The sequence below is a fragment of the Geobacter argillaceus genome (genome assembly GCF_007830735.1).
GTDB lineage: Bacteria > Desulfobacterota > Desulfuromonadia > Geobacterales > DSM-12255 > Geomobilibacter > Geomobilibacter argillaceus.
The window spans coordinates 1-104,856 of record NZ_VLLN01000014.1; the positions used below are offsets into that span (position 1 = coordinate 1).

Annotated in this window: 92 protein-coding genes, 1 tRNA gene, 1 pseudogene and 3 riboswitches; of the genes and pseudogenes, 34 read left to right on the top strand and 60 right to left on the bottom strand. The window is 57.2% G+C overall.

What is annotated here, in order from left to right:
• Window positions 1-291: IS200/IS605 family transposase (gene tnpA, locus JN12_RS21100; protein ID WP_145022999.1), on the bottom strand; the 291-nt coding region annotated here is incomplete at its 3' end.
• 406 nt (window positions 292-697) lie between these two features.
• A riboswitch (molybdenum cofactor riboswitch) is annotated at window positions 698-818 on the top strand.
• Window positions 819-938: 120 nt separating this feature from the next.
• Between tnpA and JN12_RS11915 the strand changes: the two genes are divergently transcribed.
• A complete protein-coding gene (locus tag JN12_RS11915; protein ID WP_145023001.1) occupies window positions 939-1,349 on the top strand; it encodes a helix-turn-helix domain-containing protein in 411 nt (136 codons plus the stop codon).
• A 125-nt stretch (window positions 1,350-1,474) separates the two neighbouring features.
• Complete coding sequence (locus JN12_RS11920) at window positions 1,475-2,905, top strand: aldehyde dehydrogenase family protein (RefSeq protein ID WP_145023003.1); 1,431 nt, start codon at window positions 1,475-1,477, stop codon at window positions 2,903-2,905.
• 92 nt (window positions 2,906-2,997) lie between these two features.
• Here JN12_RS11920 and JN12_RS11925 read toward each other — a convergent pair whose 3' ends face one another.
• The gene (locus JN12_RS11925) at window positions 2,998-4,446 is read right to left on the bottom strand and encodes an aldehyde dehydrogenase family protein (protein WP_145023005.1); all 1,449 of its coding nucleotides are present in this window, start codon (window positions 4,444-4,446) and stop codon (window positions 2,998-3,000) included.
• A 214-nt stretch (window positions 4,447-4,660) separates the two neighbouring features.
• Window positions 4,661-4,778: riboswitch (molybdenum cofactor riboswitch) on the bottom strand.
• 333 nt (window positions 4,779-5,111) lie between these two features.
• Between JN12_RS11925 and JN12_RS11930 the strand changes: the two genes are divergently transcribed.
• The 4 genes from JN12_RS11930 to dinB all read left to right on the top strand — a co-directional run bounded on the left by JN12_RS11930 (window position 5,112) and on the right by dinB (window position 8,311).
• A complete protein-coding gene (locus JN12_RS11930) occupies window positions 5,112-5,918 on the top strand; it encodes an amino acid kinase family protein (protein ID WP_145023007.1) in 807 nt (268 codons plus the stop codon).
• Between the two features lie 92 nt (window positions 5,919-6,010).
• Window positions 6,011-6,226 carry a hypothetical protein gene (locus JN12_RS11935; protein ID WP_145023009.1) on the top strand — a complete coding sequence of 72 codons (216 nt, stop codon included), beginning with the start codon at window positions 6,011-6,013 and terminating at the stop codon, window positions 6,224-6,226.
• Window positions 6,227-6,482: 256 nt separating this feature from the next.
• Window positions 6,483-7,076 carry a hypothetical protein gene (locus tag JN12_RS11940; protein WP_246125857.1) on the top strand — a complete coding sequence of 198 codons (594 nt, stop codon included), beginning with the start codon at window positions 6,483-6,485 and terminating at the stop codon, window positions 7,074-7,076.
• Window positions 7,077-7,081: 5 nt separating this feature from the next.
• Window positions 7,082-8,311, top strand: a complete 1,230-nt coding sequence (dinB, locus tag JN12_RS11945) for a DNA polymerase IV (RefSeq protein WP_145023011.1) — start codon at window positions 7,082-7,084, stop codon at window positions 8,309-8,311.
• On the opposite strand, the gene recD is transcribed toward dinB, so the two are convergent.
• The 14 genes from recD to rnr form a co-directional block, all read right to left on the bottom strand.
• The gene (gene recD, locus JN12_RS11950; RefSeq protein ID WP_145023013.1) at window positions 8,304-10,055 is read right to left on the bottom strand and encodes an exodeoxyribonuclease V subunit alpha; all 1,752 of its coding nucleotides are present in this window, start codon (window positions 10,053-10,055) and stop codon (window positions 8,304-8,306) included. The two genes, dinB and recD, sit on opposite strands and share 8 nt — an antisense overlap.
• Window positions 10,052-13,654, bottom strand: a complete 3,603-nt coding sequence (gene recB / locus JN12_RS11955) for an exodeoxyribonuclease V subunit beta (protein ID WP_145023015.1) — start codon at window positions 13,652-13,654, stop codon at window positions 10,052-10,054. The genes recD and recB overlap by 4 nt, the downstream gene beginning before the upstream one ends.
• A gap of 16 nt (window positions 13,655-13,670) precedes the next feature.
• The gene (gene recC / locus JN12_RS11960) at window positions 13,671-16,859 is read right to left on the bottom strand and encodes an exodeoxyribonuclease V subunit gamma (protein WP_145023017.1); all 3,189 of its coding nucleotides are present in this window, start codon (window positions 16,857-16,859) and stop codon (window positions 13,671-13,673) included.
• Between the two features lie 25 nt (window positions 16,860-16,884).
• Window positions 16,885-18,144 carry an HD domain-containing phosphohydrolase gene (locus JN12_RS11965; protein ID WP_145023019.1) on the bottom strand — a complete coding sequence of 420 codons (1,260 nt, stop codon included), beginning with the start codon at window positions 18,142-18,144 and terminating at the stop codon, window positions 16,885-16,887.
• A 121-nt stretch (window positions 18,145-18,265) separates the two neighbouring features.
• The gene (locus tag JN12_RS11970) at window positions 18,266-19,642 is read right to left on the bottom strand and encodes a sigma-54-dependent transcriptional regulator (RefSeq protein ID WP_145023021.1); all 1,377 of its coding nucleotides are present in this window, start codon (window positions 19,640-19,642) and stop codon (window positions 18,266-18,268) included.
• A 109-nt stretch (window positions 19,643-19,751) separates the two neighbouring features.
• Window positions 19,752-21,398 (bottom strand): two-component system sensor histidine kinase NtrB, encoded by a 1,647-nt coding sequence (locus tag JN12_RS11975; RefSeq protein WP_145023023.1) that lies wholly within the window; start codon window positions 21,396-21,398, stop codon window positions 19,752-19,754.
• Between the two features lie 3 nt (window positions 21,399-21,401).
• Entirely contained in the window at window positions 21,402-22,613 is a 1,212-nt protein-coding gene (locus JN12_RS11980; RefSeq protein ID WP_145023025.1) for a type II secretion system F family protein, read from the bottom strand.
• 67 nt (window positions 22,614-22,680) lie between these two features.
• Window positions 22,681-23,781: a type IV pilus twitching motility protein PilT gene (locus tag JN12_RS11985; protein WP_145023027.1), complete on the bottom strand. Its 1,101-nt coding sequence runs from the start codon at window positions 23,779-23,781 to the stop codon at window positions 22,681-22,683.
• A gap of 14 nt (window positions 23,782-23,795) precedes the next feature.
• Window positions 23,796-25,496 carry a type IV-A pilus assembly ATPase PilB gene (gene pilB / locus JN12_RS11990; RefSeq protein WP_145023029.1) on the bottom strand — a complete coding sequence of 567 codons (1,701 nt, stop codon included), beginning with the start codon at window positions 25,494-25,496 and terminating at the stop codon, window positions 23,796-23,798.
• 184 nt (window positions 25,497-25,680) lie between these two features.
• Complete coding sequence (locus JN12_RS11995; RefSeq protein ID WP_145023031.1) at window positions 25,681-27,549, bottom strand: glycosyltransferase family 117 protein; 1,869 nt, start codon at window positions 27,547-27,549, stop codon at window positions 25,681-25,683.
• Window positions 27,550-27,553: 4 nt separating this feature from the next.
• Window positions 27,554-28,573, bottom strand: a complete 1,020-nt coding sequence (locus JN12_RS12000; protein WP_145023033.1) for a lysylphosphatidylglycerol synthase transmembrane domain-containing protein — start codon at window positions 28,571-28,573, stop codon at window positions 27,554-27,556.
• A gap of 249 nt (window positions 28,574-28,822) precedes the next feature.
• A complete protein-coding gene (locus tag JN12_RS12005) occupies window positions 28,823-29,785 on the bottom strand; it encodes a bifunctional riboflavin kinase/FAD synthetase (RefSeq protein ID WP_145023035.1) in 963 nt (320 codons plus the stop codon).
• Window positions 29,782-30,630 (bottom strand): twin-arginine translocase subunit TatC, encoded by an 849-nt coding sequence (gene tatC, locus JN12_RS12010; RefSeq protein ID WP_145023037.1) that lies wholly within the window; start codon window positions 30,628-30,630, stop codon window positions 29,782-29,784. Before tatC ends, JN12_RS12005 begins: the two co-directional genes overlap by 4 nt.
• Before the next feature lie 82 nt (window positions 30,631-30,712).
• The gene (rnr, locus tag JN12_RS12015; protein WP_145023039.1) at window positions 30,713-32,941 is read right to left on the bottom strand and encodes a ribonuclease R; all 2,229 of its coding nucleotides are present in this window, start codon (window positions 32,939-32,941) and stop codon (window positions 30,713-30,715) included.
• 148 nt (window positions 32,942-33,089) lie between these two features.
• On the opposite strand from rnr, the gene JN12_RS12020 reads away from it, so the two are divergent.
• Window positions 33,090-35,246, top strand: a complete 2,157-nt coding sequence (locus tag JN12_RS12020; protein ID WP_145023041.1) for a tetratricopeptide repeat protein — start codon at window positions 33,090-33,092, stop codon at window positions 35,244-35,246.
• 96 nt (window positions 35,247-35,342) lie between these two features.
• Here the strand turns inward: JN12_RS12020 and JN12_RS12025 are convergent, their stop codons facing one another.
• The 10 genes from JN12_RS12025 to JN12_RS12070 form a co-directional block, all read right to left on the bottom strand.
• Entirely contained in the window at window positions 35,343-35,732 is a 390-nt protein-coding gene (locus tag JN12_RS12025) for a hypothetical protein (RefSeq protein ID WP_145023043.1), read from the bottom strand.
• 189 nt (window positions 35,733-35,921) lie between these two features.
• Window positions 35,922-38,552, bottom strand: coding sequence for an A-adding tRNA nucleotidyltransferase (locus JN12_RS12030; protein ID WP_145023046.1), 2,631 nt, complete (start codon window positions 38,550-38,552; stop codon window positions 35,922-35,924).
• Window positions 38,553-38,639: 87 nt separating this feature from the next.
• Window positions 38,640-39,443, bottom strand: a complete 804-nt coding sequence (gene amrB / locus JN12_RS12035) for an AmmeMemoRadiSam system protein B (RefSeq protein ID WP_145023048.1) — start codon at window positions 39,441-39,443, stop codon at window positions 38,640-38,642.
• A gap of 53 nt (window positions 39,444-39,496) precedes the next feature.
• A complete protein-coding gene (gene scpB, locus JN12_RS12040; RefSeq protein WP_145023050.1) occupies window positions 39,497-40,078 on the bottom strand; it encodes an SMC-Scp complex subunit ScpB in 582 nt (193 codons plus the stop codon).
• Window positions 40,059-40,883, bottom strand: a complete 825-nt coding sequence (locus JN12_RS12045; RefSeq protein WP_145023052.1) for a segregation and condensation protein A — start codon at window positions 40,881-40,883, stop codon at window positions 40,059-40,061. Before JN12_RS12045 ends, scpB begins: the two co-directional genes overlap by 20 nt.
• 6 nt (window positions 40,884-40,889) lie before the next feature.
• The gene (gene trpS / locus JN12_RS12050) at window positions 40,890-41,873 is read right to left on the bottom strand and encodes a tryptophan--tRNA ligase (protein WP_145023054.1); all 984 of its coding nucleotides are present in this window, start codon (window positions 41,871-41,873) and stop codon (window positions 40,890-40,892) included.
• A gap of 11 nt (window positions 41,874-41,884) precedes the next feature.
• Window positions 41,885-42,565, bottom strand: a complete 681-nt coding sequence (locus JN12_RS12055; protein WP_145023056.1) for a site-2 protease family protein — start codon at window positions 42,563-42,565, stop codon at window positions 41,885-41,887.
• Window positions 42,566-42,661: 96 nt separating this feature from the next.
• The gene (locus JN12_RS12060) at window positions 42,662-43,309 is read right to left on the bottom strand and encodes a cation transporter (protein ID WP_145023058.1); all 648 of its coding nucleotides are present in this window, start codon (window positions 43,307-43,309) and stop codon (window positions 42,662-42,664) included.
• 1 nt (window position 43,310) lies between these two features.
• Window positions 43,311-43,706 (bottom strand): hypothetical protein, encoded by a 396-nt coding sequence (locus JN12_RS12065; RefSeq protein ID WP_145023060.1) that lies wholly within the window; start codon window positions 43,704-43,706, stop codon window positions 43,311-43,313.
• Window positions 43,703-44,071, bottom strand: a complete 369-nt coding sequence (locus tag JN12_RS12070) for an ArsR/SmtB family transcription factor (protein WP_145023062.1) — start codon at window positions 44,069-44,071, stop codon at window positions 43,703-43,705. The genes JN12_RS12065 and JN12_RS12070 overlap by 4 nt, the downstream gene beginning before the upstream one ends.
• 211 nt (window positions 44,072-44,282) lie before the next feature.
• Here JN12_RS12070 and yrfG point away from each other — a divergent pair, with 211 nt between their 5' ends.
• Window positions 44,283-44,948 carry a GMP/IMP nucleotidase gene (gene yrfG / locus JN12_RS12075; RefSeq protein ID WP_145023165.1) on the top strand — a complete coding sequence of 222 codons (666 nt, stop codon included), beginning with the start codon at window positions 44,283-44,285 and terminating at the stop codon, window positions 44,946-44,948.
• 330 nt (window positions 44,949-45,278) lie between these two features.
• Here the strand turns inward: yrfG and JN12_RS12080 are convergent, their stop codons facing one another.
• From JN12_RS12080 to JN12_RS12115, 8 genes are all read right to left on the bottom strand, one after another.
• Window positions 45,279-46,589, bottom strand: coding sequence for a homoserine dehydrogenase (locus tag JN12_RS12080; protein ID WP_145023064.1), 1,311 nt, complete (start codon window positions 46,587-46,589; stop codon window positions 45,279-45,281).
• Between the two features lie 13 nt (window positions 46,590-46,602).
• Complete coding sequence (gene nusB / locus JN12_RS12085; protein ID WP_145023066.1) at window positions 46,603-47,028, bottom strand: transcription antitermination factor NusB; 426 nt, start codon at window positions 47,026-47,028, stop codon at window positions 46,603-46,605.
• A complete protein-coding gene (gene ribH, locus JN12_RS12090; protein WP_145023068.1) occupies window positions 47,029-47,493 on the bottom strand; it encodes a 6,7-dimethyl-8-ribityllumazine synthase in 465 nt (154 codons plus the stop codon).
• A 23-nt stretch (window positions 47,494-47,516) separates the two neighbouring features.
• Entirely contained in the window at window positions 47,517-48,752 is a 1,236-nt protein-coding gene (locus JN12_RS12095; RefSeq protein ID WP_145023070.1) for a bifunctional 3,4-dihydroxy-2-butanone-4-phosphate synthase/GTP cyclohydrolase II, read from the bottom strand.
• Window positions 48,753-48,892: 140 nt separating this feature from the next.
• The gene (locus tag JN12_RS12100; protein WP_145023072.1) at window positions 48,893-49,540 is read right to left on the bottom strand and encodes a riboflavin synthase; all 648 of its coding nucleotides are present in this window, start codon (window positions 49,538-49,540) and stop codon (window positions 48,893-48,895) included.
• Window positions 49,525-50,637 carry a bifunctional diaminohydroxyphosphoribosylaminopyrimidine deaminase/5-amino-6-(5-phosphoribosylamino)uracil reductase RibD gene (gene ribD / locus JN12_RS12105; protein WP_281287732.1) on the bottom strand — a complete coding sequence of 371 codons (1,113 nt, stop codon included), beginning with the start codon at window positions 50,635-50,637 and terminating at the stop codon, window positions 49,525-49,527. Before ribD ends, JN12_RS12100 begins: the two co-directional genes overlap by 16 nt.
• The gene (gene nrdR / locus JN12_RS12110) at window positions 50,634-51,086 is read right to left on the bottom strand and encodes a transcriptional regulator NrdR (RefSeq protein ID WP_145023074.1); all 453 of its coding nucleotides are present in this window, start codon (window positions 51,084-51,086) and stop codon (window positions 50,634-50,636) included. The genes ribD and nrdR overlap by 4 nt, the downstream gene beginning before the upstream one ends.
• Complete coding sequence (locus JN12_RS12115; protein WP_145023076.1) at window positions 51,083-51,553, bottom strand: deoxycytidylate deaminase; 471 nt, start codon at window positions 51,551-51,553, stop codon at window positions 51,083-51,085. The genes nrdR and JN12_RS12115 overlap by 4 nt, the downstream gene beginning before the upstream one ends.
• A 138-nt stretch (window positions 51,554-51,691) precedes the next feature.
• On the opposite strand from JN12_RS12115, the gene JN12_RS12120 reads away from it, so the two are divergent.
• From JN12_RS12120 to JN12_RS12130, 3 genes are all read left to right on the top strand, one after another.
• Complete coding sequence (locus JN12_RS12120) at window positions 51,692-52,243, top strand: HD domain-containing protein (RefSeq protein ID WP_145023078.1); 552 nt, start codon at window positions 51,692-51,694, stop codon at window positions 52,241-52,243.
• A gap of 12 nt (window positions 52,244-52,255) precedes the next feature.
• Complete coding sequence (locus JN12_RS12125; protein ID WP_145023080.1) at window positions 52,256-52,939, top strand: Crp/Fnr family transcriptional regulator; 684 nt, start codon at window positions 52,256-52,258, stop codon at window positions 52,937-52,939.
• A 75-nt stretch (window positions 52,940-53,014) separates the two neighbouring features.
• Window positions 53,015-53,097: riboswitch (cyclic di-GMP riboswitch) on the top strand.
• A 72-nt stretch (window positions 53,098-53,169) separates the two neighbouring features.
• Entirely contained in the window at window positions 53,170-54,927 is a 1,758-nt protein-coding gene (locus tag JN12_RS12130; protein WP_145023082.1) for a S8 family serine peptidase, read from the top strand.
• A gap of 75 nt (window positions 54,928-55,002) precedes the next feature.
• Here the strand turns inward: JN12_RS12130 and JN12_RS12135 are convergent, their stop codons facing one another.
• Entirely contained in the window at window positions 55,003-55,767 is a 765-nt protein-coding gene (locus JN12_RS12135) for a PEP-CTERM sorting domain-containing protein (RefSeq protein ID WP_145023084.1), read from the bottom strand.
• Window positions 55,768-56,126: 359 nt separating this feature from the next.
• On the opposite strand from JN12_RS12135, the gene JN12_RS12140 reads away from it, so the two are divergent.
• Complete coding sequence (locus JN12_RS12140; protein ID WP_145023086.1) at window positions 56,127-56,537, top strand: hypothetical protein; 411 nt, start codon at window positions 56,127-56,129, stop codon at window positions 56,535-56,537.
• Here the strand turns inward: JN12_RS12140 and JN12_RS12145 are convergent.
• Both JN12_RS12145 and JN12_RS12150 read right to left on the bottom strand, forming a co-directional pair.
• Complete coding sequence (locus tag JN12_RS12145) at window positions 56,527-59,163, bottom strand: cation-translocating P-type ATPase (protein WP_145023088.1); 2,637 nt, start codon at window positions 59,161-59,163, stop codon at window positions 56,527-56,529. The genes JN12_RS12140 and JN12_RS12145 overlap by 11 nt on opposite strands.
• Window positions 59,163-61,652: an AMP-binding protein gene (locus JN12_RS12150; RefSeq protein WP_145023090.1), complete on the bottom strand. Its 2,490-nt coding sequence runs from the start codon at window positions 61,650-61,652 to the stop codon at window positions 59,163-59,165. Before JN12_RS12150 ends, JN12_RS12145 begins: the two co-directional genes overlap by 1 nt.
• Window positions 61,653-62,012: 360 nt before the next feature.
• Here JN12_RS12150 and JN12_RS12155 point away from each other — a divergent pair, with 360 nt between their 5' ends.
• Window positions 62,013-62,387, top strand: coding sequence for a response regulator (locus JN12_RS12155; RefSeq protein ID WP_145023092.1), 375 nt, complete (start codon window positions 62,013-62,015; stop codon window positions 62,385-62,387).
• A 49-nt stretch (window positions 62,388-62,436) separates the two neighbouring features.
• Window positions 62,437-63,297 (top strand): chemotaxis protein CheX, encoded by an 861-nt coding sequence (locus JN12_RS12160; RefSeq protein WP_145023094.1) that lies wholly within the window; start codon window positions 62,437-62,439, stop codon window positions 63,295-63,297.
• 93 nt (window positions 63,298-63,390) lie between these two features.
• Here JN12_RS12160 and JN12_RS12165 read toward each other — a convergent pair whose 3' ends face one another.
• The 8 genes from JN12_RS12165 to JN12_RS12200 form a co-directional block, all read right to left on the bottom strand.
• Window positions 63,391-64,086 (bottom strand): DsbC family protein, encoded by a 696-nt coding sequence (locus tag JN12_RS12165; protein WP_145023096.1) that lies wholly within the window; start codon window positions 64,084-64,086, stop codon window positions 63,391-63,393.
• Between the two features lie 48 nt (window positions 64,087-64,134).
• Complete coding sequence (locus JN12_RS12170; RefSeq protein WP_145023098.1) at window positions 64,135-64,971, bottom strand: L,D-transpeptidase family protein; 837 nt, start codon at window positions 64,969-64,971, stop codon at window positions 64,135-64,137.
• 119 nt (window positions 64,972-65,090) lie between these two features.
• Window positions 65,091-66,041: a methylmalonyl Co-A mutase-associated GTPase MeaB gene (meaB, locus tag JN12_RS12175; protein WP_145023100.1), complete on the bottom strand. Its 951-nt coding sequence runs from the start codon at window positions 66,039-66,041 to the stop codon at window positions 65,091-65,093.
• Window positions 66,042-66,062: 21 nt separating this feature from the next.
• On the bottom strand, window positions 66,063-66,791 hold the full coding sequence (locus JN12_RS12180; protein WP_145023102.1) for an enoyl-CoA hydratase/isomerase family protein: 729 nt from the start codon (window positions 66,789-66,791) through the stop codon (window positions 66,063-66,065).
• A 39-nt stretch (window positions 66,792-66,830) separates the two neighbouring features.
• Complete coding sequence (locus tag JN12_RS12185; protein WP_145023104.1) at window positions 66,831-67,232, bottom strand: cobalamin B12-binding domain-containing protein; 402 nt, start codon at window positions 67,230-67,232, stop codon at window positions 66,831-66,833.
• Window positions 67,233-67,280: 48 nt separating this feature from the next.
• Entirely contained in the window at window positions 67,281-67,811 is a 531-nt protein-coding gene (cobO, locus tag JN12_RS12190) for a cob(I)yrinic acid a,c-diamide adenosyltransferase (RefSeq protein WP_145023106.1), read from the bottom strand.
• A gap of 16 nt (window positions 67,812-67,827) precedes the next feature.
• On the bottom strand, window positions 67,828-68,607 hold the full coding sequence (locus JN12_RS12195; RefSeq protein ID WP_145023108.1) for an enoyl-CoA hydratase/isomerase family protein: 780 nt from the start codon (window positions 68,605-68,607) through the stop codon (window positions 67,828-67,830).
• 190 nt (window positions 68,608-68,797) lie between these two features.
• Window positions 68,798-69,181, bottom strand: coding sequence for a hypothetical protein (locus JN12_RS12200; RefSeq protein WP_145023110.1), 384 nt, complete (start codon window positions 69,179-69,181; stop codon window positions 68,798-68,800).
• A gap of 311 nt (window positions 69,182-69,492) precedes the next feature.
• Here JN12_RS12200 and JN12_RS12205 point away from each other — a divergent pair, with 311 nt between their 5' ends.
• The 5 genes from JN12_RS12205 to JN12_RS12225 all read left to right on the top strand — a co-directional run bounded on the left by JN12_RS12205 (window position 69,493) and on the right by JN12_RS12225 (window position 76,634).
• Window positions 69,493-71,076 carry a peptidylprolyl isomerase gene (locus JN12_RS12205; protein WP_145023112.1) on the top strand — a complete coding sequence of 528 codons (1,584 nt, stop codon included), beginning with the start codon at window positions 69,493-69,495 and terminating at the stop codon, window positions 71,074-71,076.
• An 87-nt stretch (window positions 71,077-71,163) separates the two neighbouring features.
• Window positions 71,164-72,054: a phosphoribosylaminoimidazolesuccinocarboxamide synthase gene (locus tag JN12_RS12210; protein ID WP_145023114.1), complete on the top strand. Its 891-nt coding sequence runs from the start codon at window positions 71,164-71,166 to the stop codon at window positions 72,052-72,054.
• Window positions 72,055-72,144: 90 nt separating this feature from the next.
• On the top strand, window positions 72,145-73,530 hold the full coding sequence (locus JN12_RS12215) for a TatD family hydrolase (protein WP_145023116.1): 1,386 nt from the start codon (window positions 72,145-72,147) through the stop codon (window positions 73,528-73,530).
• A 366-nt stretch (window positions 73,531-73,896) separates the two neighbouring features.
• A complete protein-coding gene (locus JN12_RS12220; protein ID WP_145023118.1) occupies window positions 73,897-75,252 on the top strand; it encodes an L-lactate MFS transporter in 1,356 nt (451 codons plus the stop codon).
• 137 nt (window positions 75,253-75,389) lie between these two features.
• Window positions 75,390-76,634, top strand: coding sequence for an MFS transporter (locus tag JN12_RS12225; RefSeq protein ID WP_145023120.1), 1,245 nt, complete (start codon window positions 75,390-75,392; stop codon window positions 76,632-76,634).
• A gap of 93 nt (window positions 76,635-76,727) precedes the next feature.
• Here JN12_RS12225 and JN12_RS12230 read toward each other — a convergent pair whose 3' ends face one another.
• Window positions 76,728-77,135, bottom strand: coding sequence for a response regulator (locus JN12_RS12230; protein WP_145023122.1), 408 nt, complete (start codon window positions 77,133-77,135; stop codon window positions 76,728-76,730).
• Window positions 77,136-77,254: 119 nt separating this feature from the next.
• Window positions 77,255-78,508: an ATP-binding protein gene (locus JN12_RS12235; protein WP_145023125.1), complete on the bottom strand. Its 1,254-nt coding sequence runs from the start codon at window positions 78,506-78,508 to the stop codon at window positions 77,255-77,257.
• A 283-nt stretch (window positions 78,509-78,791) separates the two neighbouring features.
• Between JN12_RS12235 and JN12_RS12240 the strand changes: the two genes are divergently transcribed.
• The 10 genes and pseudogenes from JN12_RS12240 to JN12_RS12290 all read left to right on the top strand — a co-directional run bounded on the left by JN12_RS12240 (window position 78,792) and on the right by JN12_RS12290 (window position 86,926).
• Window positions 78,792-78,868 (top strand) — tRNA-Met (locus JN12_RS12240).
• Window positions 78,869-79,115: 247 nt separating this feature from the next.
• Window positions 79,116-79,643, top strand: a complete 528-nt coding sequence (locus JN12_RS12245; RefSeq protein WP_145023127.1) for a hypothetical protein — start codon at window positions 79,116-79,118, stop codon at window positions 79,641-79,643.
• A gap of 59 nt (window positions 79,644-79,702) precedes the next feature.
• Window positions 79,703-80,050, top strand: a complete 348-nt coding sequence (locus JN12_RS12250) for a helix-turn-helix domain-containing protein (protein WP_145023130.1) — start codon at window positions 79,703-79,705, stop codon at window positions 80,048-80,050.
• Between the two features lie 2 nt (window positions 80,051-80,052).
• Window positions 80,053-80,856 (top strand): type II toxin-antitoxin system HipA family toxin, encoded by an 804-nt coding sequence (locus tag JN12_RS12255; protein WP_145023132.1) that lies wholly within the window; start codon window positions 80,053-80,055, stop codon window positions 80,854-80,856.
• Window positions 80,853-81,083 carry a pirin family protein gene (locus JN12_RS12260; protein WP_145023133.1) on the top strand — a complete coding sequence of 77 codons (231 nt, stop codon included), beginning with the start codon at window positions 80,853-80,855 and terminating at the stop codon, window positions 81,081-81,083. The genes JN12_RS12255 and JN12_RS12260 overlap by 4 nt, the downstream gene beginning before the upstream one ends.
• Window positions 81,084-81,555: 472 nt before the next feature.
• Window positions 81,556-81,897 carry a PadR family transcriptional regulator gene (locus JN12_RS12270; protein ID WP_145023134.1) on the top strand — a complete coding sequence of 114 codons (342 nt, stop codon included), beginning with the start codon at window positions 81,556-81,558 and terminating at the stop codon, window positions 81,895-81,897.
• Between the two features lie 29 nt (window positions 81,898-81,926).
• Window positions 81,927-84,044 (top strand): molybdopterin-containing oxidoreductase family protein, encoded by a 2,118-nt coding sequence (locus JN12_RS12275; protein WP_145023135.1) that lies wholly within the window; start codon window positions 81,927-81,929, stop codon window positions 84,042-84,044.
• Between the two features lie 79 nt (window positions 84,045-84,123).
• A complete protein-coding gene (locus JN12_RS21215; RefSeq protein WP_407925384.1) occupies window positions 84,124-84,546 on the top strand; it encodes a 4Fe-4S dicluster domain-containing protein in 423 nt (140 codons plus the stop codon).
• Between the two features lie 129 nt (window positions 84,547-84,675).
• Window positions 84,676-85,431: pseudogene (locus tag JN12_RS12285) on the top strand (IS4 family transposase); the annotation flags it as partial.
• Between the two features lie 298 nt (window positions 85,432-85,729).
• Entirely contained in the window at window positions 85,730-86,926 is a 1,197-nt protein-coding gene (locus tag JN12_RS12290) for a tyrosine-type recombinase/integrase (RefSeq protein WP_170241910.1), read from the top strand.
• 60 nt (window positions 86,927-86,986) lie between these two features.
• On the opposite strand, the gene JN12_RS12295 is transcribed toward JN12_RS12290, so the two are convergent.
• The gene (locus JN12_RS12295) at window positions 86,987-87,178 is read right to left on the bottom strand and encodes a hypothetical protein (RefSeq protein ID WP_246125858.1); all 192 of its coding nucleotides are present in this window, start codon (window positions 87,176-87,178) and stop codon (window positions 86,987-86,989) included.
• A gap of 135 nt (window positions 87,179-87,313) precedes the next feature.
• On the opposite strand from JN12_RS12295, the gene JN12_RS12300 reads away from it, so the two are divergent.
• From JN12_RS12300 to JN12_RS12310, 3 genes are read left to right on the top strand one after another with little or no spacing between them, the layout of a single operon-like run.
• Window positions 87,314-88,918: a recombinase family protein gene (locus JN12_RS12300; protein WP_145023139.1), complete on the top strand. Its 1,605-nt coding sequence runs from the start codon at window positions 87,314-87,316 to the stop codon at window positions 88,916-88,918.
• Window positions 88,884-89,750 carry a ParB/RepB/Spo0J family partition protein gene (locus JN12_RS12305; protein WP_145023140.1) on the top strand — a complete coding sequence of 289 codons (867 nt, stop codon included), beginning with the start codon at window positions 88,884-88,886 and terminating at the stop codon, window positions 89,748-89,750. Before JN12_RS12300 ends, JN12_RS12305 begins: the two co-directional genes overlap by 35 nt.
• A 5-nt stretch (window positions 89,751-89,755) precedes the next feature.
• Window positions 89,756-90,649 carry a plasmid partitioning protein RepB C-terminal domain-containing protein gene (locus JN12_RS12310; RefSeq protein WP_145023141.1) on the top strand — a complete coding sequence of 298 codons (894 nt, stop codon included), beginning with the start codon at window positions 89,756-89,758 and terminating at the stop codon, window positions 90,647-90,649.
• A gap of 59 nt (window positions 90,650-90,708) precedes the next feature.
• On the opposite strand, the gene JN12_RS12315 is transcribed toward JN12_RS12310, so the two are convergent.
• From JN12_RS12315 to JN12_RS12335, 5 genes are read right to left on the bottom strand one after another with little or no spacing between them, the layout of a single operon-like run.
• Window positions 90,709-92,190, bottom strand: coding sequence for a ThiF family adenylyltransferase (locus tag JN12_RS12315; RefSeq protein ID WP_145023142.1), 1,482 nt, complete (start codon window positions 92,188-92,190; stop codon window positions 90,709-90,711).
• Window positions 92,187-92,660: a hypothetical protein gene (locus JN12_RS12320; RefSeq protein WP_145023143.1), complete on the bottom strand. Its 474-nt coding sequence runs from the start codon at window positions 92,658-92,660 to the stop codon at window positions 92,187-92,189. Before JN12_RS12320 ends, JN12_RS12315 begins: the two co-directional genes overlap by 4 nt.
• Entirely contained in the window at window positions 92,657-93,124 is a 468-nt protein-coding gene (locus tag JN12_RS12325) for a hypothetical protein (RefSeq protein ID WP_145023144.1), read from the bottom strand. Before JN12_RS12325 ends, JN12_RS12320 begins: the two co-directional genes overlap by 4 nt.
• Window positions 93,114-93,392, bottom strand: coding sequence for a hypothetical protein (locus JN12_RS12330; RefSeq protein WP_145023145.1), 279 nt, complete (start codon window positions 93,390-93,392; stop codon window positions 93,114-93,116). The genes JN12_RS12325 and JN12_RS12330 overlap by 11 nt, the downstream gene beginning before the upstream one ends.
• 13 nt (window positions 93,393-93,405) lie before the next feature.
• Window positions 93,406-93,639, bottom strand: a complete 234-nt coding sequence (locus JN12_RS12335; protein ID WP_145023146.1) for a DUF2188 domain-containing protein — start codon at window positions 93,637-93,639, stop codon at window positions 93,406-93,408.
• A 149-nt stretch (window positions 93,640-93,788) separates the two neighbouring features.
• Here JN12_RS12335 and JN12_RS12340 point away from each other — a divergent pair, with 149 nt between their 5' ends.
• Both JN12_RS12340 and JN12_RS12345 read left to right on the top strand, forming a co-directional pair.
• Window positions 93,789-94,175 (top strand): helix-turn-helix domain-containing protein, encoded by a 387-nt coding sequence (locus tag JN12_RS12340; protein WP_145023148.1) that lies wholly within the window; start codon window positions 93,789-93,791, stop codon window positions 94,173-94,175.
• Window positions 94,172-95,119 carry an ImmA/IrrE family metallo-endopeptidase gene (locus JN12_RS12345; RefSeq protein WP_145023150.1) on the top strand — a complete coding sequence of 316 codons (948 nt, stop codon included), beginning with the start codon at window positions 94,172-94,174 and terminating at the stop codon, window positions 95,117-95,119. Before JN12_RS12340 ends, JN12_RS12345 begins: the two co-directional genes overlap by 4 nt.
• Before the next feature lie 318 nt (window positions 95,120-95,437).
• Here JN12_RS12345 and JN12_RS12350 read toward each other — a convergent pair whose 3' ends face one another.
• The 7 genes from JN12_RS12350 to JN12_RS20495 form a co-directional block, all read right to left on the bottom strand.
• The gene (locus JN12_RS12350) at window positions 95,438-98,455 is read right to left on the bottom strand and encodes a type I restriction endonuclease subunit R (protein WP_145023152.1); all 3,018 of its coding nucleotides are present in this window, start codon (window positions 98,453-98,455) and stop codon (window positions 95,438-95,440) included.
• Complete coding sequence (locus tag JN12_RS12355) at window positions 98,452-99,600, bottom strand: restriction endonuclease subunit S (protein WP_145023154.1); 1,149 nt, start codon at window positions 99,598-99,600, stop codon at window positions 98,452-98,454. Before JN12_RS12355 ends, JN12_RS12350 begins: the two co-directional genes overlap by 4 nt.
• Window positions 99,597-100,601 (bottom strand): virulence RhuM family protein, encoded by a 1,005-nt coding sequence (gene rhuM / locus JN12_RS12360; protein WP_145023156.1) that lies wholly within the window; start codon window positions 100,599-100,601, stop codon window positions 99,597-99,599. The genes JN12_RS12355 and rhuM overlap by 4 nt, the downstream gene beginning before the upstream one ends.
• Window positions 100,598-102,175, bottom strand: a complete 1,578-nt coding sequence (locus tag JN12_RS12365; RefSeq protein ID WP_145023158.1) for a type I restriction-modification system subunit M — start codon at window positions 102,173-102,175, stop codon at window positions 100,598-100,600. The genes rhuM and JN12_RS12365 overlap by 4 nt, the downstream gene beginning before the upstream one ends.
• A 156-nt stretch (window positions 102,176-102,331) precedes the next feature.
• The gene (locus JN12_RS12370; RefSeq protein WP_145023160.1) at window positions 102,332-102,934 is read right to left on the bottom strand and encodes a DUF6088 family protein; all 603 of its coding nucleotides are present in this window, start codon (window positions 102,932-102,934) and stop codon (window positions 102,332-102,334) included.
• A gap of 258 nt (window positions 102,935-103,192) precedes the next feature.
• The gene (locus JN12_RS12375; protein ID WP_145023161.1) at window positions 103,193-104,323 is read right to left on the bottom strand and encodes a hypothetical protein; all 1,131 of its coding nucleotides are present in this window, start codon (window positions 104,321-104,323) and stop codon (window positions 103,193-103,195) included.
• 20 nt (window positions 104,324-104,343) lie between these two features.
• The coding region (locus JN12_RS20495) for a metallophosphoesterase family protein (protein ID WP_211360538.1) at window positions 104,344-104,856 on the bottom strand (513 nt) is incomplete at its 5' end.

Here is a 104,856-nt window from a genome sequence, read left to right on the forward strand (position 1 = left end):
CTGGATGTGCTTGAACTCCATCATCAACTTGCGAGACGTTTTGCCCTTTATGTACTGCATCAGCTTACTCGGGGCCAGATGGGGTGGTACAGACACGAACAGATGCACGTGATCCTTTGATATATGACCCTGCAAGATTTCTACATCATTAGTCTTGCAGACTTCTACCACCAACTCTCGAAGCCGAGTGCCCACTTCTCCTCGTAATACAGGCTTCCGATACTTGGTGATCCACACAAAATGGCACTTTAGGTCAAACCGTGTATGCGATGATGTTCGATAGTGTTCCATCCAGCGAGTTTAACTGAAGTTTTCGCCTGAAGGCGAGGGTTTTTCTCCCATAGTCGGACAATAAGCTTTGCGATCCCGCAACCCGTCTTCAGAGCATCTTTGCCCCGGTCTCAGTCACAAAATCCTCGACATAGCCCTGGTTACCCGATGATCCATAACTTGAGAAACGAGCCGGTTGACCTTTTCAGGGACACTCTTCTTTGGCAACAGCGCAAAAATCGGGTTGGTCTGACCCCGCCCATGCTTTCGGGCTAAGAGTTGTTTTCTTTATCCATTTTTTTCTTTGACCGAAACAACGGCAATGTGGTACCAATTTACACCAATATAGATGGACAGTTAGCAAGACTGTGCCTGGTTGCCAGTTACCATCAACAACATACCGCAAGCAATGTTAGCGGCTGAAAATTGAAACAACAGTCTCCGAGCCGCGGCGCCTAAAAGGGAAATCCCTCATGGCGGTCCGGCCTATGGGTTTAACTGGAAACGGTTTTGCCTTCCTTTTGCAAAGGAGACCCAACGGCCCGGAAAATGTCCGGGACGTCAAGGGGCCTTTCTATCCGGAGAGCGCCCCTTTTTGTTTCCGGCTTGCCACAGGTTGCGAAGATGGGCGCGTGGAGACATAGTGCACTCGGTTAGGGAGCTTTTACGTGACAGCAACTGCTGAGAATAACAACGACGACAGGTACAACATCAGGGCAATTGAGCGGGCGCTCTCGGTACTCAATGTCTTTGCCCGCGAGCGCCGGGAGCTATCTTTGGACGAGCTTACCAGATTGACCGGGCTCTCCAAGCCCACTGTTTTTAGGATTCTTGCCACCCTGCAAAGGCAGAAGTATCTTCTTCTGAACAAAAGCGACGGACGCTACCGACTCGGCTCGGTCTTTCTCGCCCTGGCCTCATCAGTGCTCGGTTCGCTCAATCTCGGGACACTCGCCCGCCCCCACCTGATCGAACTGCGCAACAGCGCCCAGGCCACGGTGCTCCTGGGTGCGCTCCTGGAAGATCTTCTCGTCTACCTCGACAAGGACCGGGGTACGAGCTCCGGCGAGGCTGGCTGACGACATCGGCTGGCGGCGGGTCTCCAGAGCGAGATGTGGCAATCGGTGACATACACAGTGAGAGGTGCACGGGCTGAAGATCAGCACTATCGGAATTCATTTGTTAAACTTCATGGGAGGGTGGAATGAATAAGTTCGATCTGATTATCGACGGCGTGAAGGTGGCAACTGCTGATTATTTTGACGTAATAAACCCGGCAACACTTGAGGTCGTTGGCCAATGCCCGAACGCGGACAACAGTCACCTCGACCAGGCTGTGGCAGCTGCACAACGGGCTTTTGGCCCCTGGAGTGCGACAGATGATTCGGTGCGGGCCCAAAAGCTCCATGGGCTTGCCGATGCCATCGAACGTAATCAGCAAGAACTGATGATGCTCTTGACCATGGAAATGGGCAAACCATTGGTCGGTCTTTATGGTATCGGCTCTGGGATGGAGGTTGGCGGTTCGGTGGCATGGACACGTGCCACCGCCGAACTGACGCTGCCGCTCGAAGTCATTCAGGATAACGAAGATGCCATTATTGAGGTACATCGTAAACCGCTGGGAGTAGTAGGCTCCATCCCCCCCTGGAACTGGCCTTTGTTGATAGCGATCTGGCATGTAATGCCCGCTTTGCGCACCGGCAACACGGTCGTTATAAAACCTTCGTCTCTTACTCCCCTGGCAACGTTGCGCTTTGTTGAGATCGCCAATGGAATACTTCCTCCCGGCGTCCTCAATATTGTTACCGCCGAGAGGGGGATCGGCAGTGCCATGGCCAAACATACGGGAATCAGCAAGATTGTTTTTACCGGTTCCACGCCAACGGGTAAAAACATCATGGAGAACGCCAGCGGCAATCTCAAACGACTGACTCTGGAGTTGGGTGGCAACGACGCCGGCATAGTTCTACCGGATGTCGATGTTGCTGAAGTGGCCCCGCAGATTTTTGCCGGCGCTTTCAACAACAATGGCCAGACCTGCGCGGCATTGAAGCGGCTCTACGCGCACGAAGATATTTACGAAGACCTTTGCGGAGCCCTGGCGGATATCGCTCGCTCAGTGGTGACCGGCAACGGCCTTGAGGAGGGTGCTGATCTGGGCCCTCTCCAGAACAAGGATCAACTCGATCTGGTTGTTGAACTTGCCGAAGATGCCCGCAAGGCGGGTGGCCGTTTTCTCTGTGGAGGCCATCTAATGGAAGGACCGGGGTACTTCTACCCGGCCACCCTGGTTGCCGATGTCAGTGATGGGGTACGGCTGGTGGATGAGGAACAGTTCGGACCGATTCTGCCGATCATAAAATTCAGCGATACGGACGATGCTGTTCGGCGGGCTAATAACAGCCCTTTCGGGCTGGGAGGGTCGGTCTGGTCAAAGGATATCCAGAAGGCAAAAGCTTTAGCCATGCGCCTGGAATGCGGGACTGCCTGGGTGAATACCCACTCGACCATTCAACCGAATGCACCCTTTGGCGGCGTAAAGGAGTCTGGGTTCGGGGTGGAATTCGCTCGGGACGGGCTGACGGAATATACTTCGATTCAGACAGTAAAGATCGTGAAACCAAAAGCTTAGGAGCACGATTCGAGCAGGGCAATGTCAGGCAGTCGTACAGTCCATCCAGGATGCTGGCCCGTTCTGTACGACTGCCTGACAGGTAACGCCAGCTAGAACGGAAAGTGTCTCTTGCCCATCTGCACGGTGATCCACTTCACTTCGGTCATCTCTTCCATGGAATAACGTCCCCCCTCTCGACCGACCCCGCTGTCCTTGATCCCACCAAAGGGAACATGTGGCTCGTCAAAGATGGTGCAATCGTTTATGTGCACCATTCCCGCCTCCAGCCTCAAGGAGAGATCGAACGCCTTCTGCAGGTCGTTGGTGATGATTGCTGAGGAAAGCCCGAAGGAGGAGTTGTTGGCAATCGCCAGCGCCTCCTCGCTGTTGGCGGCCTTGATCACGCAGGCTACCGGGCCGAAACTCTCTTCGTCAAAAATCCGCATGTTGGTGGTTACATCGGCAACGATTGTCGGCTGAAAGAACCCTCCTTCATAGTTGCCGCCGAACAGCAGGCGGGCACCATCAGACACGGCATCATCCACCTGCCCCTTGATAAAGGGACATTGCTTGCTTTCAACGAGAGGGCCGATGACCGTATCGGGCTGGTGCGGGTCACCTACTTTAAGGGTCCGTGCCTTGGTCACAAGTTTTTCGCAGAACCGGTCATAGATATCGGTCTCGACGATCATCCGCGAGTTGACCATGCAGACCTGTCCCTGGTGCAGGAAAATTCCGAATATGGCGGCATCCACCGCATAATCCAGATCCGCATCCTTGAGCACGATAAGCGGGCTTTTACCGCCCATTTCAAGGGTGATCTTCTTCTGGTGACGTCCCGCAACCTCGGCTAGCTGCTTGCCAACCTCGGTCGATCCGGTAAAGGTCACCATGCGGATGCGTGGGTCAACAACCAGCTTGTCGCCAAGGGTGCTCCCCTTGACCGGAATAACGTTCAAAGCGCCATGCGGCAACCCGGCCGCTTCGAAAAGCTCTGCGATCTTGAGACCAATGACCGGGGTGGGTGACGCAGGCTTGAGGACAAAGGTGTTACCGGCGGCCAGGGCCAGACAGACCTTCTTCATCGCCAACAGAAAGGGAAAGTTGAACGGTGCAATCCCCGCAATGACCCCCAGTGGTCGACGGACGGTCATGGAAAAAACCCCGGGGGCATCGGACGGCATGGTCTCGCCAAAAATGCGGCGGCACTCGCCGGCTGCGCTGCGGAGCAGATTTGCCACATACGATACCTCGAACATCGCCTTGCCGAATGTGCCTCCTCCTTCTTCGATCAGTACGTCGGCAAATTCCTTGGTGCGCTCCTCCAGGATTGCCGCCGCCTTTATCAGGATACCCTCCCGCATTGCCGGTGGACTGTTTCCCCATGTCTCCCGTGCGGCATAGGCGGAGGCAATGGCGGCCTCTATGTCGTCTGCGCTCGCCTGATGCACCTTGGCGTAGACCTCTCCATTTGCCGGATTGATATCGTCGGCCATTGTTCCTGTCGACGACGGAACCCATTTCCCATTAATAAAGAGCCTGTACTCCTTGACACTCATTTAAACCCCTCCTTACCGGATGATTAACGCTTCCACGATCCAGATCAACTTGTTTTGAGCCAATACGCTGCAAGATCAACCAATTTGCTACTCATTTTGAACGTTGGGCACCTCCTTCCCAACCGGCTACCACTTGTCTCTCCATGCTGTTCTCTCCTCCAAAAACAAAGGGGCCTTCCCCGGATGGAAAGGCCCCTTGACGTCAACAGATAGAATCTGTGCCGTTGGGTCTCCTTTGCAAACGGGAGGTAACGCCGTTTCCAGCGGTACCCATAGGCCGAACGCCGTGAGGTGGTCCTGTTAGGCAATTCGGCTCGGAGAATGTTCAAGAAAATGCACTGTACATGCCAAACATTGTTTTGACATCATCCATCAACACCACCATCTACGTCAATTCAGCTAGTTAAGATAGTTTTCCCCATACTGTCTCCCCTGCTTCTTTACGTGAGTATAGATGCGCAGCCAGTCTGGATTTCATCTTTTCATGAGATTTCAGGAGAACTGGAGGGGAAAATTTAATCATTTGATAAAAACGCGCAACACAACATCATCCTGTAAGTATTGTTCCTCATATTCCACAAAATCCAAGCCAATGGCCTCGACTTACACGTATCCTCTGGTATGGTTATCCTCGTTATACACACAGAGTTTCGGAGGGTTACGCAATGACGCCACGACACGAAATCGAAACAAACATGAGGGGAGAAACCCTCGTCCGCAAGGGTCTGATGCGCAGGCAGGCAGGGATATCCACGCTCAGACTCGTTCCCGACCTCCATGTCGTCAAGGTCGGCGGCCACGGGGTCATCGACTACGGCCGCGAGGTGGTCCTGCCGCTCATGGAAGAGATCGGTAATCTGTCGAAACGGCACAGGATTCTGGTCGTTACCGGCGGGGGGGTGCGCGTCCGCCATATCCTCGACATCGGCATCGACCTCGGCATGCCGACCGGCGTTCTTGCCGAACTGGCCAGCAAGATCAGCGAGCAAAATGCCGTCATGGTCACCCTGCTCCTCTCCAAATGGGGCGGCTCGCGGGTCAAGACCGCCGACCTGCTGGAACTGCCGACCATGCTCCACCTCAACCTCCTCCCGGTAATCCATGGCACCCCCCCCTATGGCCTCTATGAACACCCACCGGAGACCGGGCTCATCCCACCCCACCGCACCGACACCGGCGCCCTGCTGATGGCGGAAGTACTGGGCGCCAAGAGCTGCATCCTCGTCAAAAACGTGGACGGGTTATACACCGAGGACCCGCGGGTCAATCCCGACGCGGAGCTAATCGAGGAGATCACGGTCAAAGAGCTGATAACGATGGATATGGAAGACATGGTGCTCGAACGGAAAATGCTTTATCTCCTTCGCGACACGGTAAACGTCAAGGAGATCCGGATCGTGAACGGTCACAAGCGGGGGACCATTGAGAAGGCAATCAAGGGGGAGCGGATTGGTACCGTCATAAGGGTTTAAGAGTATGAAAATTTTTTAAATAAGTGTATATTCCCCCTATGGAAACCCTCCGCAGTCCCCAGGGAGGAAAAAACTAAAGGAGGCACCCTTTCATGTCAGGGAAAATCTTTTACCGGCAGAGAACGAAGATGCAGGACGGGGCGAAGCAGCCGCGCTATGTGCTGGTGGCGGTGGCGGACCTCAACCTCAAGGTGTACGGGCAGCATCTGCGGATGTGCGAACTGAAGCAGATCGCCGAGTCGGTCGGGGCTGAACTTATCGCCCTGCCTCGCGGGCCAAAACACGAAGAGGGAGCTGAAGAAGACTAGTCGACGATGGGGACAGAAACAAGCAGGGCAAACGAGGGGGCTATCGAATAGATGGCCTCCTCGTTTATTGAAGAGTTGAGATTGGTCTCAACAGGAAACATCACTTTTCAATCGATCAATAGTGGTTGACTAACAAATCTGATATGTCTAATACATATTGGTATTACAGGTTTGAGGAATACACTCTTTGCGGCAGGCCGCTGACGCTTCGATGGGCCGCTGCACATCATTACGTTATCGCTGTATCAGGATTTCCATGACCATTTCCCCACTGTCCGGACTAATTTTCGACTCAATGTCAACAACAAGCATACTGCCTGTGCTGAAGCTCTTCCTCGTACCGGTCGGAGGTGGAATCCCTGCCGGGGTTTTACTCGCTCAGGCCAAAGGCCTGTCCTGGCCCGTCACAACATTACTCTACCTGGTTTCGGATGTTATCTTGGCCGTTGCTTTCGAACCAGTTCTCCGCCTTATCGCACTCATTTGCGGAAAGGTCCCATCTTTAGCTCGTATCAGCGCAGCCATGAAATTGGCAACTACTCGTAGCGTGTCGCATTTCAGTGGGACTGGTGCTGGCCCGATTGCGCTCATCATGATTGCTTTCGGTGTTGATCCCATGACTGGTCGTGCCTCAGCGCTCGCAGCCGGCCATGGGTTCATTGCGGGATGGGCCTTTGCCATCGCTGGCGACATGCTTTACTTTGCTGTCATTGCAATCACTACGTTGCGTCTGAACTCGTACGTTCAAGACCCTAACACAACAATGTTGATCGTCCTCTTTGCGATGTTCGGCGTGCCCGTACTGGTACGCCGTATTCGATCAAGACGATTGTCTTATCAAAGGACTTAGGGCTTGTGGAACAGAGAGTAATCCTCCACATCGATATGAACGCCTTTTTCGCCTCGGTGGAGCAACAGGCCAACCCGGCCCTGCGGGGAAAGCCAATCGCCGTCGTCGGCACCGGCCGGACCGTGGTCACCACCGCCTCCTACGAGGCGCGGGCCTTTGGGGTGAAAACCGGCATGAACCGGTGGCAAGCGATCCAGCAGTGTCCCCAGCTGATCTTCGTTACCGCCGACAACCGCAAGTACACCTGGACCTCGTGCCGGATCATGGAGATTCTCCGGGAGTACACCCCGCTAATAGAGGTCTTCTCCATCGACGAGGCGTTCCTGGACGTCACCGGCTCTCTGGCCATCTTCGGCAGCGCCCAGCGGATCGCCTGCCTCATCAAGGCCCGCATCCACCACCGCTTCGGCCTCACCTGCTCCATCGGCATCGCCCCCAACAAGCTCCTGGCCAAACTCGCCTCGGAGATGCAAAAGCCGGACGGCCTCACCGTTATCCCGGCGGGCGAAGTCTCCCGGATCATGGCGCAGCTGCCGGTCGGTGAGCTGTGCGGCATCGGGGCCACGACCCGGCGCCAGTTGGCCCTCCTGGGCATCCGGACCTGCGGGGAGCTGGGGCGCTACCCGGTGGAGATCCTGACCCGGAAGTTCGGCGTTGTGGGGGAGCGGCTGAGCCTGATGGGGCGAGGGATCGATAACAGCCCGGTGGTGCCGGCCGAGGAGGCGGAGGAGGTCAAGTCGGTGGGACACAGCATGACCCTGGACCGGGACATCACCGAGCGTAAGGAGATACTGAAATATTTACTACAGCTGTCCGAGATGGTGGGACGCCGCGCCAGGCGCTACGGCGTGACCGCCAAGACGGTTCACCTCACCATCCGCTACGCCGACTTCACCACCACCTTCGGCCGGCAGACCACCCTGCACAGCCGCACCAACGTCAGTGCGGATATCTACCGGGAAGCGGTCGCCATCCTGGACAGCCTGGTCCTGGAACAGCCGGTCCGCCTGCTGGGGGTACGGCTCACCAACCTCGACCACCAGGGGGAACAGCTCCCCATATTCCCGGAAGAGCGGCGCCAGGCACTGGCCACCGGCGCCATGGACCGGGTCAACGACAAATTCGGCGCTTTTACGGTTACTTTTGGCAGCATTATTGAAGCAGAGGATAAAGGATCGCACGTCATCTCCCCGGCCTGGCGGCCGAGCGGCATCCGCAACGTGGAGGTCAGCTGATCCCCCAGAGCGCCTCCCGCAGGCCGGACCGCCGCTCGACCCTGCGGCTGACCGCGGCCAGGAAGCCGCTCTCGTTCCCCCACAACTCAACCGCCTCCCGCGCCCGGGTCATGGCGGTATAGATCAGCTCCCGCGTACATATCTCCGTATCGGCATACGGCAGCAGCATCAAAACCTTAGTGAATTCGCTCCCCTGACTCTTATGGACGGTCATGGCATAGACCGTCTCGTGGGGGGGGAGACGCAGAGGGGAAAGCTGCCGCACACCGCCGTCAGGGGACGGAAAATGGACCTTCGGCGTGCCGTCCGGATCGGGGATGACAATGCCGATATCGCCGTTGAACAGCCGAAGCTGGTAGTCGTTGGCCGTCACCATCACCGGCCTCCCCCGATACCAGCGCTCCCGGGTGTCGATGAGGCCGGCCCGCGCCAAAACCGCCTCCACCAGCCGGTTCACCTCCTCCACCCCGTACGGACCGCGGCGGACGGCACAGAGTATCCGGAACCGGTCGAACAGCGCCAGGGCCTCAAGCGGCGAACCGGCCCGGAGATAGGGGGCAAAGCCGGCCATGACCAGAGGGCCGAACGCCTCGGGAAGCGCCTGGGGAGCCGGAGCATCGCGCCAGACCAGTTCCCCGAAGCTATCCCCCCTGATAACGGTGAGCGCCTCCGCCCCTTCCCCGGCCGAGATCAGCCGGCTTGCAACGGCAATCCCGCTGTCCGGGGCGAAGCGGTGGCTCTTCCGGAGGATAACCAGGGAGTCGGCCAGCGGTTCCGCGCCGGTTGCCGGGAGCTCCATGGCGGCGACCCTGGTGACCAGGGAGCCGAAGGTAGGGGAAAAGGAGTGGCCACGGCCGGTGTCGCAGATATCCCCCAGGACCGCTCCCGCCTCCACCGATGCCAGTTGGTCCCGGTCCCCCAGGAGAATCAGCCGGCACCGGGGTTTGAGGGCGGTTACGAGCCTCGCCATGAGCGGGAGCGCCACCATGGACGCCTCGTCAACCACAACCAGGTCGTGGGGGAGCGGGTTTTCGCGGTCATGGCGAAAACGGCCGGAGCCGCCGGCGCCCAGGAGGCGGTGGAGGGTCACGACCTCGGCCGGAATCCGCTCCCGGACCTCCGGCGCAACGTTAAGCCGCTCCCGTGCCGTCCGGATCGACTCCTGGAGACGGACCGCCGCCTTGCCGGTGGGGGCTGCCAGGGCGATGGCCAAGGGGCGACCGGCGGCCTGCTCCAGCAGGAGCGCCAGGATCTTAACCACCGTGGAGGTCTTGCCGGTGCCCGGCCCGCCGGAGATGACGGCAAAGCCGCTCCGCACGGCGGCCATTGCCGCCACCCGCTGCCAGTCGACCTCCCCGGGTATCGTGTCGGGAAAGAGCCGATCAAGCCCCTCCCGCAGGAGAGCCTCATCCAGGGGGACCTGTTGCCCCCCCTTGTGGAGCACGGCCGCGGCCAGGTCGTGTTCGTAGCGCCAGTAGCGATGGAGGTACAGCCGGCCGGCGCCATCCAGCACCAGCGGGGTGAAGGCGCCGGGAGAACCGACGACCGGGAACTCAGCCAGGCCGTGCCACCAGCCATCCGGACCGGCAGTGGTCAGGTCAACGCAGACATGCCCCTGGCCAACGGCCTGCGAAACGAGCAGGGCCGCCCGGTGGAGCTCCTCGGCAGCAGTCCCTGCCAGGCGGCAGATGAAGGCGGCAAAGTGCCGGTCAATCTCGCTGTAGTCCCGTTCCAACGCTGTCATGTCCGCGCTCCGAACTCCACCAGGGCTGCCGAGAGTTCCTCGATCAGCCCCTGCTGCGGCCGGTCCCTGAAGATGCCGTACCCCGGGCCGGCGGCCGGATCGATCCCCCGCAGGAACAGGTAAAACACCCCGCCGAAATGTCTGGCATAGTCGTACCCCGGCAGCCTGGCGGTAAGATAATTATGCAGGGCAACCGTGTAGAGGAGGTACTGGAGCGGGTAGAGCCGCCTGGCCATCTCCCCGGCGAGCCGCTCGCAAGCGTAATCCTCCAGCCGGTTCCCCAGGTGGTTGGACTTCCAGTCCGCGATATAATACCGGCCGTGGTGGCAGAAGACCAGGTCCATGAATCCCCGCACCATCCCCCTGACCGGCGTGAAATCAAGGCGGACACTAGCGTCGCCAAGGCCGTTCTCCCCCGCCGTCCCCTGCCAGCGGAGAACGATCTCGTGCAGCCGCTCCGAACTGATGAACCGTAAGGGGAAGAAAAATTCCAGTTCGGCCCGCCAGCTCCCAACCGCCAGCTCGGCCAGGGAGAACCCGCCCTCCCCTTCATCGAGCCGCGTGGCGAGCACGTTTTCCACCATCCGGACGACTGGCCCCTGCCAGCTGGCGTCGAACCCGGAACGGGCCAGGACCTGGGCCACCAACCGCTCCAGGGCCGGACGGTCAGGGGAGGCAAAATCGATCCGTTCAAAGATCTCGTGCAGCACGGTACCGGCCCGGCTCCCCCGGGGAAAGTCGAAGATGGAAAGGGGCGCCTGCTCGTCACGGAGCGGCTCAACAGGGAGCGTTGCGTCGTCCCGGTAAAGGGGGTCCCGGTCCGGCAGTTCCGGCCCATGGGACCCGGCCGCAAAGGAGGTGAAGCTGGCCACCCGCCAGTCGTGCTCGATGGCGCCGGTAAACTGGCGACAGGCAAGGCCGCTACCCTCGTCGCGCAACGGGGTGTACAGAGGCGCATCGTCCGGGGACGGCAGCTCCGCAAGGGCGATGCTGCCCGCCCCCGCCGCTGCCAGCTCCCGGCAGTGGTCGAGGAGCGCTGGTTCGGAGAGCCCTTCGACCGCTTCCTTAAGACGGGCCACCAGGTCCTCGCGGGACGGGTCCAGGCCGGCGGGACGGTGGAGAAGCCAAGCAAGCGGCGAGCTGCCACCGTTCCGGAACTTCCCGGCCACCAGGTAACAGCGGTACTTGGCCCGGGTCAGGGCCACGTAGAACAGACGCAGGTTCTCGGCCAAGGCCTCCCGCTGCGCCAGGGCCCGATGCCGCTCCAGGTCGGGAGAACCGAAGTCCTTCACCGTGCGGAAGCGGTCGTGAAAGGTGGCCGGTTCGTCCCTCTCCTGCACCCCTCCCCAGGCGAATGGACAAAAAACCACGGGGTACTCCAGCCCCTTGCTCACATGGACCGTGACGATCCTGACCGCCTTTTCGTCGGTTTCCAGGCGGATCTGGTACTCCTCACTCTCCGGCACTTGGCTGAGCCGCTCGCCGAGCCAGGTAAGGAGCCCCTCGATGCCGAGCCCCCCTTCCAGGGAGGCGGAGTGCAGCAGTTCCAGGCCGTGGAGGAGGTTGGTGAGCCGCCGTTCGCCGTCCGGGAAGCGTAACAGCCGCCCCCGCACCGCCTCCCTGGCTACCAGGGTCCTGGCCATGACCATGACCCCACGCTCCAGCCAGAGCTGCCGATACTCCCGGAACCGGCAGACGATCTCCTCCCAGGCGGCCTCGACCTCTTGCAGGCGGGCAAGATCGTCCCCCCGCCGGCCAAGGAGATCCGTCACCAGGGCCGCTCTCACCCTTCCCTCAACGGCCGGCTCGGCCACGCCGTGCAAGAGGATGAACAGCTCCTGCGCCTCGCGGCTGGCAAAGAGGCTTTCGCTGCTCTGGAGAACGCTGGGGACCCCCAGCGCCCGGAGCGACTCCTGCACCAGCCCGGCCTGTCGGTGGCTCCGGACGATGACGGCAACGTCCTCCGGCTGCATTGGCCTCCCCTCGATGGTCGCTGTCCCCTGCCGGCCGTCCCGCAGCAGACGGGCGATCTCCGCCGCCACCCCCTGCGGGATCAGGTTGTTGGCCGTGCCGGTCATGATCCCCTTCTCCTGGTCCGGGGACGGAATGAACCAGAGCTGAAGCGGAGCGCTGTCGCGACCGGAGAGGGTGATCGGCGCCTCCGGCCACTCCTTGCCGGCCGTCACCGGGTGAAAGGCGATGTCGTCAAACAGGAACGGGTCGGGTCTGGCGGAAAATACGCTGTTGAAAGCCCGGAGCATGTTGGGGGTGGAGCGCCAGTTGGTCTCCAGGGTGAAGCGGGCCTCAGAGGGGAGGTCCGCGGCCGCCTCCAGATAGGCGAAGATGTCCGCCCCGCGGAAGCTGTAGATCGCCTGCTTCGGGTCGCCGATGAGGAACAGGGGGGCATTGGTGTTGCCGTAGATGGTGCGGAAGATGTCGTACTGGACCGGATCGGTGTCCTGGAACTCATCGATCAGGGAGGCCCGGTAGCGCCCCCTGATCCGCTCGGCCAGGCGCTCTCCTCCTTCCCGGTTGAGGGCGCCATGGAGGTCGGTCAAGAGATCGTCGAAACAACGGACGTTCAACTCCCGCTTCCTGGCCGGCAGCCGTTCCCGCGCCCAAGCGACGAGCGAGTACTTGAAGGCCAGGAGACGCTCCTCCACCAGCGCCAGCAGCGCCTGGCACTGATCGAAGAAGGGGTGGGACGGCGGTTCATTACGCTTTTTCGTGTTCGAGACCACGAACGGGGTGCAGAACCGGTCGAACTCCTCACCAAAGTCAAAGGGGTTTACGCCGGCCAGGTAGCGGTCCATCTCCGCCATCAGCCCGGGGATGAGGTCCGGGCGGTAGGTCTGGGCGGCCCTGCTGAGCCCCTTGTCGGTGAGGAGGATCGTTTCGACCGCTCCCCGCTCTCTCGACCACGCCTGCTGCAGCGCCTGGAATGCCGGCTGGCACCTCTCTTCCAGCGCGGCCCCGTCAGCGGGCTCGAAGACCGGAAGCAGCGTAATGTTCGGGTGCAGCGGCATCCTTCTGAGGAACGTCGCGAGACTGTCGGGGGTCATCTTTTTCCGCAGGGCGTAACCGAGCAGGGGAGCGCTGCCGCTGAAAAAGTTCTGCCGCCAAAAATCGTCCACCACCTCCTGAATGATCGCCGCCTGGTCGGTGACCAGCTCCGTGTCGTAGAGGAGACCGCTCTCGAAGGCGTTTTCCTGGAGTGACCGCAGGCAGAAGCCGTGGATGGTGAAGATGGCGGCCAGGTCAAAGGCGCGCAGCGCCCGGTCGAGCCGGTTGATTGCCGTCTCCTGTTCAGGAACCAGACCGCTGCTGTTAGCCAACAGTCCGGCCAGGAACGGGTCACTCCCCTCCTGGCCGGAAAAGGTGGCCAACGCCTCCCTGAGCCGGGTCCTGATCCTCCCTTTGAGCTCCTTGGTGGCCGCCTCGGTGAAGGTTACCACCAGGATCTCTTCCGGGGTGAGCCCCTGCTCAAGGACCAGACGCACATAGAGGCAGGCAATGGCGTAGGTCTTGCCGGTCCCGGCACTCGCCTCGATCAGCCGGCGGCCACTAAGGGATATGTTCAGGTGGTCGAACCGATTCATAATGTCAGACCACTCCTCACGCCTTGCTCCCGTGGGCCACGAGCGGTCCGAGGACCTCCCGGGCCAGTTGGTCGAACTCGACCGTAAACGGGTCGGTCTTACCGAAACAGAGGTCGAAATACGGGTCGCGCCCCTCGCCGCTAACGTACTCGGAACCCTCCCATCGCTGCCGCGCCCGTGCCAGGTCCCACTCCTGCTTGTTGGCATAGGCCAGGGACGATTCGGGATAGAAGCGTAACGGCTGGCACAGCCCCTCGCGATACCGGCCGAGGAGTACGGCCAGGAGTTCCGAGGCGTTAGCCACCGGTGAGAAACATTCCGTGCCGTCCCGCATGCAGAGCACGCTCTCCCGGGGATACCCCTCGGCGGCCATACTGTTGAGGACCAGATGCTCGATCCAGCCCCTGATCCGGTCCCTGGCCTTCAGCCGTGCACAGCGGCCGCGGATGAGGCGCCCCGGCCAGATCCGGTCAAGCCGCCCCGAGAGACGGTAGCGCCCTATCTCCAGGGAGAAGTCCAGCGGCTCAAGAGCAGGGCAGCCGGCCATATGTGCCCGCATCTCCCGGCTAAACTCCTCCACCTCGGCGGTAAGGGCGGCAAAGAGGATGTCGCCGTGGCGGGCCGGCGGTAAGAGCCCCTCGGCGCGAATGACCGGCAGCGCCTCTTGCGGCGGAATATTGGCCAGGGCCAGGTCGAGCAGTCGGGTACGGATGGCATAGGCATCGAGCCCTTCCACGGCGAACGGCTCCCGCTCGTCCAAGGGGTCGGCCGCCTGTTCGAGCCGGATGCCGAGGCGCTCGACCAGGAAATACCGGGCCGGGTTGTCATAGAAGCGGAGCAGCCCGGCCAGGGAGACCTCCCACCCCTCGCCCTCCGGCAGCACGAGCGGCTTGGCGAGGAACTCGCCGCCAACCGCCCCCCCCTGCTCCCTCGCCCTGACTGCGGCCAGGTTCTCCTCGGAAAAGGTGAACAGCCCGGCACTGCCGTCAAAGTAGGCGGGACTGAACGGTTGGAGCCGATGGTGCCTGACCAGCACCTTGGATGGTTCCCGGCCGTCAACCCGGTAGCCGCTGTCGAGATAATCGAGCAGCTCGCTCACCAGGACCGACGGAGGAATCTCGCTCCCGTCCCTGATGCTCTGGCCGACGTAGCTGAGGTAAAGGGTCTCCCGGGCCGAGAGAATCGCCTCCAGAAACAGGTAGCGGTCCTCGTCCCGCAGCGACCGGTCTCCCCGTCGCCGCTCCCCGGCGATCAGGTCGAAGCCGGGAGGGCGGTTCTGGCGGGGGAAGGCGCCTTCGTTCATGCCGATCAGGGCGATCACCCGGAACGGGATGCTCCGCATCGGCAGCATGGCGCAGAAGGTGACGCCGCCGGTGATGAATCCCATCCCCTGTTCGGCCTTCTCCAGCTGCTGACCCAACCAGTAGCGGAACAGCTCCAGTGTCACCGGAGCGTCGAAGCCTGCCAGCTCCCGGTTCTGCAGGAGCCTCTCCTGCAGCTTCCCCATGGCGGCCGCTTCCCTGGCCGTCTCCTCGTCCTGGACGATGAATTCCGCCATGATCCGGCCAAGCTCCTCTGCCCACTGGCCCGGACTCCGGGGCGGCCTGAGCCGGTCGGCTGCGGCAAAGAGGGTCTCGGCGAACGCCAGGAACTGCCCGAGCAGCCTCGGCCCGTCCCCCTCCAGGTCATAGGGGAGGATACCCCGGAAGAGCCGGTCCCCCTCGCCCGGCATGGCATAGCCGAGGAGGAGGCGATCCAGGCCGGCCCGCCAGCTGTTCTCCCCGAAGGCGGGCAGGCCGCTTCGTTCCCGGTCCGCCCGGTCGATCCCCCAACGGACCCTGGTGTCGACGAGCCAGTCGCGGATGATCTCCAGGTCGTCCCTGGCAATGCCGAACCGCTGGTGCACCGCGGGCAGGGAGAGCAGGTCGAACACCCTGGTCACGCCGAACCGGCTCCCGACCAGGTCGAGGATCGCCATCACGGCCTCGGCCAGATGCCCCTGACAGCGGATGCTCCGGTCGGCAACGGAGTACGGCAGCCGCTTGGCCGGCTCCTGGACCCCGTCGAAGACTGCCGCGACATAGGGGGCATAGGCCTCGATATCCGGGGTCATCACCAGGATGTCCCGGGGGGTGAGGGTCGGATCACTGTTCAGGAGGGCGAGCAGATGGTCGTGCAGAACCTCGATCTCCCGCATGGGGGAGTGACAGGAGAGGATCTGCATCCCCACAGCGTCGGCCGGAAACCGGCACGGCTCCTCAACTGCCGGGTCACGGAGCTGGAGGATGTCCCGCTGCACGGCCTGCAAGAGCGAACCGCCGGCCGGTTCCCGGTATGCCTCGCTGGTGATCAGCCGCGCCTGGTCGTGGGAGAGGATCAGATCGGAGAAGTCCCGGCCGAGCCGGCCAAGGGAGGCAAGAAGCGGGTTCCCCTCGAACGGCTCCCCCTGCTCCGCGTCCGTGGTCTTTGCCATCTGCCGCCGGGAAACGATGTCGGCCCAGTACTCCCGGCAGGGGGAGAGGACGAAGAGCTGGATGTCGGCATGACGGCTGAGCTGCACCAGAAATTCCAGGTGAAACGGCGGCAGGTAGGAGACCCCGAAGACCGAGACCCGTTCCGGTATGCCGGCGCCACTGAAGCCTCGGCTCGCCAGGGTCTGCCGGAAGCGGTCCAGGAGGCGGCCGCGATGCTCGCTGCCACAGGCCGTTACCAGCTCGCGCCAGAGGAGCGGCTGCCAGTCGCTCCCCTTCCCTGCTTCCCAGGCATCGAGCATCTCGGGGCGGAACAGGGTGTACTGGTCGAAGGTGTCGGCGATCTGCTCCGCCAGTTGGAAGAGCTTCAGTCCGCCCAGGTCGTTGGCTAGGTAGGCGGCGATCGGCTCGAAACCGGAGCGGCCGGCCAAAGACGGGAGCAGATCCATCAGGCGCCAGGTCAGCAGATCCGGTGAGAACGGGGACTCGTCGGGGACATTGCCGAGGATGTCACGAAAGAGCCGCCAGACAAAGGCATTGGGAAACGGGTAATCGCCGTTGGCCCAGACTCCGAAGCGCCGGGCCAGCTCCATGGCCAGCCACCGTTCCATGCCGGCGCTCTGGACCACGATGGTCTCGGGCACGAGCGGCGACGCCAGGGGGCGGGCCACGGTCGCGGCCAGGGAGTCGACGAGCGACTCCATCCGGTTGCTGGAGATGATGTTCAGGGACATGGTGAACGTTAATGCCTTTTTCCCATCATCGGGTAGACATAAATTGCTTTTCGTAGAACTCTCTGGCAACAGTCTGTTTTTCAGCTACATAGGCAAAAATATCGTTATAATTCTCAAAAAGGAGATTAACTATTCTGGTATCCAAACGGTTACCATCAGAAAACTGTTTAATAATCTGAACAATTCCATCTTTGGACATACCTTTTCTGTACGGTCGGTCTTCAGCAAGTGCGGTAAATATATCCGCGACCATCAGTATCCGTGCCCCGGTACTTAGCCCGGAGGCAACGCAATGAAAGGGATATCCGGAACCGTCAAGTCTTTCATGGTGATAAGCAGCCCATTCCGCAATGTGATTAAGTCCCCCAATAGTATTAATCACAGAATACGTATAATACGTGTGTGATTTCATTACTGACATCTCGTCTTTTGCAAGGCTTCCGGGTTTATCCAGAATGCTGTTCGGAATTACCAATTTCCCTATATCATGCAGATTGCCTGCAACTTCCATAAGTCCTATTTCTGTGTCCGTAAGTCCGAAAATTCTTGCCAGCATGGATGCAGATGCAGCGACACCTGAAGAATGAGTTGAAGTAAAACGAGACTTGAAATCAATGATATTTCTAAAAAGCTCTGCAATTACGGAAATATCCGAGTAACCGATCACTTTTTTACTGAAAGGGCCTTCATTGAGCAGAAGAGAATATAATCGCGGGGAAACCAGATCCAGCCAAAATTCTTCGCTCTGATTTACCGAGTTGAAAAGATCCACAACTTGAGGATGCAATGAAGAGCCGGACAAAGATTCTATCGTTGATAAAATATCTTCGTGTTGGAGAAGAATGTAATGTTCGCGTTTTATTGCGCGTTCGAGATAATCGGCAAGAAATAACAATTGTGACTCAAACACAATTGGAGTCTCGATTGACTCTCCCCAGTGCTGCCATTCTGTGTGGTGGAATCTGATGATACTTGCCGAGTCTTTTAGCCAAGGTATGTTATTCAGCAAAAGCTCGCCACGAATACAATGCTCTTCAAGATTTTCAACCTCAAAATTTCGAACTGAGATTTTTTCTTCCAATGAAAAAGCGCCGATATCATGAAGCAGTGCAGCTATAAATATTCTTTCCAATCTTTCATTTGAAAGCCTTGCGGCTTTCCCCATTTCCCACACCACAAAGGCTGTCCTTTGTTGATGCTGTATCAATGCAGGATTGGCCAAATCCATGGCATCGGAAAGTGAAAGAACCAGATTTCCTAAATTAACGGTAATGTTTCGCTGCATATACGTTCTCCCGAAAAATTTTTCTAAGTGATTCTGGAAAACGGAAATTCGGCTTCAGTCCGCTTCCTCCAACTACTGGTTTACGCCGCGTGATAAGGCTGGTTAATGGACGCAAATTGACTTACTGTTCGTCATCCATACCGAACTTGGCCAGGCGGTAGCGGAAGGAGCGGAAGGTGAGCCCGAGCAGGGCAGCCGCCTTCTTCTTCACCCCGCCGGCCCGCTCCAGGGACTGGAGGAGAAACTGCTTCTCGAGCCCGTCCAGATAGCGTTCCAGATCCATGCCGCCGGCGGGAAGCTCGTTCACCTCTCCACAGGCCTGGGTCGGCTGCGGCCGCACGACCTGGGGGGGAAGGGAATCAATGGTGATGATCTTGTCTCCCAGCGCCACGGCCCGCTCCACCAGGTTCTCCAGTTCCCGCACGTTCCCCGGAAACGGATAGGCCATGAGCAGTTTCAAGGCCTCCGGCGTAATGCACTCCTCCCCCGGGGGCATCTGGGTATGCTTGCGGGAAAAGTGCTCAACGAGGAGAGGAATATCCTCCGGCCGCTCCCTCAAAGACGGGATAGCCACCTGCACCACGTTGAGCCGGTAAAAGAGGTCCTCTCGAAACAGTCCCTGGCGAACATCTCCCTCCAGGTCACGGTTGGTGGCGGCCACGATCCTGACATCGACCTTCCTCGCCTCGGTCCCGCCGATCCGGCGCACGTCCCGGTCCTGGATGACCCGCAGGAGCTTGGCCTGGAGCTGAATCGGCAGCTCGCCGATCTCGTCCAGGAACAGCGTACCACCATCGGCCTGCTCGAACAACCCGGCATGATCGGCAATGGCCCCGGTAAATGCCCCCTTCCGGTGGCCGAACAGCTCGCTCTCCATGAGGGTCTCGGGAATCGCCCCGCAGTTGACCGCCACGAACGGCCGGCCACTCCGTGATCCGTTGAAGTGGATAGCCCGGGCGACCAGTTCCTTGCCGGTACCGCTCTCACCGAAAATCAGCACATTGGCCGTACTGGCAGCCACCTTTTCGATCAGGGTGCAGACATCCCGCATCACCCTGCTCTTTCCCACCAGACCACCGAAGCTGAACCGGTCGGCCACCTCCTTCTTAAGCCGTGTGTTCTCCTGCTGCAGAGCCCGTTTTGCCAGGGCGTTTCTGACCAGGACCTTGATCTCTTCCACCTTGAACGGTTTGCCGATGTAATCGTAGGCGCCAAGCTTCATCGCCTCCACCGCCTGGGCAGCCGTGGAGTAGGCGGTCACCAGCAGCACCTCGGTCTCCGGTGAGACCTGCCGGATCCGCTCCAGAAGGGCAATTCCATCCAACCCCGGCATATTCACATCCGACACGATCAGATCGAAACTTCCGGAAGCAAGCATGGTCAGGGCAGTCTCGGCATTTTCGGCCAATGACGTTTCATACCCTTCACGCTGCAGAAGGATCGAGAGAAACTCCCGCATGCTCAGTTCGTCATCCACCACCAGGATCTGTGCACTCATTGGGTTCACCTTCAGCTCTGACATGGAAAAAACAATTTCAAGCGAAAAGCACGAGATGAATTCGCAACTGTCTCCGCGACTCCGCGTGAGACTTCGCAGGTTGGTTGAATCAGTCGGCGGCCGGCAGTTCGGGCAGGAGAATGGTAAAACTGGTCCCCTCCCCCTTGCTGCTCTCCACCAGGATACGCCCGCCATGGGCCTCGATGATCCGGTACACGGTCGCCAGCCCCAGACCGGTTCCCCCGGATTTGGTCGTGAAAAACGGTTCGAAAATCAGCCTCCGTTCCTCTTCGGTCATGCCACTGCCGCTGTCGCGGACCGTGATGCGCGTAGCCCGGGCCATTGCCAGTTCCGGATAGGGAAGCGAGCCACAGGCGCTGATATCGATGTAGCCTCTGCCGTCCATGGCCTCGGCCGCATTCACCAGCAGGTTCCAGAGCACCTGTTCCAGTTGGCCCGGGTCAGCGGTTACCGTCATATCGGCCGGAATCCCTTTACGGACCTCAACCCCGGCAAACCGCTGGTCCATGGTAAGGAGTGCCATCAGGTTGGTCACCAGATCGACCAGGTTCAACGGGACAACAGCCGGTGCCGTTGGCCGGGCATAGGAGAGAAAATCACTGATCAGTCCGTTCAGCCGGTCGGTTTCCCTGAGCACGATCGCCAGTAACTTGCGATCCTGCTCCGCAACCTCCTCACCCTGGGCAATGAGTTGTACGGAACCGCTGATGGAGGCCAGCGGATTGCGAATTTCGTGCGCCAGTCGTGCCGCCATGCCGCCAATGGCTGCCAGACGGTCCGCCCGCTTCAGTTCCGACTCCATCTCCTTCAGCCTGGTCAGGTCCTGAAAATCGATGATCACCCCCAGGCGATTCCCCTCATTGTCGGTAAACGGCACAGACTTGAAGCCGAAGATCTTCCGCTCCCCGTCGCGGGTCAGATGCTCGATCTCCTCACGCTGAAACCGGTTGGTGAGCCCCATATACGGGAGAAATGCCGGTATCACCTCGGCCAAAGGCCGATCATACGCCTCTTCCTGGGAAACTCCGGTCAATTTAGCAGCATAGCCGTTGAACACCCTGATCCTTCCATGGATATTCACGGTGAGGAGACCACTTTCCAGGTTGGAGACGATGGTGCTGTTGAGATGCTCCAGCTCGGCATAGTCTATCTCCCTTTCCTGCAAGGCGCTTTCGCTCTGGCGCGCCCGCTCTGCAAGTATGCCGGTAAGTACGGCGGTAAGGGTGAATGCCAGGACATTGATAAAGATTGTCGCCAAGAGCTGCCGTGCGCCCAACTGCTGGGCCGGAACCGGGCTGAGGCCGAATTGGGCCAGCCTGCCGTAGAACTGGAGGTCAACTATCGCACCGTACAGAATGCCGCAGAGACAGGCGGTGTAGAGGGCTTCCCGTCTGGCCAGCAGAAAGCCGGCACAGATGATGACCAGGAGATAGAGAAAAGGGTACGAAGAGACAGCGCCGCCGGTCAGGAGGATCAAAACCGTGATGAACAGAAGATCCCAGATGATCTGGAGGTAGGCAAGTGTCGTAGTTATCGTTGCCGTAAGGCGGAGTACGGCCAGGGAGACAAGTGAGAAGAGGCAGGTGGCGGTAATCAGCCTTCTGAAGCCGCCCGGCTCACCAACATTTGCGAAATCCGGCTCACCGACCTGGAGCAGACTGATGGAGGCGAGCACCACCCCCACCACCACCAGCCTGGCCAGAATGAACCATACTAGCCGTTTGCGGTCAGGCATCGACTAACCGCCAACGGTACCCGCAAGCTTGAAGATCGGAAGATACATGGCAATGACGAGACCACCGACGGTCGTTCCGAGGAAGACCATCAGGAGCGGCTCCATCATGGAGGTGAGGTTGGAGACCGCATCGTCCACCTCGTCGTCGTAGAAGTCGGCAATCTTGTTCAGCATGGTATCCATGGCCCCTGTCGCCTCGCCAACTGCGATCATCTGTACCACCATGGCCGGAAACACGCCGCTCTCCGCCAGCGGATCGGCAATGGTCTTACCTTCGGAGATCGCCTGGCGTACCTTGTAAATCGCCTCTTCGACGATCTTGTTCCCGGCCGTCTTGGCAACGATCTCCAGGCCGTCCATGATCGGCACGCCGCTCGAGATCATGGTGCCGAGGGTCCGGGTGAACTTGGCCACGGCCACCTTGCGGATCAGGATACCGATAACGGGGGTGCCCAGGAGCATACGATCGATCTTCCGCCGGCCATCAGTGGTTGCATAGTACTTCTTGATGACATAGGAGATCCCGTAGAAGGTACCGATGATCACGAAAATATATTTTTTGAGAAAGTTGCTCAGAGCAATCACTATCCTGGTCGGCGCCGGCAGCTCGCCGCCGAAGTCGGCAAACATCTTGGCAAAGGTCGGAATGACAAAGACCAGGATGACACCGACCACGATGACCGCAATGGCCATGATGGTGGCTGGATAAACCATGGCCCCCTTCACCTGCTTCTTCAGCTTCATCGCCTTCTCGATGTAGGCGGCAAGACGGTTCAGGATGGTATCCAGGATACCCCCCACCTCACCGGCCGCGATCAGGTTTACATAGAGCTGGTCAAAAATCGTCGGGTGCTTGGCAAGGGCGTCGGCAAAGGTCGAGCCGCTCTCCACCGATTCCTTGACCTTCAGCAGGCACTCTTTGAAGGTCTTGTTTTCCTGCTGTCCGGCGAGGATGTCGAGACACTGCACCAGGGGAAGGCCGGAATCGATCATGGTAGCAAACTGGCGGGTAAATACCACCAGGTCCTTGGTCTCCACCTTCTTCTTGCCGAAGCTGAAGGAAGCTCCTGCCCCCTTCTTTTCCTCCCTGATCGTGATGCCGGTAAAACCGTACCGCTTCAGCTGCGTTTCCACGGCTCCGGCGTTGTCAGCCTCCATGACCCCCTTCTGTGCCGCTCCGGTCTTCGTCCTGGCTTCCCAGCTGAACTTAGGCATTTTCCCTCCCGAGCTACCTTCTAAACCAGCTATGGTCTATAAAATTACGTTCGTTAAAAACAACGCGTCAGCGGGCTGGTGGTGGCCGCCGTTGCTGGCCGGTCGGCCCATTGGCTATCATCTGCTTTAGCTCATCCGGGTCCGAGGAGCGCCCCATGGCGTCGTCAAGCGAGATCAGCCGGCGGGCACACAGGGTGTAGAGCGACTGGTTCATGGTCTGCATCCCGAACTTGTCCTGCCCTACCTGCATCTGGGAGTAAATCTGATGGATCTTGTCCTCCCTGATCAGGTTCCTGATTGCCGCGTTAGGCACCATGATCTCCAGCGCCAGGGTCCTGCCCGTCTGCCCCAAACGGGGGATCAGGACCTGTGACATCACTCCTTCCAGCACAAAGGAGAGCTGGGTCCGGATCTGGGTCTGCTGGTAGGGGGGGAACACGTCGATGATACGGTTGATGGTCTGGGCGCAGGAGTTGGTATGGAGCGTGGCAAAGCAGAGATGGCCGGTCTCGGCCAGGGTCAACGCCGCCTCGATGGTCTCCAGATCGCGTAACTCGCCGATCAGGACTACGTCCGGGTCCTGACGGAGTACGTACCGCAGGGCGTTCTTGAACCCCTTGGTGTCGGCACCGACCTCCCGCTGGTTCACCAGACACCCCTTGTGGGGATGCAGATATTCGATCGGATCCTCAATGGTGACGATATGATCGTGCCGGTCGGTGTTGATCTTGTCGATCATGGAGGCCAGGGTCGTCGACTTGCCGCTGCCGGTCGGCCCGGTAACAAGGATCAGCCCACGCGGCTTTTCGGTCAGTTCCCTGACGACCGGGGGAAGGCCCAACTCTTCGAAGGTGAGGATCTTGTAGGGGATGACCCGGAAAACGCCGGCCACGGCCCCACGCTGAACAAAGACATTGCCCCGGAACCGGGAGAGCCCCTTCACGCCGAAGGAGAGATCCAGTTCGTTATCCTCTTCGAACTTGTGCTTCTGGGCCTCGGTCAGCACGCTGTAGCAGAGCTGCCTGGTCTCCACCGCCGAGAGCAGCGGGAGTTCCATCGGCTTCAACTGGCCGTCGATCCTGATCTGCGGCGGCGAGTTGGTGGTAATATGCAGGTCCGAACCGCCCCGGTCCACCAGCTCTTTGAGCAACTGATGCAGATTCACCATGATGTCACCACCTCCTAATCGTCAGACACGGTCACGCGCAGGACCTCCTCGAAGGAGGTAACCCCCTCGGCCAGCTTGGTCAATCCTGACTGCCGCATGGTTTTTATACCGAGGCGCATCGTTTCCCGCTTGATCTCGGCCGTATTGGCCCCGTTCAGAATCAGTTCCCGGACCGGCTCCAGCATCGGCATGACCTGGTAGAAACCGACCCGTCCCTTGTAGCCGGTGCCATTGCACTTGGGACAACCGGCACCGCGGTAGCAGACTACGTTAGGCGCCTCATCGGCCGGCACCCCGGCATCGACAAGGGCTTTCACCGGAATATCTTCCACCACCTTACAGTCGCTGCACACCCGCCGCGCAAGTCGCTGGGCCGTGATCAGGTTCACTGCCGAGGCCACCAGGAACGGCTCCACCCCCATGTTGAGGAGCCGGTTGATGGTGGCCGGCGCATCGTTGGTGTGCAGGGTGGAGAGGACCAGGTGACCGGTGAGCGCTGCCTTGATCCCGATTTCCGCGGTTTCGAAGTCGCGAATTTCGCCGATCATGATGATGTCCGGGTCCTGGCGGAGGAAGGCCCGCAGTGCTGCGGCAAAATTAAGACCGATGTCCTCGTGCATCTGCACCTGGTTGATCCCGGCAAAATTGAATTCCACCGGGTCTTCGGCGGTGGAGATGTTCTCGGTGACCTTGTTCAGTTCGGCAAGTGCCGAATAGAGGGAAACGGTTTTGCCGCTCCCCGTAGGGCCGGTGACCAGGACCATACCGAACGGTTTGTGAATCTCGTCCTTGAAATTCTTCAGGGCATCGGGCTCGTAGCCCAGTTTGGTCATGTCCAGCTGGAGATTGGATTTATCCAGCAACCGGAGAACGATCTTCTCTCCGAACAGGGTGGGAAGCACCGAGACCCGGAAATCCATGTCCTTGCCGCCGCCCAGCTTGATCTTGATCCTCCCGTCCTGGGGCAGACGCCGCTCGGCGATATCCAGTTCTGCCATGATCTTGATCCGCGAGGTGATGGCGTTCTTCAGCTTCAAGGGAGGCTTCATCGCCTCGTACAATACACCGTCGATCCGGTAGCGGACCCTGAAGACCCGTTCGTACGGCTCGATATGGATATCGCTCGCCTTTTTCTTGATGGCATCGGTCAGGATCAGGTTGACCAGCTTGACGACCGGTGCGTCTTCGGTGGCTCGTTCCAGGGACGAGACATCCACCTCGTCCTCTTCACCCACCACCTCCAGGTCTTCCATCTCCAGGTTGCTCATCACCTCGTCAAGGGATGCGGACTGGTCGTAGTACTTGTCGATTGCCCCCTTGATGGACGACTCGGAGGCGACCGCGACCTCCACGTTGTAGCCGGTCATGAACTTGATGTCGTCTATGGCAAAGATATTGGAGGGGTCGCTCATGGCGATGACCAGCGTCGAACCGGCCCGGTTCACCGGTACGACCTGGTATTTTTGGACAACATCGCCGGGAATGATCTTGATGACCGCCAGGTCTATCTCCACCTCAGCGAGGTTGATGGAGGGAACGCCGTACTGCTTCGAAAGAAACGTCGTCAGATCCTGTTCGGTCAGATGACCATTTTTTATCAGGATGGTGCCGAGGCGCAGTTGGCCGCCCGACTCCTTCTGCTCCACCAATGCTGAATTCAGCTGGTCGCGGGTGATCAGGTTGTTTGCAACAAGGATTTCGCCCAATCTGCTCATGGTTCCTGACACCTCTGGAGAAGACTGAACGCGTTACTGGCAATCGGATGCGTAAGGTTACGTGAATTATGATCGATCATAAGGCTGACACTGAGCTCCCGGCACAAGACTATCCTTACCCATCGGTTAATGGCCACAAAAGTTTAACCCGATTCATGACAACCGTCAAAGGGGTTGGCGCGGTTTAACGGATTCCGTAGCTGTTCAGGGTCTGCATGACCTGATATGACATTTCCGGTGCAATCTGTTCCGCCAGCCTGACTTCGGCCACCCCTTCCCCCTTGCGGCCAAGGCGCAACAAGGATTCACCAGCCTCCAGGTGACCATTGGCATAGATCAGAAAAGCCTTCTGGGTATCCAGGTCGCGGAAGAACATGTCGGTCGTGAAGCCACGATTGTTGTAAAGCCGCCAAGTCATCATGTCCGGCAACGGTTGCGCCCCCTGTGAAGCAGCCACTAACTGGTAGGCTATGCCGCGCTGCAGAAAGCGGTAGGAATCGAACGGCACCGAGTAGCGGGTGGAGAAGTCAATCAGGACGGGACGTCGCGGAATCTGCTCGGCCACTGACAGGAGCAGGACATTTTCCGGCGACTGTGACTCCAGCGGTATGTTGCGCAGCAGACTATGCCTGAACAGCTCGGGGAACCCGTCCAGATACCACTTGAAAACCAGGTGCGGGGTATGGAGCAGGTCGAGATCTTCGCGCATCCGCTCCACACCCTGCAGATACCAGAGCGGGAAGGCGCCGCTGTCTCCCCAGGTATAGAGAACCGATCCCTGCGGCGCCGAGCGGAGCGTATTGGTGGCATAGTCGTAGGCCACGTAGTTATCGTGCTGGTCATTCTCCACGAAATTGATGGCAAATACGCCGGTGGGCAGGGCAAAGAGCACGACCAGCAGCAACAGCCTCGCTGCCAGCGGCTTTGCTGCCAGTACCGGCATAACGGACGACAGGAGCAGCGTAGTCAGATACCAGAGCCCGAGACCGATGAAGGCCGCGGAGAGACAATACAGTGGCGTAAAGAACTCCTCTGTCAGGAAAATGAGTTCACCCGGGGTGTTGAAATATCCGACAATAACCAGCAGAAAGGCCCCAAGCCCGAGCAGATAGGCCACCGTTTCGATCCAGCGCTTCCTGGCGAACAGGTAGGCCATGCCGAGCAGCAGCAGGACCATGCCGACGATGGTGAATTCATGGGGCACATTGAAGGCATTGATCTGTTGCCAGAGCAACTTCAGATCCCGCACCGGCTTCTCCACCGGATACCCCTTGCGCAGGAAGTGCCAGAGAAACTGGTCAAGGGTCTTGGGGTCACCCCAGTTGAGGATCGGGTTCCTGGTCGCCCTGAGCGGCAGATGAAGATTGATGGCAAAACCGAGAATGGCGAACGACAGCGCCAGGAGTATCTCCTTGATCCGGGTGATTACCCGCCAGTCAGTGACCAGAATGATGAACGCGTAGGCGGGAATCATCAGGACGATGGTCTGGTGGGCACCGGTTGCCAGGCCGCAGAGAAAAGCGCCCAGATAGACGTACGCCGGCCTCTCTTCTCCGGCAAGCGAGGATTTTCGCCAGCAGAGAACGAGATATAATACCATGACAGCGATGAAGGAGACGAGAGGATACGGTTTGTCGTGGTTGGACTGAAGCCAGAGACGGGGGGTGAAGGCAAAGGCCAGGGCGGCGGCCAAGGCAGCCAGATCACGAAATACAGGGGAAAGCTGCGGCATATCGGCCCGTTCGTCGTCGGCCAGAAGGAAGCGGGTCAGGAGAAAAGCGCCGTAACAGGCCAGAGCCCCCGAGACCGCCGTGGCTATGTTTACCTTGAAGGCGATATTTCCCAGAGGGAGGTAGGTAAACGGCTTCGCATAGTTGACGAACAGGGGATAGCCGGGCGAATGGGGCGAACCGAGGCAGGCGATGGCGGTGATGAACTCGCCGCTGTCGAAAAAAGTGACTGACGGTGCCAGGGTGACCAGGTAACCGCCCAAAGGGATCAGAAATGACAAGAGGGCCAGCGGATCGACACGGGAAAGCAAGCGGCTGAGCATTTACTTAAGACTCCTCGCGGGGAATGGTGGCGCTGACTACCTTTAGCGACAGCTTGTCCCGCCACAAATGGTACAGTCCTGCCAGGATGACCGGGAAAAAACTGACCCCGTGGATTACCAGGGCAACGGAGAGCGCCTTTTCCGACTGGATGTTGAACGCCTTGAGGGCGGTCACACAGGCAAAGTGGTAGGTCCCCACGTAACCGGGGGATGCGGGAACCATCACGGCAAAGACCAGGAAAACGAGGATGAAGAGGGAGCCGGCAACCGGCAGGACGATCCCGAAGGAGCGGAGCAGGAGATCCACCGGCCAGGCGGCAAAAGCCCAGATGACCAGCGAACTGCCGAAAATGGCCAGGAGATCAACCGGGCCTGCAGACAACCGGAGGCCGCTGACGAATGATCCGAGGAGTGGAATGACCTTCGCGCTCAGCGTCGCCGGAAACGGACGGAGAAGCTGGCTGATCAGGTGAAGGGTCCAGACGGTTCGGCGCTTCAGGATAACCAGGAAGGTAATGGCTGTGCAGTAAATGACCAGGGTCAGATAGCCGCCGGTCACCATCCCCTGCTGAACGCCTTCCATACCCGGAGGGAGTCGGAGGGTAAAAAAGGTGAACAGGAGCATCAATAGCACGGTAAAGCCGTCCCAGAGCCGATCCACCACGAGCGTAGCAAAGACCGCACTGGTCTCCAACCGCTCTTTCCGGGCCAGGACGTAGGCGCGCACGAATTCGCCCAAACGGGCCGGCAGGAGGTTGTTGGCCATGTAGCCGATAATGGTGGCCGGGTACAGGGAACGAAGCGCAGTCCGCTTCAGCGGAAGGAGCAGAAAGCGCCAACGCACGGCCCGGCAGAAGTAGCTGGCAAAGGTGGCCGCAACCGCCGGCACCAGGTAGCGCCAGTCCATCTCCCGGAACGCGGCTGCCACCTTGCCCATCTCGATTTTTCTAAACAGGAGGACGAGGCAGACTGCACTGATGCCGATGCCGATCCAAAATTTCAGGTCCAGCGTCTTCTTTGCCAAATATCATCCCCTGAAGTAACGTTCTGTTTCGTCAGATTACGTCCCGTAGGACCCAGGGGCCTAAAGGACAGAATGCCAGTAGCCCGGCGATTTATCGCCGGGTTTCGTGGTCGATACATGAATTTGGTCACGTACGTGACTAATGGAAAAGGCTAATCCATTTCCGGGGGATGAATCCCCCGGCTACAAGCATTCTGTCCCGATGGGACGTAAACAGAATCTAACAAAGCAGAACGGACTTTCTTTACTCTACACCCCTTCCAGGTACTCGCGGTACTCGATGAGCGGCTCGGCAGCCAGGATCTCCCGGCATCGGGCCACGTCATGGGCAATCGCCTCTTTCAACTCCTCCGGTGAGGCAAACTTTTTTTCGTCCCGAAGCCTGGCCATGAAATAAACCCGGATCTCCCTACCGTACAGGTCCCCGGCGTAGTCGAAGAGAAACACCTCGATAACCGGCTGATCGCCGCCGAAGGTGGGAGTTGTGCCGATATTGCACGCCCCGTCGAACAGCTCCTCCCCTACCTTGACCCGCACCGCATAGACCCCGTGGGCAGGGATAATCTCCTTGTCCGTGGCAAGATTCGCCGTGGGAAAGCCGAGCCCCTGGCCACGGTGGTGGCCGTGAACCACGGTCCCGGCTGCGGAGTAGTGGCGGCCCAAAAAGCGTACCACGTCAGCCACCGCCCCCCCCCTGATCAGTTCACGGACCAGGGAACTGCTGTAGACCACTCCGTCCTTGCCGAGCGGCTCCAGCACCTCCACCCGGAAACCGAATTCGTCGCCCAGCTGTTTCAGAAACGAGACGTTTCCTTCCCGGCCCCGGCCAAAACAGTAGTCGTAACCGATGATCAGGTGATGCACCCCGAGCTTTCCGACCAGCACCTGCTCCACGAACTCCCGGGCCGTCAGACGGGCAAACGCGAAGGTAAAGGGAACGCTGACCAGGTAATCGACACCGGAAGCCTCGATGAGAAGTTCCTTTTCGGCACTGGTATTGATCAGCCTGACCTCTTTCGTCGTCGGCAGAACCTTGAGGGGATGGGGATCAAAGGTGAGGACAACGGATGACCCGCCACACGCGCGGGCCGCTCGCTTGACCCGACGGAATATCTCCCGGTGGCCGAGGTGCACCCCATCGAAATTGCCGATGGTCACCACGGTCCTGACGAGTGGGGGCTGTATCTCCTCCAGGGATCGATAGACGATCATGCGGCTGCCTCCTCTTCGGAAGCCGGTGCCGGTTTCCGTTTGCCAAATATGAGGGCGACCCAGACGCTCACCTCGTACATCAGATAGAGGGGAACCATGATCACGAACATGGTGATCAGGTCGGCATGGAAGGCGGCGACAATGGCACTGGCCAGGAGGGCAAATTTCCGGTTTCTGGCCAGGAGCCGGTAGTTGACGAACCCGAGACGGGAGAGAAGGAGAGAAAGGATCGGCAGTTCGAAGATCAGGCCGAAGATCAGGATGAGTCGCATGCAGAAGTTGACGTAGGCGCTCAGGTTGAACCAGCTTTGCAACCCTTCCATCTCGTAGGAGAGGGAAAAATTGATGATCACCGGCCAGATAATGATCAGGAAGAACATGGCGCCGATGCAGAAACTGATGGTCGTTGCCGTGACAAAAGGAACCACCATCCGGCGCTCCTTGCGGGTGAGCCCCGGTGCCACGAACAGCCAGACCTGGTAGAACACGATGGGAAGAACGATGATGAACCCGGCAATGATCGAAATCTTGCACTGCACGAAGAACGGTTCCAGCGGTGCACTGTAGTTGAGCCGCCGCACCTTGACCGTCCCGGCCAGCTCCTTGTCCAGCTGATAGCGCTGATAGACGGCAGGGTAGCGTTCCTTGACCCTGGCATAGACACTGCGCTTGATCCCGGTCAGGTAGGTCTCCCCGGTCAGTGGCTTCTCGATAAAGCCGAGAATGGCGGGGGAAAAATTCCACGACACCCCCATGCCGATCACCACCGCGACAACGATGACGATCAACCGGCTTCGCAGCTCCACCAGGTGCTCGATAAAGGGAACTACTTTTTCTTCAGTCATCTAGTGGCCAATTCCGGATTAATAGAATCAAAACCGTGTATAGATAGCACAGCGTACAGTCCACGCGCAACAGGTTTCCCGGTCAGCGCCGCCCCTTAGCCGGCCGCTCGCCACGCTTGCCGACCGTCTTGGACCAGCCGGTCGGCTTCTTCCCCCGGACCGGCTCCCGCCGGTACTGTTCGGTGGCCGGGAAAGCGGCTTCGGCCAGGACGAAATCGATCTGTCGCCGCTCGGTGCTGACACTTGCCACCCGGACCCGCAGCGGATCACCGATGCGAAAGGTCCGCCTTGCCCCCTCACCCAACAGTTCGTGACGCGACTCCACGAAACGGTAGTAATCGGAAGGCAGTGCCGTCACATGGATCAACCCCTCAACGAAGAACTCGATAAGCTCCACAAACAGCCCGAACGGTGTGACGCCGCTCACAAAACCATCGTACTCCTCCCCCACCTTGTCCCGCATGAACTGCACCTTCTTCAGTTCCACCACCTCCCGCTCCGCCTCCATGGCCAGCCGTTCCCGCTTGCTGGTGTGGTCGGCGGTCTCGGGGAGTATTTCGGCGAGCCGTTCCCTCTCCCCCTTCCGCAGACTGCCGGCCAGGACCCCTTTCAGGACCCGGTGGACCACCAGGTCCGGGTAGCGCCGGATCGGCGAAGTAAAGTGTGTATAGAGGGGGGCCGCGAGACCGAAATGACCGACGTTCTCCGCGGCATAGCGCGCCTGCTTCATGCAACGGAGCAGGAGCTGGTTGACCATCCGCTCCTCGGGCCGGCCATCGGCCTGGACCAGGAACTGCTGCAAAGCCCCGGGAGTAATTTTCCCTTCCTTGACCGGCAGTTGATAGCCAAAGTGGGAGACGAATTCCCGGAACTCGTCCAGCTTGGCCGGATCGGGCGGCTCATGTATCCGGTAGAGGGTCGGGACCTCCCGGTGTGCAAGGAAGGTGGCAACCGCCTCGTTGGCTGCCAGCATGAACTCCTCGATGATCCGGTGGGCCACGTTCCGCTCGGCCTTGACAATGGCCATGGTTTCACCCTGGAGATCCAGGATGATCTGCGGCTCCGGCAGGTCGAAATCGATGCTCCCCCGCTCCCTGCGCCGGCTGGTCAGACGTTCGGCCAGCTCCAGCATCAGTTCCAGATCCGGAACCAGCTGCCGGTAGCGGACCCGCTCCCCCGCATCCTTATCCGCCACGATCTGCCGCACCAGGGTATAGGTAAGGCGGGCAGCGCTCTTGATGACGCTCGGGTAAAACGAGCTCTCCCGCACGACTCCGGCCGCATCGAACAGCATCTCGGCGGTCATGGCAAGCCGTTCCACGTCAGGGTTCAGGGAACAGATGCCGTTGGAGAGCTGTTCCGGCAACATGGGCAGACACCGGTCCGGGAAATAGACCGATGTGCCGCGGGCGCAGGCCTCCCGGTCCAGAGGGGAGCCGGGTCTCACATAGTGGGCCACGTCGGCGATGGAGACCCAGAGACGGATGCCGGTTCCCTCCCGTCGCACGCTCACCGCATCGTCGAAGTCCCGGGCCGTCTCCCCGTCGATGGTGACGGTAAGGAGTTCCCTGAGGTCAGTGCGCCCCGCCAGGTCGGCTTCCTGCAGCTCCTGCGGGACCTTCCCGGCCTCTGCCAGGGTATCCGGAGGGAAGCCGTCTGGTAGGCCGTGACGCCGGATGGCGGTGAGCACCTCCACTTCCGGATCGTCCGGCCGGCCGAGCACCTCGGTCACCCGGCCGGTAGCGGGCCGGCCGCCGACCGGATAAGTGGCCAGTTCGGCAACCACGGTTTCCCCCTCCCTGGCCCGGCCGGCGGCACCGGCAGGAATGGAAAGCATCGGCAGCCGCCCGTCGTCCGGAACCACCGAGGCATACGGCCCCTGGAGCTGATAACGGCCGATGACGGTCGTGGTCCCCCGCTCCACGGTCCTCACGATCCGCCCTTCGCGGCGGTTTCCATACCGGGAAGGGACCAGGTTGACCTCCACCCGGTCGCCATGCAGATTCTCCCGCAGGTAGCGGGCAGGGATGAAGATATCCTCCCCGCCCCCTTCCGGGGTGACGAAACCGTAGCCGTCCCGATGGACCGAAAGGGTCCCGGTCACCGTGGCCACGCTGCGCCGCGCCAGAACGTAACGGCTGCCCGCTAGCCGCTCGACCACTCCCTCCCGGTGCAGTTCCGCCAGGGTCTCCAGGACCGCCTGCCGCTCCTTGCCCCCGCGGACGACATGGCAGGCAACCAACAGGTCACGGAGGCGGAGCGGCTCCCCGCCGGCCATGACCTTTACTATCCGTTTCCCGATGTCTCTCATCGTTGTCCTCCGTCCACAACTGACTCCAATAGAAGCGGAAGATCTCCCCGATGTCAAACCATTTGGCCGTGAAGCGCCACTTTACCTTTGAAATTGGCCAGGGGTGCCGGTATGATGAAGGCACAAGTTTACCACGACAGGAGCATGGATGCTTTTCCGACTCATCATTACCACCGCACTGCTCACCACCCTCGCCATTCCGGCGTCAGCCCGGAACCTGGTCAGCCTTCCGGATGAAGGCCTCATCGCGGCAGCACAGGAATTACGGGCAAAGAACTTCGTCAAAGCGGCCACACTCTCCACCAACGCACCGGTCGGCGGGGCACGGGACTTCATCTTCGCTATCGCCACCTACCGCCAGGGACGCTATGACGAGGCAGAAGGCGCCTTTAGCCGGGCAACAACAACGCTGCCAGCCCTGGCCGACTATTCCCTTTACTACCGGGCACAGTCCCTGGTGCGCCTGGACAGGACAGCCGAAGCGATTGCCGTCCTGAGTGAGCTTCTGCAGAACCATCCGGACACCCCTCTCTACCGCCAGACCCTACTCCAGCGCGGCAACCTGCTGTTCGAACGGCGAGAATACCGGGATGCCCTGGCCACCTTTCAGCGGTTCACAGAAAAATACTCATCGGGAAACGACTCCATCCTTGCCCTGTACCGGGCAGCCCGTTGCCGTGAGGAGTTGGGCGAACTGGGCCAGGCAGTTACCATCCTGCGCTCGATCTGGCTCAACAACCCTGCCGCCCCCCAGGCATCCCGGGCCGAAGAAGACCTGAAACGACTGTCGGCAAAAGGGACAACCACCCCGCCGATCGCTCCGCAGGAATTGGTTAAACGGGCCACCACACTGATGGAGCTGAAAAAGTACGACCAGGCGGTAAAGGCCTTTCGGGCTATCAATCCTGAGGGTCAGAACGCAGATTTTGCCGACCGCCTCAAGCTGAAAATCGGTCAGGCGCTGATGCGGGGCCGCAAGTACACCGATGCGGAAAAGGTTTTGACAGATCTGACCTCGGGCGACATCCACCGGGAGATGGCGGTTGATGCACGCTACCTGCTTGCCCTGACCATGGAGAAGAGCAACCGGGATGGGGATGCCTATGCCGCCTACCTGAAATTCGCCGCCGACTTTTCTGCCAATGACCAGGCCGACGACGCCCTCCTCAACGCCGCCTTTATCCGCAAATTCCAGGGACGGCACGCCGAGGCGGTAACCGTGTTGAAGCAGCTGCTCGCCTCATTCCCCAAAACCCCTCTGCTGCACCGGGTCAGGTGGGAAATCGCCTGGAACTCCTTTCGGGCCGGCGATCTCCAGACCGCCCTCGACAACCTGAAGAAGCTGGTGGACAACAGCGCCTACCGGGAACGGGCGCTGTTCTGGACAGGCCGGATTCTCACCGCACGGGGGGAGAAGGGTGCCGCCCGGGAGGCCTATACCCTTCTTGCCAGGGATTTTCCGTTCGGCTACTACGCCCTGACTGCCGGTCTGACGCCGGCGTACCCGGAACCGCTGGGCCTGCGGGAGAAGGATTTACGCGACCTGCTCCCCCTGCCCGACGGCTACGAGCGGGTCAAGCTTCTCATCTCCTTCGGCCTGAACGAGGAGGCGCAGCGGGAGCTGGCAATAACTAAAAAGCGGACCAATGGCAAGAAAGGGCTCCAGGCCATCGCCCGCCTCTATCTGGAGATGGACAATTACCGGGATGCCATGCTCCTCTACAAACAGGAGCAGCCGGAGCAGCTCGATCGGGAACACCAGATCCAATGGGGGCTCAGCTACCCCCGCGCCTTCACCCCGGTCGTCTCTGATGTCTCCCGGAATACGGGAATCGCCCAGAGCCTGGTATACGGTATCATGCGCTCCGAGAGCAATTTCTCCCCCACCGCCCTGTCTCCGGTGGGAGCCTGTGGGCTGATGCAGCTCATGCCGGCCACCGCTGCGGCCCTGGCTAAATTCCAGGGGGATTTCACCCCGGACCGACTCACCGACCCGCAGACGAACATAACCCTGGGAGTGCGCCATCTGAAGGGGCTGGTTGACCTGTACCAGGGAAACACGACCCTCGCGGTAGCCGCCTACAATGCCGGCACTACAGCGGTCAACCGCTGGCGGACCGCGTTCGGCGATCTCCCCCTGGATGAATTCATCGAAAGCATCCCTTACAGCGAAACCAGGGAGTATGTAAAAAAGGTCCTGGCCACTGCCAACCTGTATCAGTTGCTGTACGAAACAAAGCCCGCCCCGAAACAGGTGGTGATCAACAGATCCGCGCAGACGGTCACCCGCGGAGGCGCGGAGTAACACCACACACTTCGCTGAACCGCCACCAATGACGACAAAGGGGGGATGGTCCGCAAGAACCACCCCCCCTTTGTGTGCCCAAATCCAAGATCGAGATTAGAAACTGCCGCGCAACAGATCAGCCTTGAACGCCACTGACGTACCACGGGAACCGTTCTCCTGCAGTTCAGGCATCACGGTCGGCATGGCAAAACGGATCTTTCCGTTATCAACTTCGGCAAAGGACCGGGAAACGGTTACGGCACCAAAGACCGTCCCCGCAATTATCCCGGTGGCAGCGCCGTAGCCGATGTATTCCAGATGATCGCCCGGGTGTTTGGGAAAGGCGAGCATAGCACCGCCAAGCAAGGTCCCGATCACCCCACCGTAGAATGCGTCCTCCAGGATCACCTTGAGCGGATTTTCCTGGGCACCGGCAGGAATCGTCCAGACCGTCAAAAGTGCAGTTGCCAGAAGAACCGTCATCATACGTTTTGCCCGTTTCATTAGTCTCCTCCCTTTCATTTCATTCATCGCTTATTAAAGCAACAAGCAAGCCAATCGACCCAAAGCTGCACAACATCCTGAAACCTGCTAAAACAGATGAAGAACTCTCGGCTGCACAAGTATCACCGTTGGCAATAAATGGCAAAATCGGTGTCCGTAACCGTCATTTGCCGGCAAGCCATGTTGCACTTATGCAACAGTTCGAGACAGATCAGCAAGGAGGCGTAACTCGTCTTCGCGGGAATTCACCTGCCCATTCAGACGGGCCGCGAGAATACTGTCAAGAATCTGCCGATACCGGGGACCGTGCGGAATATCGAGTGCTTCCAGGTCGTGACCCGTCACGCTGATCCTGACGTTGCGCAGCTTGGTAAAGTACAGGGAGACAACCCTGCGCGCCTCTTCACCGGTGGTCCTGGCCATGAGAAAGAGCAGGATCTCCACCGTCAGATCCTTGAGGAGCAGGTATATGTCACTGGGGAGCAACTGCATCTGGTCCGCAATCAACCGTTCAAGGGTGTTCAGTGTCCGGCTTCCCTGACGCCGGTTGTCCGCCAGACGCTCCCTGTAATGTTCGCTCACAGCCAGTCTGCCGCAGGTTTCCCAGAATTCGTCGTCCGAGAGCGCGGCTGTCAGCGCAAGGAAATATACCACCCAACGCTCGCAGCTGGCGCCGAGAAACAGGAGATCGAACCAGGACAGGATCTTCCTGGTTTCGTCCAGTAGTCGGTGCAGCTCTGCGGTCAGCTCCAGGTGCTGATGGATGAACGGCAGCAGCCCCAACATGGCAAGCCGCTCGATGGCCCGCTGCGGTTCGTGCTCCCGCAGGATGTGTACCAGTTCAGAGAGGAGCCGCTTCCCGCCGAGCCGTTCCAGAAAGTTCATCTTAACCGCATTCTTGATCAGATTCTCCGTATGGATCGCGATGTGGAAGCCGAGGCGCTGCTCGAAACGGATGGCCCGGAAAACCCGCGTCGGGTCCTCAACAAAGGAAAGGTTGTGAAGGACCCGGATCACCTTTTCCTGGAGATCCCGCTGGGCACCGAAATAGTCGATGAGCAGGCCGAAACCGCGGCTGTTCAGGAGGACTGCCAGGGTATTGATGGTGAAGTCGCGACGATACAGATCCATTTTGAGGGATGAGCGCTCCACCGTCGGCAGTGCACCGGGCGAGTCGTAATATTCCAGGCGGGTGCTGGCCACGTCGATCTTGAGGCCATCGGGAAGGACAATGACCGCGGTCCCGAACTTATGATGACTCTTGACCCGGCACCCGAAGCGCTCCGCAAAGGTCTCGGCAAAGAGGATGCCATCACCTTCCACCGTCACGTCGATATCACTGTTCTCCATCCCGAGCATGAGGTCGCGGACAAAGCCGCCGACCGCATAGACGGAGACGTCCAGTTCCTCCCCCACCCCGCCCAGATCCTTGAGAAGCTGAAAAACCGGTGGCGACAGGGCACGAGCCATCTGACGCGCCACCTCCTTGCTTCGGGAAGGGCCGGCGCTACGCGCCAGATCGTAGAGCGCCTCTCCTGCATACATGGCCCGCAGGAGATCGGTCCGGGTGACCACCCCCACCAGTTCCTTGCCGCTGAAGACCGGCACGAAGCGCCTGTTGCGGGTAACGACATACTCCCTGATCTCGCTGAAGGGGGTGTCAGGTACGGCCCGCATGAATTCGGTGTGCATGTAGTCGGTCACCGGCTGGTTCTGCAGGCCGTGATAAATCGCCTTCTCCACGATCCGGCGCGAGATGATCCCGACCATGACATCGCCCGCCATGACCGGCATGGCGTTCACATTGTACCGGGTGAGCAGTTCACGGGCTTCGACGATGGTCGTCAAAGCCGGCATGGTCTTGACCGGTGATGACATGAAATCCGCTGCCACCCGCCGGGGATTGACCCGCACCCTCAGGACCTGATCCAGCCGGTCGAGCACCTGGATCATTGTCAGGTCCTTGACCGCCGCCGACGCGGCCGTGGCGTGCCCACCACCGCCCAGGTCCCGCAGGACCTCCCCCGCATCCACCTCCGGCGTGCGGCTCCGGGCCACCACGTAGACCCGGTTGCCCATGCCGACCACGATGAAAAGCGCTTCCAGACTCTCCATATCCCGCATCATGTGGGCAAGCACGGCAATATCGCCGATGTAGTAGTCGACCGCGGCATGGGCGATGGATATTTCCACACCGTTCAGGGTCGTGGTCTTGAGGGATTTCAGGAGATCGTTCAACAGGGAGATCTGTTCGGAGGTCAGCTCCTGGGTCACAAAATCGGCCACTGTATTCAGGTTCGCCCCCTGCTGAAGGAGCCAGGCCGCCACATGGTAGTCGTCAACAGTGGTGGACGGAAAGGTGAGGTTGCCGGTGTCCTCGTAGATGCCGAGCATCATCAGGGTCGCTTCGATGGAGGTTACCGCAAGCCCCCTCTCCTTCAGCAGCAACGCGAGAATCGTGGTGGATGAGCCGCAGGATCTGATCAGGCCGCCGGTCGGTCGAATCTGGCCGGCAACGTCAGGGTGGTGATCGTAGATATGGATCACAAGTCCCGGCCGGTCAAGGATCTCGGCAAAGCGGCCGATGCGGGAGGCGTGCTGGCAATCGACCAGGACAAGGCGTGTCACCCGGTCGAGGTCGACATCTTTCAGTTTGGTGAAGTTAAGGACATAGCCGGTGGATTTGAGAAAGAAATCGCGCATGCTCTTTTCCTGCGAACCGGAAAAGACCATCAGCGCGTCGGGATAGAGCTTCCTGGCGGCGATCATCGCCCCGAGGCAGTCGAAATCGGCGTTAACATGGGTGGTAATGACATCCATCAGCACTTCACCTGTTCAAAACATACTCTTGCTGAGGGCCCGGTGCAGTGCTCCAAGTAGCCATAGGGGAGCGCATCACCGCACAATTCAGGAGACTGTCACCGCCGCGTAGCCCACCACCTGCCGAACATCACCGTTTACATCCCCGCTGTTGGCGTAGCGTACGAGGCGCGCCCGGTTGGCTCCCAGCTCCTTTGCCGCAATCAACATCACCGTGGCTGGCACCACCCCACACATGGTAATGCCGCGGGAGCGGCAGGTTCCCAACAATCCGGACGGATTGAGGGCCAGTATCTCCCGGATGGCGATGCCGTCCTTTTCCCGTGCCTGATCGGCCGGCTCGTAGTGGGTCATGTCCGAACTGGCGACGATCAGGACCTCTTCCCCGTACTCACGGATGGCCAGGGCCAGCCCCATGCCCAGTTCCTCGCACTCCTGGTAACGACCAAAGCCGATACAAACCGGCACAATGGCGACGTCCGGACGAATTGCCCGGAGAAAGGGGAGCTGAACCTCAAGGGAGTGTTCGTGAAGGTGCGCCAGGGTGTCCGGTTCAAGCAGCGGCGCATGGCGGGAGCAGAGGGAGGAAAGCCTGTCGTTGATCGGCACCGTACCCAGTGGGGTAGCCCAGGAGCCTGAGGGATAGAGGGCAGCCCTGGCGCCGACGCCGTGGTGGTTCGGCCCCAGGATTACGACGGTGCGGGGAATGCGGATGGCACCGAAAAGGGCACCGGCCACTGCACCGGAGTAAATATAGCCGGCGTGGGGCGAGACAACGCCGATGGCCCGCTCCTGCTCTTCCTGACTGGTTATGAGCCCTGCCAAATCCTTCTGGAGCCGGTCTCGCTCACTGCTGTAGAACTGTCCCGCTACTGCTGGCTGACGAAGCATAAAAGCACCTCCTTACCCACTATACTGCTGCGGACAAGTATAGCGCACCCAACTCAATCGGCTACCCCGGCGTCCAGCGGCAGTGGTGCCTGCTCGCCGCTGGTGGGATCGTCGGCCAGTTCGTGGACTTCCCTGAGCGACGGCAGGCTTGCCAGATCCTTGAGACCGAACGTGCTCATGAACTCTTTCGTGGTCCCGTAAATCAGCGGCTTTCCGGGGATATCCTTCTTTCCCAGGATGCGGATCAACTTTTTCTCCAGGAGGCTCTTCAGCACACCACCCACATCCACCCCCCGGAGATACTCGACCTCGGCCCTGGTCACCGGCTGACGGTAGGCGATGATGGCCAGGGTCTCCAGGGCTGACTGGCTGAACTTGGCAACCCTGCCGCGCCGCAGCCGGCGGATGTAGTCGGCATGCTCGGGCCGGGTACGCAACTGAAACCCGCCAGCCACCTGCACAAGGGCAATACCCCTCCCTTCAGCCTCGTATTCCGCCACCAGTTCGGCAAGCACAGCACGCACCAGGTCCCGCTCATATTCTTCCAGGACCGTGCAGAGCCGGTCCAGAGTGAGTGGGCCGTCAGCGACAAAGAGGAGGCTCTCCACAATGGCTCTAAGGTTGGGTGTGGTCATGACCCTGATCGTCCTCCGACTGTTCCGGTTCCATGATAACCGCCGGTCTGACCCAGATGGTCCCAAAGCGTTCCAGTTGGCTGACCTTGATCATCTTGAGCTTGCAGAGTTCAAGAACAGCCAGGAACGTGGCAACGACATACTCACGCGTCAGGTTGCCCTGGAAGAGTTCTTCGAAGGCAACCAGCTCTTTTCCCTGCAGAAAGGCCAGGAGGTCCGAGATCCGGTCGGCGATACTGATGTTCTCCGAGCCCACCTCGTGAAAACTCTCCTTGGGCGCCTTCTGCAGAATCCGCCGGAAGGCGGCCATCAGTTCGAAGAGATCCAGCTCCAGCGGGGCCTCGCTGACCTCGTCATCCTCTGCTTCGGACGGGAGTTCCGGCCGGACGAACAGGTCCCGGTCCAGAAGCTGCCGTCCCGCCAGGGAAACGGCTGCCTCCTTGTATTTCTGGTATTCCAGGAGACGGCGGACCAGTTCGGCCCGCGGGTCCTCACCGGACTCTTCCGCGCCCTCTTCGGACGGCGCAATGGGAAGGAGCAGCTTGGACTTGATCTGGATCAGGGTGGAGGCCATGACCAGGAATTCGCCGGCCACGTCCAGGTTGAGCTCGTTCATCACCTCCAGGTACGCCAGGTACTGGCGGGTGATCTCGGCCATGGGGATGTTGTAGATATCCACCTCGTTCTTCCTGATGAGGTGGAGCAAGAGGTCGAGCGGCCCTTCGAAGGCCTCGACCCTGATCGGATAGGAATTAAGCGGGCTCTCGGCAAAGAGCCCGCTCCGGAATGGGTCGCTGCCGGTCATGGGGCTCTATAATCCCATGGCCGTAGCGACTTCCTGAAGGGTCTTTTCCGCCTCAATCGCGGCCTTGCGGGCACCGGCAGCGAGTATGTCCGTCACCAGCCCGGGCTGGGCAAGCAACTCCTCGCGACGGGCGCGAAACGGCGCCAAGGCCTCCACCAGGCATTCAGCCTGGAGCCGCTTGCACTCGACGCAGCCGATCTGGGCGCTACGGCAGGCGGCCATCACCTCTTCACGCTTCTCAGGCGGCAAATGCATCCCGTTCAGCGAGAAGGCTACACACTGGTCCGGCTCACCCGGGTCGCTCCTTCTAACCCGCTGGGTATCAGTCACCATGGACATCACCTTTTTCCGGCTCTCGTCGGCACTCTCGGAGAGGAATATGGCATTGCCGTAAGACTTGCTCATCTTCCGGCCGTCCAGACCCAGGACCTTCGGGGTCTCGGTCAGGAGCGCCTCGGGCTCGGGAAAGACCGGCGTGTAGAGATGGTTGAAGCGGCGGGCGATCTCCCGGGTGATCTCCAGGTGGGGAAGCTGGTCATGGCCCACCGGCACCTTGCCCGCCTTGTAGATGATGATGTCGGCAGCCATGAGCACCGGATAGCCGAGGAAGCCGAAGGTGGAGAGATCCTTGGTCTGCAGGTTCTCCTGCATCTCCTTGTAGGTGGGGTTCCGCTCCAGCCACGAGACCGGGGTGATCATCCCCAGGAGCAGGTTCAGCTCGGCATGCTGCGGCACATGGCCCTGACGGAAGATGGTCGACTTTTCCGGATCGATCCCAAAGGCAAGCCAATCCAGGACCATCTCCCGGATGCTGTCCCGAATTCCTTCCGTACTCGCATATTCGGTGGTCAACGAATGCCAGTCTGCAACGAAAAAGAAGCAGTCGTAGTTGTGCTGCAACTCCAGCCAGTTGGCCAGAACACCGTGGAAGTGGCCCAGGTGGAGTTTCCCGGTGGGGCGCATGCCGCTGACAATCCGCATGTTCTGCATGAAAAAACTCCTTATCGCATCAGGAAGTGGGTAACGCTGAAAACGAGCTTGCTCTGGGGACCGGCCAGGAGACCGATCGCCATGTTGAGTACCGGCGAAATGACCGTACTGAAGATATTGGTGAAAAAGACCAGGACAATGATGATGATCATGCCGTACGGCTCGATCCGCGCCAGGTTCGCCGCCTGCCGATAGGGAAGAAGGCCCACCATCACCCGGCCGCCATCCAGGGGCGGCAGGGGAATAAGGTTGAAAATCGCCAGGAGCAGGTTGATATACACCGAAAACGCCAGCATAAGGACAACCGGGTCGATGACCAACGGGATAAGAGAGGAATCGGGCAGTGCCTCGGTAGCGGCAACAATGCCGCGCATGGCAAAGGCCGACAGGGTTGCCAGGACGAAGTTGGTAACCGGTCCGGCACCGGCCACCCAGATCATGTCCGACTTGGGGTGACGAAGATTGCCGAAGTTCACCGGCACCGGCTTGGCCCAGCCGATGCCGACAATAAACACCATCAGGGTACCGAAGATATCCAAGTGTTTCAGGGGGTTGAGGGTCAGGCGCCCCATGGAGCGGGCGGTATTGTCGCCGAACCGGTCGGCCATGAATCCGTGGGAGACCTCATGACAGGTGATGGCCATGAGACCGGGCACCAGCATGATGGAGAGTTTGAGAAAAAAATTATCCATGGGGAATGGGGGCTCCTGTCGAACCTGTCGTTTCTAGCAGATAACCCGTGCAAAGTCAACGACACCCCCTTTTGGGTAGTGCACCACTTTCGCTAATTAGGAATTACAGCTACAACTGCAGGAACACGACATGCCGGCAGCCTTGCCAAAGGCTTCCCGCCCCTCTTTCCAGCTGAGCCAGGAGATCAGCAGCGCGCCCAGGGCGTCGAGGCTGCCGATTCCGGTCAGTTGAAAGCCAACGCTTGCCACCAACAGGACAAGCGAGAGGTACATGCACGCCTTCGAGCAGGCTGCGTCGGCCAGCATGGCCGGAGAGTTCAGGGCCGTGCCGACTCTGGTCTTGTGGTGAATCAGTAACCACATGAACGAAATAGACACCAACGAGACGACAACGCCCCAGAACGTCGTTGCCGGACGATGCTGCAACACCAGGTTCAGGGTCGCCGTGGCAACCAGACCAGCTGTCAGGAGGTAGAAGGCACCGCCGGTGATCCTAAGTGCCCGCTGTTCGAACGCATCCCTTGTTTCATAACTGTTCTGCCTGATGCGGCGGATCATGTGCCAGACGCCGACCGCCGAAATAACCTCGATGAAGGAATCCACCCCGAAACCGAACAGCGCCAGTGTCTCGTCGGCGGCTCCCAGTGCCATGGACACGACCCCCTCCACTACGTTGTAGCCAATGGTAAGCAGCGCCAGAAAATTGGCCCGGACCAGAAGCTTGTCACGTTCGATCTGTCCCATATCAGGCAGCTCCCTTCCGGTACCAAAGGGATGCAACCATCCCGTATATGCAGTTCAGACCGATCACGACAATCGGCGTGACAGCGCCGAAGCCAAGCCCCAGCACACCTTTACCCATCCCCGGCAGCACCAGGAAGAGCATCATGGCTGAGGGGAGAAGACTGAAGAGGCAACCGCGCAGGATAAATTTGCCCCGCAGGAGTGGCAACAGCAACAAGAGCATCCAGATACCGCCCCAAATCATCCGCTGGTAGAGCCAGGGGGCAGTGAACTCGGGCTTCATGGACAGGCCGATCAGGTCGCTGATGCCAGCTCTACCCATGAACCAGATATTGAAACTGTCGACAAAACCGCCCACTGCTCCGCCGGCAAAGGCGGCACTGATTTTTCGGATCATAGGGACACTCCTTGTGACACGATATGGTTGATACCCTCCCTCAGCAGGTTCCCCACATGGCTATCGTCCAGCGAATAGTAGACGATCCTGCCATCCTTCCGGTACTTGACCACCCTCAGGGAGCGAAGCAACCGTAATTGGTGGGAGACAGCCGACTTGGTGGTCCCCAGGAGACTGGCAATGTCGCAGACGCAGAGTTCTTCCAGTGAAAGGGCATGAAGGATACGAACCCTGGTGGGATCACCGAGCAGCCGGAAGGTTTCGGCCAACCGGAGCAGGATTCCCTCTGAAGGCATGGCATTCCTGACAGCGGCAACCTTTGCCTCATTAATCAGGTTGACAGTGCAGACAACGCTTTCTCGCATCAATAGTCTCCATTGTTGAGCAACTATTCAACTGTCAATAACATAATCTTCGATAGTGCATCAGTCAAGCGCGATTAACAGATACTCCCTTTTATCTTTGAACAAACAGTGAAACTAAAGCCATTATGGAACGAAGAGTCACTGACCGATAATGGCCGGCAGAGTAATATTGAAGGAGGCAAAACGAATTTTTTATGCTAAATCTTTCACCATGCATCTCGACTGGAACGATATTGACACAGTCCTCCTGGACATGGACGGCACGCTCCTGGACCGTCATTTTGACGACCACTTCTGGCTTGAGCATGTCCCCAGGACCTACGCAATCAAGCATGCCCTCCCGCTTGCCGATACCAAGGAACAGCTATATGCCCTCTTCCGCTCCCAGGAAAACACCCTCAACTGGACCGACCTTGACTACTGGTCCGACCGCCTCGGTCTTGACATCCCGCTGCTCAAAAGGGAAGTGGACCACCTCATAGCGGTCCATCCCTTTGTCGTAGAATTCCTCCTTTTTCTCCGCCACCATGGCAAACAGGTCCATCTGGTTACCAACGCCCACAGTAAAACCCTGGACCTGAAGATGCGCACAACCCGTCTTGGCCCTTACTTCACCAGCATCGTTTCGGCCCATGAAGTGGGACTCCCCAAAGAGGACCTCGCCTTCTGGGGAGCCTTGCAGAGGATGATCCCGTATCAGCCCGAACGTACCCTTCTGGGTGAGGACAGTGAACGGAACCTCTTCACCGCCCAGCAGTTCGGCATCCGTTACCTGGTCTACGTCAGCCGTTTCAGTTCAACGGTCCCGCCCAAACCCTCCCCCACCTACAGTTCCATTCACCATTTCGGCGAATTGATCCCGCTGCCGAACTGTTAGCCTGTCTCCACCCGACCGCTTTGACTTGTTGACCACAACCTGCTATTTTATAAACATAAAGGGTTAACTTATCGAACAAAAGGAGGGCGCTTTCACGGGAGGATGTATGGAATACCTTATAATCATATTCGTGGGCGCTGCAATCGCGCACGTTGTCCAAATCTTCTGTTATTTCGACTACCTGAAAACCAGCACCCATGATCGGACCCCCCACGTAGGATCGGGGATGGAACTTCATGGTCAGGCTTGACAATGCCAAAACCACAGCAGCACGAAAAAAGGCAGGGTGCGTTACACACCCTGCCTTTTTGTTACCTGATTCTACCCAAGTCAGTCCAGATTGTCCTCGATCCTGATCAGCTTGGTCTGCTCCCTGATCACGTCAAAGGAGTCGATCTCCGCCAGGGCCAGCCGCACGTCCTGTTCGCGGGCCTCATGGGTCATGATCACGATAGGTACCGTCTCGCTGGAACTTCTGGCGGTCTGGATCATCGATTCTATGCTGATGTCGTGTGTGCCCAGGGCACCGGCAATCCTGGCCAGGACCCCGGGGCGGTCGGCAGCGCTGAACCGCAGATAGTATTTGCTGACCGACTCGCCAATCGGCTTGATTGCCAGGGTCTTGACCGATGATTCGTGGAAGCCGCGGGATGCCACCCGTTGACCGATGCCGGCCATGATATTACGGCCGATGTCGATCAGGTCCCCGACCACGGCGCTCGCAGTCGGTTCCATCCCGGCACCACGGCCGTAGAGCATGACCGGACCGACAAAATCACCTGCCAGGCGGATGGCGTTGAAAACGCCGTCAACATCGGCAAGCGGATAGTTCAGCGGGATCATGGTCGGGTGAACCCGCGCCTCGATCCGGTCGCCGTCACGCTTGCCAATGGCAAGCAGCTTGATTTTGTAGCCGAATTCCCGGGCGAAGTTGACATCGATGGCGGAAATCCCCGTGATCCCCTCGGTATGGATGTCATCGAATTTCACCCTGGTGCCGAAACAGAGAGAAACCAGCAGCGCCAGCTTATGCGCCGTATCGACCCCCTCGATATCAAAGGTGGGATCGGCTTCGGCATACCCCAGCTCCTGGGCCGTCTTCAGGACATCGGCAAAATCGGCCCCTTCCCGGGTCATCCTGGTCAGGATGTAGTTACAGGTGCCGTTGAGAATCCCCAGGACTGTGCTGAAATTGTTGGCCGCCATATTCCCCTTGATGGCGGAAAGAACCGGAATACCGCCACCGACAGCCGCCTCGTAGAGGACCTCTACTCCCTTTTCTGCCGCAGCCCGGTAGATCTCCTCGCCATGGACTGCCAGGAGCGCCTTGTTGGCGGTAACGATATGCTTGCCGTTGGCAATGGCCTTCAGGACAAAGCTCCGGGCCGGTTCGTAGCCGCCGATCAGCTCGATGACCACGTCGATCTCGGGATCGTTCAGCAGCTCGTTGGCATTGGTCGTGAGCACACCATCCGGTACGCTCACCCCGCGATCGGTTGTTATATCCAGATCGGCGATCGTTTTCAGCGTCAGACTGGCGCCCAGTTTTTCCTCGATCAGGGAACCGTTCTTCTGCAGCAGCTTGACAACACCGGTACCGATGGTACCGAATCCGATAAGTCCCAGGGTGATTCTCTTCATTGTTCCTCGCACGTTACGGTGATGGTTGACCGGAAACAGCCTTCTCACCGGCAAACTGGTCAAGTATGCCGTTGATGAAGGCCGGAGAATCCTCGGTCCCGAACTTCTTGGCAATTTCAATGGCCTCGTTGATGGTCACGTTGGCAGGGATGTCGGGACGAAAAAGCAGCTCGAACACGGCCAGCCGCAGGATATTCAGGTCTATCCGGGCCATCCTCGGCACGGTCCAGTTGGTGGACTTTTCCTCAATGGCGGCATCGAGCTCCGCCTTATGTTCGGCAACGCCAAGCACCAGCTCTTCGGCAAAGGCTTGTGAAGCCTCCGAGCCGCGGGCGCCCTCCCGGAAATGGCGAAGCGCCTGTGGCACCGTTACCGGGTTCAGTTCCATGCCATAGAGAATCTGGAGGGCCTGCTCCCGCCCTTCGCGGCGCGCCCCCACCTAAACCACCTTGAGCAGGTTGGCGGTCTCGATGGCCGTCATGGCAGCGTCGAATCCCTTGTTCCCGGCCTTGGTGCCGGCCCGCTCAACGGCCTGTTCGATGCTGTCCGTGGTGAGTACGCCAAACGCAACCGGCACCCCGGTCTTGAGCGATACCTGCGCGACCCCCTTGGATACTTCCGCAGCCACATAGTCGAAATGGGGAGTAGACCCGCGGATCACTGCCCCGAGGCAAATAATGGCATCGTACTTCCCGGCCACCGCCAGTTTTTGCGCCACCAGGGGAATCTCAAAGGCACCGGGCACGCGCACAACGGCAATGTCGCCGTCAGCAGCGCCGTGACGAATAAGGGCATCAAGGGCACCTTCCAAGAGACGTTCGGCAATGAAGCCGTTGAAACGGCTGACGACTATACCGACGCGCAGGCCGGTGGCATCAAGTTTTGCATCATGGTATACGGGCATAATCCCTCCAAACCTGAATGTAGTTAGATATTTTCGCCAGGCGTCTCACTGGTGTCCACGTTCACCAGCAGGTGCCCCATCTTGTCGCGTTTCGTCTGCAGATAGCGCAGATTGCAGCTGTTGGGCTGCACCTCGATCTGCACCCGATCAATGATGTTGATGCCGTAACCTTCCAGACCGATGACCTTTTTCGGGTTGTTGGTCAAGAGACGGATATTCTTCAGACCGAGGTTCACGAGGATCTGGGCACCGATGCCGTAATCCCGCAAGTCGGCCTTGAAACCGAGTTCCAGGTTGGCCTCCACGGTGTCTTTTCCCTCATCCTGAAGCACGTAGGCCTTCAGCTTGTTCACCAGACCGATGCCACGCCCTTCCTGACGCATGTAGAGGATGACCCCTTTCCCCTCCCGCTCGATCATAGCCATGGCGCTCTGCAGCTGCTCACCGCAGTCGCAGCGGCAACTGCCGAAGACATCGCCGGTAAGGCACTCGGAATGGACCCGCACCAGCACCGGTTCGTCACCGGCAACATCACCCTTGACAAGGGCGATATGCTCCAGGTTGTCCACCTGGTTGTCAAAGGCAATCGCCTTGAAATCACCGCCGTACAGTGTCGGCATGGTCGCTTCGACAGACCGCTGCACCAGGGTTTCGGTGCGCATCCGGTAGGCAACCAGGTCGGCTACGGTGCAGATCTTCAGACCATGCTCCTTGGCGAACTCCCGCAATTCGGGCATCCGGGCCATGGTCCCGTCATCGTTCATGATCTCGCAGATCACCCCCGCCGGCGTCAGCCCAGCCAGCCGGGCCAGGTCTACCGACCCCTCGGTCTGGCCGGTCCGCACCAGAACGCCGCCACTGCGGGCCCGCAGCGGAAAAACATGACCGGGCCGGGCCAGATCCTCGGCCCGGGTCTCAGGGGCCACGGCGGTCAGAATGGTGTGGGCGCGGTCAGCGGCCGAAATACCGGTTGATACCCCCTTTTTCGCCTCGATGGAGACGGTAAAGGCGGTCCCGAAGGAGGAGGTGTTGTTGGCGACCATGGGGTTGAGGCGGAGCCGGTCACAGGTGTCCGGGGTCAAAGTCAGGCAGATCAGCCCCCGGCCGTACTTGGCCATGAAGTTGATCGCCTCGGGCGTGACCGCTTCGGCCGCCATGGTCAGATCCCCTTCGTTTTCACGGTCTTCGTCGTCCACCAGGATGACTATCTTCCCCTGGCGGATATCCTCTATGGCTTCATCAATGGTCGCAACAGGCACTGTCAGTCACCAATCCTTATAATTTTCGTATCCCTTCAACGGGATCAGCGTTCTATACCAGAAATGGCGTAAATAGGCAAAGGGCAAACTTGAAAAAAGGGCACCGTAACAGGTATTCCGCACCACCTGAAGGATACCAATCAGACAAACCCGTTGGCCGCCAGGCTCTCCAGGGTCAGGCCCGTGCGGCCGACCGGCTGATGGCCCGTCAGGAGCCGTTCCACATACTTGCCGATGATGTCGGTCTCGATATTGACCTTGAAGCCCGGCCGGACGAACTGGAGCGTGGTCCTGGCGGCGGTATGGGGAATAATATTGACGCTGAAACCGTCGTTACTCACGGTATTCACCGTCAGACTGATCCCGTCAATGGCAACCGACCCCTTCTCCACTATGTAACGGGCGTGCTGGGGAGGCAGTTGGAAGCTTATCACCAGGTTGCCGGACGCCTCGCGCAGCCCCACAACCGTGGCAACGGTGTCAATGTGACCGCTGACCAAGTGCCCCCCCAAACGGTCACCCACCTTCAGCGCCCGCTCCAGATTTACCGGTGCGCCGCCGACCAACCCGCCAACAGTTGTCCGGTCCAGGCTCTCGGGCGATACATCAAAGGTGAGCTCACCGGCACCCTTTGCCACCACCGTCAGGCAGGCGCCATTCACCGCCACCGAATCCCCCATGGCGATCTCGCCGCACGGCAGAGCGGTCGTTACCGTGAGCCGGGCAGCGCTCCCGGCACGCTGGAGCCGTACCATCCTGCCCACATCTTCAATCAGACCGGTAAACATCGGTGCTCCGGATATCCGGTGACAAGAAAATCATCGCCGATCCTGGCGAAAGTCACATCGCTCAACGAAATAGCGTCGGCCATCATCTCTGCTCCCCTGCCGGTAAAGAGTCCGCGTCCCTCGCCGGCCACGATCTTGGACGCATAAAAAAACATCACCTTGTCGACCAGTCCCTGGCGGATAAACTCGCCAGCCAGTGTTGCCCCGCCTTCCAGGAGAATCGACTGTACCCCCCGGGCGCCAAGTTTCCGGAGCAGATCGATAAGGTCGACCCGTCCGTCCCGCTCTTGGCAGACGAGCAGTTCAGCACCTCGACAACGGAGCGCCTCTCCCCTGTCGCCACCGGCAACTGTCGTGGCAATAACCGTCCCGCTGCTGGACGCATGGGTCAGCATCCGGGCATCCACGGACATCCGGAGACCGGAATCGACGACCACCCGGAGCGGATCACGCCCCCGCAGGTGCCGCACCGTCAACTGGGGATCGTCGGCCAGGACCGTGCCAATCCCCACCATGATGGCATCCACCCGGTCCCGGAGGCGGTGGACCAATCGACGGGACCGCTCGCCGGTTATCCAGCGAGAGTCGCCGCTGGCTGTAGCGGTCTTGCCGTCGAGGGTCAGGGCGCTTTTCAGGATGACAAACGGTAATCCGGTGGTCACGTGCCTTACGAATGGCTCGTTCAGAAGCCGGCTCTCCCGCTCGCAGAGACCTACGGTCACGGTGATCCCGGCCTTGCGGATGATCGCCACCCCCTTGCCGGCCACCTTGGGATTGGGATCGACCATGGCGACAAACACCCGGCCCACCCCGGCTGCCACCAGGGCATCGGCACAGGGAGGGGTGCGGCCGAAATGGGCGCACGGCTCTAATGTCACATACACGTCCGCACCACGGGCCAGGTCGCCGGCCATCCGCAGGGCATGAACCTCCGCATGGGGCGTGCCGGCCTTCCGGTGCCACCCCTCACCCACGATAACGCCGTCACTGACGATCACACAGCCTACCGCAGGGTTCGGCGAAGTCCGTCCCACCCCTTTGCGCGCCAGGGTAAACGCCCGGCGCATCAGCCGCTCGTGATGGTCTTCGGCACTCACTTCTTCAGCAACTCCTGGAGTTCCACCATGAATTCGTTGATATCCTTGAATGAGCGGTACACCGAGGCGAAGCGGACATAGGCCACCTCGTCCACGTCATGAAGCTCCTTCATGACCCAGGCGCCGATGGTGGTGCTGGGAATCTCCCGCTCAGCGCTTTCCTGGAGACGGCTCTCCAGGCGATCCACCATTTTTTCGATGGACTCCACCGATACGGGCCGCTTCTCGCACGCCTTCTTGATACCGGCAATCACCTTGAGCCGGTCGAACGGCTCACGGCGGCCATCCTTTTTCTGCACCAGGGGGAGCATCTCTTCGATCCGCTCATGGGTGGTGAACCGCTTGCCGCACGACTCGCACTCGCGGCGCCGACGGATGGCCGAGCCATCCTTTTCCGGTCGCGAGTCCACCACCTTGCTGTCGGGAAGGGCGCAGAACGGACACTTCACGGGACAGCCTCCTCTGACGGCGAAGGTACGAACGGTTCGACTGCCACCCCGGATTCGGCAATCATGCTGGCGGCCAGTTGGTCCGGGTAGCCGGCCTCGTACACGATCCGCCTGATGCCGGCATTGATGAGCATCTTCGAGCAGATGATGCACGGCATGGTAGTACAGTAGAGGGTTGCGCCGTTAATATTGGTCCCATGCTTGGCGGCCTGGATGATGGCGTTCTGCTCGGCATGCAGCCCCCGGCACAGCTCGTGACGCTCCCCGGAGGGAATTCCCATCTGCTCCCGCAGGCATCCCACATCCAGACAGTGAGCCACCCCGGACGGCGCGCCGTTATAGCCGGTGGACAGGATGTTCTTGTCCTTTACCAGCACGGCCCCAACCTGCCGGCGCAGGCAGGTTGAGCGGCGGGCCACCAGATGGGTTATCTCCATGAAATATTCATCCCAGGTAGGGCGGGACATGGCAGGCTCCTCTAAAATGGTTTTTTACCATACCCCATAAGGCCTGAGCGGTCAAGGATCTCACCGCGCAGTTGTGTTGACAGGTCTGCCCCGGACGGCTAGTATGCAAACGGTATGATATGAGAATGGAGCAGCACATTGGACCCAATTTCCCTGCTGCACAAATATTTCCCCGAAGATGGAGCACGCCGGATCGTCCTTGAGCATAGCCGCTGCGTGGCCAACAAGGCGTTGCAACTGGCCCGCAGTCATCCCGCCCCACACTACCTCGACCTCTGTTTCATCGAAGAAGCAGCGCTTCTCCACGACATCGGCATCTGCCACACCGATACACCCGGCATCGGCTGCCACGGCCCTCATCCCTATATCCTTCACGGCATCCTGGGAAAGGAAATCCTTGAGGCAGAAGGGCTGCCGCGTCATGCCCTGGTCTGCGAGCGGCACATAGGAGTTGGGCTGACCGCCGCCGACATTGCTCGCCAGGGACTACCCCTTCCCCACCGGGACATGGCACCACTGACCGGCGAGGAGCGGATCGTCTGTTTCGCGGATCTGTTCTATTCGAAGAAACCCGGCCAGATTGCGACGGAGAAAACGGTTGCCAAGGTCCGCCAGGAGATCGGCAGATTCGGGGCAGGAAAAACCGACATTTTCGACGCATGGATAGCGGAACTTGCCGCTGCCCTTTAGGAGTACCCGCCCATGAAGCCGCTCGGCAAACCGAACAGGCAACCGCTGGCATATCTTCCTTTTCTGCAGCATCTCCCGGCCGAACAACTGAACGAACTCGCCGACTGTATCAAGACCCGCCACTTCTCACGAAATCAGGTCATCCTCCGGGCCGATGAAACCGACCGGTACATGTACATCATCACTAGCGGCACGGTGAAGGTGGTGCAGGCGAGCGACAAAGGCAAGGAATCGATCCTGGCCATTCACAAGAAAGGCGATTTTTTTGGCGAAATGGGAATTCTGGATGGCCAGACCTCACCGGCGACCGTCATTGCCCTTGAAGAGACCACCCTGGCCCTGATCAGCAGGGCTGATTTTCACGATCTCTTCCTGGCCGACCCGGCGATCAGCCGGCAGATCATCACCTTCCTCTGCGGCCGACTGCGCGATTCATGGCTCATGCAGAGGGTGCAGAGCTCAGGAAACGCCGAGGAAAGGGTTGTTGCTCTGTTACGGCACATGGCCGCACGCCATGGTGTGCAGGACCAACGCGGCACCATCCTGACCATGCGGCTCACCCACCAGGAAATCGCCGAATTCGTGTCGCTCTCAAGGGAGACCGTCAGCCGGCTGTTGGCCCGGCTGGCGCGGAACGGAACCATTGAAATCCTACCCGGCAGGAAGATACTCCTAAACAAATCTTTCAACATCTGACCCAATTGTGATAAACAACACAAAGCTTTTTCGGAGCCACGCCGTAAGATTATAACGTAATAAAAAAGCAAGCTGTTTCCGAACGGGTAAACCTCGGGTAACCGGGGGACACAAAGCCACGGGTCCTGCACAGAAGGCAGGATAGCCGGGTTGCCGAAGAGACAGGGTCTACCGCCCTACTTCTCGGTGCCCTGTTTTTCAAGGCACCTGGGAAACACACGGAGGTAGACATGAAAGCAACATCCCGCAACATCCTGTCAGCAGTTCTTCTCGTAGGTCTCACCCTTTTCTCCACCCAACAATCTCAGGCAAACACCGCCCCGGCAAAGTTCGTCGAGGATGAACTGCTCGTGCAGGTAAAACCCGGAGCGCCCCACGAAAAAGTACATAGGGCGTTTGCCGATGAAGGCGCCTCTGTTGCCGGGGAGATCCCGCAATTGAATATCAGGCAGATCAAGATCCCGTCACATCTGCGGGAGAAAGCCAGGAAGAACTTTGCCAACAACCCGCACTTCAAATTCGTAGAACCGAACTACATTGCCGATCCAACAATAATCCCGAACGACCCTTCATTTTCTTCGCAGTGGCATCTTCCCAAAATTTTCGCACCACAGGGATGGGATACCGTTACCGGCTCTCCTAGCGTTGACATAGCCATTGCCGATTCAGGGGTCGACCCGACCCACCCGGACTTGGCAGGCAAACTGATCCCGGGTTACAACTTTTACGACAACAACAATAACACTAGCGACGTCTATGGCCATGGAACCAAAGTTGCCGGAACTGCAGCGGCCATCGGGAACAACGGCATAGGCGTGACTGGCGTAGCCTGGGGCAGCGCCATCATGCCGCTCAGGGTCAGCGATACAGCCGGATATGGCTATTACTCCATGATGGCCAACGCCATTGTCTATGCCGCTGATCATGGGGTCCGTATTGTCAATCTGAGCTTTGGCGGCACCAGTAGTTCCACAACGCTGCAGAGCGCCATAGACTACGCCTGGAGCAAGGGAACCATCGTCTTCGCCTCGGCCGGTAACAGCAATGTCAGCACCCTGACCTATCCGGCAGCGTGCAACCATGCGGTTGCTGTCGCCGCAACCGATTCCTCCGACAATAAGGCGAGCTTTTCCAACTACGGTAGCTGGATAACGGTTGCAGCGCCGGGATCGGGCATCTACACCACTGCCAACGGTGGCGGGTACGCCTCGGTCAGCGGCACGTCCTTCTCTTCACCGATCACCGCCGGTGTTGCAGCCCTCATCCTTTCGGTCAACCCTCTCCTCAGCGCCCAGCAGGTAGTCGATATCCTCAAGCAGAACACAGATGACCTGGGGACACCCGGGTTCGACCAATACTTCGGCTACGGTCGCGTAAACGTGGCCAAAGCGGTTGCAGCAGCCAAAATAGCCCTTGTTCCTTCCGACACCCAGCCGCCGACTGTCAGCATCTCCTCTCCGGGCAATGGCTCCATAGTGAAGGGGAGTGTGGCTATAAATGTTGCGGCAACCGATAACTACGGCGTGACCAGAGTGGATCTGTTTCTCGATGGGGCACTGTTTGCAAGTGATGCCACCTCTCCGTTCGCTTTCAGCTGGGACAGTACAACCGTGGCTGACGGCAAGCACACCCTTCAAGCCCAGGCATTCGACGCAGCCGGCAACAGCGCCGCTTCCAGCATTTTCAGCGTGACAGTACAGAACACCGTGGACACAACTCCTCCGACCATCACAACCATCTCCCCGGTCAATGGCAGTTCGGTTACCGGCCTGCGGCGCGTTACAATCACGACTTCAGCCACTGACAACGTAGCCGTCAGCAAGCTGCAACTCTATGTCGATGGCATCCTCAAAAGCACGGTAGCAGGAAGTTCGCTCTCCTTTAACTGGGACCAACGCGGAGTTGCCATTGGTAGCCATTCCATAACAGTCAAGGCCTTCGACACAGCAGGTAACACCTCTTCAGCTACCAGTGTCGTGCAGCGCTAGACAGTATTTCGTACAATTGAAAAGGGGCTGACTCCAGTGAGCCAGCCCCTTTTCATTCGTGCTATATAAATCGGTTTAGGTACGACGTGTCCGCCGATACAGCCCCAGAGCAACCATACCCAGCCCCAGCAGGGTAAAAGTGCCGGGTTCGGGAACGACTTCCTGGGGAGGCACTGGGGGTGAAGGAGTAAGAGGGTCAGCAGCCCACTCTTCAAAACCAGCATCGCTAGTAAAATTAAGACCGAATTGCGAATAAAGATAAAAATATCTGTGCGTTGCAGAATCTGCAAATATCTCTTCCGGGAGTAATACGGACATATCGTCCCAACCACTACCAGGAGCCAACGTATAGTCCAGCTTTACGTAGTAATCTTTGGTTGGAGTGTCCATGCTGTATCTCAGGTTAGTAAGGCCGGCTTTGCTACTGATCCCCCCAGTATCTTGCAAGTAGATTTCCAAAGAATCTAGGGAGAGGTATTTAGCATTCTTTGAGTTACTCTCGTTTATGTCCAAGCGAATCTCTCTATATAGCTTGCCATTTACCGTAATTGTTGGAATTGTACCCGCCAACAGGTCTTTAGTCCATATACCGGCTTTGTTATCCATCACACCTGGTGCGCTGGTGTTAAATCCTTGTTCAGTTCCGTTTCGTTGTAAGCGCAGGAATGGTTCATAAACTCCTGTTCCTGTAGGCTTAATTGTTCCTTGCAGGAATTCGGCACCGTTAATAAAGCCAGAACTCCCTTTTGTAGTGAGATCGAGCATTATTGGGGTTGCAAGAGCCATAGGTGCTGTAGCTATTAGCATCAATAGAGCAACAACAAGCTGTCTAGTATTCATATGATTTCCCTCCCAATTCCCCGAGCTAGGGGCTTATCTATTGTTTGTTGGCCCTCAAAAAGGTCTTAGCGCAACTGGATACAAGCTGCGGACTGCATAAACCCGGAACTGTCAAATTTGGGGCACCCTGACTGTGCAAGGGGGTACTCGGACAAAATCAACAGTTAATCAAATTGCAATATCTGAGCCATTTATGCAACCACCTATCAGTATTGATATACGCATATTGATATTGCTACTGGTTTCGATTCTGTAAAGTTTTTCGACATAAACGAAAACCTACCAGCGAGACAGGTTGACTTTGACTTTAAATCAGGTCAGATGCTATACAGATGGCTACAAACTTCGGGGGAATTTTTATGAAAAAATACTGGGGCGTGACTCTACTTATTCTGCTCCTCGCCGCCTGCGGTGACTTCCAGTGGCTGCCCGACCAGGCCACGTTTTCACTCACCCTTACGCCGGCAAGTTTCACTCAGAAATGCGGCCTCACCACCAGTGACACCAATATAGAGTCCAACGCAATTACGGTGTCCGGCATCTCCTCCCCAGTCGCCATCTCCGTCTCCGGCGGCGAGTACTCCATCAATAGCGGCACCTATACCACAACAGCCGGCACCATCAGTACCGGCCAGACGGTCAAGGTGCGTCCAACCGGCGGCAAAATCACTACCGACAATACCACGGTGACCGTCACCCTCACCGTCGGCACTGCCACGACCACCTTCAAGGCAGCTACAGGACCCTGCCAGCAGACAACTACGCCTTAAAGTAAATCCTTCCCACCAGTTTCCTGATCTCTATGACCAGAAAAACTCCAACCGCAGCCACGGCGATCAGAGCAAGTTCCTGCCACTCCAGTGCCTTGGTCTTGAAAGCCCGCTGCATCAACGGCAGATAGACGGCCGCTGCCTGGGCGCACAGCACCACGACCACCGCCCCGATCAGCGGCTTGTTGGTGAACAGACCGAGCGACAGGACACTGGCGCGGGTGGAGCGATAGGCAACGGCCACGGCCAGCCGGCTTACAACGAAAAGTGTAAAGATTTCCGACTGCCAATTATGTCCGGCCCTTATCTCCCCAAATTGCAGCGCCAGCGCCAGCAAACCGATAAATAGACCCAGCCAGACCACCTCCCACCCGCGGCCACCGGCAAACACCCCTTCTCCCGGCTTGATCGGCGGCCGGTCCATGATGTCCGGTTCTGCCGGCTCCACGGCCAGCGCCAATCCCGGCAGGCTGTCGGTGAGCAGGTTGAGCCAGAGGATCTGGGTCGGCAGGAGCGGTAGCGGCAACCCCAGAAGCGGGGCCGCGGTAATCGCCACCAGCGCCCCGGTGTTGCAGGTGACGGAGTAGGTAATGAATCTGACGATGTTGGCAAAAATGCGTCGTCCTTCCCTGACCGCCTGAACAATGGTGGCAAAGTTATCGTCAAGAAGGATCATGGCCGAGGCCTCCTTGGCCACGTCCGTACCGGTAATCCCCATGGCGACGCCGATGTCGGCCCTTTTCAGGGCAGGCGCATCATTGACGCCGTCACCGGTCATCGCCACCAGTTCCCCCTTCTCCTGCAGCGCCCTGACAATCCTGAGCTTGTCCTCCGGGGCCACCCTGGCGTAAATGTGTACCTCCCCGACCCGCTCCTTCAAGCTGTCATCGTCGAGCCGCGCCAACTCCCTTCCGGTCAACACCACGCCAGTGTCGTCAATTATCCCCAGCAGCCTGCCGATGGTCCGCGCCGTGGTCGGATGATCACCGGTGATCATGACCGGCGTGATCCCGGCCGTCTTGCACAGCTGAACCGCTTCACCCGCCTCCGGCCGGGGAGGGTCCATCATGCCGACCAGCCCGAGGAAGATCAGATCGCGTTCCACGGCCTCTGGGGTAATCGGTTCCGGCAGCCGCTCCCAGCGGCGCATGGCCAGGACCAGCACCCTCAGCCCATGGGCAGCCATCCGCTCGGTCTCGTCCATGATCTCGACTGCGTTAACAGGAACCACGCCGTCTATGGTCAACTGCCGGGGCATCCGCTCCATGAGCCCCTCCAGAGCCCCCTTGGTAAAGGCGATATACCCTCCTTGCCAGGCGTGGATGGTGGTCATGGCCTTGCGCTCCGCATCGAAGGCTATTTCGGCAACCCGCGGAGAACTAAGCAGCAGTTCTTCCTTTACCAAGGAATGGCGTGCGGCAAAACGGTAGAGGGCTGTTTCTGTCGGATCGCCCAACACGATGCCCGATTCCGCGACGTGGGCATCAATGCAGAGGGCCGCAGCGCGCAACAGCAGGACTGACGGGTCATGTTCGCCCGACTCCCGGAAAGCATCCGGCATCTCCTGCTCGGGAAAGGGATATGAACGGCCAGCCAGAAACACAGTCGTTACGTCCATCCGATTCTGGGTAAGGGTGCCAGTCTTGTCGGTACAGATGTAGGTCACCGATCCGAGTGTCTCCACGGCCGGAAGCCTGCGGATCAGGGCATTTCGCCTGACCATCCGGGCCGCCCCCAGGGCCAGGGAGATCGTGACCACCGCCGGCAAGGCCTCGGGAATGGCGGCAACCGCCAGGGCAATGGCCGTGAGAAGCATCTGCACGACCGGCTCGCGCTGGCTGATACCGTAGACGAATATGGCCCCGCAGATGCCGAGTATGGCCAGCCCCAGCTTCCTGCCGAAACTCGCCAGGCGCCGCTGGAGAGGCGTCGGCCCCTCTTCCTCGGCCTGAAGCAGGGCGGCGATTCTCCCCAGTTCGGTATGTTCTCCGGTGGCAACCACCACCCCGGACCCGCGACCGGCCGCCACGATCGTCCCTTTCCAGGCCATGTTCCGACGGTCGGCAATGGGAAGGTCCGGGTCCGACAGTGCGGCCGTCACCTTGTCGACCGTCAACGATTCGCCGGTCAGGGCCGATTCGTCCAGCGCCAGGCGATGGGCTTCCACCAGCCGCACGTCGGCGGCCACCACATTCCCCGTTTCCAGGAGGAGCCAGTCGCCCGGCACCAGCTCTGCGGCAGCCAACTGGAGCGGTCGGCCATCCCGCACCACCGTGGCAACCTGTCCCGCCATCTGCCGGAGGGCTGCCATGGCCTTCCGGGCACGGAACTCCTGAACAAAACCGATAATGGCGTTGAGGATGACGATGGCCAGAATGGCCAGCATATCCACTGCATCGCCGACCACCCAGGAAACGGCGGCCGCCGCAAAGAGCAGGAGGATCAGAAAATCGGCAAACTGGGCAACGAGCATCGCCAGTGGCCCCCGCCCCTCCTTATGAGGCAGTTCGTTGGGCCCGTGCTCGACAAGGCGTCGCGTCGCTTCTGCTGCCGATAGCCCTTCATGGCCGGTGTCGAGCGTCCGGAAGAGTTCTTCTGCTGAAGCTTGGTGCCAGGACCCGGCCATTAACGGTGCTCCGCCAGTGAAGCCACAGCGGCGGCCGACTGCTCAACGATGGCGTCAACAGCTTGACCGCCAAACCGAATCGGCTCACCAAAGGTCACCACCACCCGGCCCCGGCGGGGCCAGTGCGCGTCACGGGGGAGGACCCGCTCCAGCCCATCGATCCGTACCGGTACGACCGGGATGGCCAGCTCCTGCACCATCACCCCCAGGCCGCGCCGGAAAGGGAGCATCCGGCCGTTCCGGGTCCGCTCCCCTTCCGGAAACACCAGGATGCTGATGCCGTGATCCACGAGCCGTCCCATATGCTGCAGGGTGGCGCGAAATCCGCTCGACTGCGGGAGTGGAAACAGATTGAGGAACAGGGTGCCGTACTCGTAGGTGAGCCGCTTCCAGATCCGTTGCGGCCAGCTCCTGAAGTTCTGGAAAAAGAATTCCGCCCACGCCGCCGTAGCGGTCCGGTAGCGGCTTTCCGCCGGGAGCGCGAACATGACTGCCGGCTGGTCCAGATAGCTGGTATGGTTGGCAATGAACAGAACCGGTTCGTCAAGGCCGTTCAGCCGCTCAAGGCCATGCACCTCAAGGGTTACATACAGATGGAACAGGAGTCGGTGGAGCAGCAGGTCGGCCGCCCGGCGCAGGAAGACGATCGGGGCACTGTTGGTCCAGAACCTTAAGCCCCGGGGGAGTGCCACCTTGGCCCGGTCCGCGATCATCCGGCGCAGGTCTGCCACCCGGCTCTGCGGGCCGATCAGCGCATCATCCAGATCCAGCCGGTACTCCAGCTCGATGGCATTAACCAGTTCCAGGCGACCGATGGAGGTAAGCCCGAGATCGGCCACCAGGAATGACTCTTCCCTGACCTCAGCAAGGTTCGAATCGGTGATCCGGGCAACAAGCCCGATCAACCGATCGGCACTGGCCTGCGCCTCCCCTCCTGCCCGCTCGGCCCGCAAACGCTCCTTCACCATGAATTTCCGGACCTTCAGGGTGGTGGTCTTGGGGAATTCTGCCTCTGGCCAGAGCCCCCAGCCGGTAATCCTGTGCAGCTCGTCCAGTTGGCCGTTGACCTCGCCGACGATCGCTTCCAGGGGCCGGCCGCTTCCGTCGGGGATGATCACAGCAAAGACCTCGTCCCCACTGCCACGGTCAATGCCGATGACGCAGGCTTCCCGGACGCCGGCAGTTCTCCCCAGGATATTCTCAAGCTCGTCAGGGTAGACGTTGATACCGGCGCCGGTAACGATCATCTCCTTGAGCCGCCCCTTCAGACGCAGCGTCCCATCGGGCAGGAACTCCCCCACGTCTCCGGTCCGGAACCACCCATCAGGGGTGAAACTCTCACGGGTGGCCGCTTCATTCCGGTAGTACCCGGGAAAGATGTTCTCCCCCCGCGCTACCACCTCCCCCCCTTCGATCCTGATCTCGATCCCGGGCAGGGACCAGCCGACTGCACCTGCCTGCTGGCACTCCATGGTGTTGGCGGTGAGTACCGGCGCGCATTCGGTCAGGCCGTACCCTTCGACCACGGTAAAGCCAAGGGTATCCCAGAAGGTGAAGACCTCAGGAGAAAGGGGGGCCCCCCCGGAGACAAACAGGGTGAAATGCCGGCCGAATTTCCTCTTGATCGGTGCAAAGAGAACCTTCCTGGCCCCCTGGGGGAGCCGGGGCGACGCCTGTACAAGCCGGTCGAAAAGGCCTGCAAGCCCCTTGGCCGCCAGTTCTCCCTCGATCGAACCCTTGAGAAGTTGCAGCAGGCGCGGCACGGCAATGACGGCATAAATATCCTCTTCGGCCAGAGAGGCCATGATGGCAGAGGGTTTCAAGGTCCGGAGATGGACAATGGTTGCCCCGTGGAACAGGGGAACAAAGAACCCTCCCATCTGTTCGAACATGTGGGAGAGGGGCAGGAGAGAGAGAAAGCTGAACCTGTCGTTAACGACCGGGATATGGGCATCCACCTGCAGGAGATTGGCGACCAGGTTCCTGTGGGTCAGCATCACCCCCTTGGGGTTGCCGGTCGTACCGGAGGTGTAGACCAGTTCGGCCAGATCGGCTGGACCTGTTCCGGGGCGGCCGGTAAAGGGCTCCGTCTCGGCGAGGCGCGTTTCCAACTCTTCAAGAAACGCAGACGGGAAGCCATCCAGACACTCCAGCTTCAGGCGACTCTGGAATACGAAAGAGACCTCAGCGAGACGGGCAATGGACTCGGCCCGGTCCCGGCCGGACATGAAGTCGACTGGCACCACCACCCCGCCCCTGGCAACGGTTCCCCAGAAAGCGATGGCCCATCCCGGCCCGTTCGGCCCCCAGAGCAGGACCCGATCTCCCTCCTTAACCCCGGCCGCAGCAAGGTAACCGGCCATGCGGAGCCCTAGATCATGGAGATCGCCATAGCGGTAGAGAAAACGGCGGACGCCGGTGCGATACACCAAGGCCGTTGCCACTCCCCGGCCGGAAAATGTATGGAACAGGTCCAGCAGGGTCTCCATGGGGTCTCCGTCGCAGCAAATGAATTGCCAAGCAGTATCCGTTACAGTATAAGGGATTGGTCGGAAGCCGCAACAATAGCTATTCAGGGAGTATCATGAAGATACGGCTCGGCCGGGTGCTGGTGAAATTCGGGGGAGGTAATCATTCGTCTTGCCGAACCATCGGTCCTCAGTATGGCTCTGGAAGGAAAGGCCCCCACCTGTCGGTCAAAGCGGCTCTTTCTTAGAAATTCTCATCCTGCGCAATATAGATACTGTTGTCATGATTGCACCAAAGTCATACGCCACTATAATTCGATTAAATGTTTTCCAACATGCTTCCGATACATCACCATACCGATTCAACGCAAGGAGGACCTGATGAGAAAGGTTTTGATTGTCGATGACAGCATCGCTGTTGCGCGCCAGCTGGAAAAGATGCTGGCAGAAAGCGGAGATTTTGAGGTCGTTGGCCATGGCAAGAACGGCATGGAGGCCATCAAGATGCACCAGAGCCTTCATCCGGATATCATCTGCATGGACATGAACATGCCGGTCATGGACGGCCTGACTGCACTCCGCACCCTGACCGCTCTGGATAAAAACGTGAAAATCGTGATGGTTACCTCCCTGGGAGGGGTTGGGGATAAATATACCGAGGCACTCAAACTGGGGGCCAGGAACGTAATCTCCAAGCCGTTCGAACAGGAAACGGTCCTCAAGGTCCTCCGCGACTTGTGTCCCCCCACCGCTTGATTGATCAACGCATCGAGCGGCCCGCTGCCGCTATAAAGGAGGAGGAAATATGGCTGTCATGTTTTTCGGGCAATACCTGGTAGAAAAGGGTCTCGTCACCAGGGAAGTCCTTTTGCAGGCTATAGAACTGCAGGAATCGGTCAACCTGAGTGTCGGCGCCGTGGCGGTGTCCATGGGATTCCTCACCGAAACCGACGTGGAACGTATCAACCAGGCCCAGCGGACCGAGGATCTCCGCTTTGGCGACATGGCCGCCAAACTGGGGCTGCTGAACCAGGACCAGTTTCAGCAGGTGTTGACGAAACAGAAGAATAACCATCTTTACATTGGCGAGGCACTCGTAAAGGTAGGCGGACTGACCAGCGATGATCTACCCCTCTATCTGGAGGAGTTCAAACAGAACCAGGCCCAGTACGTCACCGACCGGGTCATTATTCCAGAGGGAGTCGCCAACGCGCAAATCTGGGAGGTCTTTGCCGACCTCACCTACAAAATGCTGACCCGCGTCGCCCGGCTCACTTTCCACAGCGAGCCCGCCCGGGTCGCCACGGCACTACCCCCGTTCTCGACCATTGCCGCCATGGATTTCACCGGAGATGTGAGCGGTACCTACCTCTTTGCGGTACAGGATGGTGCCCGCAAACGGATCGCCAGTGCCATCCTGAATCAGGAAAATGTCGACTTAGAGGAAGAGGAAGTCCTTGACGACACGGTCATGGAATTCGTGAATGTGGTCTGCGGCAATATTGCGGCAAAGGTCGCGCAACTAGGCAGCTCATTCGAGATCGAACCACCCGAACTGCTGGACGGAAGCAGCGGCCTCCCGGTGTCCCCCGACCGCACCGGCATCCTGTTCCCCATCTCCCTCTCGGATGGCGAACAGGCCTCGATGGCCATCTTTATCAAATAACCGCCCAGCCTTGATCACAACTCAACGAAAAAGCCACCTGGTTTCAGGTGGCTTTTTCGTTTATGCAATTGAGAGAATCAGGGAAGAAGTCTGCTACTTGAGCAGCTCCTCAATCCTTTTCAGATCGGCACCGACCACCTGCTTGCCGTCGATGAAGAACGTCGGCGTCCCGTTAACCCCTATCTGTCTGGCCAGGTTCATCTGCACCTGGGCAAGGGCCTTGATCTCCTCCCCCACCTTGGTCTCGGGCAGGCTCTTGCCGGCCATGGCGTCTTCGTAGGCAGCAGCCTTGTCCTTGGCAGCCAGGATCGCCTCAACCTTGGCAGCAGCAGCCGGATGGGCAAACGGGGCGAAGAAGATGTAGCGGGTCAGGTCGGTCCGCCCCTTGAGGAACTCAGAAGCTTTGCGGCAGTAGGGACAATCGGGATCGGTAAACTCGATCACCACATGCTTTCCATTGCCGATCCTGACCGCCTTGTCCAGGGGGAGATCCTTCACCTTTTGGGCCGCCAGCTCCCCCTTGCGTTCAGCGGTCAGATTGCGCAACGCCTTGGTGTATATCTCCCCGACGATCAACAGATCCTTTTCCGGGTAGAAATAAAGCACATTCTGCCCGGAGACCACCTCGTAGAGGCCGTTGATGTCGGTCGGTCGAATGGAGTCGACCTTGACCTGGGGAAAGGCCTCCTTGATCGCCACATCGGGTTTGACCACCAGAGAGGCGGCATACGCCGAGCCGTTAGCCAGCAACATGCCGCCGACAAGGCCAGCCACAAGGGTACGCTTCATAGTCGTTACTCCATTCCGGACAGCGTCTGCTGCCCTTGTGTTAGAATCTCAGTTGCGATATACGGGGTTCGTGCCCCTGACCTCCACCACCGGTGCCTCCTCCAGCAGTTCCAACTCTCCGGCATCGTCCTCATACTCGTCTTCGCCGACGGCCCAGGCATAGACCTTCTGGGAATCCATGAGCACCGGCTTTTCGGGAATGCCGTACATCCGATTCTGCATCTCTTCGTCGAAAAGGCCGATACAGCCATGGGATGCCGGCTTGCCGGGAAGGTCGCGGGCATGCAGCCAGTACGCCACGTTGTCCGGGGCTATATAAAAGCGCATGGCATTGTCCATTGGGTATTGATCCTGATCGTCATCGGTGCGGTACAGGGAAGAGGTGTGGGTCTGGTGCCGTGCATCTATCTGATAGGTGCCGGTCGGGGTTTCAAACCCGGTCTTGCCGGTGGCGGCCGGAACGGAAAACTTCAGACGACCGTGCTCATAGGCGCCGAGCCACTGTTCGGTCAGGTCAACGAGGATGTACTTATCATACCGCCGGGCCGGTTCGTACTCGCGGGGGAGTGGCGAGTAATCCTTCAACAGACTGATATCCTTCGGCACTTTGATGGTCATTCCGGGATAGACATGTCGCCGGTCAACACGGTTGAAACGGGCCACCAGGGGCCAATCACTGCCAAAAAGGGATTCAAGGGTATCGTTCGGCTTTATGAAAAACGGCGTCCAGGGGATATGCCGCTGGCTGGGAAAGTCCACCCGGCTCAGGTCTTCCTTGGCCGGATCCTGCGGATTGGGCCCCGGTTCGGAGGTGGCCAACGGGCCATAGACCACAATGGCGGACAAGATCGTCATGGCGAGAAAAAGGACCGTAACCCTGCGCATAATTCCAACGTTTCCATTACTGTTGAACCAAATGGCGAAAGGGGCTCCAGAGCCCCTTTTTATTGCTTACCACTAGCATGTTTTCATTGGCCAGTCAACCCCGTGCAGAAGGACGGCCGTTATCGTCCGGGCGTGAAACGCTCCGCCAGCAGTGCCTCGACGGCGCTGTACGGATCAACCGATCGTGTCACCAACCCATCCACGATCTCTCTAAAGCGGCCATTCACGGTAATCGGCCGGAATACCTCCTGAAAGAGCCGCTCACGCAGGAGTTCCACAAATATCCGTGCCTGCTTCTCCTCCAGGAAATGCTTGATACGACCGGACGCATAGAGAAATTCCCGGTGGCTTTCCATCTCGCCGACCAGTTCCTCGATCCCCACACCGCGGCTCGCCTCGGTCTTCATCACCTTCGGATGCCAGTCCTCGTCGGCCAGTCGGTTCATATCCAGCATGACGGCCAGCTCACGGACAGTCCGGTCAGCATCGGCCCGGTCAGCCTTGTTGACGACGAACACGTCGCCAATTTCCAGGATTCCCGCCTTGATGGCCTGGATGTCGTCGCCTAACCCCGGGACCATGACAACCACCGTGGTGTGGGCCATCTGGACGATATCCACCTCGTCCTGGCCAACGCCGACGGTTTCCACGATAATCACGTCCATTGCCATGGCATCCATGACATTAACCACATCCGAAGTGGAACGGGAGAGCCCCCCAAGATGACCGCGGGTAGCCAGGCTGCGGATGAACACCCCCTCGTCGTCCGCATGGCGGTTCATCCTGATCCGGTCCCCCAGGATGGCGCCACCGGTAAACGGGCTGGTCGGATCAATGGCCACCACGCCGACCCGCTTGCCCCGTTGCCGGTAGGCGGCGGTGACCTGGTCGACCAGGGTCGACTTGCCGGCGCCGGGAGGACCGGTAATGCCGATGACATAGGCGTTTCCCGTATGGGGGTAGAGGGCTTTGAGTTCGGGTATGGCCGAGCTGAAGCCGTCGTCGATATCCCGCATGAGGCGCGATGCCGCCCGGACATCACCCTGAAGAATCCGTTCTGCCAGTCCCATGTGTGCGCTTCCTGTTAGTGGTTATGTCGTCGAAACGGCAGCAAGTGCCGTGACGGTGGCCTGTTCCAGGAGACAACCGTTCTTCAGGTCGACGTCCTGTGAGGCATTGACGAGGCGTTTGGCAGCGGCAAGCGCGGGCAGTGGCTGCCTGGCGATTCTTTCAGCGTAGGCAACCACCGCCGGCCAGAACTCCGCGGCCGGTAAAACCCGGTCCACCAGCCCCATCCGGAGTGCTGACGCAGCATCGTAGGTATCGGTGGTGAGAAATATCTCCCGGGCGTTGTTTCTCCCCACCAGACGGGGCAGCTTCTGGGTACCGCAGAACCCGGTCAGGATGCCGATTTTCCCGCCGGGATGGGCAATGGCAAGGCTATCGCTGGCCAGCCGGATGTCGCAGGCAAGCGCCAGATCGCATCCCCCACCCATGGCAATCCCGTTCAATGCGCCGATGATCGGCTTCTCGCACTGCTCCATGTCGGCAAAGAGCCCCTGGCCGAGCTCGGCAAAGCTGAACGCCTCGGCCGGGCCGAACCTGCGAAGCTGGCCGATATCGGCTCCCACGGCAAACGATTCTCCCGGATAGCCGGAAAGCACGATGCAGGAAACCTGCTGGTTGGCGGCAAGTTCGGCCACAGCCCGCCTCAACTCCCCAAGCATGTTGATGGTCAGCTTGTTGAAACGGCTTCCCGAGGCCATGGTCAGATAGCCGACCCGGTTCTGCGTCTGTATGGTCAGTTTTTTATAGGGCATAACGTCATGCCGCGCCACAAACGGGCCGGCCTCAACCGGTCAGTGGGTGGCCACGTTCTGCCGCACCCAGGCAACGATATCTTCGGTGGAGGTGCCGGGGGTGAAGACCTCTTTCACACCGGCAGCCTTGAGCCCGGGAATATCGTCCGGCGGAATGACGCCACCGCCGAACACAATGATGTCCTCGGCCTTTTTCTCCCGGAAAAGCTGACAGACGCGCGGCAGAAGCGTATTGTGGGCTCCGGAGAGTATGGACAGACCGACGCAGTCCACATCCTCCTGGATGGCTGCCGACACGATCTGCTCGGGGGTCTGGTGCAGGCCGGTATAGATGACCTCGAACCCCGCATCCCTGAAGGCACGGGCAACCACCTTTGCTCCACGGTCGTGGCCGTCGAGGCCGGGTTTTCCCACCAGTACGCGCAATTTCCGTTCAGCCATGGTCAGTCCTCCTTTTCCGTTTCCCTGTATCAAAATTTCGCTTAAACGTCACTTTTCGATGCCGACACGGGCCGGTACCCCGGCCTTGTAGTAATGCTTGATCTCCCGCATCTCGGTCACCAGATCGGCAGCCTCGATGATCTTCTCGTGGGCGTTCCTGCCGGTCAGGACCAGTTCAACACGAGACGGTTTCAGCCGGATCAGCTCAAGGACCGGCTCCACGTCCAGCAGGCCGTAGGCGACCGCCCCGTTGATTTCGTCGAGAATGACCAGGTCATACGTGCCGCCGGTCAGGATCTCCCGCGCCAGCACCAGCCCCTCTTCGGCCAGCTGCCGGTCTTCGGCTGCCGGACCATCCTGCTTAACCCACCCCTTGCGGCCGGTCGTGACGATGGTCAGATATGGGGCCAGCCGCTCGGCAACCAGATGTTCGCCGTACGGCCCCCCTCCCTTCATGAACTGGACGATACAGACCATCAACTCCCGGCCGACAGCCCTGAGAGCCAAACCCAGGGCAGCGGTCGTCTTCCCCTTGCCGTTGCCGGTGTAAACCTGTACGCACCCCTGCTCCAGCTTCATCGTCCCTCCATCGCGACTATCGCCCCTGAAACCGTGGCTGTCGCTTCTCCAGAAAGGCGCCCATCCCCTCTTTCTGATCCCCGGTCGTAAAGCAGAGGGCAAAGGCATCTCGCTCCATGAGGCAGGCATTGCGCAGGTCCATGTCGACACCGGCATCAATGACCTCTTTGGCCATCCGCAACGACAGGAGCCCGCGGCTGCAGATCTTTCGCAGCACGGCACACGCCTCGGAAAGCAGCTGATCATCCTGATGAACCCGGTTGACCAGACCGATGCGGAGCGCCTCAACAGCATCGATCAACTCCCCTGACATGATCAGTTCCTTGGCCAGCGACTTGCCAACCAGGCGCGGCAGGCGCTGGGTGCCGCCGAAACCGGGAATGATGCCGAGGGTTACATCGGGAAAACCGAAGGTTGCCGACGCTGCAGCCAGGATGAAGTCACAGGCAAGAGCCAGTTCCAGCCCCCCCCCGAGGGCGGGACCGTTGACCGCCGCCACGACCGGCTTGCCAAGGGACTCGATGGCAAACATGAGCCGTTGCCCTTCGCTGGCAAAGGCACCGGCCTCCAGCGGCGACAGGTTCGTCATCTCATCTACAGCTGTCCCGTCACAAAAATGCCCGCCAGCGCCGGTCAGCAGCACTCCACGCACCGTTTCGTCGCCCCTGCAGCGGGCAATGATCTGCGCGAGGGCCGAAATCATCTGCCGGTTGAGACGATTCGCTGCCTCAGGGCAATTCAGGGTGACAACGGCTATCCCATTATCAATACGTATGGTGAGATGCTTATCAGGCATCGCAACTCCTTCAACTTTTAGCCAGACTGAAATACAGGTAAGGACGAACTATAGCAACGCCGCAGTCAGCGTGTCAAGGCGAATAACACTGCCTCATAACGACATTTTACTTAAACCAAACACAGTTACGTTAACGGAAAGGCGCGAAAGGGCTTACTTCATCAGGTCCGGCAGCATGTAACTATGTTTTTCAGTGGGGCACGTACTGCTCCACAAGCTCCTCAATGATCTCACCAATGGTTGTCCGCTCATGGGCAGCCGCAATCTTGAGCCGCAGATGCAGGTCCTGGCGAATATTGATGGTCAGGCGCACATCACCGGCAGGAACCAGTCCGGCAGCATAGGTCTTTGCCTGCGCTTTTGGCGTTTTTTTGCGCCCTCCCCTTACAGCGGCCCTTTTACCACTTCTTGAAGCAGGCTTAGTGGGCTGACCGGTTGCGACCTGCTCGGTTTTGACCTTCTTTGGCAAACGGTCAGGTGGCACGACAACGACCGTGTTCTTGAGTGATTCCTTCCCGGGTGGCTCTTGAAGAGCCCCGAACAGTGACATCTGATCCTTCCCCTCGTCGGTCATCGCCTCCCTCGCAGTATGGAACTGAGCTGCATGCACGTGGCACGATACCGGTCGCACCTGTCGTACGCAAGTAAAAACATATTTTCATACATACACCAAGCATTCAACCACACCCTGCACTTTAAAAATTCGATCCATGCATGACCGTAACGCACGAGTCGCTACTGCCCATAACTACTTGAGTCGTACCGGTTTTACCGGCTTTCTCCGCAAACAAACTATTGTTGCTTTTAAAAGGCATTTATATTAGGATTCACCGCTGTTCACGCCCGAAGCATTTCCATTTCCCCGTAAGGAGTCAACCAGCCACCATGCTCGGCATCATGCGGAAGTACAAACAGTCCATCGTCATCAAGATCGTCTTCGTTGTAATCGTCCTCTCCTTTATCGGCACCATTTTTCTGGTTTGGGGAAAAGGCGATCAGGGGAGTGGCGGCTCGCGCAGCTATGCAGCAAAAGTGAACGGCACCAAGATATCCCTCGACGATTACCAGCGGAGCTACTACCGCCTGCGAAGCATCTACGAGCAGCTCTATGGGCGTTCCATCTCACCGGAGCTGGAAAAACAGATGGGAATCCGCAAGCTGGCCATGGAGAGCCTTGTTGAGTCCGAACTGGTCCGTCAGGCCGCCCGCAAGATGGGCATTTCGGTGAGCAAGGACGAGGTAACCAGGGCCATTGCCGAAGTACCGGCCTTCCAGAAAGACGGCGCTTTCAATTTCGATCAATACCTGCAGATCCTGAAGAGCAACCGGATTACCCCCGCCGATTTTGAAGAGTCCCAAAAGGAAGAGATCATTATCAAAAAGGCCCGCCAGCAGATCAAGGACAAGGTAGCCGTCAGCGACGACGAAGCCCGCCGGTATTTTGCCAAGCGAAACGACCGGCTTGATCTCCAATTTGTGTCCTTTTCCCCGGCCCAACTCATGAACGAGGTCAAACTCACCGACCAGGACCTTACCGCCCACCTCCAGGGAAAACAGGACAAGTTCAAGACCCCGGAGCAGATCAGCATCCAATACTGCTCTATCGACCCCGCGGCCCTTGCCGGCAAGGTAACCCTGGGAGACGAGGAGATCCAGACGTTCTACCAGAAAAACATCGACCGCTATCAGGGCAAGGGCGGTATCCTCCCCCTGACCGAGGTCAAGGACAAGGTCAGGACCGACGCTGCCAAGGACAAGGCAGCCAAGCAGGCCTACGAACTGGCTGCCGACGCCATCAACAAGAACAAGGGTGGCGACCTCCAGGCAGTGGCCAAGGCCTTTGGCACCTCCATAGCCGTGACCCCGCTCTTTGCCGCCACCCAACCGCCGGCCGCCCTTGCCACCGAGGCCCAGCTGATCAAGAAGGCCTTCGCACTCAAGGAAGGCGAAATCGGCGGCCCCGTGGAAACGACCAAAGGGATCTACGCCATCAAGATCAAGGAGCGTAAGCCGGCTGCCGTTCCGCCGCTTGCCCGGATACGCGCCCAGGTCGAGGCCAGCGCCAGGGCAGAAAAGGCAAAGGATCTGGCCAAGAAAAAGGCAGAAGAAGCACTGGCACTCCTTGGCAAGGGTGGAGCCGGGCTCAAGGCCCAGGAAACGGGCAGCTTTACCTTTTCCGACAAAGGCGAGATTCCGAAAATAGGGCTCGCCCCCGCACTGCAGGAGGCGGCATTCACCCTGACCGCTGCTGCACCGGTTCCCAAAGAACCATTCAAGATCGGCGAGACCTGGTATGCCGTGCGCCTCAAGAACCGCAGCCAGTCAAACCCTGCCGATTTCGACAAGAGCAAGGACCAGATCAGACAGCAACTCCTGCCCAAGAAGCAGCAGGACGCCCTGGACGCCTGGGTAAAGGAGTTGCGGGCCAAGGCCAGGATCGAGACCAACACCGCGCTGCTTACTGACTAAAAACCTGCTCAGGGCTAAGGGTTCGGGGCGCGGACTGGATAGTCCCCGAGCCCCGAACCCTTAGCTAGACAAAAGGAGAGACCGACAATGGCTCAGCCAATTCTGCAGACCGATTTCCCTACCCTGAAACTGGCCGGACGCGGCAAGGTCCGTGACATCTACGATCTGGGCACGGCCCTTTTGATTGTCACCACTGACCGCATCTCCGCCTTTGACGTCATCATGAACGAGGGTATTCCGGACAAAGGGGCTGTCCTGAACCAGATTTCCGCCTTCTGGTTCCATCAGATGGAGGAGATCGTCCCGAACCATATCATCTCCACCGACGTCAAGGATTTTCCGGCCCAATGCCAGCCATACGCCGACATCCTGACCGACCGCTCCATGCTGGTGAAAAAGGCCAAGCCGCTGCCGGCAGAATGCATCGTCCGGGGATACCTCTCGGGCTCCGGCTGGAAGGATTACCAGGCTACCGGCAGTATCTGCGGCATCGCCCTGCCGGCCGGCCTGCTGGAATCCGATCGTCTCCCGGAACCGATCTTCACCCCGTCCACCAAGGCGGAGTTGGGGACCCACGACGAGAACATCTCGTTCGACACAATGGCCGCACTCTGTGGCAGGGAACTGGCCGGAAAAGTCCGTGACGTCACCCTGAAGATCTATGCCAAGGCACGGGACATTGCCGACGCCAAGGGGATCATCATTGCCGACACCAAGTTTGAGTATGGGATCTACAATGACGAACTGATCATCATCGACGAGTGCATGACTCCGGACTCCAGCCGCTTCTGGCCGAAAGACAGCTACCGGCCGGGCGGGGCGCAGCCCTCGTTCGACAAGCAGTTCCTCCGCGACTACCTGGAAACCCTGGACTGGAACAAGACCGCGCCAGCGCCGCCCCTCCCGCAGGAGATTGTTACCAAGACTGGCGACAAGTACCGGGAGGCCCTGTTCCGCCTGACCGGCATCAGGCTGTGACGTCAAGACCCCGGGTTTCCCCCCGGGGTTTTTCTTTACTCAGTTGCTGTCGGATGGCAGCCGATTTCACCCTTAAGGCCCTACACTTCCATGTCAGACCATTGTTTTCTCATCGATACCCATGCCCATCTGGATGGCGAGGATTTCCAGGCCGATCTTGAGGCGACCCTGGAGCGGGCACGGGCCGCCGGGCTCTCCCACATCGTCACCGTGGGGGCCGACCTTTCCTCCAGCCGTGCCGCACTGAACCTTGCCAGGCAGCACGACGAGCTCTTCTGCGCCGTCGGCGTCCACCCCCACGATGCACTCCAGGTGGACGACGCCTGCATCGAAGAGATACGCGCCCTGGCAGCTGACCCGAAGGTGGTGGCCATCGGCGAAATCGGCCTCGACTTTTACCGGGACCGCTCACCGCACGACATTCAGGAGGCTGTCTTTCGCCGGTTCATCCGCCTGGCGCGGGAGCTGGAACTCCCGGTCATTGTCCATGACCGGGACGCCCACGACCGGGTCATGACCATCCTGCGCGAGGAAAAGGCCCATGAAGTCGGCGGCGTGCTCCACTGCTTTTCCGGCGACCTGACACTGGCCAACGAATGCATTGCCATGGGGTTCCTCATCTCCATTCCCGGCACGGTCACTTACCCCTCCAACGAAAAGTTGCGGGAGGTGGTCAGGGGGGTGAAGATCGAGCATCTCCTGGTCGAGACCGACTGTCCCTACCTGTCACCGGTCCCCCATCGGGGCAAACGGAACGAACCGGCCCATGTGCGCCTTACCGCTGCAAAGGTCGCCGAATTGAAAGGACTTACCCTGGAGGACGTGGGTAGGATCACCTCCCTGAACGCCCGCCGACTATTCGGGATCGCCCCTGAGATGGAAGAGACAACCATTGCCTATCCCATTCGCGATTCGCTCTATCTGAACATCACCAACCGTTGTTCCAACCACTGCACCTTCTGCCCGAAATTCTCCGATTTCCTGGTCAAGGGGCACCAACTGCGCCTCGACCACGAGCCGTCAACGGCCGAGGTGCTGCACGCCATCGGCGACCCAACCGGATACGCTGAAATCGTTTTCTGCGGGTTCGGTGAGTCGTTGATCCGCCTCGACGTCGTCAAGGAGGTGGCAACGGCGCTCAAGCTCCAGGGGGTGAAGATCCGCGTCAACACCGACGGTCAGGCCAATCTGGTCCATGGCCGCAACATCCTGCCCGAGCTGTCGGGGCTGGTGGATACGGTATCGGTCAGTCTGAATGCCGCCGATCCGACGACGTACGAGCAGCTTTGCAATACCCCGTTCGGGGAGGAGGGATTCAGGGCGGTCTGTGACTTCCTGCGGGCGGCACGCACTCACATCCCCCACGTGGTGGCCACGGCTGTCACGGTTCCCGGCCTGGACATCGCACGGGTGAAGGCCCTCGCCGAGAGTCTTGGTGTGGAATTTCGGGAGAGGGAGTACGCAGAGGTCGGCTGACGGGACAATTGGGCTGGTTGCACCACGGAGGACACGGAGAACGACACATCTTTTGTTTTGCAAATCGGTCAGAACGCAATTCGCATTTCTGCAAAACAATACCAACGAAACCACCACAAGATAATTAGTTGTTTTTATTGAACTTTACTTTACTTACCACTCGAAACTCACCTGATACGGCCAACTCTCACCAAACCTTTTTGCATATCTTCCAAAAAACGTTCCGCATACCAAAAGAACAATCAACCAACTCAACAACTCAAGCAGCTTTAATTATTACACTTTATTTGTTATACAAATTAATAGAACATTGGTATCCAAGTTGCTTTGTCATCTGAACATCAACCGATAAAGGGGGATTACCCAATGACACAAGCAGACTCCAATAAAGGATGGCGCGTAGTCGGGGCCGGCACCGGCATCAACCTGGCGCTCGGCGTGCTCTATGCCTGGAGCATCTTCAAGGGGGCAATCAAGGCCTCCATCGAAAAAGGGGGCCCCGGCGCATTCCAGTGGGACCTTGCCTCCATCAACGATCCCTACGCGGTCTGTTGTCTCACCTTTGCCTTTGCCATGATCCTGGCCGGCAAATGCCAGGACAAGATCGGCCCCGCCAAGACAGCCCTCATTGGCGGTCTCCTGGTAGGGTGCGGTTTTACCCTGACTGCGTTGTCACCCAGCTACCTCGCCTGGGTCGTCGGCTTTGGGGTTCTTGCCGGCGCCGGCTTCGGCTTCGGTTACTCCGCAGCAACCCCGCCGGCCCTCAAGTGGTTCTCTCCTGCCAAAACGGGCCTGATCGCCGGGATCGTGGTTGCCGGCTTCGGCCTGGCACCGGTCTATATTGCCCCCCTCGCCAGTTGGCTTCTGGGCGCCTTCGGCATCCAGAAGGCGATGCTGGTACTGGCTGTCGCCTTCACGGTGATCGTCTGCGGCCTCTCCTTCTTTGTGGTCAACCCTCCCCAGGGCTATGTCCCGGCAGAACCTGCCGATCCGGGGCCGGTTGCCAAACTGAACGCCTCTAAACCGGCCATCAACGCCAGCGCCAGCGAAATGCTCCGCAACTACAAGTTTTACGTGCTCTGGCTGGCCTACTTCATCGGTGCCGGCGCCGGCCTGATGGTGATCGGCAGCGTGGCCGGCCTGGCCAAAAAGAGCATGGGGGACATGGCCTTCCTGGCCGTGGCCATCATGGCCCTGGGCAACGCCGGCGGCCGGGTCGTTGCCGGCGTCCTCTCCGATAAGATCGGTCGTCGGGCCACCCTCTTCATCATGCTGGCCTTCCAGGCAGCCCTGATGTTTGCCGCCATTCCGGTGGTCGGCTCGGGCAGCGCCGTGCTGCTGGTTGTCCTGGCCACCTTCATCGGCTTCAACTACGGTTCCAACCTGGCCCTCTTCCCCTCGTTCTCCAAGGACTACTGGGGGGTCAAGAACTACGGCCTGAACTACGGCGTACTCTTCACCGCATGGGGCGTAGGCGGCTTTGTGATGGGCAAGGTTTCTGAAATGCTCAATGCCCAGCCAGGCGGCCTGAACAAGTCGTTCATGCTGGCCGGAACCCTGCTGGTTGCCGGCTCGGCGTTGACCATCTTCCTGGCCGAACTCAAGCCGGCCAAAGAAGGCGATCAGGCTCCATCCCAGTGGAAGGAGTTCTGGGCAGAATTCATGCTGGGCGCCCGCGTGTTCACCGGCTTCGAACAAGCGCCGCTCCGTACCTTGCGCTAGATCGGCTTCCTTGGACCACCTCAAAGGGCTATGCGTCATGCGTAGCCCTTTTTCATTATAGACGGCCATTGCCCCCCTCACGGAAACATACTATACTTCGTAGCGCCTTCAGAACCGCCACGCACCGGGAGTCCCCCATGTCCGCCAACACCCGCTGGCTTCTTTTGCTCTGCCTGGCCCAGATATTCATCATGCTGGTGTTCATCAACTACTCCGCCGTTCTGCCGATGCTGAAACAGGAGTGGGGGATGAACAACACCATGGCCGGTTCCATCTTCTCGGTCTATCAGCTCGGCTACATCGCCTCAGGCGTCATTCTGAGCACGTTGACCGATCGCCTCAATACCAAATACATCTTCATCATCTCGGCCCTCTGGTCGGCTACCGCCAATCTTCTTTTTGCCTTCTTCGCCCACGATTATATGTCCGCCATGCTGTTGCGGGCTCTGACCGGCATCGGCATGGGGGGCACCTATATGCCCGGCCTCAAGCTGGTTGCCGAACGCTTTCCCAGCGCACAGCGCGGTCGTGCCGTCGGCATCTACGTAGGCGCGCTGGTTCTCGGTGCCTCCCTGTCCCTGGCCCTCACCGGTGGGCTGACCACCCTCTTCAACTGGCGGACCGCCTTCATCGCCTGCTCAGCCGGTGTCTATCTGGGCACGCTTCTCTCCCTGATCGTGTTCAGGAAATACCGTTTCGTTCGACAAACCAGCCAGACAGGACCGCTGATCCCGGAAGTCCTGAAAAACCGGCCGGCCATGTTGATGATCCTGGGGTATGGGAGCCACATGTGGGAGATGTATGGCATGCGGAGTTGGCTGGCACCGTTCTTCACCGCCAATCTGGTGAACTGGGGGATCGCCAGGGGGACAGCCACCGGCTGGGGAGCAACGGCATCGGCGCTGATCATCGGGATCGGGACCTTCTCAACCGCCATCACCGGCACACTATCGGATCGGCTGGGGAGAACCAGAACCATCTTTCTGGTAATGCTGGGAAGCGCTCTGCTTTCCTGTACCTTTGGCTGGCTGGTACATGCCAACCCGTACCTGACCCTGGCCGTCGGCTGTCTTTACGGCTACCTCATAGTTGCCGAGTCGCCGGTATTTTCCACCGGCCTGACCGAACTGGTTCCGCCCGGTTACCTGGGAGCAGCCATGGGGGTTCAGTCCCTGATCGGCTACTCCCTTGGCATGATATCGCCGACAATCTTTGGCTGGGCGCTGGATCTCTGCCGCGACTGGTCGCCACTGCCAGGGGTTCCCGGTGCATGGGGCATTGCTTTCGTCACGCTCGGCATCGGCGCGTTTTTTGGGCCACTCTGCATGACCATGCTGAGAAACAGACCGGAGAGTAGTGCCATGGCAGGAGGGAAGCGATGATCGGCTAATTCTCTTCAACAAAAATACAGCAGTTGCTTTTGAATTTGATCAGGAGTGCCATGGAAGCGCTCCCAAACGGAGCACATCAGATAACTAGGAATGGGGGAGTTGCTGTTTGAGAATCTGCTTGATAATGAGGATCTTGTCCGGGTCGAGTGGTTTGGTGATAAAGGCTTCAACCCCAAGCTGCTGGCAGCGCTCAAGGTCTTTTTCCTGACGGGATGAACTGAGAATGACAACCGGAATCTGCTGGGTCCGCTGGTCGGACCGTATGGTCTCCAGAAACTCGAAACCGTCTATCTTTGGTAACCGCAGATCAAGGATGATCAGATCGGGGAATCGCGCCCCCTGGCCATCCCCTTCGCCCAAGAGTAAATCGAACGCCTGTTTCACCTCCCGCATTACCGACACATTGGTGATGTCATGTTTGCGAAATGCATGTAACGTCAGGAATTCGTCGTCGGGATGGTCTTCAACCAGAAGGATGTGATGTTGCTTCATCGACCTTTACCTCTCAGGCCGCTACTCGTATCGTTTTTTGATTTATAGCAACACACTGAAAAACATTCCACAAAAAAACACAGGTCGATAAAATTATATCTACCCAAAAACACTAAACATTACAGGGTAAAATAAAAGGTGGCCCCCCTCCCCTGTTCGGCATCAAACCAGATTCTCCCGCCATGGCGCCTGATAATCCGCTCCACCGCAGCCAGTCCTAGGCCGTTACCAGGGTATGTATCCCTGTCATGAACCCGCTGGAAAGGCCTGAAGAGCTTGCTCGCATAATGCATATCGAAACCGGCTCCATTGTCACGGACAAAATAGACCGTTTTCCCGTTGCCGGCAGCACAACCGAATTCAATTCTGGCATCTTCGTTTCCAGCCGTGAATTTCCAGGCATTGTCGAGAAGGTTGCCAAGGGCTTTGCGAAGAAGTTCTTCGTCACCGATCACCGAAAGCCCGGGCGTTATGAAGATGTTGACTCGACGCTCGGGAGCTTGTGCACGTAGCTCATTGACTATCGACATGGCAATACTGCTCAGATCCACCTGACGGGAAACCACCCCCTTGCTGGAAAGCTGGGCAAGATCCATGAGACCGTCGAGTATTTTTTTGAGCTCCCTTCCAGCATCAACAATCCGTTCCAGACAAAGTTCCCCTTCGGTGCCAAGCGCTTTGCCATGTTCGTCAATGAGAAGCTGACTGAATCCCTGCAAACGGGAAAGCGGACCATTGATGTCGTGTGAGATGGCATCACAGAGATCGTCCAGTTCTTTTCTAGCCGCGTCCAGCAAGGCGCTTCGCCTGATCAGACGGAATTCAAGATCGGCATTCAGGCTGACCAGATCTTTCATTTTGGGCGAATCAGGATTTTCATATGATCTGGAACCATCAATATGAAGAGACTCATCCGGAAGCAACGATAACTGTTCCGGCGTTTCGTTACTAACTACCGGCACACTGGTGGCGGAAGCATCATGGACGGCAATCATCCTGGCACACTTTTCCAAGGCCTCAGCTAGTGCAGCCGGATCAACCTGCTTGGGAAGATAGGCCGTAACACCGATATTTATTGCCTCCAGCAGATACTCGGGCTCCATAAGGACCGAAGTAATCACCACCTGCGTCCGTGGAGTGCGCTCTTTTACGTGACGGGCGACCTGAAGGCCGTTCAGGTGTGGCAGTTTTATCTCAGTTATTACTATATCAGGCTTCACTTCTTCGAAGAGCCGCAGTCCTTCACGGCCGTTTTCAGCCACATGCAGGATAAATCCCCAGCCGCTGAGAAGCTTCGCCACCCGGGCGAAGACAAAAGGATCATTCTCAAGATAGAGAACCGTGTAGGTATGTCTGATTTCTGTACCGCTCATGGTAATTGCCCGGTGTCACATCCCGATTGAACTGCGTGTTCACTTCTCAATGAGCACAGAGCATACCAACAAGAAATACTGTTAATTAGCAATTAATTTAGGATAGTTACACAAACTATCAAAATCCAGAAAGATCTGACAAGTGTGCGAAAGTCGCTATTTGTTCAACTTTTCATGAGCTGGTCGAACTGCAGGCTGCAGGATTCGAATTGGAAAACAAACACAGGTGATTTAATTTGTTGACAGGCGAAACAGTCCTATGGTACATACGTTATCTCAATGACGCGGGGTGGAGCAGTCTGGTAGCTCGTCGGGCTCATAACCCGAAGGTCAGAGGTTCAAATCCTCTCCCCGCAACCAATCAATATCAGGGACTTGCAGATTCTGCTGGTCCCTTTTTTAATGCAATTTTGTGCTACTGTACACAAAAGTTAAAGGGGGCCTGCCGGAGGAGCGACGATGGCAAGCCTTATCAAGCGAGGAAGCGTCTACTACGCGCAGTACATGGTCGGGAAGGTGGCGAAACGGGTCTCCCTGGAAACCGCTTCCCTGCAGGTAGCAAAGAAAAAACTCCGCCAGGTGGAATCCGCGCTGTTTCGGGGCGAAGATGGCCCCCTGCCCCCCCCCCTCGCCGAAATCATCCAGCGCGACCTCTTCCAACTCGGAGCGCAATGTCCAGAAGGTGGCCAGCACGTTCGACCAGGTGGCCGACTGCCTCAAGTTCAAGAACGCGAAAATAGCCCGGAAAGCGGTGAAGCGCCCGTCCTCCGGAAAATTCGACCTCATCCAGGTCGGCTATGTGGAGCATCTCACGACCGAGCAGGTGGCGGCGTTCCTGGCAAAATTAGTCGTCCACAAGGGGATTTCGGCGAAGACCGCGAACCACTACCGGGTAAACCTCCTGACCATGTGCAACTGGGCGAAAGACGAAGGCGGGGTCCGGTTCCCCGTGGGCAAGAACCCCATCGGGGGGGTGAAACGGTACAAGGAAAGCAAGAGGGACATCAGCTTTCTCAAGCTCGGGGACATTGTTCCTCGGAAAAGGAAGATGCCTACACCGGAGAAGAAAGGCCGCGGTTACGCCTTGTTGTCAGCAGATGATGACGGCAGGAAAACCCAGCAAACGCTTTTTTAGGCTTGGCCTCAAGCTGTGTGCATCATATAATACCCATTAAATGGTCTAAGGAGTATTGTATGACTCGCAATAGTTTAGGGAAAGAAGGGTTGCCGCTTCAGGCGCAACAGGCGATTGAGGTCGTTGGGAAAAATATCCAGACCGCACGAAAACGCCGGGGGTGGAGCCTTGAGGAGATGGCCGGGAGCATGCTAGTCACGCGCAAGACCCTTTCCCGCCTCGAGGCCGGTGACCCGTCGGTGGGGCTCACCGTGCTGGCGGTGGCCCTCCATGTTCTGGACATGACAAGCGATTTGAAGAAAGTTGCAGCTCCCGAAAATGATGCGATCGGGATATTCAACGAAAGGCAGCGTCTTCCCCAACGGGTGAGAAAAAAACAGACACCTGCCGATAAACTGGATTTCTGACCATGGCTCGTGAACAGCAGGTATACGTATTTATCTATCTGCCGGGAGAAACGACGGCTGTTCCGGCGGGGGTCTTCACCCATTACCCGGACGACGGGATAGGCAGGTTTTCTTATGGCCGGCGCTATCTGGAGCGCCCCAATGCCCTGCCGGTGGATACTGTCGCGCTCCCGTTGGGAACCAGGGCCAAGGATGTCACCACCAACGGCGGCCTGTACGGTGCCTTCCGTGATGCGTCTCCCGATTACTGGGGACGCCTGGTCATCGCCGCCGAAGCGAAGGTTCCGCCTGAGACCCTGGGTGAAATGGACTATCTCCTCCAGGCCAACGCCTCCCGTGTCGGCAACCTCGATTTCCGCGGGTCGCTGGACCAGGGGGAACCGGAGAGGAGACCTCCCGCCTTTCAGTCCTTGGGAGAGCTTCTGGAGGCGGCTTCCCGGCTGCAGGAAGGGGGAGAGGTAAGCCAGGGCCTTCTGCGGCTTCTGGAGCAAGGCTCAAGCGTCGTCGGTGCCCGGCCGAAGTGCACCGTGGAACTGGAGGGTGCCCTCTGGATAGCGAAATTTCCCGCCAAGGGGGATACGGTGAATTTTCCCCGGATCGAGCACGCCACCATGGCGCTGGCGAAGGAATGTGGCATAGCGAGTACAACCACTCCTGGACCGAACTGGTTCACTTCCTCCAGATATGGATACTTCCTTCGAATGCTGAGGGGACACCGAGCTACCAACAGAAAGCCTTTTCCGATCTGGAAGAACGGGGTGTACTCAGACTGGTCGCCGCAGCGGACGGTCGTGAAGGGTCAGTGACCATTCACCAGAACGTTAACCTGTATGCGGCCATCTTGGAAGCAGGCGAAGAACTCGTTTACAGAATTCCTGCCGGTAGGCATGTCTGTATCCAGGTAGCCCGCGGCAAGGTTTGTGTTAATGGTACTGAGTTGGATCACAGTGACGGCGCGGCAATGAGCGACGAGGAACAGATTGTAGTTACTGGGCAGGAAAAATCAGAAATACTGCTCTTCGATTTGGCCTGATTCCGCCACTGCTGTCCAATCTCTACCTGCACATACTGGACAGGATATGGGAGCGGAATAATCTACAGCAGCGACTGGGAGCCCGCATCGTCAGATAGGGTGTTGGGCCAGTTACGGTGCCATACAGAAGAGCGACTGAGAACACACCTTCGCAAGCGGCACAAGGTCAGAAATCGAAATGCAGGATACGCCAGGTTTCCAAGCAGGTTGCTATATGAAAGATACTACTTGTACAAAGTGCCGACAACGGCGGGTTGGGCGAAAGCGCACGCCTTGTAGTGAAGAACATCGGAAAGCCGTGTCCCCCTTGAAGTATCCAGCAGCTCTTCCTTAAGACATTATTATGACTATTGGATAATTTCCGGCACGGGCTTGGGTTCTGCGCACGTCATATTTTCAGTTGACACCTATATGCTAATAACATATATGTGTCCAACCGAAGCAAAAAAAACTATACCCGGAGGCAATACGTATGAAAAAATCGGGGAAACAGGGACGTCACGGCCCAGCGTTTGTGCTGTTGCAACTGGCCAAGGAACCCAGCTATGGGTTGGACATACTAAACCGGCTCAAGAAAGAGACGCCATTCTGTCTCCTGGATACTGCGGCTGTCTACCGCTCTCTGCAGCAACTTGAAGAGGCCGGTGCGGTTGTGTCATCGTGGGACACTACTGATTCTGGGCCAGCTAAGAAGCACTATGAACTCACGGAGAAGGGGTGGTCGCTTTTGAATAGCTTCAAGCAAGACATGGTGATGCGTGTGAGAAACATGGAATATTTCCTGACCACTTATGAGGCATTGAGGAAAGAGTGAGTAGAGTGAATACCGGAGGGAGGTTGGAAATGAGTAGGTTACGAGCAGGAGACAGTACATCTGCAGTTGTTGAAATAAGAAAATCCATCTGCACCATGTGTGACCCGCAAACCCAGTGCGGACTCGATCTTCACATCCTGGACGGAGAAATTGTTAAGGTCGAAGGGAGCCTGGAGAACCCACACAATGTCGGCAGTCTATGCTCAAAAGGTGCAGCAACCAGGCAGTACGTTTACAACAAAGAGAGGTTAAAAACCCCGCTACGGCGCATTGGCCCACGGGGAAGCGGTCTCTTTGAGCCGATCAGTTGGGACGAGGCACTGGATGAGGTAGCGAGCAAGCTGCAGGGGATCAAAGGGGCGTATGGCCCTGAAGCGGTGGCTTTTTTCGCCGGTTATCCGAAGTGGATGCGTCCCTATCTGAAACGCCTTGCCCACAGCTTCGGCTCACCCAATTTTTTGACAGAGTCGAGCACCTGCGCCCAGGCTATGATGATGGCCCAGAAACTCAATGGCACCCCCGGCTTTCCGGACATCAAAAACAGCCGCTGTCTGCTGGTCTGGAGTAGCAACCCATTCTACTCAAACACCTGTCTGGCTCGCCAGCTGTTGAAGGCCAAACAAAACGGAATGAAGATCATCACGGTCGATCCCCGGATCACCCCTATGACAGCTCAATCCGACCTGCATTTGCAGCTTAAGCCTGGGACCGATGGCGCCCTTGCCCTTTCGATGGCCAACGTAATCCTTTTAGAGGGACTCTACGATGCAGAGTTCATACGCGACCACACTCACGGTTTTGACGAGTTCCAAAGACTTGTTGAACAGTATCCGCCGGAGACAGGAGAAGCTATAACTGGGGTGCCAAGGGAGAAAATCAGGGAGGCGGCCAGGTTATATGCCGGTACAAAGCCAGCAGGCCTGATGCCGTATTCCTCTGCAGTTGTGCACCATACCAATGGAGTTCAGAACTACCGGGCCGTATTCACTCTTATTGCACTGACAGGAAACTACGATGTCAAGGGTGGAAACATGGCGCTGCCCCCCAGCTACCTATACATATCAGCGGGTTTTGCAACCCGGATGGACGAATTTAGCATGCCGAAGCGGTGGGAAGATATGGCGCCGCGTATTGGGCAAGACCGCTTTCCGGTATGGAGCGAGCTGGTGCCCGAAGCACAGGCGATGCACTTACCTGTTCAAATAGCCTCCGAGGTGCCATATCCGGTCAAAGCCGTTCTTGGCTTTGGAATGAACCACCGGATGTGGCCGGACAGCCCCGGTTTCCTGAAGCAGCTGGAGTCACTCGATTTTATAGTAAATGTTGATCTGTTCTTGACGGACACCTGTAACTGGGCGGATATCGTGCTACCGGCGTGCAGTTCTGTGGAGCGGAGTGAGTTGCGCTGCTATCCGGAAAACTACGTCATACTGACTCAGCCGGCCATCAATCCGCTCTATGAGTCACGATCAGATGTGGAAATCATCTACAATCTGGCCAAGCGCCTACAGTTGGCTGACCCCCTTTTTGATGCAGGCTACGAGGCAAGTCTGGACTGGATTCTTGAGCCGAGCGGCCTGACCGTCAGGGAACTTAAGAAGTATCCTGGTGGCATGCCGGTGCCTGCACCCCAGCATGTTCCAGAAAAGAAATACCTTAACAGAGGATTTCCAACCCCATCCGGAAAAATGGAGTTCTCCTCGTTATTGCTGGAGAGACACGGCCATCCTGGAGTGCCCCTATACCTCCACCCGGAACAGAGTGCTGCAAAAACACCTGAGTTGGCGGCAAAGTTTCCTTTGGTGCTCAATACCGGCTCCCGACTCCCCATGTTCGTTCATTCACGTACTTTCCGCCTGCCGTGGACCAAAAGCCTGCGGCCTGCTGCGGCAGCGGATATGAACCCATCAGATGCGGTAAGGTTTGGTATCAAGCAGGATGATGCCATTCGCCTCTCTACCCCCAAAGGAAGTATAAAGGTACGGGCCAACCTGACCGAGATGGTTCAGCCAGGAGTCGTGCATATGTACCACGCATACAGGGATGCGGATGTGAACAGCCTAATAGATGCGGACTACTTGGACCCCATTTCGGGCTTCCCCGGCTTTAAATCCCTCCTGTGCAAGATAGACAGGCTGGAAACTTAGAGGAGGTGATTTCATGGAAATGCTCGTTGGTATAAACGCGGAACTCTGCTCTGGCTGCCAGGCATGCTGCGTGGCATGCATGGACGAAAACGACCTGGTGACTGAGGATGGTAGACACTCTTGGCGCCGGTTGTTGCATGTGGAGACAGGAAGCTACCCCGATGCAAAAATATCCTATGCTTCTGTTTCTTGTATCAACTGCAATTATTTGAGCTGCGTGGATATCTGCCCATCAGGAGCCCTGTCAAGAGGGGAGGATGGCAAAACGGTGCAGATAACGACTTCCGCATGCACCGGCTGCCGTCTTTGCCATTCGGTTTGCCCCTTCGGTATTCCCCAGTTTGGTCCAGGGGGCATAATGGAAAAATGCAATGGTTGTGAGAAGCGGGTCAGGGAAGGGCTACCGCCTGCCTGCGTAAGAACCTGTCCTACCGGAGCCTTGGAAAGCCGCAGGTATCAGCAAACCTCAGAAAAGGGAAAAAAATCAGCGTTGTCCGGTTAGGTCCTTGCACGGTTCTTTGAAAATGTAAAAACGTAGTAAAATCAGTGTGATGCTGCATTTTTTGCTTGACATTGAGCAAAAAATCGGGGGCTCGCATTCGTAACTATCCAATATTACAGGAGTTACGATATGCGACCATTCAAGCGACTGAAGCAACGCCGAAAATCACGAGCTTTCAAATTGCTTCTTACCCCCATCTTTGAGAGATTCAAGGCAGATAATAAACTCGAATCCAGGGGGTACCGCCCGTTGCAAATGTCTTTTGATGATCAGCTCAAAGCCCTGATCTTTTATCACTTGGAAGAATTCTCTTCCGGGAGTGAACTTCTCCAGGCGCTGGAGCAAAATGATTTTGCCAAAGAGTGTGTTGCTCCCCCCAAGGGGATCAAAAAGAGCTCTTTCTTTGAGGCAATCAACAACCGTGGTCTCGAACAGCTTGCCGAGGTATTCAGTCATCTTGTCAAGCAAGCTGCCGGTGTGCTTCCGGCTGAATATGCTCACCTTGGCAATCTGATATCCATAGACGGTTCTCTGATAGATGCTGTCCTGTCAATGGAATGGGCCGATTACCGAAGTGGTTCAAAGAAGGCAAAGGCCCATATCGGCTTCGATATCAACCGTGGTATTCCACGGAAGATATTCCTGAGCGATGGCAAAGAAGGTGAGCGCCCCTTTGTTGACAAGATCATCGACAAAGGCGAAACCGGTGTCATGGATCGTGGGTATCAGTCTCATGATCACTTTGATCAGTGGCAGACAGCCGAGAAGTTTTTTGTCTGCCGTATCAGGGAGAATACCCACAAAACCACCATCAGAGAGAATGCCGTCGATCCTGATAGTATCGTATTCTATGACCAGATAGTGCTTCTCGGCACTAAAGGTTTATAGGGAAGGCATTGCAGGTTGCACGAGAGGTTGCACGAGAAAACTCAAAGAAAAAGGGCCTACAGCATATAACTGTAAGCCCTTGTTTTTATTGGCGTCCCCGAGTCGATTCGAACGACCGGCCCCTTCCTTAGGAGTAAGGGAAATTCACTTTAACATAGATTCCTATTCATATCAATAAATAACACATTCATTTGTAATATCATTTACTTATGCAATTAGGTATGCTATTCTTGTTTACGTTTGTAGCAGCATGTTTCTATCATTATCAGCACACCGGAGGTTCCACAGAGGTTCCATGAAGTTTACTGACCGGTACATCCAATCCCTTAAACCAAGGGAGAAAGAATACTGCATCCGCGAAAGTCACGGCTTCACAATACGCGTTCTCACGACCGGATGCAAGACTTTCCAGTATATCTACACACTTGCAGGCAAGCGCCGACGATTCAACCTGGGGCACTATCCAGCAACGACATTGTCAGAAGCTCGGGAAAAATTCCGTGCCGCCGCCAACCAGGTCAGTAAAGGTTTAGACCCGCAATCTCCTCCACCCGTTGTTGTCGAACCCGAACAGCATACCGTGAAAGATCTGGTTAAAGACTACCTGGAGCATCTGGAAAAGTCTGCTGCCAAGACATATCTCAAAACAGCCAGTCTGACATTGAAGAACGATGTACTGAAAAACTGGGAAGATCGCCAGGTCGGGAGTATCCGCCGCCGCGATGCCATCTTGCTGGTAGAGGATGTCGCCTCCCGGGCCAAGGCCCAGGCGCTTGGCGTCCTGAAACACGCAAGAGCCATGTTCACCTATGCCCTGCATCGCGAACTTGTTGACTTCAATCCTTTTGCCGGAGTGTCGGCTGCCATCCCCGATGTTACCCCGAATTCAAGAGAGCGGGTTCTGTCGGATAACGAAATAAAAATCATCTGGAACACTCTGTCCGACAAAGACAGTGTCGGAAGCCTGATTGCTCGCAATGGATTACTACTGATACTTGTTACCGCTCAACGGCCCGGTGAAGTGGCAGGAATGGCCAAGTCGGAAGTTGACAAAGAATGGTGGACCATCCCCAAAGAGCGGGCAAAGAACAAAGAGGAACACAGGGTATATCTTACGCCGCTGGCGCAACGACTTCTGCCGAAGCTGATCTGTCCATGGTATTTCCCGTCTCCGGATCTGGAGTCACCAATCGGTCGACCTGCTCTCTCCCATGTTCTCACCAAGCAGCCTAAAGACAAAGAAGGAAAGATCACCCGGCAGCAATACCTCGGGCTGCCTCGGTGGACTCCTCATGATTTGCGCCGCACGGCTGCCACCAAACTGTCGGAACTCGGTTGTCCGGATGAAATTATCGATGCCATCCTGAACCATGTCAAAAAAGGCGTGATCGGCGTCTACAATCGCAACAAGTACGATAAAGAGAAAAAGAAATGGCTGCTTAAGTGGGCAAAACACCTTGAAGCCCTGGTCAGCAACCCCACAGACAAGTAGCTCTCACAGATTCCAGCAACTAAGCGAGTGGTAGCGAGACCTTCTCTACTAGCGATCATCTCAGCAGTCTTCAAACCTCAGTGCCCCATCAATCGCCTGCCTGACAAACTCATACTTCTGCATCATCCTCAGCAGATCAAGCGCCGTCATGCCAGTGTCCTTGTAATACCAGTTCCGTGCCCGTTCGACAGGGATGTTGAGGTCGCGCGCCGCCTGCTTTGTCGTGATCTTCCGCTTCCGCAGCAACTTCACAATATATCTCGTCAGGTCGCCATTGTTGAGTTCATTTTTGTGGCAAATCTGCCACAGAATCATAGTAGACATACGCCCCTTGTTGGTTGAAAGTATTACCGGAATATTCTGTGTGGAATTAAGGAGATACCCGGGATGCAACCAGCAGGAACGGCATATACAGCGGCTGAAATCAAGAGCCTGCGCCTGAAAGGTGCCATGTATATCCGCATGTCCACAGAGTTGCAGGTGGAGTCGCCGGAAAATCAGGAGCGGGCAATACGTGCCTATGCCGCTGAGTACGGCATTGAAATCATCAAGACCTATGCGGATCTGGGTGTCAGCGGGATCAATACGGAAAAGAGGGAGCAGTTTCAGACCCTGATTGACGATGTTGAGCAGGGGCGAAACGGATACAACATTGTCCTGTACCTGGACGAAAGCCGCTGGGGCCGTTTTGTAGACAGCCGCGAGGCTGAATATCACCGGATGAGGCTGGAACGTAAAAACGTCGTCTGCCAGTCCTGCGAAAAGCCGGTGACGCTGACCAGCAACCTTGCCGATCGGATTATGACCCTGCTGCGGGATGAAAGTGCCAGTGACTATTGCCGCCAGCTCTCTCAGAAGGTGTGGGCAGGACAATGCAACCTGGTGGCGAAAGGATACCGGCAGGGAGGTGTGGCAGGTTTCGGGCTCCGGCGCATGCTATTGGATGAAGCCGGTAACCCCAAGCAGGAATTGGCAATGGGGCAGCGGAAAAGCCTGCTCACCGAGCGGGTGATTCTGATGCCGGGGTCAGACGAGGAATGCCGGATTGTGCTCTGGATTTATGATCAGTTCATCGGCGGGAGCAGCGAAACTGAAATTGCGGCGCAGTTGAACGTACAAGGAGTGAAAACCCATTTTGGTCGCCCATGGTCACGAGGGACCGTATGCGAGGTGCTGACCAATGAGAAGTACGTCGGCAACAACTTATTCAACCGCACATCGGGCAAGATGAAGAGCAGAGCCAAGCCCAATCCGGAAAGCGAATGGGTTCGTAAGGAACACGCCTTCGAGCCCGTAGTGGACATGGAGCGTTTCTACACAGTCCAAGGAATATACCGGGAACGTAACAAAAAGACTACCGACGAAGAACTGCTGCAGGGGCTACGGGATTTATACGCCAGGCAGGGACGCCTTTCCGCGCTGATCATTGACGAAGCTGATTTCTTACCTCCCTGCAGTCTGATCCGCAATCGTTTCGGCGGCCTTCTGCGGGTCTATCAGATGATCGGGTATACCCCGAAGCGCGACTATCAGTATGTTGCCATCAACCAGCGGCTGCGCACCCTCCATGCCGAGATCGTTACCGATGTAGTCCGCACCATAGAGAACCTTTGCGGCAGGCGGATTCCCATGGACCCGGAAAGCTGCCTGCTGGAACTGAATCACAATCTATTCATTTCAGTTGTCATCAGCCGCTGCTTCACTACCCCAGCCCGAATCCGGCGCTGGAAAATTCGCTTCGACAGCGGTCTCCGTCCTGACATAACCGTAGCGGTGCGCATGGATGTCCGTAATGAAGCGATCCGGGATTACTACATCCTCCCAGCGCTGGAATTTTCAGACGGGCAATTGAAGCTGTCGGAGGAGAACGCAGGATTTCTGGACGGCTTTCGTACCGATACACTGGATTACTTGCTGAAGCTGAGCATCAACATCTCTCTCGATAAGGCGGTTGAACATGGATCATGGGGCCGTAGCGCTTATTCCCATTGAAGATATTCACATTCTGAATCCGCGGGTGCGCAATCAGATCATTGCCGAAGAGATCCGGCAGAACATTCGGAGCATTGGCCTGAAAAGACCCATAACGGTCGCTCCCCGGAAAGATTCAAAAAATGGCAAGAAGTATGACCTCGTGTGCGGACAGGGGAGGATCGAGGCCTTCGTTGCCGCCGGGGAAACGGAGATCCCCGCTGTCATTCGAGAGGTAAGCGAAGAAGATGCGCACATCATGAGCCTGGTGGAGAATATCGCCCGGCGCAACAACAGCGCCCTGGAACTACTGCAGAGCATCAAGTATCTGAAAGGCCAGGGGTATGCCGATGATGCCATCGCTGCCAAGACCAACCTTGGTAAAGATTATATTCGCGGCATCATCCGCCTGCTCGAAGAGGGAGAAGAATACCTGGTCAACGCCGTGGAAAAGGGGCGAATTCCGCTCTACCAGGCGCTGAACATAGCTGCGGAAAACGATGCCGCCGTACAGACTGCTCTGACGGAAGCGTATGAATCGGGGGCATTGACCGGGAAAAAGCTGGTCATTGTGCAGAAGATCATTTCCCGGCGCAAACATTACGGCAAAGGGTTATCGGCTCCGCCACGCGAAAAGGCCATTCTTTCCGCAGAGGATCTGATTGCAGCCTATGAAAACGGCGCCAGGGAGAAGAAACGGCTACTGGCCCAGTCGAACTACATCAAGGATGTCCTGGACTATACAGCCATGGCTCTGCGCCAATTATTGAATGATGTCCATTTCACCAATCAGCTGAAGGCCGTCGGCATGAATGAAATACCTCTGCATGTCACGGATCTTCTGAAAAGGTAGCGGCGATGGCAAATATAATAAAGCAGGGATTCCAGGAAAAACTGATCGAACTTGGCGTGGAGGAGTTGCTCACTACCAAAAGCATTTCCATCTATGCAATGAAATGCAGAAAGTATGGTCAGGTCCTTTCCTCCATCCGGGAGGTGGGACTTATCGAAGCCCCGGTGGTCGCACCGTTGAAAAAAGGGAAAGGCTATCTTTTGCTCGATGGCCATCTGCGGATCATGGCCCTGAAGGAACTGGGAGTGGAACGGGTCTCCTGCCTGATTTCCACCGATGACGAGACCTATACCTACAACAAGTACATCAATCGGCTCTCGGCGATTCAGGAACATCGCATGATAATGAAGGCCATACAGTCAGGAGTCTCGGAAGAAAAACTTGCAAGGGCTTTGAACCTTGATATCAGCACCATCAGAAACAAGAAATGTCTGCTTGAGGGCATCTGCCCCGAGGCTATTGAACTGCTGAAGGACAAGTCTGTGCCGGAACCGGTATTCAGGGTGTTGAAAAAAATGAAGGCGCCCCGGCAGATTAACGCCGCCATGCTGATGAATGATCAGAACAAGTTCACCTCCAGCTATGCAAAGGCCCTTCTGGACGCAACACCGGCGAATCAGCTTGTCAACAAAGGCAGGCCGAAAAAGGAGACTCCGGCGATACTGGCCCGCCAGGCGCGTCTTGAGGAAGAGAGTCTTGCCCTGTCCAGGGAGATCGGTTCATTGAAAGAGCAGTACGGTACCGCCATGATCGACATGACATCCATGCAGGCATATCTGAAAAGTCTGCTCGGCAACGAAACGGTTGCGAAGTACCTGCGGGAACTTCATGGTCCTGTCCACGACAAATTCAAGGAAATTGCCGAACTAGACTTCTTCAGGCTGAAAAATATGGCGTGAGTGTTAATTGTGGTCGCATTGTCCATGCAGCAGTTCTGGCACATAGTTTACTCATACCATTAACTATATTTCTGCTTTAAAATATCGATTACTCCTTTGTCAGAGCATAGATAACAGGCTTTGTCCGCTTTTCGAGTGGTTTGATTGCCTGGGGCAGGATATGCAAATATTCTTAGTTGCCAGTGGTAAGGATCTGATGAAGATCCCCATATTTCATGTAGCAATTCGACAAAACCTCCGATACCTGAGAGAAGAGATGAAAAGACAAACGGCACATCAACTTCTTTATTGCCTTCACCAACAGGGATACGTCCTGTTGCGCACAAATTCCCTCTGATACTCCGCAGTGGTTTACCAATCATATCCAGGTTGAAGTCAATCTGACGACTATCACAAATCCTCCGTACCTCGTCAGGATTTAAGCCTGCCCCGGAAAATAACAACTCCCTTACCTTTGCAGCTGGTAAACCTGTTTCCCTTGAAATCTGTCCCGTCTCATCAAGTTCCACTTTGGTATTTTCCGGATAAGCACAAAAAAGGCATGGCCAATCATCGGAAAACCCAAATCTTGCCGCACCGACTCGATCTCCATCTGTCCACATGTTCACCACTCGTAAAGGTAATTTAAGAGCAAGATGACGCCGATGCTCAGTGGAATCTACACCCACAACTGCCAAGCGCACATTGCAATCCGGTCGCTTATTCTGAAAAAAACGATTCATATCTTCATGATGTTTTTGAATAGATAAATTTATATGTCTGCTTTGTAATTTCGCTGCAACCGAATCCGTCTTTTGCACCTTGTCATCTTCTGCGACCATGCCTACATATCTCTGCCCATTTGAATGATCATAATTATCGTGGTCAATCAAGTGGATAGATCCTGACACTTCTGAAGGCCATCTTTCCAACAACCACAGCATACTGTGGGTTACGGCACCTACTCCGAAAACATGGAGATCATCGAAATTCAATGATCTGACCCCCGGGGAGAAATCACAGTTGCCATATGTCCATAGATTCCATCTAAACTCTGAAGGCAGAGGAATAATTCTATCTCCAAGTTCAACTGCAAAAATTGCTTTGAAAACTTCAATTGCTGCGACCGCCGCTGCAGCTGCCGGCCCAACCGGGTTATCCTCCTCCCCCACATAAGCCTCTGAACCAGCCATTGCTGTCCATCCTGCAGCACCTATCCGTAACCCAGGCCCATTGCCGGAAGGGAAATCGGTACCTATGGAAAGTATGAAATCATACGGAGGTTCCCATTTTTTTTGATAATAATGAGTTTGCATTCCTGATCTTGCAGCTCGATCCGCAGTGGTTATAAACAGATCAGAATATGAACCTTCAACGTCCACAACTGGCCAAAGACGGCCCAACACTTCACCGAGTGCTTCGATCAATAATAAGCCCGATTGTGAAACGCCTTCCCCTGTCCAAATCCCTATTCTGGCACCTTGCAGTTTAGCAATGAGATTCGGATTCCCGATTGCGGATGTGAATGCCATCTTGTTTTTACTCTGAGCATCATTCATCATGTAAACCTCAATCGTGCCAATACTTCGTCCTGGCTCCACAAGCGCCAGTCATTAGTTTCTCTTTCATACACGTTTACGCCTGGAAATCCCTTAATGCCGTTTTTCCCATAGAATGGAACAATGATACTCAATGCGCCTATATGCCTGACAACCTCCCACTCTCTGTCGAGTTCTGACATCCAAACATTTGCAGAAGGATGAGTATGCAACTGAATTACACTTCGCTCTTTGCGATCAAAATTATCAAATTGAATTCGACTGAGTTCCTTGCCTTCAATATGTACGTATACCCCGAAAGTTGTTTGACCAGGGGTCTGTTTTGGGATCACACACCTTTTAACTTTACAAACTTCTTCCTCTGTCGTTAGCGGCGCTGTCCAAATGGCAAATATTTCATGGTTGCCGGCAGTTATAGCCCTTTCGGTTTCAGCCACCACGTCTTTGGGTATCTCAAAATATTTCAATTTCATACCGCTTGTACCTCAGCTTTATTGAGATCGGAGTAAAGTTGCGTGATCAGTCCCGGAATCCGGTATTGCGGCAGGTTTCTGATGGCAGACCAAAGAACTTCCAAGTGACATTCATGATATTCTCTCCACCCCTTGAAGCATAACCACGACCTGGGGACCTCAAAGGGGTTACCGTTTTCAGTCTGAAAACCGATGCCTTGTGGTATTAAACCTTGGCCACTTAACAATGCTTCCCCTCCTTCATTTACCCAATAACCCTGCACCGGCAGGTAGTCATATTCATCGGCAATTATTCTAAGCAGAATTTCGCGTTGCTTCATTTTCCAGAACAAAGCAACTTCAATTACCGGGAAATTGACTTCAATTACTCTGATCCCCGTCTTTTGAAAATTCGCCGCCTCCTTGACAAGAGGCAGCGAATCCGTTTCGAATTTCATTCTTGCCAACAAAGGATCAGAAATCAAGGTGACCGCCTCCACCGTCTTTTTGGGTCAAGGACAGTACGTCATTTTCTTTTACCCCGTTGTCTTCAAGAGACTTGCTCGTGTCGAGTTTGTTTTCGCGATCACTTAAAATGTATTTTTCCCAGTTCTGCTTTTCTCCAGGAGGCAATAACATTTTTATGACCTCTTCCACTTTAAGGTTGCTTACGAAATCCTCTTCTTTCGGGATACCGTCAACTAGAATGGTAAGGTGCATCTTGTTTTGTGAGTCATGTTGATGTTGATTCATTGTAAATCTCCTTTTATTTTTGATCTCTTGGCGGACAGGGATCATTGCCGTGGCTGTCTGAATTTGAGATTTTCCCATCTTTGTTGTGAATGACGAATTCGGTTCCCTGGTTCAGGCTGATCTTTCGGCCAAGGTCAATCGCATCTTGTTTAGTACCAGTGTGTGCTGACGCTCTGTCTGCCCCGCTTCGTTTCACGTTCCAGCCGCCATTAGGATTCGGTACTACATGGTGTTCGTCGCGCGCCATAAAGCTTCCCCTTTTTGAAGTGGATTGTAAATATTGATGCCACAATAATCAAGCGTGCTAAGTATGTCAAGCACATTCTTTGCACGCTTGCTATTCTTTGCAAAATGGTTTAATATTACAGTAAATTCACAGATTAGGAGGGAATAGTCATGGCAGCCGACACGACGGAAAAGAACGCCGTTAAGCTTACCCTCGGGCAGTACCTCTCCTCGATCCGGAGAGACAGGAAGATGACTCTTCGTCAGGTCGAGCAGATAACAAACAAAGATGTTTCGAATGCATACCTTAGCCAGATTGAAAATGACAAAATTAAGCAGCCTTCCCCGAATGTTCTCTATGCGCTCGCGGAAATTTACAAGATCGACTATGAAAAGTTAATGGAGATGGCGGGACATATTGCGCCAACTAAAGGGCGGGCGGAGGGTCAAAAACATGGTCGTCTTGCAACCTTCGCGGAGCACAACCTTTCACCGGAAGAAGAGGCGGAACTAATTGAGTACCTGAAATGGATCCGCACAAGGAAAACTCAGGCATGATCAGGCCTGATGACAGTAGCCTGACGGTTGAAGACCTTCGCATTATTGAAAGAAGGGCGAAAGATATTCTTAACCGCGCTTCTGCCTGGGATCGATTCCCAACCCCCATTGATGACATTTTAGCCGCTGCGCAATTACAGATTGCTCCACATAGCATGTTCGATCCAAAACGGATTATAGCTTTCGTGGAAGAACAAACCGCAATCGCAGGCCGCGCCCTTAAGAGTGCAGGTAGCTGGATAAAATCTGCTATTTCAAAAGTATTGGGATTATACGACGCCGACGAATACGTAATACATATAGATGATACTGTCACTCAAAGTAAACAGACCTTCCTCAAGCTTCATGAAACGGGCCATCACGAACTTCCGACTCACAGGAAACTGTTCCGATTATTTCAAGATTGCGAAAAAACTCTTGCGCCAGAAACTGCAGATCAATTTGATCGCGAGGCAAATAATTTCGCACGATTCGTTCTTTTTCAGGAAAATACGTTTGCACAACTTGCCGCCGATTGTCCCTTTGGAATCAAAACACCCATAAAGCTCTCCAAGAAGTTTGGAGCTTCTATTTATGCCTCTGCACGGGAGTATGTGCGCACAAATAACCGGGCATGCGTGGTCTTCGTACTGGAGCCAATTGAATACGTGCAGGGTTCCGGTGCCAAAGCTGATGTCAGACGTATCGAGGCGTCTCCAACCTTTATAAAACAATTCGGGATTCCTGCAGAGACCATTATAACCCTTGATCATGCTCTAGGACCTGTTCTGCCGATGTATAGTAAAATGACGAAGCCACATTCGCTTTCTGTCGTTGACCTCAATGGCACAAATCATGAGTGCTTGGCCGAAGGCTTTAAAACGCCGTACAATATTTTTATTCTACTATATCCTGTCCGGTCCTTAACTGGAACGATCATCATTCCAGGGTTAACAACAGGTTAGGTCTGTCTAGCCTTCAACCAATTAACAATTGGGGACAAACCCTGCAACGGTCAATCCATAGAGTATAGAGGGGTGAGTCCGTACTGCTCTGCGTCCTTGATCTTGATCGGATTCCTCACAGATACAATGCCATGCATCGGATGGTGAAAAAGGAACTTGGAAATCGCTACATAGAAATGATGTTTTCTTGGTGACGGCAGCAACTGTTGATTCATGCCCCATCCTGGGAAAACGAGGTTCCCCGCGAGAACTCATGGTTTCCGGGTCATCATTTAAATCTCCCCACCTGTTTGTGCCAGACTCGCCACTATCATGTCTTCAGATCAAGCCGAAGAAACGCTCGAAGAATGCGCCCAGCTTGTCCAGCACCGTTTGCTTTTTCACACCATGGCCGTTGCTTTTGTTGAACCTTGAAACCGGCGGAAGAATTTTGGTGATCGCCGTACCGGCGACCGGGATCGCTCCGTCCCGGAACGCATTGTCAACAAACACCTTCGTCTCGTTAGCATTGAGCCCTTCATCCGCGATGATCCTGTCAAGCTCTTCAACCTTCTTTGCGGCAATGAAGGCGACCCATTCCGCATCGACCTTGGCTTTTGTGGAAACGGAATTAACAAATTGCTCGATGAGGTCTTTCTTGTTACGCAAACTGGGGCTGGCATTGATCGCACGATCAATAGCGGCCCGGATCTCCTTGTCTTCACCCGATCCTTTCTTCTTCAGGTACTTCTCAACCAGCATCAGGATGTAATCGACGTTGATTTCTACCTGCTTGATTAGCTCGATCTCGAACACCACATCGTCGTTGATCGACTCCTTTTCCGCTTCCGATACGCTGCGGAATTCGGCGTACAGGTTCAGGTACAGGCTCTGGTAATCCTGGAAATCCCGCTCACTCAGGATTTCGTTGCCTGCGAAATCGTCGAATGCCGTGAGTATGTTTTTCAACCGCAGAATCGAGCCAAAGAGCTTGATAAACGTCTTCTGAGCCGCTTCGCCGACGATGGCCTTGCCGAGCGGAAACTTCTCGACCAACTCCTCGATCCGTTTCTGGTACTCCTTGTAATACTCCGCATAAGGTTTCAGCAGCACAATGCCCTTGGCATCCTTGTTGCCGAACAGAGCCAGGGCATCGTTGGTTTCCTGTTCGAGATCGCGGAAGGAAACGATGTTGCCGTAGGTCTTGACCGAATTGAGGATGCGGTTGGTGCGTGAAAACGCCTGGATCAGCCCGTGAGCGCGCAGGTTCTTGTCCGCCCACAGGGTGTTGAGCGTGGTGGCATCGAAGCCGGTCAGGAACATATTGACCACAATCACCAGATCCAGCTCGCGTTTTTTCAGCCGCTGCGACAAATCCTTGTAGTAGTTCTGAAACTTGTCAGCCGAGGTGTTGAAGCTCGTGCCGAACAGGGTGTTATAATCTTTGATCGCTGCATCCAGAAAATCGCGCGAGCTTTGATCCAACCCCTCAAGTTCGAACTCCTCCTCGCTCAGGAGGCCATCGGTTTCTTCCTCGTTGGCGGCAAAGCTGTAGATCAGGCCCACTTTAAGACGCCGCGCCGGCGGCAGTTCTTTTTCCTGCTCGGCGAACGTGGCGTAGTAGCGCTTGGCCGCGTCGATGGAGGCCGTGGCGAATAGCGAGTTGAATCCGACCAGCCGCTTGCCATCATGGCTGTAGCTGGCATTGCGCTTGGTTTTCTGGTCGAAGTGCTCACGGATATAGCTCACCACCTGTGTGATGCGCTCCGGGGCCAGCAGCGCCCGCTCCGTGTCAATGGCCGACACCTTTTTGTCCTTGATGCTTGACGATGCCTTAATCGTATTGATGTAGTCGATGCGGAACGGCAGCACGTTCTTGTCGTTGATGGCATCGACGATCGTGTAGGTGTGCAACTTGTCCCCAAAGGCCTGCTCAGTAGTGCGCCTTAGCGGATTACCCGCAGTGCCTGCGTTTTCGGCGAAAATCGGCGTGCCGGTAAAACCGAACAGGTGGTAGCGCTTGAAGACCCGGGTGATTTCGGCATGCATGTCGCCGAACTGGCTGCGATGGCATTCATCGAAAATCACCACCACATGCTGGTCATACACCGCATGCTTTTTGTTTTTGACAACGAAGCGGGAAAGCTTCTGGATGGTAGTGATGATAATGCGCGCGTTCGGGTCTTCCAGCTGCCGTTGCAGCACCGCTGTCGAGGTATTGGAGTTGGCCGCCCCTTTCTCAAAGCGCTCGTACTCCTTCATGGTCTGGTAGTCCAGGTCCTTGCGGTCAACCACAAACAGCACCTTGCCGATCTCCGTCAGCCCCCGCGCCAGCTGCGCCGCTTTGAAGCTGGTCAGCGTTTTGCCAGAGCCGGTGGTGTGCCAGATGTAACCGCCTGCAGCAGTTTTGCCCAACTGCCGGTGGTTGGTGCTGGTCGTGATGCGTTGCAGAATCTGTTCAGCCGCGACAATCTGATAGGGCCGCATCACCAGAAGCTTGCGATCCACGTCGAACACGCAGTAGCGGGTCAGGATATTCAGCAGCGTATGCTTGGCGAAGAAGGTCTTGGTGAAGCCGGTCAACTCGGTGATCGGCAGGTTTTTCGCATCGGCCCACCAGCTGGTGAAGGAAAAGCTGTTGGAGGTCTTCTGGCGTGAGCGTTTGCTCCGTTGTTCCGCCAGGTGACCATCGCGCACCGTGTTGCTGTAGTACTTGGTCAGCGTGCCGTTGCTGATGATAAACAGCTGCACATACTCGAACAGGCCGGAGCCCGCCCAGAAACTGTCGCGATGATAGCGATTGATCTGGTTGAAAGCCTCGCGGATGTCCACTCCACGGCGTTTCAACTCCACATGCACCATCGGCAGGCCGTTGACCAGCACCGTCACGTCGTAGCGGTTGGCCCGAGCACCCTCCACCTCGTACTGGTTGATGACCTGCAGGCTGTTGTTGTGGATATGCTGCTTGTCGATCAGGTAGATGTTCTTGACAGTGCCATCGTCGCGTTTGAGCACCTGAATATGATCTTCCTGGATGCGCGTGGTCTTTTCTATAATGCCGTCATTGGCACCGGCTATACAGGTGCTGAAGAAACGATCCCATTCGGCATCGGAAAAGGCGATTTTATTGAGCCGCTCAAGCCTACCGCGCAGGTTGGCGGTCAGATCGGCCTCCGAGGTGATCGGCAGGTAGTCGTAGGCCTGCAGCTGTAATTGCTTGATGAAGGCCTTTTCCAGCTCGACTTCAGACTGGTAGGCCGTCTCCCTGACCCTATCGGGGAGGAACTCGGCGACGACCGTGCTTTCGTTGGAAAGCGCAATTGGTTCGATGCGGTACGGCATGAGGTCTTCGCTCATGCGGCCTCCCGGAAACTAAGCAAACGGTCGCGGTAGTGTGCGTACTGCTGGCGACGGGCCTTGATTTCGGCGGGCAGGCCGCTCCCGAGGTCGTTCACCAGCGCGTCGAACCTATCGAGGATGGCGACGATGCGTTCTTGTTCATCGAGCGGGGGGACAGGAATGCGAATTTTGGAAAAGCCATCCATCAGAAGCGTGTTGACCTTGGTGCGAGCCACATACTTCGCCTTCTCTGCGATGAATGAAGTTGTATGCATGCAATAAGAGACGAACTTTGGATTCATCGAGTGGCGGAATGCATAGCAGTGGTCGTGTATCGCCACTTCTTCGGTGCCAACCCATGCGACGGCTTTGCCGACATCTTCGACAGTTTCGCCAACATCAGTGATCACCACATCTCCAGGCTTGGCGAAACGCAATGTTGCTTTCATTTCAGGACGCACTTGCGAAATAACTTCATGCGCTGAAATTCCGTAGTGGGTGTAAATCTCGCCATAGTGTATGCAGCCGACTCCGGCCTCGACGTAATCCGCTTTTGTGAACCGACGCCCGCGAATAAACTTGCCAACTTCGGACATCGTGACCCAGCGAACATTCTGATCTTCGAACGCGAGTAGCGCGTCGCGGTAGTACTTGTACTGCCGCCGGCGCGCCTCCAGCTTGGTGAAAGTGTCAAGCACTTTCACGATTTCGCGTTGCACTTCGAGTGGAGGGACGGGGATGCAAAATTTTGAGTACGTTCCGATCCACTGCCGAGCATGATCTTGAGGTGTATAGGTGATCGTTTGCATCGCGTAGTAGGCGTACCTGAGACTTTCGAGAGCATCCGGTTTTGGTGTGAGCATCTTCATAGCAGAAGACTTGGCCTTGAATGGAAAATCCACCCACTTAAATGCTGTGGTGAAGTCGTCGAAGATAATGACAGGCTCATTGGTAGACGCCGGATAGATCCCGTCTGTCTCGTCTGTATAACCGAGGATGAAGGTCTTACCTGCTGTGAGTACCGGCGTCGCGTGGTTTTTGTCATACGCAATCGACTCCACGAGATATTTGCCCGGCTGTTCGTAGTCGAGCAGTTCGCCCACATCCTTGAACTCCACCCCCTCCGGGCAAAGCTCGGCAATCAACTCATTAATCCGGCTCATGATTTCTTCTTTCCTTCAATCTTGCGCTGCACGGATTTTACATTTTCCAAATAAGCCGTTTCCACATCGGACTGTTCGCCCGCAAGCTGCGTGCGGTACTTGACGTATTCGGCTTCAGCTTTCTTGATGGCCTGCGGATGGCTGACGCTCCCAGCACCTTCAAGCGTTTTGGCCTCCATGGCCACGATCAGCCGGTCCAGATGCGCAAGCCAGTCTTTCATATAGGTGGGCTCATGGTTCAGGGCGCGGAACTCGGCGGCATCGAAATACGCCGACACCAGTGTGTTCAGCCGCTTGAGCTCTTTTTCGTCGAGGTAGTTCTTGGCAATGACAATTTCCGCCTTGGTGGGCTTGCTACCGCTGAACGACAGCAGCCCCATGAAAGGCTTGCCAGCGTCGGCGCGGCTGGCAATCACCTCTGCGGCGGTCTGACCGTGGGCGGCGTAGTGCAGTTTATTCTGCACGGTCTTGAAGAACAGCACGGCGTCATCGCTCTTGGGATTGTAGTCCACGCTGGTGGCGTAGAGATCCAGCACCTGCCGGTAGAGTACCTTTTCGCTGGAGCGGATGTCGCGAATGCGTTCAAGCAGCTCTTTCCAGTAACGGCCACCGCCCAGGTTTTTCAAGCGCTCATCATCCATGGTGAAACCCTTGACGAGGTATTCCCGTAGTCGCTCGGTGGCCCAAATCCGGAATTGAGTGCCTTGCTGCGATTTCACCCTGTAACCGACTGAGATGATTACATCCAGGTTATAGAGATTTGTCGGCTTGGTAGAAAATTCGGAAATTCCGAATTTTCTCACTACCTGCTCCGCAACCAGCTCACCTTCAGCAAAAATATTTTTGATGTGCTCGTTAATGGTCGATTTGGCTTTCCCAAACAACGCTGCCATCTGGTCCTGGCTTAGCCAGACGGTGTCACCATCAAGGCGCACCTCAATGGTTGGCTCACCGTTGCCGCTCGGGTATAGGATAATTTCGCCAGAAGGTTTTTCGTTCATGTCTGTGCTCCTTCCAAATCCGCCACAATGGCATCGATTTGCGTCCGCAACTCCGCCTGCCGTGCCACGATGCGGGCAATCTCGACATTGAGCGCCTTGATGTCCACCGCTTCGCTGGTATCACGCTGCTCGACATAGGAGGAGACGGCGATGTTGTAGCCGTTTTCGGCAATGTCGCCGTTGTTCATCAGACGTGCAAAGTGGTCAATGTTTTTGCGTGCAACGAATGCATCGAGAATTTTTTGCTGGTGGTTGCCCGTGAGCTTGTTCTTGTTGCCGCTGCGCACGAATTCACTGCTGGCGTCAATGAACAGGGTGGCGTTGTCGTGCTTGGACTTCTTCAGCACGATGATGCAGGTGGCGATGGTGGTGCCGAAGAAGAGATCTGGCGGAAGCTGGATGACGGCATCAACGTAGTTGTTGTCGATCAGGTACTGGCGGATCTTCTGCTCAGCGCCGCCGCGATAGAGCACGCCGGGGAATTCTACGATGGCCGCCGTGCCGTTCACTGCCAGCCAGGAGAGGATGTGCAGGGTGAAGGCCAGGTCCGCCTTGCTCTTGGGGGCAAGCACCCCAGCGGGGGCGAAGCGAGGGTCATTGATGAGCAAAGGGTTGGCGTCACCGTCCCATTTAATCGAGTACGGCGGATTGGAGACGATAGCCTCGAAAGGCTCATCATCCCAATGCGCCGGATCGGTGAGCGTGTCACCGTGGGCGATGTCGAATTTCTCGAAATTGACGTCATGCAGGAACATGTTAATTCGGCACAGGTTGTAGGTGGTCAGGTTGACCTCTTGGCCGAAGAAGCCCTGGCGCACCTTATCGTGGCCCAAGACCTTGGCGAACTTGAGCAGCAGCGAACCGGAACCGCAGGCAGGGTCGTAGACCTTGTTGACCTCGCTTTTGCCAACTACGGTGATGCGGGCGAGCAGTTCGGAGACCTCCTGCGGGGTGTAGAACTCGCCGCCTGACTTGCCAGCGGTGGAGGCATACATCTGCATCAGGTATTCGTAGGCGTCGCCGAACAGATCAATGGTGTTGTGCGTAAAGCCGCCGCCATTGCTCAAGGGCAGGTCGCCGATGGCGTCGAGCAACTTCACAAGCTTTTCGTTGCGCTTGGCCACCGTGGGGCCGAGTTTACTTGAGTTGACATCGAGGTCGTCGAACAGTCCCTTGATGTCGTTCTCACTCTCGCTACCTGTGGCGGAGCCTTCGATATCGGCAAAGATCCGGCTCAGGGTTTCGTTGAGGTTGGCATCGAGACGAGCCTGCTTCCGCACATTGGCAAACAGTTCCGTGGGCAGGATGTAAAAGCCCTTTTCCTTAACTGTTTCTTCGCGGCCAAATTCGGCATCTTCGTCACTCAGCGTGACATAGTCGAAATCCGGACTGCCTGCCTTGCGCTCCTGTTCATTGAGGTAGCTGGTCAGGTTTTCGGAGATGAAGCGGTAGAACAGCATGCCGAGCACATAGGTCTTGAAATCCCAGCCATCCACACTGCCGCGTAGATCATTGGCGATGCGCCAGATGGTTTTGTGCAGCTCTGCGCGTTCGTTTTCCCTGTTATTGTTCATTCAGTATGTTCCTGTCTCGCCTATTCAAGCATCATTACAGCACAAAATGCTATTCAGGATATGGATAGAAGTTCTGTTATGCCGAAGTCCCGTTTTCCTGATCAATTGTCAGGATACGGATTTCAGTTCGATTACAGCTATTTTTCTGACCAGTTACTAAACCTCTTCTTTCGCAATATATCGCAGGAACGGATGCATCCAGGCCGGCGCCTGAGGCAGATCCTGCAGCAGGCGCTGCCGGTCTTCCGGAGTCAGGAGCTGTCGCAGATGGCTGATCTGCTCCTGAGTCACATAGCGTTTGCCCAGCCCCCGCAGCGCCGCGAAAACCAGGCCGCTCATCTTGCCCGCCGTTGCCATTTTGCGCGGCGCCCTCCGCCGGAACTGGATGGTGAGCGTTCCGACCTTGACCTTTCGGGGCGGTCCGTCTGTCTCGTAGACCACTCTCATCGGGACCTGGTCGGACAGGTGCAGCATATTGGCCGCCGCAGCCTCGGACGGCTGCAGCCGGACTCCGTCGCGACGGGCCAACGCCTCGGCGATCATGTCCACTGAGGGAGATAAAAGCCCCAGCTGCTCATGCGTGCGCGGGAAATCGTAAAGCCCTCTGGCGAGGCGGCGAATCTGTCCCTCTCGAACCATGCGGATCAGCGCCATCCCGACGGTATGCGGGGAGCCGAGATCAAGAAAGTCCGCCGGTGAAAACACCCATCCGGGATCGTGCCCGTGAATCCGGTTTTCGATCTGCTTGCTTACGGTCATGGCGGCAGTTTCCTTCAGTTTTGTTAAAAAAACAAGCTTATTTTTTTAACAAAATATGTCTGCCGGAACCTGAGAGCCACCGTTAGCTAAATGGGCGGGATCGGGCAGCTGAGTGCCTGATATGGAATATACCATCATACAAAGACAGGATATGTCATTTCAGGAATAACGGGATCTGGCAGATATAAATCAGCCCGCTCAATTTATCGGACAGATCCTGTGGCGGAAGTGTCGTAAAAACTGTTTTTGCGACAAAATCTAACGCTCATAATCCAGAATTGACAAAGGCCCCGCTTTCAGAGGGTCCAGGCGATCAGCTTGGAGACTGGCCCAGACGAGCCACTTGGCGAACCTGCTTTCCGGCTCGATCACCGGATGCCTGTCCCGCGCAGCCTGAATGAAATCCCGCAGTCTCTGGCTTTCATACCAGGCAGCGCACTGTTCTCTCAGGACCTCAACCCGCTTCTTTTCCTTGCGGATCATATTTTCCATTTCATGGCGTTTTTCTTCCCGGTCGCGGCGGGCCTGCTCTTCACGCTGCCGGCGGATTCGCTCGTCCTTGATCTGCAGGGCCATCTTGATCAGCTGTATGATCAGACCGTTCAGCTTCTCTTCGAGACGGCCGCGCTTATCGTCCTTCATTACCTTGTCCGAGCTGTAGTACCTGGTAACAAGAAATGTAAACTCACCGGTCGGCACGTAATCATAGGTCGGAATATGAACATAGGAGCGCTTAGCTTCCTTCAACTCCGCCGCGGTCGCAACATGCCGAGCCTGACGCGAGCGCTCTTCCAGCCGGAGACTGAACTGCTCATCAAGAATTTTCACGACAAGGAGATGCTTCTCCTCGTCAACGGAAAAGGGATAGTTGCGCTTTGCAAGGGCCTTGAACAGGGCGTTCATGAGCCGTAGCGCCCGATCCAGCGATTCGGGAAAGACGGAAATATACTCGCTTTCCGACCAGAACCTTGTCAGCCGGCCGTATCTCCCCTGTTTGGCTTTCTTGAGCTGGCTCTTTGCTTCGACAATCAGCGGATGCGGCGTTGACAGGGTCTCCGCCACCTTTATGCGGTTTTCCGGCAGCTCTTCGAAGGCAATCTCAGGAATCTCGACCGGCTGCGGAGTCTCATACACGGACATCTGTTCCGGCTCGTAGATGTGAGTCGTATATACGGTTTCGCCATTCCTGATCGGAGGCAGCGGCGGCCTTTGCCCCTTGTGGGTCCGCAGATGGTATCCCTGCGGCGGCAAAGGGACGATCAGACGCTTGCAGATCTTGCGCAGGCCAACATCCGAGAGGCCATACTCGGCGGCCAGCGTCGTCATCGGTTTTTCCCAGACCTGCTCGAACAATTTCTGCCGCTCAAAGCGGATGGTTTTGTAGCTCATGTTTCCACTCCATCGAACAATTACAGTTCAATGATCAGCTGCCGGTCGTACTGAGGATTGACCTCAACATCCTTGTATCCATAAGGGTTTACCACCACCCGAGTCCTGCCGAGGGTATAGTCGAACGAGTTGTGAGTATGCCCATGCACCCAGAGATTCGGACCGTGGTCGATAATCTCGCTGGAAAGATCGGTCATGAAGGCGCAGTTGAGACTGTCTCCCCGGAACCGCTCATGGATGGACAGCGGAGAGACGCCATGGTGTGTCACTACGACGCTCTTCCTGTCGCCGGCGGCTGCCAGAGTTTCGAAAATATACCGCTTCGACCCCTGAAACAGATCGACCGTCTCTTCGGGCATGAGCCGTGTCCCGTCAGGCTTCTTGATCACGACAAAGTCGTTCATGTTCTTCCGAGCGTGCTGCATCTTGAAGAAATCCTTACCGAGGAAATCCGTCCAGAGGGTTGCGCCGATGAACAGGACACCGTCGATGTCGACGGACTCGTTTTCAAGGAAGTGGACATTCTTGGGAAG

Bases quoted from the DNA above. Each gene is read 5' to 3' on its own strand.
- JN12_RS12145 (WP_145023088.1), bottom strand. From the start codon at position 59,163: ATGGCCGGGTCCTGGCACCAAGCTTCAGCAGAAGAACTCTTCCGGACG.
- rhuM (WP_145023156.1), bottom strand. From the start codon at position 100,601: ATGAACGAAAAACCTTCTGGCGAAATTATCCTATACCCGAGCGGCAAC.
- yrfG (WP_145023165.1), top strand. From the start codon at position 44,283: ATGCATCTCGACTGGAACGATATTGACACAGTCCTCCTGGACATGGAC.
- JN12_RS12045 (WP_145023052.1), bottom strand. From the start codon at position 40,883: ATGACCGGCAGCGACCCATTCCGGAGCGGGCTCTTTGCCGAGAGCCCG.
- JN12_RS12140 (WP_145023086.1), top strand. From the start codon at position 56,127: ATGAAAAAATACTGGGGCGTGACTCTACTTATTCTGCTCCTCGCCGCC.
- JN12_RS12330 (WP_145023145.1), bottom strand. From the start codon at position 93,392: ATGAATCAACATCAACATGACTCACAAAACAAGATGCACCTTACCATT.
- JN12_RS12080 (WP_145023064.1), bottom strand. From the start codon at position 46,589: ATGAAGAGAATCACCCTGGGACTTATCGGATTCGGTACCATCGGTACC.
- JN12_RS12020 (WP_145023041.1), top strand. From the start codon at position 33,090: ATGCTTTTCCGACTCATCATTACCACCGCACTGCTCACCACCCTCGCC.
- JN12_RS12070 (WP_145023062.1), bottom strand. From the start codon at position 44,071: ATGCGAGAAAGCGTTGTCTGCACTGTCAACCTGATTAATGAGGCAAAG.
- JN12_RS11985 (WP_145023027.1), bottom strand. From the start codon at position 23,781: ATGGTGAATCTGCATCAGTTGCTCAAAGAGCTGGTGGACCGGGGCGGT.
- JN12_RS12215 (WP_145023116.1), top strand. From the start codon at position 72,145: ATGTCAGACCATTGTTTTCTCATCGATACCCATGCCCATCTGGATGGC.
- JN12_RS12255 (WP_145023132.1), top strand. From the start codon at position 80,053: ATGGCTCGTGAACAGCAGGTATACGTATTTATCTATCTGCCGGGAGAA.
- recC (WP_145023017.1), bottom strand. From the start codon at position 16,859: ATGTCCCTGAACATCATCTCCAGCAACCGGATGGAGTCGCTCGTCGAC.
- JN12_RS12290 (WP_170241910.1), top strand. From the start codon at position 85,730: ATGAAGTTTACTGACCGGTACATCCAATCCCTTAAACCAAGGGAGAAA.
- JN12_RS11940 (WP_246125857.1), top strand. From the start codon at position 6,483: ATGACCATTTCCCCACTGTCCGGACTAATTTTCGACTCAATGTCAACA.
- JN12_RS11970 (WP_145023021.1), bottom strand. From the start codon at position 19,642: ATGAGTGCACAGATCCTGGTGGTGGATGACGAACTGAGCATGCGGGAG.
- JN12_RS12060 (WP_145023058.1), bottom strand. From the start codon at position 43,309: ATGGGACAGATCGAACGTGACAAGCTTCTGGTCCGGGCCAATTTTCTG.
- JN12_RS11930 (WP_145023007.1), top strand. From the start codon at position 5,112: ATGACGCCACGACACGAAATCGAAACAAACATGAGGGGAGAAACCCTC.
- JN12_RS12220 (WP_145023118.1), top strand. From the start codon at position 73,897: ATGACACAAGCAGACTCCAATAAAGGATGGCGCGTAGTCGGGGCCGGC.
- cobO (WP_145023106.1), bottom strand. From the start codon at position 67,811: ATGAAGCTGGAGCAGGGGTGCGTACAGGTTTACACCGGCAACGGCAAG.
- JN12_RS12300 (WP_145023139.1), top strand. From the start codon at position 87,314: ATGCAACCAGCAGGAACGGCATATACAGCGGCTGAAATCAAGAGCCTG.
- JN12_RS12130 (WP_145023082.1), top strand. From the start codon at position 53,170: ATGAAAGCAACATCCCGCAACATCCTGTCAGCAGTTCTTCTCGTAGGT.
- JN12_RS12055 (WP_145023056.1), bottom strand. From the start codon at position 42,565: ATGGATAATTTTTTTCTCAAACTCTCCATCATGCTGGTGCCCGGTCTC.
- JN12_RS12165 (WP_145023096.1), bottom strand. From the start codon at position 64,086: ATGAAGCGTACCCTTGTGGCTGGCCTTGTCGGCGGCATGTTGCTGGCT.
- JN12_RS12225 (WP_145023120.1), top strand. From the start codon at position 75,390: ATGTCCGCCAACACCCGCTGGCTTCTTTTGCTCTGCCTGGCCCAGATA.
- trpS (WP_145023054.1), bottom strand. From the start codon at position 41,873: ATGCAGAACATGCGGATTGTCAGCGGCATGCGCCCCACCGGGAAACTC.
- JN12_RS12100 (WP_145023072.1), bottom strand. From the start codon at position 49,540: ATGTTTACCGGTCTGATTGAAGATGTGGGCAGGATGGTACGGCTCCAG.
- JN12_RS11925 (WP_145023005.1), bottom strand. From the start codon at position 4,446: ATGAGTGTCAAGGAGTACAGGCTCTTTATTAATGGGAAATGGGTTCCG.
- JN12_RS12365 (WP_145023158.1), bottom strand. From the start codon at position 102,175: ATGAACAATAACAGGGAAAACGAACGCGCAGAGCTGCACAAAACCATC.
- JN12_RS12115 (WP_145023076.1), bottom strand. From the start codon at position 51,553: ATGTCCCGCCCTACCTGGGATGAATATTTCATGGAGATAACCCATCTG.
- tatC (WP_145023037.1), bottom strand. From the start codon at position 30,630: ATGACTGAAGAAAAAGTAGTTCCCTTTATCGAGCACCTGGTGGAGCTG.
- JN12_RS12315 (WP_145023142.1), bottom strand. From the start codon at position 92,190: ATGATGAATGATGCTCAGAGTAAAAACAAGATGGCATTCACATCCGCA.
- JN12_RS11975 (WP_145023023.1), bottom strand. From the start codon at position 21,398: ATGCCTGACCGCAAACGGCTAGTATGGTTCATTCTGGCCAGGCTGGTG.
- JN12_RS12150 (WP_145023090.1), bottom strand. From the start codon at position 61,652: ATGGAGACCCTGCTGGACCTGTTCCATACATTTTCCGGCCGGGGAGTG.
- JN12_RS12350 (WP_145023152.1), bottom strand. From the start codon at position 98,455: ATGAGCGAAGACCTCATGCCGTACCGCATCGAACCAATTGCGCTTTCC.
- JN12_RS11920 (WP_145023003.1), top strand. From the start codon at position 1,475: ATGAATAAGTTCGATCTGATTATCGACGGCGTGAAGGTGGCAACTGCT.
- JN12_RS12230 (WP_145023122.1), bottom strand. From the start codon at position 77,135: ATGAAGCAACATCACATCCTTCTGGTTGAAGACCATCCCGACGACGAA.
- JN12_RS12170 (WP_145023098.1), bottom strand. From the start codon at position 64,971: ATGCGCAGGGTTACGGTCCTTTTTCTCGCCATGACGATCTTGTCCGCC.
- JN12_RS12185 (WP_145023104.1), bottom strand. From the start codon at position 67,232: ATGGCTGAACGGAAATTGCGCGTACTGGTGGGAAAACCCGGCCTCGAC.
- pilB (WP_145023029.1), bottom strand. From the start codon at position 25,496: ATGAGCAGATTGGGCGAAATCCTTGTTGCAAACAACCTGATCACCCGC.
- JN12_RS12355 (WP_145023154.1), bottom strand. From the start codon at position 99,600: ATGAGCCGGATTAATGAGTTGATTGCCGAGCTTTGCCCGGAGGGGGTG.
- JN12_RS12270 (WP_145023134.1), top strand. From the start codon at position 81,556: ATGAAAAAATCGGGGAAACAGGGACGTCACGGCCCAGCGTTTGTGCTG.
- scpB (WP_145023050.1), bottom strand. From the start codon at position 40,078: ATGACCACACCCAACCTTAGAGCCATTGTGGAGAGCCTCCTCTTTGTC.
- JN12_RS12250 (WP_145023130.1), top strand. From the start codon at position 79,703: ATGACTCGCAATAGTTTAGGGAAAGAAGGGTTGCCGCTTCAGGCGCAA.
- JN12_RS11935 (WP_145023009.1), top strand. From the start codon at position 6,011: ATGTCAGGGAAAATCTTTTACCGGCAGAGAACGAAGATGCAGGACGGG.
- JN12_RS12025 (WP_145023043.1), bottom strand. From the start codon at position 35,732: ATGAAACGGGCAAAACGTATGATGACGGTTCTTCTGGCAACTGCACTT.
- JN12_RS12320 (WP_145023143.1), bottom strand. From the start codon at position 92,660: ATGAAATTGAAATATTTTGAGATACCCAAAGACGTGGTGGCTGAAACC.
- JN12_RS12345 (WP_145023150.1), top strand. From the start codon at position 94,172: ATGATCAGGCCTGATGACAGTAGCCTGACGGTTGAAGACCTTCGCATT.
- JN12_RS12305 (WP_145023140.1), top strand. From the start codon at position 88,884: ATGGATCATGGGGCCGTAGCGCTTATTCCCATTGAAGATATTCACATT.
- JN12_RS12195 (WP_145023108.1), bottom strand. From the start codon at position 68,607: ATGCCTGATAAGCATCTCACCATACGTATTGATAATGGGATAGCCGTT.
- JN12_RS12030 (WP_145023046.1), bottom strand. From the start codon at position 38,552: ATGGATGTCATTACCACCCATGTTAACGCCGATTTCGACTGCCTCGGG.
- JN12_RS11965 (WP_145023019.1), bottom strand. From the start codon at position 18,144: ATGCAGCGAAACATTACCGTTAATTTAGGAAATCTGGTTCTTTCACTT.
- JN12_RS12235 (WP_145023125.1), bottom strand. From the start codon at position 78,508: ATGAGCGGTACAGAAATCAGACATACCTACACGGTTCTCTATCTTGAG.
- rnr (WP_145023039.1), bottom strand. From the start codon at position 32,941: ATGAGAGACATCGGGAAACGGATAGTAAAGGTCATGGCCGGCGGGGAG.
- JN12_RS12200 (WP_145023110.1), bottom strand. From the start codon at position 69,181: ATGACCGACGAGGGGAAGGATCAGATGTCACTGTTCGGGGCTCTTCAA.
- JN12_RS12370 (WP_145023160.1), bottom strand. From the start codon at position 102,934: ATGACCGTAAGCAAGCAGATCGAAAACCGGATTCACGGGCACGATCCC.
- ribH (WP_145023068.1), bottom strand. From the start codon at position 47,493: ATGCCCGTATACCATGATGCAAAACTTGATGCCACCGGCCTGCGCGTC.
- JN12_RS12155 (WP_145023092.1), top strand. From the start codon at position 62,013: ATGAGAAAGGTTTTGATTGTCGATGACAGCATCGCTGTTGCGCGCCAG.
- JN12_RS12125 (WP_145023080.1), top strand. From the start codon at position 52,256: ATGAAGCCGCTCGGCAAACCGAACAGGCAACCGCTGGCATATCTTCCT.
- JN12_RS12335 (WP_145023146.1), bottom strand. From the start codon at position 93,639: ATGGCGCGCGACGAACACCATGTAGTACCGAATCCTAATGGCGGCTGG.
- JN12_RS12375 (WP_145023161.1), bottom strand. From the start codon at position 104,323: ATGAGCTACAAAACCATCCGCTTTGAGCGGCAGAAATTGTTCGAGCAG.
- JN12_RS12310 (WP_145023141.1), top strand. From the start codon at position 89,756: ATGGCAAATATAATAAAGCAGGGATTCCAGGAAAAACTGATCGAACTT.
- JN12_RS12005 (WP_145023035.1), bottom strand. From the start codon at position 29,785: ATGATCGTCTATCGATCCCTGGAGGAGATACAGCCCCCACTCGTCAGG.
- JN12_RS12135 (WP_145023084.1), bottom strand. From the start codon at position 55,767: ATGAATACTAGACAGCTTGTTGTTGCTCTATTGATGCTAATAGCTACA.
- JN12_RS12205 (WP_145023112.1), top strand. From the start codon at position 69,493: ATGCTCGGCATCATGCGGAAGTACAAACAGTCCATCGTCATCAAGATC.
- JN12_RS12210 (WP_145023114.1), top strand. From the start codon at position 71,164: ATGGCTCAGCCAATTCTGCAGACCGATTTCCCTACCCTGAAACTGGCC.
- JN12_RS12065 (WP_145023060.1), bottom strand. From the start codon at position 43,706: ATGATCCGAAAAATCAGTGCCGCCTTTGCCGGCGGAGCAGTGGGCGGT.
- JN12_RS12160 (WP_145023094.1), top strand. From the start codon at position 62,437: ATGGCTGTCATGTTTTTCGGGCAATACCTGGTAGAAAAGGGTCTCGTC.
- JN12_RS12180 (WP_145023102.1), bottom strand. From the start codon at position 66,791: ATGCCCTATAAAAAACTGACCATACAGACGCAGAACCGGGTCGGCTAT.
- JN12_RS11980 (WP_145023025.1), bottom strand. From the start codon at position 22,613: ATGCCTAAGTTCAGCTGGGAAGCCAGGACGAAGACCGGAGCGGCACAG.
- recB (WP_145023015.1), bottom strand. From the start codon at position 13,654: ATGAATCGGTTCGACCACCTGAACATATCCCTTAGTGGCCGCCGGCTG.
- JN12_RS21215 (WP_407925384.1), top strand. From the start codon at position 84,124: ATGGACGAAAACGACCTGGTGACTGAGGATGGTAGACACTCTTGGCGC.
- JN12_RS12275 (WP_145023135.1), top strand. From the start codon at position 81,927: ATGAGTAGGTTACGAGCAGGAGACAGTACATCTGCAGTTGTTGAAATA.
- JN12_RS12340 (WP_145023148.1), top strand. From the start codon at position 93,789: ATGGCAGCCGACACGACGGAAAAGAACGCCGTTAAGCTTACCCTCGGG.
- meaB (WP_145023100.1), bottom strand. From the start codon at position 66,041: ATGGGACTGGCAGAACGGATTCTTCAGGGTGATGTCCGGGCGGCATCG.
- JN12_RS11995 (WP_145023031.1), bottom strand. From the start codon at position 27,549: ATGCTCAGCCGCTTGCTTTCCCGTGTCGATCCGCTGGCCCTCTTGTCA.
- amrB (WP_145023048.1), bottom strand. From the start codon at position 39,443: ATGCTTCGTCAGCCAGCAGTAGCGGGACAGTTCTACAGCAGTGAGCGA.
- recD (WP_145023013.1), bottom strand. From the start codon at position 10,055: ATGACAGCGTTGGAACGGGACTACAGCGAGATTGACCGGCACTTTGCC.
- JN12_RS12245 (WP_145023127.1), top strand. From the start codon at position 79,116: ATGGCCCCCTGCCCCCCCCCCTCGCCGAAATCATCCAGCGCGACCTCT.